80 protein-coding genes, 1 tRNA gene and 3 pseudogenes are annotated in these 82,992 nt (G+C 41.1%); 43 read left to right on the top strand and 41 right to left on the bottom strand.

Annotated features, from left to right (window positions below; translation table 11 throughout):
• Positions 1–261 (top strand): transposase (locus B091_RS0104155; protein WP_018108751.1); only part of this gene is annotated, 261 nt, incomplete at its 5' end.
• A gap of 33 nt (positions 262–294) precedes the next feature.
• Here B091_RS0104155 and mobC read toward each other — a convergent pair.
• The 3 genes and pseudogenes from mobC to B091_RS0104140 form a co-directional block, all read right to left on the bottom strand.
• A pseudogene (gene mobC / locus B091_RS11745) lies at positions 295–2,130 on the bottom strand (conjugal transfer protein MobC); the annotation flags it as partial.
• Positions 2,131–2,196: 66 nt separating this feature from the next.
• Entirely contained in the window at positions 2,197–3,477 is a 1,281-nt protein-coding gene (gene mobB, locus B091_RS0104145) for a conjugal transfer protein MobB (RefSeq protein ID WP_018108749.1), read from the bottom strand.
• Complete coding sequence (locus B091_RS0104140) at positions 3,474–3,887, bottom strand: plasmid mobilization protein (protein WP_018108748.1); 414 nt, start codon at positions 3,885–3,887, stop codon at positions 3,474–3,476. Before B091_RS0104140 ends, mobB begins: the two co-directional genes overlap by 4 nt.
• Positions 3,888–4,456: 569 nt before the next feature.
• Here B091_RS0104140 and B091_RS0104135 point away from each other — a divergent pair.
• The 18 genes from B091_RS0104135 to B091_RS0104055 all read left to right on the top strand — a co-directional run bounded on the left by B091_RS0104135 (position 4,457) and on the right by B091_RS0104055 (position 18,524).
• Positions 4,457–5,242, top strand: a complete 786-nt coding sequence (locus B091_RS0104135) for a ParA family protein (protein WP_018108747.1) — start codon at positions 4,457–4,459, stop codon at positions 5,240–5,242.
• 3 nt (positions 5,243–5,245) lie between these two features.
• Positions 5,246–5,773: a DUF3408 domain-containing protein gene (locus B091_RS0104130; RefSeq protein WP_018108746.1), complete on the top strand. Its 528-nt coding sequence runs from the start codon at positions 5,246–5,248 to the stop codon at positions 5,771–5,773.
• Positions 5,770–6,216: a DUF3408 domain-containing protein gene (locus tag B091_RS0104125; protein WP_018108745.1), complete on the top strand. Its 447-nt coding sequence runs from the start codon at positions 5,770–5,772 to the stop codon at positions 6,214–6,216. The genes B091_RS0104130 and B091_RS0104125 overlap by 4 nt, the downstream gene beginning before the upstream one ends.
• Positions 6,217–6,219: 3 nt before the next feature.
• Entirely contained in the window at positions 6,220–6,984 is a 765-nt protein-coding gene (locus tag B091_RS0104120) for a hypothetical protein (protein ID WP_018108744.1), read from the top strand.
• A 152-nt stretch (positions 6,985–7,136) separates the two neighbouring features.
• Positions 7,137–7,439: a DUF4134 domain-containing protein gene (locus B091_RS11740; RefSeq protein WP_025069449.1), complete on the top strand. Its 303-nt coding sequence runs from the start codon at positions 7,137–7,139 to the stop codon at positions 7,437–7,439.
• 2 nt (positions 7,440–7,441) lie between these two features.
• Positions 7,442–7,777: a DUF4133 domain-containing protein gene (locus B091_RS11735; protein ID WP_025069448.1), complete on the top strand. Its 336-nt coding sequence runs from the start codon at positions 7,442–7,444 to the stop codon at positions 7,775–7,777.
• Positions 7,774–10,287, top strand: a complete 2,514-nt coding sequence (locus B091_RS0104110; RefSeq protein ID WP_026166309.1) for a TraG family conjugative transposon ATPase — start codon at positions 7,774–7,776, stop codon at positions 10,285–10,287. The genes B091_RS11735 and B091_RS0104110 overlap by 4 nt, the downstream gene beginning before the upstream one ends.
• 27 nt (positions 10,288–10,314) lie before the next feature.
• Entirely contained in the window at positions 10,315–10,944 is a 630-nt protein-coding gene (locus B091_RS0104105; protein ID WP_025069445.1) for a DUF4141 domain-containing protein, read from the top strand.
• Positions 10,945–10,991: 47 nt separating this feature from the next.
• Entirely contained in the window at positions 10,992–12,029 is a 1,038-nt protein-coding gene (traJ, locus tag B091_RS0104100; RefSeq protein ID WP_025069444.1) for a conjugative transposon protein TraJ, read from the top strand.
• Positions 12,030–12,062: 33 nt separating this feature from the next.
• Positions 12,063–12,686: a conjugative transposon protein TraK gene (gene traK / locus B091_RS12455; protein ID WP_081605806.1), complete on the top strand. Its 624-nt coding sequence runs from the start codon at positions 12,063–12,065 to the stop codon at positions 12,684–12,686.
• Positions 12,687–12,690: 4 nt separating this feature from the next.
• Positions 12,691–12,981 carry a hypothetical protein gene (locus tag B091_RS12820; protein WP_025069443.1) on the top strand — a complete coding sequence of 97 codons (291 nt, stop codon included), beginning with the start codon at positions 12,691–12,693 and terminating at the stop codon, positions 12,979–12,981.
• Positions 12,974–14,242: a conjugative transposon protein TraM gene (gene traM / locus B091_RS0104085; RefSeq protein ID WP_025069442.1), complete on the top strand. Its 1,269-nt coding sequence runs from the start codon at positions 12,974–12,976 to the stop codon at positions 14,240–14,242. The genes B091_RS12820 and traM overlap by 8 nt, the downstream gene beginning before the upstream one ends.
• 48 nt (positions 14,243–14,290) lie before the next feature.
• Complete coding sequence (traN, locus tag B091_RS0104080) at positions 14,291–15,247, top strand: conjugative transposon protein TraN (protein ID WP_025069441.1); 957 nt, start codon at positions 14,291–14,293, stop codon at positions 15,245–15,247.
• On the top strand, positions 15,241–15,834 hold the full coding sequence (locus tag B091_RS0104075) for a conjugal transfer protein TraO (protein ID WP_018108733.1): 594 nt from the start codon (positions 15,241–15,243) through the stop codon (positions 15,832–15,834). Before traN ends, B091_RS0104075 begins: the two co-directional genes overlap by 7 nt.
• A gap of 12 nt (positions 15,835–15,846) precedes the next feature.
• Positions 15,847–16,332, top strand: a complete 486-nt coding sequence (locus B091_RS0104070) for a DUF3872 domain-containing protein (protein ID WP_018108732.1) — start codon at positions 15,847–15,849, stop codon at positions 16,330–16,332.
• Positions 16,319–16,825, top strand: a complete 507-nt coding sequence (locus B091_RS12450) for a glycoside hydrolase family protein (RefSeq protein WP_018108731.1) — start codon at positions 16,319–16,321, stop codon at positions 16,823–16,825. The genes B091_RS0104070 and B091_RS12450 overlap by 14 nt, the downstream gene beginning before the upstream one ends.
• A 77-nt stretch (positions 16,826–16,902) precedes the next feature.
• Complete coding sequence (locus B091_RS0104060; RefSeq protein ID WP_018108730.1) at positions 16,903–17,226, top strand: hypothetical protein; 324 nt, start codon at positions 16,903–16,905, stop codon at positions 17,224–17,226.
• 92 nt (positions 17,227–17,318) lie between these two features.
• Positions 17,319–18,524, top strand: a complete 1,206-nt coding sequence (locus B091_RS0104055) for an IS256 family transposase (protein ID WP_025069439.1) — start codon at positions 17,319–17,321, stop codon at positions 18,522–18,524.
• A gap of 239 nt (positions 18,525–18,763) precedes the next feature.
• On the opposite strand, the gene B091_RS0104045 is transcribed toward B091_RS0104055, so the two are convergent.
• The 12 genes and pseudogenes from B091_RS0104045 to B091_RS0103980 all read right to left on the bottom strand — a co-directional run bounded on the left by B091_RS0104045 (position 18,764) and on the right by B091_RS0103980 (position 25,732).
• Complete coding sequence (locus B091_RS0104045) at positions 18,764–18,994, bottom strand: hypothetical protein (protein ID WP_018108727.1); 231 nt, start codon at positions 18,992–18,994, stop codon at positions 18,764–18,766.
• Between the two features lie 10 nt (positions 18,995–19,004).
• Positions 19,005–19,259 carry a hypothetical protein gene (locus tag B091_RS0104040; RefSeq protein WP_018108726.1) on the bottom strand — a complete coding sequence of 85 codons (255 nt, stop codon included), beginning with the start codon at positions 19,257–19,259 and terminating at the stop codon, positions 19,005–19,007.
• 25 nt (positions 19,260–19,284) lie between these two features.
• The gene (locus B091_RS0104035) at positions 19,285–20,559 is read right to left on the bottom strand and encodes a PcfJ domain-containing protein (RefSeq protein ID WP_025069438.1); all 1,275 of its coding nucleotides are present in this window, start codon (positions 20,557–20,559) and stop codon (positions 19,285–19,287) included.
• Positions 20,560–20,577: 18 nt separating this feature from the next.
• Positions 20,578–21,108 (bottom strand): antirestriction protein ArdA, encoded by a 531-nt coding sequence (locus B091_RS0104030; protein ID WP_018108724.1) that lies wholly within the window; start codon positions 21,106–21,108, stop codon positions 20,578–20,580.
• Between the two features lie 19 nt (positions 21,109–21,127).
• Entirely contained in the window at positions 21,128–21,547 is a 420-nt protein-coding gene (locus B091_RS0104025; RefSeq protein WP_018108723.1) for a PcfK-like family protein, read from the bottom strand.
• A 251-nt stretch (positions 21,548–21,798) separates the two neighbouring features.
• Positions 21,799–22,056 carry a hypothetical protein gene (locus tag B091_RS0104020; protein WP_155888253.1) on the bottom strand — a complete coding sequence of 86 codons (258 nt, stop codon included), beginning with the start codon at positions 22,054–22,056 and terminating at the stop codon, positions 21,799–21,801.
• Entirely contained in the window at positions 22,040–22,333 is a 294-nt protein-coding gene (locus B091_RS0104015; RefSeq protein ID WP_018108721.1) for a hypothetical protein, read from the bottom strand. The genes B091_RS0104020 and B091_RS0104015 overlap by 17 nt, the downstream gene beginning before the upstream one ends.
• Positions 22,334–22,338: 5 nt before the next feature.
• Positions 22,339–22,993, bottom strand: a pseudogene (locus B091_RS0104010) (hypothetical protein).
• Positions 22,994–23,121: 128 nt separating this feature from the next.
• The gene (locus tag B091_RS0103995; RefSeq protein ID WP_025069436.1) at positions 23,122–23,469 is read right to left on the bottom strand and encodes a hypothetical protein; all 348 of its coding nucleotides are present in this window, start codon (positions 23,467–23,469) and stop codon (positions 23,122–23,124) included.
• A gap of 139 nt (positions 23,470–23,608) precedes the next feature.
• Positions 23,609–24,076: a DUF1896 domain-containing protein gene (locus B091_RS0103990; RefSeq protein ID WP_018108717.1), complete on the bottom strand. Its 468-nt coding sequence runs from the start codon at positions 24,074–24,076 to the stop codon at positions 23,609–23,611.
• Positions 24,077–24,108: 32 nt separating this feature from the next.
• On the bottom strand, positions 24,109–25,335 hold the full coding sequence (locus tag B091_RS0103985) for a site-specific integrase (RefSeq protein WP_018108716.1): 1,227 nt from the start codon (positions 25,333–25,335) through the stop codon (positions 24,109–24,111).
• 312 nt (positions 25,336–25,647) lie between these two features.
• Positions 25,648–25,732, bottom strand: a tRNA-Ser gene (locus B091_RS0103980).
• A 255-nt stretch (positions 25,733–25,987) separates the two neighbouring features.
• Here B091_RS0103980 and B091_RS0103975 point away from each other — a divergent pair.
• Positions 25,988–27,688: a phosphoethanolamine transferase family protein gene (locus B091_RS0103975; protein ID WP_018108715.1), complete on the top strand. Its 1,701-nt coding sequence runs from the start codon at positions 25,988–25,990 to the stop codon at positions 27,686–27,688.
• Between the two features lie 82 nt (positions 27,689–27,770).
• On the opposite strand, the gene B091_RS11715 is transcribed toward B091_RS0103975, so the two are convergent.
• Positions 27,771–29,186: a metallophosphoesterase family protein gene (locus tag B091_RS11715; protein ID WP_018108714.1), complete on the bottom strand. Its 1,416-nt coding sequence runs from the start codon at positions 29,184–29,186 to the stop codon at positions 27,771–27,773.
• Between the two features lie 497 nt (positions 29,187–29,683).
• On the opposite strand from B091_RS11715, the gene proB reads away from it, so the two are divergent.
• The 7 genes from proB (at position 29,684) to B091_RS0103935 (ending at position 39,983) form a co-directional block, all read left to right on the top strand.
• Positions 29,684–30,775, top strand: coding sequence for a glutamate 5-kinase (gene proB / locus B091_RS0103965; protein ID WP_018108713.1), 1,092 nt, complete (start codon positions 29,684–29,686; stop codon positions 30,773–30,775).
• A 2-nt stretch (positions 30,776–30,777) separates the two neighbouring features.
• On the top strand, positions 30,778–32,025 hold the full coding sequence (locus B091_RS0103960) for a glutamate-5-semialdehyde dehydrogenase (protein ID WP_018108712.1): 1,248 nt from the start codon (positions 30,778–30,780) through the stop codon (positions 32,023–32,025).
• 404 nt (positions 32,026–32,429) lie between these two features.
• Entirely contained in the window at positions 32,430–33,725 is a 1,296-nt protein-coding gene (locus tag B091_RS0103955; protein WP_018108711.1) for a TolC family protein, read from the top strand.
• On the top strand, positions 33,722–34,807 hold the full coding sequence (locus B091_RS0103950) for an efflux RND transporter periplasmic adaptor subunit (protein ID WP_018108710.1): 1,086 nt from the start codon (positions 33,722–33,724) through the stop codon (positions 34,805–34,807). Before B091_RS0103955 ends, B091_RS0103950 begins: the two co-directional genes overlap by 4 nt.
• Before the next feature lie 4 nt (positions 34,808–34,811).
• Complete coding sequence (locus B091_RS0103945; protein ID WP_018108709.1) at positions 34,812–37,910, top strand: efflux RND transporter permease subunit; 3,099 nt, start codon at positions 34,812–34,814, stop codon at positions 37,908–37,910.
• 35 nt (positions 37,911–37,945) lie between these two features.
• Positions 37,946–38,632, top strand: a complete 687-nt coding sequence (locus B091_RS0103940; protein ID WP_018108708.1) for a response regulator transcription factor — start codon at positions 37,946–37,948, stop codon at positions 38,630–38,632.
• A gap of 7 nt (positions 38,633–38,639) precedes the next feature.
• On the top strand, positions 38,640–39,983 hold the full coding sequence (locus tag B091_RS0103935; protein WP_018108707.1) for a sensor histidine kinase: 1,344 nt from the start codon (positions 38,640–38,642) through the stop codon (positions 39,981–39,983).
• A gap of 21 nt (positions 39,984–40,004) precedes the next feature.
• On the opposite strand, the gene B091_RS11710 is transcribed toward B091_RS0103935, so the two are convergent.
• Both B091_RS11710 and B091_RS0103925 read right to left on the bottom strand, forming a co-directional pair.
• Positions 40,005–40,847 carry a DUF4738 domain-containing protein gene (locus B091_RS11710; protein ID WP_018108706.1) on the bottom strand — a complete coding sequence of 281 codons (843 nt, stop codon included), beginning with the start codon at positions 40,845–40,847 and terminating at the stop codon, positions 40,005–40,007.
• Between the two features lie 101 nt (positions 40,848–40,948).
• Complete coding sequence (locus tag B091_RS0103925) at positions 40,949–42,268, bottom strand: UDP-glucose dehydrogenase family protein (protein ID WP_025069433.1); 1,320 nt, start codon at positions 42,266–42,268, stop codon at positions 40,949–40,951.
• Between the two features lie 368 nt (positions 42,269–42,636).
• On the opposite strand from B091_RS0103925, the gene B091_RS0103920 reads away from it, so the two are divergent.
• The 5 genes from B091_RS0103920 (at position 42,637) to B091_RS0103900 (ending at position 46,639) form a co-directional block, all read left to right on the top strand.
• Positions 42,637–43,749, top strand: coding sequence for an HU domain-containing protein (locus B091_RS0103920; protein ID WP_018108704.1), 1,113 nt, complete (start codon positions 42,637–42,639; stop codon positions 43,747–43,749).
• 9 nt (positions 43,750–43,758) lie between these two features.
• Complete coding sequence (locus B091_RS0103915) at positions 43,759–44,277, top strand: FHA domain-containing protein (protein ID WP_018108703.1); 519 nt, start codon at positions 43,759–43,761, stop codon at positions 44,275–44,277.
• 151 nt (positions 44,278–44,428) lie between these two features.
• Positions 44,429–44,893: a DUF4494 domain-containing protein gene (locus B091_RS0103910; protein ID WP_025069432.1), complete on the top strand. Its 465-nt coding sequence runs from the start codon at positions 44,429–44,431 to the stop codon at positions 44,891–44,893.
• 31 nt (positions 44,894–44,924) lie between these two features.
• Positions 44,925–45,596 carry a YggS family pyridoxal phosphate-dependent enzyme gene (locus B091_RS0103905; protein ID WP_018108701.1) on the top strand — a complete coding sequence of 224 codons (672 nt, stop codon included), beginning with the start codon at positions 44,925–44,927 and terminating at the stop codon, positions 45,594–45,596.
• Between the two features lie 59 nt (positions 45,597–45,655).
• Positions 45,656–46,639: a dihydroorotate dehydrogenase-like protein gene (locus tag B091_RS0103900; protein WP_018108700.1), complete on the top strand. Its 984-nt coding sequence runs from the start codon at positions 45,656–45,658 to the stop codon at positions 46,637–46,639.
• A gap of 95 nt (positions 46,640–46,734) precedes the next feature.
• Here B091_RS0103900 and B091_RS0103895 read toward each other — a convergent pair whose 3' ends face one another.
• The 8 genes and pseudogenes from B091_RS0103895 to B091_RS0103860 form a co-directional block, all read right to left on the bottom strand.
• Positions 46,735–47,844, bottom strand: a complete 1,110-nt coding sequence (locus B091_RS0103895; RefSeq protein WP_018108699.1) for an ABC transporter permease — start codon at positions 47,842–47,844, stop codon at positions 46,735–46,737.
• 18 nt (positions 47,845–47,862) lie between these two features.
• Positions 47,863–48,972 carry an ABC transporter permease gene (locus B091_RS0103890; protein ID WP_018108698.1) on the bottom strand — a complete coding sequence of 370 codons (1,110 nt, stop codon included), beginning with the start codon at positions 48,970–48,972 and terminating at the stop codon, positions 47,863–47,865.
• Positions 48,973–48,975: 3 nt separating this feature from the next.
• Positions 48,976–49,716: pseudogene (locus B091_RS0103885) on the bottom strand (ABC transporter ATP-binding protein); the annotation flags it as partial.
• Complete coding sequence (locus B091_RS0103880; RefSeq protein WP_018108696.1) at positions 49,712–50,626, bottom strand: ABC transporter ATP-binding protein; 915 nt, start codon at positions 50,624–50,626, stop codon at positions 49,712–49,714. The pseudogene B091_RS0103885 and the gene B091_RS0103880, both read right to left, overlap by 5 nt.
• 21 nt (positions 50,627–50,647) lie before the next feature.
• Positions 50,648–51,544: an HlyD family secretion protein gene (locus tag B091_RS0103875; protein ID WP_018108695.1), complete on the bottom strand. Its 897-nt coding sequence runs from the start codon at positions 51,542–51,544 to the stop codon at positions 50,648–50,650.
• A 7-nt stretch (positions 51,545–51,551) separates the two neighbouring features.
• Positions 51,552–52,805 (bottom strand): TolC family protein, encoded by a 1,254-nt coding sequence (locus B091_RS0103870; RefSeq protein WP_018108694.1) that lies wholly within the window; start codon positions 52,803–52,805, stop codon positions 51,552–51,554.
• 11 nt (positions 52,806–52,816) lie between these two features.
• Positions 52,817–53,434 (bottom strand): TetR/AcrR family transcriptional regulator, encoded by a 618-nt coding sequence (locus tag B091_RS0103865; protein ID WP_018108693.1) that lies wholly within the window; start codon positions 53,432–53,434, stop codon positions 52,817–52,819.
• A gap of 243 nt (positions 53,435–53,677) precedes the next feature.
• The gene (locus tag B091_RS0103860; protein ID WP_018108692.1) at positions 53,678–54,715 is read right to left on the bottom strand and encodes a sugar kinase; all 1,038 of its coding nucleotides are present in this window, start codon (positions 54,713–54,715) and stop codon (positions 53,678–53,680) included.
• Positions 54,716–55,040: 325 nt separating this feature from the next.
• On the opposite strand from B091_RS0103860, the gene B091_RS0103855 reads away from it, so the two are divergent.
• The gene (locus B091_RS0103855) at positions 55,041–56,528 is read left to right on the top strand and encodes a PepSY-associated TM helix domain-containing protein (protein ID WP_025069431.1); all 1,488 of its coding nucleotides are present in this window, start codon (positions 55,041–55,043) and stop codon (positions 56,526–56,528) included.
• 2 nt (positions 56,529–56,530) lie between these two features.
• On the opposite strand, the gene B091_RS0103850 is transcribed toward B091_RS0103855, so the two are convergent.
• The 5 genes from B091_RS0103850 to B091_RS11705 all read right to left on the bottom strand — a co-directional run bounded on the left by B091_RS0103850 (position 56,531) and on the right by B091_RS11705 (position 60,913).
• On the bottom strand, positions 56,531–56,872 hold the full coding sequence (locus B091_RS0103850) for a carboxypeptidase-like regulatory domain-containing protein (RefSeq protein ID WP_018108690.1): 342 nt from the start codon (positions 56,870–56,872) through the stop codon (positions 56,531–56,533).
• Positions 56,873–56,946: 74 nt separating this feature from the next.
• Positions 56,947–57,873 carry a TIGR01777 family oxidoreductase gene (locus B091_RS0103845; RefSeq protein ID WP_018108689.1) on the bottom strand — a complete coding sequence of 309 codons (927 nt, stop codon included), beginning with the start codon at positions 57,871–57,873 and terminating at the stop codon, positions 56,947–56,949.
• Between the two features lie 10 nt (positions 57,874–57,883).
• Complete coding sequence (locus tag B091_RS0103840; RefSeq protein ID WP_018108688.1) at positions 57,884–58,825, bottom strand: PGN_0703 family putative restriction endonuclease; 942 nt, start codon at positions 58,823–58,825, stop codon at positions 57,884–57,886.
• A gap of 218 nt (positions 58,826–59,043) precedes the next feature.
• Entirely contained in the window at positions 59,044–59,970 is a 927-nt protein-coding gene (locus tag B091_RS0103835) for an EamA family transporter (RefSeq protein ID WP_018108687.1), read from the bottom strand.
• Between the two features lie 124 nt (positions 59,971–60,094).
• Positions 60,095–60,913: a DsbA family protein gene (locus tag B091_RS11705; RefSeq protein ID WP_018108686.1), complete on the bottom strand. Its 819-nt coding sequence runs from the start codon at positions 60,911–60,913 to the stop codon at positions 60,095–60,097.
• Positions 60,914–61,040: 127 nt separating this feature from the next.
• Between B091_RS11705 and B091_RS0103825 the strand changes: the two genes are divergently transcribed.
• Both B091_RS0103825 and B091_RS0103820 read left to right on the top strand, forming a co-directional pair.
• Positions 61,041–61,919 (top strand): carbohydrate kinase family protein, encoded by an 879-nt coding sequence (locus B091_RS0103825; RefSeq protein ID WP_018108685.1) that lies wholly within the window; start codon positions 61,041–61,043, stop codon positions 61,917–61,919.
• 182 nt (positions 61,920–62,101) lie between these two features.
• Positions 62,102–63,478: a DUF4026 domain-containing protein gene (locus tag B091_RS0103820; protein ID WP_018108684.1), complete on the top strand. Its 1,377-nt coding sequence runs from the start codon at positions 62,102–62,104 to the stop codon at positions 63,476–63,478.
• Positions 63,479–63,527: 49 nt separating this feature from the next.
• Here B091_RS0103820 and B091_RS0103815 read toward each other — a convergent pair whose 3' ends face one another.
• Positions 63,528–65,120 (bottom strand): ABC-F family ATP-binding cassette domain-containing protein, encoded by a 1,593-nt coding sequence (locus tag B091_RS0103815; RefSeq protein WP_018108683.1) that lies wholly within the window; start codon positions 65,118–65,120, stop codon positions 63,528–63,530.
• Between the two features lie 403 nt (positions 65,121–65,523).
• Here B091_RS0103815 and B091_RS0103810 point away from each other — a divergent pair, with 403 nt between their 5' ends.
• Positions 65,524–66,006 (top strand): GNAT family N-acetyltransferase, encoded by a 483-nt coding sequence (locus B091_RS0103810; RefSeq protein WP_018108682.1) that lies wholly within the window; start codon positions 65,524–65,526, stop codon positions 66,004–66,006.
• 84 nt (positions 66,007–66,090) lie between these two features.
• Here B091_RS0103810 and B091_RS0103805 read toward each other — a convergent pair whose 3' ends face one another.
• The 7 genes from B091_RS0103805 to B091_RS0103775 all read right to left on the bottom strand — a co-directional run bounded on the left by B091_RS0103805 (position 66,091) and on the right by B091_RS0103775 (position 74,337).
• Positions 66,091–67,836, bottom strand: a complete 1,746-nt coding sequence (locus tag B091_RS0103805; RefSeq protein WP_018108681.1) for a phospho-sugar mutase — start codon at positions 67,834–67,836, stop codon at positions 66,091–66,093.
• Positions 67,837–67,966: 130 nt separating this feature from the next.
• Positions 67,967–69,601, bottom strand: a complete 1,635-nt coding sequence (locus tag B091_RS0103800; RefSeq protein WP_018108680.1) for a C69 family dipeptidase — start codon at positions 69,599–69,601, stop codon at positions 67,967–67,969.
• Between the two features lie 23 nt (positions 69,602–69,624).
• Positions 69,625–71,289, bottom strand: a complete 1,665-nt coding sequence (locus tag B091_RS0103795) for a M23 family metallopeptidase (protein WP_018108679.1) — start codon at positions 71,287–71,289, stop codon at positions 69,625–69,627.
• Between the two features lie 104 nt (positions 71,290–71,393).
• Positions 71,394–72,332: an NAD(P)H-dependent flavin oxidoreductase gene (locus tag B091_RS0103790; RefSeq protein WP_018108678.1), complete on the bottom strand. Its 939-nt coding sequence runs from the start codon at positions 72,330–72,332 to the stop codon at positions 71,394–71,396.
• A 69-nt stretch (positions 72,333–72,401) separates the two neighbouring features.
• Positions 72,402–72,929, bottom strand: a complete 528-nt coding sequence (locus B091_RS0103785; RefSeq protein ID WP_018108677.1) for a DUF4943 family protein — start codon at positions 72,927–72,929, stop codon at positions 72,402–72,404.
• Positions 72,930–73,097: 168 nt separating this feature from the next.
• Positions 73,098–73,955, bottom strand: coding sequence for a carboxylating nicotinate-nucleotide diphosphorylase (nadC, locus tag B091_RS0103780; RefSeq protein ID WP_018108676.1), 858 nt, complete (start codon positions 73,953–73,955; stop codon positions 73,098–73,100).
• Positions 73,948–74,337, bottom strand: coding sequence for a DUF4783 domain-containing protein (locus B091_RS0103775; protein WP_018108675.1), 390 nt, complete (start codon positions 74,335–74,337; stop codon positions 73,948–73,950). The genes nadC and B091_RS0103775 overlap by 8 nt, the downstream gene beginning before the upstream one ends.
• 105 nt (positions 74,338–74,442) lie before the next feature.
• Between B091_RS0103775 and rlmH the strand changes: the two genes are divergently transcribed.
• Complete coding sequence (gene rlmH / locus B091_RS0103770; RefSeq protein ID WP_018108674.1) at positions 74,443–74,916, top strand: 23S rRNA (pseudouridine(1915)-N(3))-methyltransferase RlmH; 474 nt, start codon at positions 74,443–74,445, stop codon at positions 74,914–74,916.
• Positions 74,917–75,018: 102 nt separating this feature from the next.
• On the opposite strand, the gene B091_RS0103765 is transcribed toward rlmH, so the two are convergent.
• Both B091_RS0103765 and B091_RS0103760 read right to left on the bottom strand, forming a co-directional pair.
• Positions 75,019–75,699 carry a queuosine precursor transporter gene (locus B091_RS0103765; RefSeq protein ID WP_025069428.1) on the bottom strand — a complete coding sequence of 227 codons (681 nt, stop codon included), beginning with the start codon at positions 75,697–75,699 and terminating at the stop codon, positions 75,019–75,021.
• Between the two features lie 197 nt (positions 75,700–75,896).
• A complete protein-coding gene (locus tag B091_RS0103760) occupies positions 75,897–77,339 on the bottom strand; it encodes an OmpP1/FadL family transporter (protein WP_018108672.1) in 1,443 nt (480 codons plus the stop codon).
• Positions 77,340–77,564: 225 nt separating this feature from the next.
• Between B091_RS0103760 and B091_RS0103755 the strand changes: the two genes are divergently transcribed.
• The 6 genes from B091_RS0103755 (at position 77,565) to B091_RS0103730 (ending at position 82,842) form a co-directional block, all read left to right on the top strand.
• A complete protein-coding gene (locus B091_RS0103755; RefSeq protein WP_018108671.1) occupies positions 77,565–78,566 on the top strand; it encodes a 2-hydroxyacid dehydrogenase in 1,002 nt (333 codons plus the stop codon).
• Between the two features lie 78 nt (positions 78,567–78,644).
• Positions 78,645–79,289, top strand: a complete 645-nt coding sequence (pdxH, locus tag B091_RS0103750; RefSeq protein WP_018108670.1) for a pyridoxamine 5'-phosphate oxidase — start codon at positions 78,645–78,647, stop codon at positions 79,287–79,289.
• A 58-nt stretch (positions 79,290–79,347) separates the two neighbouring features.
• On the top strand, positions 79,348–80,073 hold the full coding sequence (locus tag B091_RS0103745) for an MBL fold metallo-hydrolase (protein ID WP_025069427.1): 726 nt from the start codon (positions 79,348–79,350) through the stop codon (positions 80,071–80,073).
• Between the two features lie 12 nt (positions 80,074–80,085).
• On the top strand, positions 80,086–81,168 hold the full coding sequence (locus B091_RS0103740; protein ID WP_018108668.1) for a DUF4468 domain-containing protein: 1,083 nt from the start codon (positions 80,086–80,088) through the stop codon (positions 81,166–81,168).
• Positions 81,169–81,183: 15 nt separating this feature from the next.
• Entirely contained in the window at positions 81,184–81,561 is a 378-nt protein-coding gene (locus tag B091_RS0103735; protein WP_018108667.1) for a VOC family protein, read from the top strand.
• A 150-nt stretch (positions 81,562–81,711) separates the two neighbouring features.
• Complete coding sequence (locus tag B091_RS0103730) at positions 81,712–82,842, top strand: glycosyltransferase family 4 protein (RefSeq protein WP_018108666.1); 1,131 nt, start codon at positions 81,712–81,714, stop codon at positions 82,840–82,842.
• Positions 82,843–82,992 lie beyond the last annotated feature (150 nt).

The following is an 82,992-nucleotide window of genomic DNA, read 5'->3' as shown; positions in this document are numbered from 1 at the left end:
ACATCATATCACAAGGATGTAGCTAGAGTAAAGTTAGCGTTGTGGTTCAATAAGGTTGAGCATAAAGAGTCTCCACACTTTAAAACTGTAATCAACACCTTTAAGAATCACTACGAAAGAATACTAAACTTCTTTGAGTCTCGATTCACTAATGCATCTGCCGAGTCTTTCAACGCAAAGCTTAAACAGCTAAGAGCTACTTTCAGAGGAATTACAGACACTAAGTTCTTCCTCTTTAGAGCAACAGAGCTATTTGCTTAATATGTTAAATCCCCAAGAATATGATGTGAGCCGTTGGTAGGCTTTCATCTCGGCAGAGATCTTGGCACTGTCCACCACAATCTCTGCGTGGAAGATCTTCTGGTCAATACGCTCATCAAAGTTGTCGGACACTGCCCCCACGAACATACCTTGCGTGAGGTTGGAAATCTTACTTGCAGGGATAAGGCTATCCATCTGTGTGGAAATGGAGGTGGACTTGTCGTTGCGGTTGATGGTCATAGATTGGCGTTGCTGAAGCACCTTGCCGAAACGTTCGGAGAGAGTCTTGGCAGTTTCGCCCACAACCTGCCCACTGAACACGTTTCCTACTGTGTTCTGAATTACCTTACTTTCCTTATCGCCATAATCACGAGTAAGCTGCGAGAAGTCCTGAAAACCCAAACACACCGCCACCTTGTTACTTCGTGCTGTCGCTATGAGGTTATCTAACCCACGAAAATAAATAGTCGGTAACTCGTCGATAATCACCGAAGATTTGAGTTGTTTCTTCTTGTTGATAAGTTTGACAATACGAGAATTATAGAGTCCCAATGCCGCTGAATAGATGTTCTGACGGTCGGGGTTGTTCCCCACAACAAGGACTTTCGGCTCATTCGGGTTATTGATGTCGAGTGAAAAGTCATCACCCGTCATCACCCAATAAAGAGCAGGTGAAATCATACGGGATAGCGGTATCTTGGCACTGGCTATCTGTCCCTGCAACTGGTCTTGCGCTCCGCCTTGCCACGCATCCATAAAGGGCGAAAGGTAGTTGGCAAGTTCATCGTAGGAAGTGAGTATCGGAAATATCTGTGCGTAAGGACGATTAAGGAACTCAATGGCGTGAGGGAAAGTACAATACTTTCCGTTCTCATAGATTTTCAGAAACCATATAATGGCAGCCAGCAAGATGATGGGCGATTCCACGAAGAAGTCCCCTTGCTTCTGTATCCATGAGCGGTTGAGATTAAGCATAATGGTATAGGCACTCTCGTACGCGTCCGATATATCCGTCATAAAGGCTGGGTTAATGGGATTACATCGATGTGACTTCCTCGGATCATCGAAGTTGATCACATAGAACTGTGGCTTTACTTTGTAAGCGTCCAAATGATGGAGCAGGTGATTGTAGGCAATCTCTGAAAGGTCGGGGAACTTGTAATCATAGATATACATGGCAAAGCCTTTTTCTATCTGCTGCTTGATATAGTTGTTTACGATAGCGTACGACTTACCCGAACCCGGTGTTCCGAGCACCATCGAGGCACGGAATGGATTGACCACGTTAATCCAGCCCTTGTTCCATTTCTTCTTATAGTAGAAGCGCGTAGGGAGATTGACGGAGTATTCATTTTCCATCAATCTTGTTTCCTGCATGAAACTCTCATTCTCCGTATTGAAAACATCGTCCATCAAATTATTTTTGAGCAGTCGGCTCATCCATACGCCACCCATCAGCAGACAGATATAACCAACGGATAGCGTGAAGATATAGAGCGTAGCTGCCCCGACCTTACCGATGGGCAATGCCAATAGCCACCAGTTGAGAAAGAAAAAGACGAAGCCGGAGAAAAGTACCGTCCAAATCTTTGGCCATGTGATTTTCTCCTCTTTTACGCCCTTTGTCCCAAGGCAGGACAAAGCAAGGAACACCACACAAAATAGTTTCGTCCATAAGATAGACGAAAACAAGTTCGTTGTACGCTGGAAATTCATCAGTATCTTGTTGATGATACCGAGCGTAAAGTGCCACTCGTTAAACGCCTCATAACAGAACCAATAACAGTTAATTAAGAGAAATATCACTGATATTCCCCGCATAAAGTCCATGACTTTACCCAATGCCCTTAAATCATCTTCCTGTGCCATAATGCTATGTTTTTGTAGCCTCCTCCAACCCCTCCGAAGGGAGGGGAGTTGGAAATGCTCGTTGATTTAATGTTTTCTTCGTCTAATATTTACTTTGCTTTGCTTGCGGAGCTTACGCTGCCATGCCGCTTCCTTCCAATCATCGTTGCCCATAGTTCCGAATGACTCGTCCACCATATCCTCTATAAGTTCATCAACAATGTTATCGCCTTCTTCTGTATTCTGTTGCAAGGATTGAATGGTCGGCGATTGTTCCAAACGAACAAACGGATTGCCATACAGCGTTTCATCCAAGAACGGATTGTGATAAGGATTTAAGAAATAGGCATTGAACACATTGGCGGCATATCCTTTGCCTAATCTGGAGCCATTGAGCGCAATGCCCTCTTTATCGTCAATAAAGGTAATGCCATAGATACGACCGCTTTCGTTCTTTCGGACTACCATACGCAAGCCCTGCTCCTCCAGTCTTTGTCGCAGTTCTTCCTCCGTCCGAGGAGAGGTATGCATTGTTTGTAACACCTTGCCTCTTATAGTCGGTACCAACGGCTTGACAGCTTGTCTTGATTTCTGCATCCTGTTCTGTATGGCAGTATAGCCCACACCACGACCGATGTCCGAGGCATGGATGGGTGTGCCTGCCTTGTTGCCCTTGTTATCTGTGGGCACATAGACCAATCCGTCATATCGCCGTCCCCGAAACTCCGTTTTTACTTCTTCTACGGCAAGGTTATATTTGCTCAGAATGGCATTGAGTTCGCCCAATGAACAGAAGCGATAATGCTTCAGCACCATGCGGAGGATACTTGCCACCTGCTCCTTGATGTTTCCTTTACCAATATCCACCTTGGGCATTGCTGTTTCAGCCTTCTCGCTGACCTTTGAACTTGGGATAAGACCGTATTTCCTTTCCAAGGCATCGGTAATCTGCTTGCTTCTTCGCTTCTCAAATCTGTCGTTGATTTTCTTTCCCTCTCCGTCCACCCGAAGCGACACGATGTGTATATGCTCACGGGCAATGTCACAATGCTTGAACACGATGTAAGGTTGCTTGCCGTAGCCGAGTGCCTCCATATACTCCTTGGCAATCTGCGTGAGTGCTTCATCGCATAGTTTCTCGTCCGGATGCGGATTGAGGGAGCAATGGAATACCGTTTTCTTCGTTCTGCATTTCTTGGGTATCAATGCCTCCATGTCGGCAAGCACTTCCTCCATCGTATAACGTCCCTCCCTGTCCTGATACAACTCAGCGGCAAGAAGAATGCTCGCTTCCCCTTTCTCCACCTTTTTGAAATTGTAGCCGAGTGCCCCTCCAAGGTTCTCCGTACTTGAAATCTTCGCTATCATTTCTTGCGGTAGTCTATGGTCAGACGGATAGCCTGTTCCTGCAAGGCAACGATTTGAGCCGAGAGTTTCTCCAATTTTTCAAGCAGGATTTGTGCGGTCTTCACGCTGTGGTAGCTGTTGATGGCACGCACGGTCTGGTTATAGAGTACGCCAATTTTATGGATTTGTGCTGTCAGTTCGGAGAGTTTTCGATAGTATTCCACGGCAGATTTATCCACCGTAATCACCTTGAAACACTCGCCAAGAATACGTCCACGCACGAAATCCGACTTGGTTTCTGCACCCGAACGCAGAAACAAGTCAATTGCCCTCTGCTGGTCTTTCGGGTTGGGAAGGCGTACATGCCAGTTGTCCCAACGAGGCTTTTCTGACGTTTTCCGTTCTGAACGATGTTCCTCTTTCTTATCCATATCCGTTCTGTTTTCTTAATTACGACTTTGGAGGAATTCATCTCCCCCTCGGGGCAAGGGTCTTTGTGGTACAAACTGCGGTTTGTGTTACAAAGACACACCTTGCCAATATCAAGAGTTGATACGATTGAAGTATCCACCCTTTTGGGGTGTCTGCTTCGGGATGTTACCTCCATGTTTTATTCTCGTCTGCAAAGTTACGGCGGATTTTCAAATATCTCATTATCAACGATATTCACTCTTTTTCCTTTCATTTTCCTCAATTTCCCTAAGGGTTGGAAATGACTGATTTACTGACTTACTTTGCAACTGATTTAGGTCGCGACTCACTCATTGACCAACTCTGTTACCAACTAACTGAGCTCAGTCGATAAGTTCATTGGTCAAGGACTCGGTCAGTCGTCAAGTCAGTAGATGAGTCGGTCAGTAAGTCGGTTCAGGAGTCAGCCCGTCCATCAGTAAATAAGTCAAGACGGACTCCTTTACTGACTGACTGATTAACTTACTCACTCATCAACTGAGCCAAGAGTAAACCACAAAGCAGATAAAACAAAAAAAAAACAGAAACAATGAAACAACAATCCACAAGACAGCCTGTATTTTTAGGCTTTGCATCTCAAAAAGGCGGTGTGGGCAAAAGCACCCTTGCCGAAGTCCTCGCCTCCATCCTTTATTACGAAAAGGGAGCCTCTCTCTTGGTCGTGGACTGTGACGGGACACAAGAGTCCTTTTTCAAGCTGCGGCAAAGAGAACGCCGTATGATTGAAAATGACGAGGAACTATCCCGGCAGATGACGCAATTCTTTACCAAATTCGGAAAACAGGCTTATCCGATCATCCGCTCAACACCGAAAGATGCCATAAAGGATGTCAAGGAATACGTCAGTTCACATGACACCGAGATAGGTCTTGCCATCTTCGACTTTCCCGGTCATGCCGGAACCGAAGACCTGCTTCAACTTTCCATAGACATGGATTATATCATCACTCCCATCGAAGCCGATCCCCAATCCCTGGTCTCCAGTTTTGCATACGCCAAGGCCGTCAGGGACTTGGGAATAGGTCTGAGCGATGCGCACATTAAGGACCTGCTCTTACTTTGGAATAAGATTAACCGCAGCGCCAGCACCATTGTCATGGACTATTACACGCAGTATGCAAAGGAACAGGAAATCAATCTCTTTGATGCCCATGTGTATCATTCTGTAAGATTTTCAAGAGAGTTGGGGCAAGGTGGCGTTAAGGGGGTGTTCCGAAGTACTTATCTTCCCCCCTCGCTATCCTTGCGGCTTCCAACGGGGATAGACTTGTGGGTGGAGGAAGTGATGGAGAAATGTCATATTATACCTCAATAGCCTATGAATTCCATCAACGAAGAACGGAAGAAAATCCTGCAACAAAAGCTCAAGGAGATGGGTAATTTTGGGGTGCAGGTACGCAGTCCGGAAGATTCCCCCTTCTATGACCAGCCCACGGACTATGAACGCGAGTTAGAGCGCTTGAAGCCTGATAAGGAGCAAGTGGAGGCAGAACCGTCCGGGAGTTCTGCGCCCGTGTGTGCAGAAGCGGCAGGCACTGCCGGGCTTGCATCGGAAAGGAAGCCTAAAGTCAAGGAATGCAAGGAGGAAAGTATAAGAGCCAAATTGTCTTTTGAGGAATATCGCGAACGCTACCTTAATTGTTCGCAACGCGGCAGCGGAAAATCCGGATTCACCATCAACAGTGATATTCTGCAACTGCTCAGGGATGTTCTCCGTGATGTCCGTTCCAAAACCACCTTGACCTCTTACATAGAAAATATTCTACTTGAGCATTTAAGAGAAAACCAAGCCATGCTCAACAAGGCAGCGGCACAGTATAAACGTAACCAAACACTCAATTTATGACCGATACATTATTATTCGATGCCTTCCTTCTTTTAGGATTGGCATGGATGCTTATCAGCATTGTCTATTTCTGCGTGCGAATGGACAGGTGTTTATCTCCTGTTGGAAAGCATGCTGTCAATGACCAAGCAGAGGAACCGGAGGCTGCATACCTCCAATTCCTCAAAGAAGATACCCAAAACAGTTCAAGGCTTGCGGACTGTCCGGATATAGAGAGTTACCGTAACCGCTTTCTCCAGACCTCCCGCTTTACTCAAAGAACGGCTTTTACCATGAACGTGGAAACCTTGCAGTTGCTTCGCAATGTTCTCCATGATTTGAATGAGCGTGTGCCAATGGCTTCCTATATAGAGAATATCTTACGGGAGCATTTACGGGCACATCAGAACCTGCTCAATGATGCCGCCGACAAACAGAGAAGACTGAACACGTTAAAATTGTAAACGATGGAAACGATTCTTATCAACATAATCCTTCTATTGGGCGTGGTGTGGCTGATACTCGGCATTGCATACCTCTGGAAAGTGTTTCAAGACTCTGCAACCCAATCGGGGAAGATTACCCTGGACCGGAAAGAAAACAGGCAAGGCGAGAGCCCCAAGCCTGCCGTTTCCCAAGAGCAGACAGACAATGCCCGCCATATTTTGGTGGGCAGGAGCAAGCCTTTCGTTTCCCCGTCTGTCCCCGAAGTTCCCGCTGTTTCCCCAACTGAAAATCCAGCCGAAAAACCCGGTACTTTTGCAGGGGAAAATCCTCCGATACCCGAAGAAACAGAAGATGCGGAAGGTACAGCCGAAGAGAACGAGATGCAGATTGACTACACGATGGACGAACCAGACGAGGACAGCATCGTCCGTGAGGAACTGCAAATTGCGGATGCTGCGATGCCGGAGGTCTCACCGTCCGCCATTCTCGCACGGGACTTAGTTCGTGTCAATGGTTGGCACAAGAATGATGATGCGCTTGACGGGGTAAACGAAGCAGAGGTGCGGGACACGCTGCAAAGCATTCGGGATACACAGCTCATGGACTATATCAAAGAGACAACGCTCAAGCAGGAGAAAGACCATCAGAAACTCCTTGCCGCCATCCGCAAGGCGGAGGAAGCGGAAATGATGAGCGAAGAAACAACCTATCCTGATAATGATACAACACAAGATGGCGATGATGTGTCGGAAGAAGCCGACCGTCCGCTGTCCTATTATCTGTAAAAATGATTTCTTGATTTTCATATTTCGGAGGAATGCAGGGGGTGGCTCAAAAGTAAAACAATCAGCCAATATCTGTCATACGATAAAACCGAGCCACCCCTGACACCTCCACAAAAAGACAATTCGTTTAACAACTTAAAATAAACAGCAAAATGAACAACAAAAAAATCACAATGATGCTGCTCCTGCTGATGGCTACCGCCGTGGGAGCATACGCACAAGGCAACGGCATGGCGGGTATCAACGAAGCCACGAAGATGGTAACCTCGTACTTCGATCCGGGCACGAAACTCATCTATGCCATCGGAGCCGTAGTGGGCTTGATTGGCGGAATCAAGGTCTATAACAAGTTCAGTTCGGGAGACCCCGATACGAGCAAGACCGCCGCCTCTTGGTTCGGTGCGTGTATCTTCCTCATCGTGGCAGCAACCATCCTGCGCTCCTTCTTCCTGTAACAATGGCTGAGTGGGAAATCAACAAGGGTATAGGTCGGACGGTGGAGTTCAAGGGCTTGAAGGCGCAGTACCTCTTCCTCTTTGCGGGAGGCTTGCTTGCCGTCTTCATTCTCGTGGTCGTACTCTACCTCTGCGGAGTCAGTCAGATTGCCTGTCTCATCATAGGCGTAGTGGGTGCCACCCTCGTGGTGTGGCAAACGTTCTCCAAGAACCGAAAGTACGGGCAGTACGGGCTGATGAAGCAGGGGGCGGTGCGTATGCACCCACGCTACCTTGTGAACCGCCGGACCGTCTTTCATCTTATCCGTAACCTTCAACCCAAAAGAAAGAAGAAATGAGAAATGTAAGCAAGATAACGACCTTGGAATCGAAATTCCCGCTGCTCTCCGTCGAGCAGGGGTGCATGGTGAGCAAGGATGCGGACATCACGGTGGCTTTCCGCGTGGAACTGCCCGAACTCTTTACCGTCACCTCCGCCGAGTACGAGGCGATACACTCGGCTTGGCACAAGGCAATCAAAGTGCTGCCTAATTACAGCATCGTCCACAAGCAGGACTGGTTCATCAAGGAGGATTATCGGGGCAGGCTCTCCGACGGTGGGTTGAGTTTCCTTGCCCGTGCATCCGAACGGCACTTCAACGAGCGTCCGTACCTGCATCACAGCGTTTACCTGTTCCTTACCAAGACCAACAGGCAGCGCATGGCGCAGCAGAGCAATTTTTCCTCGCTCTGCCGTGGACATCTCATTCCCAAGGAAATCACTGGCAGGGACGAGGTGATGAAGTTCATGGAAGCCGTCGATCAGTTCGAGCGTATCATCAATGACACCGAACAGATAAGGATTACCCGCATGACGGAAGAGGAACTGATCGGAACAAGAGAGAAAGGTGGCTTGCTGGACAGGTATTTCTCCCTCTCGGAAGAAGGACACGCCTCACTGGAGGACATCCGCCTGGGTGCCGACCTTGTGCGTGTAGGTGACAATAGGCTTTGTCTGCATACGCTCTCCGACACGGACGACCTGCCAACTACGGTAAGTACCGACAGCCGATATGAACGGCTCTCCACCGACCGGAGCAACTGCCGACTGTCCTTTGCCGCTCCCGTGGGCCTGATGCTGCCCTGCAACCATATCTATAACCAGTATATCTTCATCGAGGACAGCGACGCCAATCTTGAACGCTTCGAGAAGCAGGCAAGGAACATGCACTCGCTGGCACGGTACAGCCGTAGCAATCAAATCAACGAGGAGTGGATACAGGAGTATCTCAACATCGCCCATTCGCAGGGCTTGACTTCCATCCGTGCCCATTTCAATGTGCTGGCATGGAGCAGCGACAAGGAGGAACTGCGCACTGTCAAAAATGACGTGGGCAGTGCCCTTGCCCTGATGGAGTGCCGACCACGCCACAACACCATTGATGCGGCAACGCTCTATTGGGCGGGTATTCCCGGCAATGCCGCCGACTTCCCTGTGGAAGAGTCGTTCTATACCTTCATTGAGCCTGCTCTCTGCTTCTTCACGGCAGAGACCAACTACAAGGACTCGCTCTCTCCCTTCGGCATCAAGATGGCAGACCGTCTTTCGGGAAAGCCCATCCACTTGGACATCTCAGACCTGCCGATGAAAAAGGGCGTGATTACCAACCGCAACAAGTTCATTCTCGGTCCTTCGGGCAGCGGCAAGAGTTTCTTCACCAACCACATGGTACGCCAGTATTACGAGCAGGGGGCGCACGTCCTCTTGGTCGATACGGGTAACTCATATCAGGGCTTGTGCGAACTCATTCACCGCAAGACCAAGGGCGAGGACGGGGTATATTTCACCTATACGGATGAACATCCCATTTCATTCAATCCTTTTTATACCGATGATTACGTCTTTGACGTGGAGAAAAGGGAGAGTATCTGTACCTTATTGCTCACGCTCTGGAAGAGTGCCGATGAGCATATCACCAAGACAGAAGCAGGCGAACTTGGTTCTGCCGTCAATACTTATATAGAACTTATCCGGACGGATCATACCATCGTTCCCTGCTTCAACACCTTCTATGAGTATCTGCGGGACGTCTATCGGGAGGATATGCAAAAGCGGGACATCGAGGTAACGCTCTCGGACTTCAACATCAACAACCTCCTGACGACACTGAAGCAATACTACCATGGCGGTCGCTACGACTTCCTGCTGAACTCGGACAAGAACATTGACCTGCTCTCCAAACGCTTTATCGTTTTCGAGATAGACCAAGTGAAGGACAACAAAGACCTCTTTCCCGTGGTGACCATCATCATCATGGAAGCCTTCATCAACAAGATGCGCCGATTGAAAGGTATCAGGAAAATGATACTCATAGAGGAAGCGTGGAAGGCGATTGCCTCGGCAAACATGGCGGACTATATAAAATATTTGTATAAGACCGTCAGAAAGTATTTCGGTGAAGCCATTGTCGTGACGCAGGAGGTGGACGACATCATCCAGTCGCCCATCGTCAAGGAGAGCATCATCAACAACAGCGACTGCAAGATACTGCTCGACCAGCGCAAGTACATGACCAAGTTCGACGGCATACAGGCGATGCTCGGTCTTTCGGAAAAGGAGAAGAGCCAAATCCTCTCCATCAACCAGAACAACGACCCGAACAGGCTTTACAAAGAGGTGTGGATAGGCTTGGGCGGTATGCAGAGTGCCGTCTATGCCACGGAGGTGAGCATGGAGGAATACCTTACCTACACCACGGAGGAAATAGAAAAGGTAGAGGTCATGCAGTGTGCGGAACAGCTCGGCGGCGACATCGAGACCGCTATCCGCCAGCTTGCCAATGAAAAAAGAAACAATAAGAATAAATAAGTACGAACAATCAAAATAGCAGTAACAATGAAAAAGTTTTTATTCATGGCTCTCTTAGGATTGAGCCTATCGGTTTCCAAAGCCCACGCACAGTGGACGGTCTATGATCCGGGCAACTTCGCGGGCAACATCGCCAACTCCGTCAAGGAGATTGCCACGGCTGGCAAGACGGTGAAGAATACCTTGGACGGATTCAAGGAGGTGGAGAAGCTCTACAACGACACCAAGAAGTATTACGATGCGCTGAAGAAGGTGAACAATCTCATCGGCGATGCCTACAAGGTCAAGGAGTGCATCCTCATGGTGGGCGACATCTCGGAGATTTATGTAACCTCCTACAAGCGTATGCTCTCGGACAAGAATTTCCGTCCCTCCGAACTGGCTGCGATGGCTTCGGGCTATGCCAAGCTGCTGGAGCAGAGCGGTGAGAGTCTGAAGGAATTAAAGTCCGTTGCCAAATCGGGTGTTCTCTCCATGAATGACCACGAGCGGATGCAGACGATTGACCGTATCTACACCACACTGCGCGAATACCGCTCGCTCGTGTCATACTACACACGAAAGAACATCTCCGTGAGCTACGTCCGTGCCCGTGAGAGGAACGACCTCGCCTCCGTCAAGGCACTCTACGGCAATACGGCAAGCAGGTACTGGTAATCCCACAGGCAGGACAACAATAAAACATTTATCAAACAAACTCGCTTATGGATTTTGCCAGTTTACACGAGCTTTTACGCTCCACCTATGACGAGATGATGCCCCTCTGCGCCCAGATGACGGGTATCGCCAAGGGGATAGCGGGCTTGGGCGCACTCTTCTATATCGCCCTTCGGGTGTGGGCTTCCATCGCCCGTGCCGAGACAATCGACGTGTTTCCGCTGCTCCGCCCCTTTGTCTTGGGCTTCTGCATCATGTTCTTCCCGACCATCGTGCTGGGAACGATGAACGCCGTGCTCTCGCCTGTGGTGCAGGGGACGGAGATGATGGTGCACCGGCAGGAGGGCAACCTTGCGGAGCTTACCGCCAAGAGGGACAAATTGCAGGAGGAAGCCTATCTCAGAAATCCCGAAACGGCTTACCTTGTATCGAACGAGAAATTTGACCAGAAGATAGAGGAAATGGGCATCATCGGTCCGGAGGATGCCGTGACGATTGCGGGGATGTACGCCGAGCGTGCCGCCTACCAGACCAAGCAATGGGTGATGAAACTTGTTCACGACCTGATGGAACTGCTGTTCCATGCCTCGGGACTTATCATCGACACGCTCCGTACCTTTATGCTTATCGTCCTTTCGATACTCGGTCCGATTGTATTCGGCATTGCCGTGTGGGACGGTCTGTCGGGTTCGCTCACGGCTTGGTTCTCACGCTATATATCGGTCTATCTGTGGCTGCCCGTCAGCAGCATCCTCACGGCACTGCTCACCAAGATACAGGTGCTGATGATGCAGAAGGACATCGAGGCGCTCAGCGACCCGAACTACCTGCCCGATTCGGGGACGTGGTATTACATCGTCTTCTTCCTCATCGGCATCGTGGGCTACTTCTGCGTGCCTACCGTGGCAGGCTGGATTATCGAGGCGGGCGGCGGTATCGGCTCCTACGGTCGCAATGTCAATCAGACGGCACAGCGTGGCGCACAGGGTGCATACACGGGCGGCAAGTATGTGGCAGGTGGCGCAGGTGCAGCCATCGGCAACGTGGGAGGTCGTATCAAGGGCAGGCTGTTCAAGGGGAAATAGGAATCAGAAAACAAATAAAATGAAAATTGAACTATGGAATTCAAATCACTCACCAATATCGAGACTTCTTTCAGACAGATACGGCTCTACGCCTTTGTCTTCGCCATCGTATGCGTGGCGGTAAGCGGTTATGCCGTCTATGCCTCGTATGCCTTCGCCAAGGAGCAGCGGGAGAAAATCTATGTGCTTGACCAAGGAAAGTCGCTCATGCTCGCCCTCAGCCAGGACGCAAGCCGTAACCGTCCCGTGGAGGCAAGGGAGCACGTCCGCCGCTTCCACGAACTGTTCTTCACCATCGCGCCCGACAAGGACGCCATAGAGGGAAATATGCAGCGTGCCTTCCTCCTTTGCGACAAGTCGGCTTTTAACTATTACAAGGACTTGGCGGAGAAAGGCTATTACAACCGTGCCATATCGGGCAATGTAAACCAGCGCATAGAGGTGGACTCCATACGCTGCAACTTTAACGCTTACCCTTACGAGGTAACGACCTACGCACGACAGTTCATCGTCAGACAGAGCAACGTCACGGAGCGAAGTCTTGTCACGACCTGCACGCTGCAGAACTCCGTGCGCTCGGACAACAATCCGCAGGGCTTCCTGATGGAACATTTTCTTGTGCGTGAGAACAGGGATGTTCAAACCTATAAACGATAAGGCTATGGCAAGGAAAGGAAACCATCTGCTCGCCCGCCATTATCTGAGGCTTCATCTGTGGCTCCGCCATCGGTGCGAGAAGCTCACGATAAGACAGCGCAAGGAAATCGTCTATGGGCTGAGCATTGTCTATCTTATCTGTTCCCTTTGGATGATAGCACAGTTCTTCCTGCCTCCAAAGGAGGAGAAACTGCCTATCCCCAAGGGAACGATAATAGACAGCAACATCTATACAGATAGTGTGTTTATACAACTTTATCAACGATATTCAACTAACAGCAATGAAAATGGATAATAAACAGAAAGAACAACTGAAGAAAGGCTTGGTCTTCGGAGGGCTGGGACTGCTCTTTGCCCTCTCGATGTGGTTCATCTTCGCCCCGTCGGGCAAGGACAAGACCGCTGCCGGACAGGGATTGAACGACAGCATACCGCAGGCGACCACTGAGCAACTGACGGGCAACAAGCTAAAAGCCTACGAGCTGGGCGACAAGGCGCACGAGCAGCAGCAGGCACGTGAGGAGATGGGACGACTGTCCGACTACTTCGCTGAGAATACGGCTCCAACGGAAACGGAACGTGCCGAAGCAGCTGCTTCCACGGCAAAGATTGAAAGCTCGATGCGCCGTTATGAGGAAAACAACCGCCTGCTCAACTCTTTTTACGCCCCCGATCCGCATGAGGAGGAGCGTGAGGCGATGAAACAGGAGATAGACAACCTCAAAAAGGAATTATCCTCCAAAAGTGAAAGAGAGGACGATGAAGAGAAACGACAGCTCGCCTTGATGGAAAAGAGCTATCAGATGGCAGCGAAGTATCTGCCCAAGACATCTGCCATACCTCCGTCCTTGGGCAATGCCTTCTCGGACGGCAAGGAAAGCACCGCCACAATCACCGATATGGAAACTGCAAAGGGGCAGGTTACGCAAGCCAACACTCCCACAATGGAAGTATTGGCAGAGCGCAGGCAGGTGGTGTCCTCGCTTAATCAGCCGATGAGCGATGCGGATTTCATTGCGGAATACGGCATGAAAGCACGCAATTTAGGTTTCCATTCGCTCACAGGCACGGCTGCTCCCTCGATGCGAAATACGCTCAAAGTGGTCGTGGACAGGACAACCACACTCAAGGAGGGCGACAACGTGGTGCTCCGTCTGTTGGAGACTGCCAAGGTGCAGGGACTGCGTATTCCACGGCAGAGCCGGTTGATAGCCGCTGCCAAGATTGAGGGCAACCGTATGCACCTGCTCATTAAGAGCATTGAGGTGGGCGGCCATATCATAGCCGTCAAACTCTCGGCATACGACACGGACGGACAGGAGGGCGTGTATATCCCCGGCTCGGAGGACATCAACGCTCTCAAAGAAGTCGGGGCGAACATCGGCGGCTCGATGGGGACATCTTTCACCTTTGCTTCCTCCGCCAAGGACCAGATTATCTCCGAGGCGGCTCGTGGCGTGATGCAGGGCGCAAGCCAGCTTCTCCAAAAGAAACTGCGCACCGTCAAGGTAACGCTCAAAGGAGGCTATCGCCTGTTTTTGGTTCAGACCAAATAAAATAATGGAAAATGGAAAGTAAACAATAACATCAAATCAATAACAGCAATGAAGAAACTTATTTTATCAGTGATGCTACTTGCATCAGCAATGGGGACAGCCTTTGCTCAAGAGACAGACAGCAATGTAGTGCTCAATCCCAATCGTCCGCTCTCTTCGGGCGAACTCTTTCAAGGTATGAGCCGTGCCATTCCTGGCGCTCGTGTCGTCCTGCCATACGGCTTGGACGTCACCTTTGACAAGACCGTGCATCTCATCTTTCCCTCTGCCGTGCGCTATGTGGACTTGGGTTCACAGAACATCATCGCCGGGAAAGCGGAGGATGCGGAGAACGTGTTGCGCGTGAAGGCTACCGTCAAGGACTTTGAAACGGAAACCAACATGAGTGTTATCTGCGAGGACGGCTCTTTTTATGCCTTCAACGTAAAATATGCCGATGAGCCGGAGATGCTCAGTGTGGAGATGAAGGACTTCCTTTCTACAACGGAGGGAAGACTACCAAGCAACCGTGCCGACATCTACTTCAGGGAACTCGGCAACGAGTCGCCCGTATTGGTCAAGCTGATGATGCAGACCATCTATCAGAACGACAGGCGCACCATCAAGCACATCAGTACGCAGCAGTTCGGCATGAAGTTCCTGCTTCGTGGATTGTATGCCCATAACGGCTTGCTGTATTTCCACACCCGTATGGAAAACGGCACGAACATGCCGTATTCGGTGGACTTCATTACGTTCAAGGTGGTGGATAAGAAAGTAGCAAAGCGCACCGCCATACAGGAACAGGAGCTTCAGCCCTTGCGTGCCTGGCATCAGGTGATGCAGGTAAAGGGTAAGGATAGTGAGCATTCAGTGTTCGTGCTGGAACAGTTTGCGCTTTCGGAGGACAAACATCTCGAAGTAACGCTCTACGAGCGAAACGGTGGGCGCACGCTGACCTTTTATGTCGGGCAGGAAGACCTGCTGCTCGCCAAGAAGATTGACAACCTCAAACTCAAATGGTAGGCTTTATGAAGAACAAACTCATTTTATCGGCTTGCGTGGCGGTGGCCATGACTTTCTGTCTGCCGTCGCACGCACAGCGACTGATACCGGGGCAGAGGGGAATAGAAGTCGTGGGCAGCATTCCCCTTATCAAGGGAGAAAAACTCTTTGCTAAGGATAACTTCGGCATTGGCGTATCGCTTACCCGTTACTTGAAGCGTGAGAACTATACCTTTGTCTTGGCAGAGTATGAACAGCAGAATATGCCGTATAGAGAGTATGAGGTGAAACTCAAAGATGCACTTTTGCAGGTAGGTTATATGCACCCGATACTCTCCGACAATGGCAAGAACGTGTTTCTCTATGCTGGCGTGTCCGCCTTGGGTGGCTACGAGGAACTGAACGGGGACAAAGAATTGCTGCCCGATGGGGCAACATTGCTTGACCGCTCACGCTTCGTCTATGGCGGTGCCGTGCATGGCTCGGTGGAAGTGTTCCTCACGGACAGGCTTCTGTTTCTTGTCAAGGCACAGGGGCGTTTCCTCTTTGGAACGGACATACATCATTTCCGTCCTGCACTCTCGGCAGGGCTTAGGTTTTATTTTTAAGCAAGAAGAAAAATGAAAAAGAAGATTTTAAGTTCTATGTGGGTAATGGGCGTGCTTGCCTTTGCCGTGTTTTGCCTATCTGCTTGTGATAGGGAGTTGGATGTTCAGCAGTCTTATCCGTTCACTCTCGAGACGATGCCCGTTCAGAAGGACATCAGCAAGGGACAGACGGCAGAGATACGCTGCACCCTCAGACGAGGGGGCGAATTTGCCGATACACGCTACACCATCCGATATTTCCAGCCCGACGGCAAGGGAACACTGAAAATGGACGACGGGACGGTGTTCAAGCCCAACGACCGCTATCCGATCACGAAAGATGTGTTCCGCCTGTATTATACCTCGCTCTCCACCGACCGCCAGACGATTGACGTGTACGTGGAGGACAGTTTCGGTAAGATGCAACAACTGACTTTCAGTTTCAATAATGAAAAGGCGGAGGACAAAGGAAAGTCCGCCGCAGTAGCAACCAAAGTTTTGAACGATGCGAACGGCTAAACGCTTTGCCTTATTCTGTATGGTGTGCCTGTTCTGCCAACCGATCCTTGCCCAGCGCAGGGTACGGTTGGCGGACTTGCCGCCTTTTGAGCGTGCCGTGGCCGTCGTGAAATACTTTGAGGGACTGCACGGCTGGAAACATTATCCATACGTCGGGTATGGTCATCAGTTGCAGCCGGGTGAGCATTTCACGGCAAACATGACGGAACGGCAGGCGGACTCGCTGCTCCGTGCCGACCTTTGGAAATGCTTTGAACACTTCAATGGATATGGCAAGGACGCCCTGCTGCTGACCTTGCTTGCCTACAATGTGGGCGTGGGGCGACTGCTCGGCTATGGCAAGCATCCCAAGAGCCGACTGCTGCGAAAAATAGAGGCGGGAAACAGGAATTTCTATAACGAGTATGTGTCTTTTTGCCGATATAACGGGAAAGTTCTGCAAGGGTTAGTAAAACGCAGGCAAATAGAGTATATTTTATTTCATTTGCCATAAAATGGGCAAAATGTCATAAGGTTTGGTTTGGCATAGAATATGCTATAATAGGATATTAGATTTTAATTATTTACGAAATGGATGTTACCAAAGATTTTCAAACATTCGTGGATTCTATTTGGGATATGAATTACCACGAAATTTATGAGTTGTACCAAGCAGCAATTGGGAACGAAGAGAGTGTTACCCTGTATAGAGTAGAACCTGCTAATGGCAGTGATGACACTCTAATTATCCATGAGGCAAGCAACAATGCATTAAGACTCACTCCTAAGGCTAAAGAATTTTTCCCAAAATGGATTGAGGCAAACCTTATGGAAGGATTTGATGCAGAATCTTTCTATGGAATGAAATATTCCATGGAGAGAGATGCAGAGCAGGAAGCAAGAGGAAGAAAATAGAAGAGGCAGCAAGGCGTTATTTATTTTTCTGAGAATGTAAAGTAAACTGTGTCAGTCTACAACAAAAAGTAGTTTAACACGTTTATTTTATGATGGCAAACGAAGAAATTGATTACAAGTTGGCAGCCGAGCAGTTGCGTACAGGCAAGCCTTTGTTTGGAAAAGACGGTGCATTGGCACCTATGTTGGAGCGTATCTTGAATGCCGCTCTTGAAGGTGAGATGGATGCTCACCTGAGTGAAGGATCCCGTGATTCAGGCAATCGTCGTAACGGAAAGATGTCTAAGAGGGTTCAGACACAGTATGGTGAAGTGACTGTTGACACTCCCCGTGACCGTGATGGCAGTTTTGATCCTCAGACCGTCCGCAAACGCGAGACGATTCTTGCAGAGGGTATGGCCGACCAGATTATAGGCATGTATGCCTTTGGCACCAGTACCCGTGAGATTAGTCGTTACTTTGAGCGTGAGTTTAATACCAGGCTTTCTGCTGAGACCATCAGTGCGATAACCGACCGTGTGCTGCCAGAGATTAAGGAATGGAAGTCCCGTTCATTGGATGCCGTCTATGCCATCTGCTGGCTTGATGCCATCCATTACAAGGTCAAGGATGACAGTGGCCGTGCGGTCACTCGTGCCATCTACAATGTTCTGGGCATAAACAAGGAGGGTCACAAAGAGTTACTTGGCATGTACATTGCAAAGAGTGAGGGAGCCAACTTCTGGCTGGAAGTGCTTACGGACTTGCAGAACCGTGGCGTGGAGGATATCATGATATGCTGTGTTGACGGGCTGAAGGGCTTCCCTGATGCCATCCAGAGCGTATTCCCCAAGACGGCTGTGCAGCTATGCATTGTGCATCAGATACGCAACTCCATCAAGTACGTTGGCAGCAAGCATCAAAAGGAATTCTTGAAGGATCTGAAGCTTGTCTATGGTGCTGTCAGCAAAGATGCTGCCGAGGCAGAACTTGACAATCTTGAACTCAAATGGGGCGATCGGTACCCCATCGTCATCAAATCATGGCGAGACAACTGGGAGCGCCTGACAGAGTTCTTCCAATACACGAAAGAGATACGCCGCCTCATCTACACAACGAATACTGTCGAGGGCTACCATCGTCAGATACGCAAGGTGACGAAGAACAAAGGCGTGTTCCCATCTGATACGGCCCTGGAGAAACTGGTCTATCTGGCCTACCGTAACATCAGTGGTAAATGGACTATGCCCCTGTCAAACTGGGCACTCATCTCACAACAATTGGCCATAAAATTTGGCGATAGGTATGAAATTATGTAACTTTGCGCCTAAGAAGGCTCCTCATCTGGAAAACGCAATTAAAAATTGCGTCTCCCAGATGAGGTAAAAATACAAGGAATAGAGCCTTGACACAGTTCAATTTACACTCCCATTTTTCTCGATTATTAAGAGAAGAAATTTCTTTGCGACTTTCTTTTGCTTCTTTACTTTGGTCGCCTGCTCGTTCAAAGACAAAGAAAAGAAGCCACGCAAATTTTCGGTTTGCGTGGCTCGTGGTCTTATTCAAGGTGCTGTTCCTGCACTTTCGTTATTCTGTCTATCCTTTTATTGGGATGTCTGTCAAATGCCCAATTTATCTCATCATCGGGCAGGGTGCTGTGAATGCTTCCACCCATGACCAACCCACAATCTTGCAGGACTTTCTGCCGTGCTTCCTCCTTGCTCTCAGCGACCACATCGAATACACCATCGAAAACATATTGCGTATATACCAAAATTCTCTGTTTCATCTTCGTAATCTTAAAATTCAACAATTAACAATCTATATTCCATTGGCTTTCCACTTGACAATCTGCGGTGCGTGAGCCAAAAGTGATGTGCGCCATATCCATAGACAAAATATTTGTCCAGCGCAGTTTCTTGGGCAATTAGGAGGAGTGCTGTCTGCAATTCCTCCTTGTTCTCGGCTATGGTTATTGCATTGATAACCCTTACAATGATATTGGGTATCTCATCTGCCCAATTTCTGATGATGCCTTCTACTTGTACTTTCATATCTCTGATTATTTAATGGTTCATGTTATGCCGTCGCTTTCATTCGTTGGCTGATTAGCCTTCGGTTGGCATTGACAAGATTCACTATCTGCTCGTGGTATTCCGTGTTCTTGTTGCACACTCCACGACTTTGCACCACTTCCAAAGTCTTTAATGACACCTCTACTGTCTCAATCCGTTCGCCCTCAATGGTAGCCGATAGGATTAGTGAGTCCTCTTTGAGATAATACTCATTGGAGAATACGCAATGGTGCATGGTCGCTCCCTCCTCCAAATGCTCCCGCACGCTCTCCAATACGTGGACTTGGATTTTTCCGTCCGTGAATGATATACCGAAGAACTTGGATTTGAGTTCTTGGAAACGCTTTTCATCTTCCATCGCCTTTTGCCGTTTTTGGGCTATCTCCTCCCTTTCCCTTTGTCTGTTGAGTTCCGTATGTCTGCGGTCGTGCTCGGCTTTAAGGTCGGCAGGACAAAGGTACTTCGGGCTGTGTGTGTCCCTGCCCAATCTGCGGAGCATGTCCACATAGTCGCACCAAAGGGAAATGTCGGTTATCTCGTAGCCGTTGCGGACTGCAATCTTATAGGACTGCCAATACTCGTCAAACGCTTTTCTTTTGCCAAGAAAATAGCGCAGGTGGTCCGTACGTCCCGACTTCATCAATGTTTCGGCTCGGCTGTCGGAAAGCAACGCAGGTATCAGCGTTGTTGGCTCCATGCCATAGAAATTGTCCTCAAAGCCATTCCTGCGCAGGGTGTCCGACACCTTGAACTTCGGATACATCGGGGAATAGGCGGCATATCGGTAGGCTTCATTGTCGTTGCGGATTGCCATAGGGGTGTAGAACGAAAAGGTATCGACGTACCAACCCATCGTGCGTGGAATGGCGACTATGGCTTTCCTTCCCTCAGCGTTCCACCAATACTGCCCGATTTCAAGCGCATGATATTCAGCCTTGCAGCCTTTCTCCATTCCTGCCACGAGGAGGAACATTCGCAACACTTGATATTCTCCATGAGCGGTAAGTGTCGTGAAGTAGTGCTTCTGCTGCAATTTGCGCTCAAAGGTTTCCTTGACCTTCAACTTTGCCCTGCAATGAGGGCAGATGCAGGTTTCTTTCGGTTTGTCCATCACCCAACTATGTCCGCAGTCCATACAAGTGGTGCGACCTTTGGGCAGTCGGTAGGCGAAGTGGTCTATACACTCACGGAATGCCCACCTGCTCTGTGTCTTGGTTATCGGGCGAAGGTGCTTGCTCTCGGCAAGGACTGCCTTCTCAAACTTATTTCTCGGCTTCATTTTTATGTCCTCCTTGTTTTATTCGTCACGGAATACATATCCGCTCTCAAACCAATACCCCTCGTCAAAGAGTTCGTCTGCATACTTGTCATAATCGAAGTATCGTTCTGCAAACTCGGATAGTTCGTGTTCCATTCCTACCATTTCCCTTGCAAAATCTTCTTTGCTCACATATCTGCCTACGAAAGCGGAATGAAATTGCTTCATTAGGAAATAAACGGAAGTGGTCAAGTCCTTGCCGGTATTCTCCAACCATATCCAAAAGGCACTCACGTTCATACCGTCCAATTTCTCCAACTCGTCCCGAAGTTCAAAGAAGTTGCTGTCCAAATGCCCCTCGTCAATGAGTTCTTCGGGAATGTTCTCCCAATCTTGGAACATCAATTCGGGTTCTTCCTCGTCTTGGTGGAGTTCGTGGCACACTTCCATAAACTCGTCATGGTCGTAACAACTCGAAAGGTCTATCCACTTACCTTTTAGTGAGCCTTCGTTGTACTTCCCATAAGTACTTACATAGATGCGTGCTTCGCTTAAATCCTTTGTTTCCATTTCTTTGCTGTCTAAGGGGTTAAAAATCAAATAATGATGGTTGTACTTGTGTTGCTGCGCTCTCGGTCTTCTTCCCTCGTGCGTTACGGCTCTGTATCTTGGCAAGTTCCTCACGCTGATATTGCTCAATGGCTTGCTTGCGTGCTTCGGCTTTCTCCTCCTCCGTGAGTTCCACAACGTGGTTTACCATTACTTGGCAGTCGGTCGCCTTTCCCACCTCTATCTCGTCCTCGTCATAGTAGTGGACTGCCATAGAGTAGATTTCATCGTCGTCAAATCCGTTGCAGCCACTTTTCTGCACTTGGTTAAGTATGTAGGTTACACACTCCTCGATGCTCTTGTTAGGCTTCATCAAATTGGGGGCAAACAAAGGGTCTGTCGCTGCACGCTGATTGAGATACTCGGCTATCGTCCGTGTGAAATGTTCTGTTCCTTTCATTGTATGTTGTCTTAATCGTTTATGTTTCTTTTTTTCTTATCTGCCGGCAATGTCTGCAAGGGTCAGTTCCTCCGTCCAAAATTCCTCGCCCGTGTGCTTGCCGAAAGCGGAGTACATAAATCCTCCTTTCGGGAAAATGGAAAGGCGGTAGGTGTCAAGCCTGTTTTCGGGACTTGCAAGTGTCCTCGTCCTCGTCCTCGTCCATCTCAATGAATGTCCAATCCTCCTGCTCCAAGAGTTTCAATATGTCCTCATCGTCCGTTTGGAAAAAATCCACCGATGCGCCATGGTATCGGACCGAGCATAGTTCGCTGTCCTCCGAAATGGTCTGTATCGCTTCCATTCTTTTCCGTATGATGTTCCTCCACACTTCTCCACAATGGACAATGGCAAAGTCGCATCTGTCCCATTCGCTGTTCGTGTATGCCCTGACCAAAATAGTATCGGTCGCTTTTTCTGCTCTTTTCATATCTTTGCTTATTGTTTTGTTTCTTATCTGACTGACACATCGGGCTTGTTGTCGATGATGTCTTCCCCATACTCTCCGAACACCTCTATTGTGGGCTGTCCTTGATTGTCCTCTATGGAAAGGCTTTCGGCTGTTTCATACAAGGTTTCTCCGTCTGTGATGAAAACCACCTTGTCATCTTCAAGGCAAAGCACGTCCTCTCCCTGCCACGACTTGACAATGGCGACGGCTTCCTCGTAGTTCTCCGCTTTCACTTCAAATCGGGTGCGCTCCCAACAAGTAACCTTTCTGTCTTGGTAAAAACTGAATTTCTGCATAGCGTTTATTGTTTTGGAATTTCCACTATCTGATTGACACGTCCATATAAGTAGGCTCTTAGGCTCGTTCTGTCGGGTGCGTAATACTCTGCCCATTGTCCGTATTGAGCCACAAGGTATTTCTTCAGCACATCAAGAAAGTCAAATCGGTAGCCCATTAGAGGTACGGCTGTACGGAAGTAGGTGTTTGAGTTCACGGCTTCGCATAGCCAGTCCTTTTCCTCACGGCTCATCACTTCGCCACGATTGAGTTTCGCACGCAGGAGATACACTTTGCTGCTTGAAAGGCTCTCCAATGGTTCAACGTCCCACTGCACGAATTTCGTAGCCAACACTTGCTCACTTTGTCCAACCACAGATTTAATGCGGTAATGAGAGGAGGAGCTATATCCTTTTTTCTTCATCGAAGATGTTATGTTTACTTTCTGCTTATCCATAGCGACATTTTTTTTATGCGTCCAAAGATCGGAGTATGCTGATTCCTTTTTGTAGCAATACACGAGGTAGCGGGGCGGGGCTTGCACAAGGTTTTGGCGAAAAATACTACCCGCAGGGATGGAGATTTTTCAGACAAACCGAAGGCACCGACCTTGGGAAAGCCGCAAGCCCCGTACTACCTTTGCGGATAAAAAGGGAACAGCCCGTCTTGCGACATCGCATATTGTGGAGCCGTGGAAGAGAAGCGAAAGTGCAACGCTTGAAATGGAAAACAAAAAAGGTGGCTATCCGCAAAATGCGAGATAACCACCTTATGAAATATAAATGAAAGGTTTACAAAACCGTGCTTCTCAAAGCACGCAAAGCAGGCTGGCGCAGAGTATCGCCAGCCAGAACAGAAAGCTCAGAAGCGTAAATGTCACTTTCAGGATTACACGGACTATAAAGCGTAGTATCAGAAAACCTGCAATGACTGACACGGCAGTTACGACTTGCGGGGTTACCATCTTTGAGATAAGGTAAACTGCACCGATGACAAGGGAAAGCAGAAGGACGGGTTCGATGAAGCGTGTCCAACCGAAGCGGCGGACTTGCTTGGGAGAAGTAGGCTGCTGCCTGTTCCTGTCGGTCTTGTTCGATGCGTCTGCCTTGATGAAGGCAGGTGTGTGAACGTCTTGATTCATGATGATTGTATTCATAATCGGGGCTTTTAATAGTTCAAGAGCAATAACAAGATACTCTGCCATACAAAGCCAAGTGTTTGCCCAAACTCTTGGTGTGTGGGGGAGAGTGGTTATCTTGGCTCTTGACACTACAAAAGCTCCCGATGGTGTTACATCAAGTTATGCTCTCACTGCCTATCGTTGGCAGACCATTGACCTCGATGAGCAGAACGATTGTCCCGGTCAGCTCGGTGTATAGTTTCTCATACTCCGGACTTGCGCCGAAGTCGTCCGTAAGATCATATTTTCCGAAAACGCTTTGTACAGCCTTGTTTTTCAGAAGTATCGGGGAAAGCCTTTCGGGGAGTGGGGAGGGAAGTTCCTTCTCAAACTCATTCTCCAGCACGGAAACAAGCGTATCGTACTTGGAGAAATGCAGTCCTCGATGCAGCACCTCGCTTGCCATTGTCTCTGCTTCGGGATGTGAGAAGCCTTGCGCCACTGCATCGCAGTAAGTGGTAAGGGCTTCATCCGCTCTTGCCGTTATGAATGGTTTGTCACTCAGCATTTCAGGGAAATGCTCACTGAGGTAGTTCTCTAACTTCAGACAGAAGAAGGAAAGTTCTTTCTTTGTCGTTTCCATAAATCTTTTATTTTAGGGTTATACTTTATTTGTTATCGGATTCCCATCGCCTTGTTGAACTTGTCGAGCTTGCCAGAAAGTTGCTCCATATCATGCTCTATCTTCTTGTTGGTGATGCGGGCGTAGATTTGTGTGGTCTTGATGTTGGTATGTCCCAGCATCTTCGACACGCTTTCCATCGGAACGCCCTTGCTCAGTGACATTGTGGCGAATGTATGGCGGGCAAGATGGAAGGTCAGATTCTTCTTGATGCCACAAATATCGGCAATTTCCTTCAAATATGCGTTGGTTTTCTGATTCGTTAATATGGGAAACAGTTTGCCGTCTCGATAGGTCTTGTGGCTGTACTTGGCGATGATACTCTTGGGTATATCCAGCAAGAGTACATTTGTTTCAACATTCGTCTTTTGCCGCTTGGTCATAATCCACTGCTTGTCATCGAGCGTAACGATGTTGTCTGGTGTGAGATTGGACACGTCAATATATGCCAGTCCCGTGAAGCAGGAGAATATGAAAACGTCCCTTACCAGTTCTAAGCGGTGGATATCCAGTTCTTTGTTAGCAATCTTCATGATTTCCTCGTCCGTGAGAAAGCCGCGATTGACAGGCTCCAAGTGAAAACGGTGGTTGAGGAAGGGGTCGTGAAGAAGATAGCCACGTTTTTGCGCATAGATGGTTACGGTCTTGAGTGCCTTCATTTTCTTGACAGACGTGTTGTATGCGCAGCCCGCCACCGTGCTCAGATACAACTCAAAATCCTGTACTACGGATGGTGTGAACTCTGTGAGCCCTATATCCTTCCTTCCATGCTTATAGACAAGGAACTCTGCGAAATGTCTTCTCAAAACGCTGTATTTCTGAAGGCTGTCCTTGCTGATGGTATGTCCTACACGCTGTCTGACATCTTCGTTGAACCTGTCGAATACAGGGAGAAAAGTTGTGTACTCCCTGTCTTTCCCCACAAAAAACGAGCGGATTTTCTCCAATGACAGGGAGGGGTCGTCCTCAAATTTGTGATAGATGTTATTCAGTGCAGCAGAAATAGAGTCCAATGCGGCATTGGCGGATAAGGCTTCAGCCGTCCGGCCTTTGAGCCGACTTGTGGCATTGTTCCATACTGTCTTGTCCACGAAGATTTTCGTAGATCCCAAATTAGCCATCTCTCCGTTAAGGAATACCCGGAGCATTACAGGCGACTTTCCTTCTTTGTTCTCATAGTTTGAGCGTAGGTAGAAGGACACCTTGAAATTTGTTCTCATAATGCATCTTTCTTTTGTGTAGCACTCGGCTGCAAAGTTAATATTTAATACGTTGAAAAAGAAAGAGTTGATGCCGTCAATATGGTATTCAGAATACCGTCACTGCTACATTTTTTGCTGCTGCATTTTTTGTGTAGCAGTATGTGTAGCAGAAATTGACCGAAAAATGACCATCAAAACATAGGATTATGCCGTCAGGCAATGGAGGTATATACAAAGAAAAATCGTTGTAAAACCTTGATTTTACAACGATTAGCTAATTTTTGAAGGCTAAAATGACAACCTTTGTGAAGTCCTTTTGAAGCCTATTTGCGGAGAGAGAGGGATTCGAACCCCCGGAGCCTCACAGCTCAACGGTTTTCAAGACCGCCGCAATCGACCACTCTGCCATCTCTCCTAATGCACCACTCTTAGTGCGGAACTTCCTTTCGAAAGCGATGCAAAGATATAAATAATATTTACAATATCCATAATTTACAAGCTGGTTTTTTTGAAATAATTATCAGTTTACAACTAACGTATAGAGTATCAGAACCTTTACAAAATAGATTATTATAGTTAAATAGCTGTCAGAAAGCAATTATTTGACAAAACCGAAAACAAGAAGGCTAATATTTATGTTTCTAGATATCAAATCAGAAATAAGAAATCAATGCTCAAACCATTAAATAGAATTGTACAAAAGCTAGGGGTTAAGACCTTATATTATTTATTTATAGCAGTCAATCTGATTCCTAGTCTTTTTTTGGTCTTTACTGAACCCTACAACATGCCTGGAAAAGTCGCACTACTGCTTTTTCCTATCGGTGTATTACTTATTCTGCTATCACTTTTGAAAAGAGCTGGGTTAGTCAAACTATTCTTACTCCCATTATTCTTTTTCCATGCCTTTCAACTTGTAGTTTTTAGCCTATTCAAAGAAGACGTTGTGGCAGTCGATATGTTCTTGAACCTAACCACAACCAATGCTTCAGAAGCCAATGAACTATTGAGTAGTATACTTGCACCTACTATACTCGCATGCCTAATTTATATCGTTACAATTATTTTAGTCATAGCTGAGTTCAGAGCAAGAAAATATTATACGAAGAGCTTTCTGAAGACAAATTTAATTGTTGGCTTTATTCTAACAGTAGTCTCATTCACACTCTTCCCCGTATCTAAAGACTATAACACAGAAGAGTTTGATCTGCATACAAATATATACCCCATTAATGTACTCTATAATATGGGTTTCGCAATTAATAAAATGGGGAAGATTATTGATTACTCTAAGACTTCGGGAAACTTCAGTTTTCAGGCTAGCCGAGATGCCAGTAAATCCGAAAACGATATATACATACTTGTTGTAGGAGAGACTTCTCGGGCAGACAACTGGGGAATATACGGCTATGAAAGACAAACCACCCCAAATCTATCCAACGATTCGAATTTAATCGTCTTTAGGGATGCCCTGACTCAATCGAATACAACACATAAGAGTGTATCAATAATATTATCGCCTGCATCTGCTCAAAATTACGACCAAATATATAGCCAGAAAGGAATACTTGCAGCTTTTGATGAAGCGGGGTTTGAAACAATCTTTCTCTCCAACCAAGCCAGGAACAGTTCATTCATAGAGTACTTTGGTGATCAAGCTCACCATACAGAATACTATAGAGATAATGAATCAACTAAAAACCATTATGATGAGGTATTGCTTGAACGCATTAAATACTATGTAGATGCAGCAAACAAGCCCACTTTTATTGTAGTGCACACCTACGGCTCTCACTTCAACTATGGGGAGCGATATCCATCAGAGTTTGCAAAGTTTCAGCCCGACCACTTCTCTGCTATTGAGGTAGCCAACCGGGATAGAATGGTCAATGCATACGATAATAGTATCTTATATACAGACCATATCCTTCACGAAATTACAACTATTTTAAATCAGAGTAATAAAAGCTCTGCTATGCTCTATTTATCCGATCACGGCGAAGACATAATGGATGATAGAAGAAATCGTTTTTTGCATGCTTCACCTAACCCAACTTACTATCAACTAAGGATTCCCTTTATCGTTTGGTTTTCTCCTAAATACCAAAACACGCATACACAAAAAGTGGAATTAGTAAAGGCTAATAAAAATAAACCTGTATCCAGCAATATGGTGTTCCCTACCCTACTTGACATTGCCAATATTGAAACTCCATTTCTAGAGAAAGATTTATCGTTAGCAAATTCAGCCTTCACCCTCCAAGAGCGAATGTACTTGGATGATCATGATGACCCAATCCACTACACCAAAACCAATTTAAAAGAAGAGGATAAAGCCATGCTATTAAAGCGAAGAATAAGCAAGTATTGAATAGTATAGCTAGGAACAAAACGAATAAGCCCCTACTCATATTTGGTTATGAGTAGGGGCTTAAAACATATTCATGGAGAAACTACTTCTTTAATAAAACTTTAAAATCGTTATCACTTGGACCTGAATCCTTAGTAATAAGATCCGTAAGAGGGAATATCTGTTTAAAACTTTCACTAGTGTGCTCAAGCATTGCTTTAGCGTAGTCGTATGTTAAAACCTTTTCATTCGTATCTGGATCAATAAAGCTACTCAACACACCTTTCTCATCACCACCACACATGTTTGTGTAAATCTCGGTAGCAAATGGTTGCAGAATTGATGGGTCCATGGTCATTAACACTTCAGCAGCTGGCCCAATCATTTGATTAATAGGACTAGAACTATCACCACCAGAGTTCAAAGCAACATTAATAATTCCAAATATACTTTCGTTAATGTCGTCGAAAGCAAACTCGCGAAGCTCTTTATTATTTGTGATTTCACTGTTCAACAAAATGTCGTGACTTTTGATACAGAAGAGATCCTCAGTAATGTTTACCATTCTAAAAGGACAAGGATAGGTAATCGATGATCCGGTTTGAATATCGTATATATCTTTATCGCCAACGGTCAAAGAAGAAATATCTTGTGCATGCGAATGCCCAGTAAAAATAAACTGTAAGCCTGCTTCAGCAAATCTCGGAGCAATAGTATTGTAATTAGGGATTATATAGTCACTAGCTATTTCTCCTTGTTTTGGGAAATGCTCAACCAATCCGTGATGCATCATAGCAATCACCTCTTTACCTTGAGCACGACCTTCAGTAATTTTCTCGACTATCCAAGCTACATGCTCTTCATCAAGTTTTCCACCCGTACGAGGATAGTTTTCTTCAATATTGTTTTCGTAGATACATGCATCAATACCAATTACCCATAGTCCTTCTAGTGGCTCAAATAAGTAACTAAGCTTCGGACCTTTTTCAATTTGAGCTTCAGCATCATAACCAAACTCTTTGTAAATTTCCATAAATTCTCTTGGGGAAATATGATCTACAGCAGAAGAGTTATCACCATCAAATTCATGCGCATTAGGATTGTTGATATCATGGTTACCAGGTATCACCAAAACCTTAATTCCTGCTTCTTTTACTCTGTCTAGTTTCTGAGCAAAATTAAGGTGACTAACTTTCTCACCATCTTTTGTTAAGTCTCCAGGAATGATCAATAGTTCAGGTTTCTTCTCTATGATTTGATCAAACATGTTATCCAAAATTGCATTACTCTCAGCAAGTAGTTTTCTGTCAGTATTCAAAAAGTCTTGAAATGCTTTACCATCATTTACGATTAAAGATGGATCAAAAAAATGGGTATCTGATGCTACAGCTATTTTAAAACTGAGCGGCTTTTTAACTGGTTCTTTTGTGTCAACCTTATTGTCGTCATCTGAACAAGCACTAAATAAAAACACACTTGCAAATACAAGCATAAATAGTTTAAAAATGTTTTTTTTCATTTTGTGAATGGTTTAAGTAATTAGTCGTTTAATTTATATGTACTCCATGTGAACCTCCCTATTCTAAAGGGATATAGCTAACAGGTAGTTAAAATAAATTCAATTTATAAACAAAAATTAACTATCAAATGTGTAATTATTATTCTGAGAACACACCACCCACAAGCCCCGAAAAGCTAATATCTAAGTATTACTAGTGAATTTATTGCATAATATTACAAACCATACACACTCGTTAATGTTAAATATAATAAACATTAGCTTATTAATTAAAAGCTAGAAGAAATGCCTACCTGAAAAATAATCAACCTCATAACTGGGTATTATTATGACAAAATAGAAGATATTAAAAGCTATATATTCAGTGATAGATGAGGTTCTAAGAAGAGTAGCATACCAAATAGATTTTACTATTATACAACATCTCAGAGGTTACTGTTTAGATTCGTCTATATTTTATTATTTTTGTAGATATAGGTATTTATATTTTCAGATATATGAAAGCAAAAAACAAAGACCAAGGTCGAATTATCATAAAAGTTGGTAGTAATGTACTTAGCCGCAAAGACGGTTCACTAGACATTACTCGAATATCCGCACTCGTTGATCAAATCAGCGAGTTGCGCAAACAAGGTTATGAGATTATTTTAGTCTCTTCGGGAGCTGTCGCAGCAGGAAAGTCAATGATAAAACCCAAAGGTAAACTTGACTTAGTATCGGCTCGTCAACTTTATTCAGCTGTGGGCCAGGTACGTCTAATTAATCAATATTATACATTGTTCGACAACCACGATTTAACTTGTGGACAAGTTTTAGCGACCAAAGAAAACTTTGCCACACGCAGGCACTACCTAAATCAACGCAACTGCATGACCGTGATGCTTGAGAATGGAATTATACCCATTGTCAACGAAAACGACACCATTTCTGTTAATGAACTGATGTTCACCGATAACGATGAGTTGTCAGGTTTGGTTGCCACAATGATGAATTGCAAAAGCTTGATTATCTTGAGTAATATCGACGGAATATACAACGGAAACCCAAACGATAAAAAATCACAAGTAATTAAAGAGATTGATACAACTAAAGACAATATAGAGGAGTACATCCAAACTACCAAGTCAAGCGCTGGTCGTGGCGGGATGCAAACCAAATACAATATTGCCCGAAAGATTGCTGAAGAGGGTGTTGAAGTAGTGATTGCTAATGGAAAGAAAGAAAACATATTACTTGATTTGGTCAATAACCCCGATACTATCTGTACTCGCTTTACTGCTTCAACAAAAAGTGTTTCAAACGTTAAGAAATGGATTGCACACTCCGAAAGCTTCGCTAAAGGTGAGGTCCACATCAACCAAGGTGCACGTGAAGCCCTAACAGGCAAAGGTGCAGTTAGTTTGCTACCCGTTGGGATTACCCATATCGAAGGTGCATTCGAAGCTGATGATATTGTAAAACTCATCGACAATAATGGCCAGCAAATAGGTGTCGGCTGTACTGCGTTCTCAAGCGAAGAGGTTGAAAAGCTTATAGGCCAAAGCAACGTTAAGCCAGTGATTCATTACGACTACTTATTCATAGACTAATTATGGAAACTACAATATTCAAAAAAACTCAAAAAGCTTCACAAGAGTTAATACTACTCAACTCAACTCAGATTAATGAAGTTTTACTTGCACTAGCCCAAGAAACAGAAAAGAGATTTGATGAAATTATCTCTGCTAATGAGAAAGATTTAGCACTAATGGACATCAGTAATCCAAAGTACGATCGCCTAAAGCTAACAAAAGAGCGATTAGAGGGTATCGTGGATGATATTCGTCATGTAGCAACCCTCCCCAATCCACTCGGCAACGTGTTAGACGACCGCACTCTTGACAACGGCTTACGTTTAATTAAAAAATCTGTTCCCTTTGGCGTGATTGGAGTCATTTTTGAAGCACGCCCCAATGTTTGTTTCGATGTATTCTCACTCTGCTTTAAATCAGGGAATGCTTGCATTCTCAAAGGCGGATCAGATGCTGCTCATTCAAATCAGGCAATCGTAGAGATCATACGTGAAGTTTTAGTCAGTAAAAACATTAATCCCGATGTCTGCACACTATTGCCAAACGATAGAGAATATACGCATCAGCTACTAAACGCTCAAGGATATGTCGATTTGATTATTCCTCGAGGTGGAACTAACCTTATTCAATATGTTAGAGAGAATAGCCGCATACCTGTGATAGAAACAGGAGCAGGAGTATGCCATACCTACCTTCATACAACTGGCGATAAACTAATGGCAAAAAATATCATCACAAATGCTAAAACACGAAGAGTTAGCGTCTGCAATGCTTTAGACTGCCTAATTATAGATAGTTCGAGACTTGAAGATCTCTCTTATCTTTGCGAAGATTTGGCAACTAAACAAGTAGAGATATGGGCTGACCCCAATGCTTATAAGGCTTTAGAAAACCACTATCCCACTACTTTGCTACATCATGCTAATCACGAGAGTTTTGGAACTGAGTTTCTTGATTACAAAATGTCTATCAAAACCGTAACTTCAGTGAACCAAGCCATTGAGCATATCTCAGCTAACGGCTCTAAGCATAGTGAAGCGGTTATAACAACTGACACAAAAGTAGCAGACTTATTTGAGACCGTAGTTGATGCTGCTTGCGTTTATGTAAATGCTTCGACAGCCTTTACAGATGGTGCACAATTCGGACTAGGTGCTGAGATTGGTATTAGCACTCAAAAAATGCATGCTAGAGGTCCTATGGCTCTGGCTGAAATATGCAGTTACAAATGGATCATTCAAGGTAACGGACAAGTCCGCAACTCTTAACTAAGACTAACATATCTCGATCTTTTTTGATCAGACTAATAAATAAAACAGTAAAGGCTTGAGCTTTTTTTAATTGCTCAAGCCTTTACTATTTTACAACCACTTACTCGCAACAACCTATGGGGTAACTCGTAGATACTAAACCACCCCTTGGTTTTAAATTCTAACCCAAGCAACTCTAATCAGAAGGCTTAATAAAAACTTTAGAACTTAGAAATATTAACTATAGAGAAATCACCTCATATATGATATTTTATTAAATTACAACCCTTCGTATTTCAATTCAGAGACACACTTCCCCCTAAGTGTTAAAGGTTTAGATTCTAATCTACTTTTAATGTTGTTCCAAAATAGATCTAATCTTAGGACTTTATATTTGTCAGAAGAAACCTAATGATGCAAATATGAAGAAACCTATCTTCTTTCTAATCAGCATATTCATGTGCTTTGGTGCATTCGCCCAAGACGAAAACACCTACAGATTTACTTCGGCAGAAATCGAAGCCATTTTCTTACAACAAAATCTTCAGCTTATTGCTGAGAGAATGAATATCAGCCTTGCGGATGCTGAAATCGTACAAGCCAAACTTTGGAAAAATCCTACTTTGGAGATTTCTGATGTAAACCTTTGGAGTACAAAGAGTCAACGCGATGGCGAATCGTTCCCCCCACTCTTTGGGTCGTTTGGCCGAAACACACAGTTTTCGGTTGAGCTAAGCCAGCTTATCCAAACAGCCAATAAGAGAGGTAAACTTGTTGCCAGAGAAAGAGTATCAAAAGAAATTGCCATCCAGGAGTTCGAAGTAGTACTTCAAGGTCTGAAACTAGAGCTACGCAAATCAATTAGTGAAATCAGCTATCTTCAAAACTATTTGGTAGTACTTGACAAGCAAGAAGAGGCCATTAATAAATTGGTTGAGTCGTACAAGAGACAAGTACAAAAAGGCAATATTGCAAAAGCTGAACTTTTCAGGCTACAATCTTCTTTACTAGAAGTTGAAAATGAAAGTAACGAAACAAAAGTCGATCTTAACGAGCAGATTAAAACACTGAAAGCCTTACTATCGATCGACCCACTTGTAAATATTAAAATAGTTGGGAAGCAAAGTAGGCTCGTAGAACCCGATGCGTTGTCGCTACCTGTTTTACTACTACAAACCATCGACCACAAAGCGGATGTAAAGCTTAGTAGGCTTCAAACTAAACTTGCCGACAAATCGTTAGCCTACGAGAAGTCTCAACGTGCTCCAGATGTAACCGTCAGCGCCAATTATGACCGATTCGGTGGGATTTGGAAAGATTTTATCGGATTCGGGGTAAGTATCGACTTGCCAGTATTTAATAGAAATCAAGGAGGGATTAAAGCTGCTCGAATCACTCAAACCCAGAGTCAGTATTTGGAACGTCAACAAATCAATGAGGCACAACACGAAGTGGTAGAGGCCTATAATAACTACCTACAAGCCTATAACTTTCATGACAAGGTGTGTGCAAACGATTTTATAACAGAGCTTGACGATATGCTCGAAGCCTACTCAAAAAACTTGCTTAACCGAAACATTAGCATGCTCGAGTATATAGATTTCGTTGAGTCATATCAAAGCACAAAGCAGACTGTGCTCGAAGCTCAAAAAAACATGCAAATTCAGTTCGAGGAACTACAATATAGAATTGGTAAAGATTTAAACTTAGCATTATGAAGAATAAGAATATAATTACACTCGTACTCATGCCTTTTTTATTATTGGCCTGTTCAAGCAATAAGGATAACAAAGCGCAATCCACGCAAAAAGGTCAAACTGCATTTTTAGAGCGTGTGCAAACCGTACGTGCCGAACTTAGTAATCAGGATCAGGAACTAATTTTAGCAGGGAAAGTTAGTTCAGATCCCGAAAAGACAGTAAGCTATACACCAATAATAAATGGAGTCATCGACCGCACTTATTTCTCTTTAGGCGATAAGGTAGTTAAGGGTCAAGATATGCTTAAGATTCGTAGTACGGAGTTAAGTTCTTTATTGTCGGAAAAGTTATCACAAGAGACTGAGGTGCGTATTGCTCAACGTGAATTAAAAACAGCGCAAAGCATGTACGAAGATGGCATGTTCTCGGAGAGTGAATTATTTGAAGCTGAAGGAAAGTTGCAACAAGCACAAGCAGAACTCCATAAAACAAAAACTGATATTGCAGTATATGGTGTGCAAAATGCAGATGGAACCTTCTCTGTAAAATCTCCACTAACGGGCTATGTAATAGAAAAAAATGCCTCATCAGGAAATACATTATCTGAAGGAAGCGATCCTCTCTTTACCATTGCCGATCTAAGTAGCGTTTGGGTGATTGCCAATGTCTATGCAAGCAACCTAAAGTTTGTACGCGAAGGCATGGAGGTTGAAATCACTTCACTGTCCTACCCTGGTGAAGTATTCTATGGTAAGATTAGCTCTATTCCACAGGTCTTTGATGCTGAAGAAAAGGTATTAAAAGCTCGTATTGTGATGAAGAATCCGGACCTGAAATTCAAACCAGAAATGGCTGTGGTAGTTAAGGTAAAAGAGCTTAATGCAGCAAAATGTGTTGCAATTCCCTCCGAAGCACTAATCTTTGATCATAATCAATACTTTGTAGTTATCGAAAAATCGGAAGGACAGTTTGAATACCAACCAGTAACCTTGCAAGGTCATCACGATAAAATATCTTATATAGCCTCTGGTCTAAAAGAGGGAGATTTGGTTGTTACCAATAACCAATTATTAATTTATTCAAGTCTTAAAGGAATCTAGCCTTATGCATAAATTCGTACAAAATATCATTGCATTTGCCCTACGCAATCATATTCTAATTTTATTCTTAACGGCAATACTTTTTGTTGCAGGGATAGCTTCCTACATCAACACACCCATTGAAGCTTATCCCGATGTTACGAATACACGGGCTCGAATCATCACACAGTGGCCAGGCCGTAGTGCGGAAGAGGTGGAGAAATTCATCACCCTGCCTATCATGCGAGAGATGAATACAATACCTCGTAAAACAGACGTGCGTTCTACTTCACTCTTTGGACTATCGGTAGTTACGGTTCTCTTCGAAGACGATGTTGATGATTTCTATGCACAACAATACGCCTCTAACAGAATGCAAGGCCTCGACCTTCCCGAAGGTGCTGACCCTTCGATAGAGCCACCATCGGGTGCAACTGGTGAAATCTTTAGATATGTAATCAATAGTGATTTGCCTATCCGAGAGGTAACAGCTATAAACGAATGGGTAATCGAGCGTGAGCTCTTATCTGTTCCTGGTGTAGCCGATGTGAACAGTTTTGGTGGAGAAGAAAAAATATATGAAATCAAAGTAAACCCTGTTGAATTGGCTAATTACGGTCTATCACCACTAGATGTTTACGAAGCCGTAGAAAACAGTAATATCAACGTGGGCGGAGATATTATCCAAAAAGGGAATCAAGCCTTTGTGGTTCGTGGTATCGGTCTGCTTGAAAGTATCGACGATATCGAAAATATTTTGATTGAAACTCGTGGAGGCACGCCCATCCGCATTAAACAAGTAGCTACAGTCGGTATCGGAGCAAAGCCTCGTTTGGGTCAGGTTGGTCTAGACGATAAGGACGATGTTGTACAAGGTATTGTAGTGATGCTTCGTGGTCAAGACCCTGGAGCTGTTATCAAGCTTGTTAAAGAGAAAATCACTGAACTTAACGAGAGAATACTTCCTGAAGGTGTAGAGGTTATTCCTTTCCTCGATCGCACCACGTTGGTTCAAACTACAGTTAACACTGTGGTTAAAAACCTCGCAGAGGGTATTCTCCTCGTTTCGTTGGTAGTCTTTATCTTCCTTTTCAATTGGCGTACAACCCTTATTGTGGCAACAGTAATCCCACTCTCTTTCTTGTTTGCTATCATAATGCTACGTATTCAAGGTCTGCCAGCCAATTTAATCTCCATGGGAGCACTCGACTTTGGACTCCTACTTGAGGGGACTCTAGTCATTGTAGAGATTATCTTTGTAGCTATGGAAAAACGAACCCACGAATTGGGGGATCGCTTTACAAAAACCTCCAAAGACGGGCTTATTAAAAAGAGTGCTGGCCGTGTAGCAGGCAGTATCTTCTTTGCTCAGCTTATTTTGGTGGTGGCACTATTCCCGATCTTCTCTTTTCAGAAAGTTGAGGGTAAAATGTTCTCACCACTCGCCTTTACCTTGGGTTATGCCCTACTAGGTTCGCTAATCTTGGCCTTAACTTATGTACCGGTGATGTGTAAACTACTAATGAAGAAACCAGTAAAAGATAAGACCAATTTTATCAGCCGTTTCTTTATTGATAATCTATACAGAGTTTCAGTATTTAGCTCTAAACACCGTAAAGGAACTATCGTAACTTTCTGCGTGGTCTTAGCTATATGTATTGCTCGCTTTATGTTTTGGGGTACCGAGTTTATACCCAATATGAACGAAGGAGCTATCTATATTCGTGCAACTCTGCCCAATAGTATTAATTTGGACGAGTCCGTAAGAATAACCAAAGAGATGAAACAGAAACTTCGTGATTTTGAGGAAGTCGATTTTGTATTAACACAGACAGGTCGTCCCAATGACGGTACCGACCCAACAGGATTCTTCAACATTGAGTTTCATGCAGAGTTAAAGCCCGAAAAAGAGTGGAATCGCAAAATCAAGAAAGATGATTTAATCGAAGAGATGCAAGAGACACTAGACATTTATCCAGGTATAATATTTGGGTTCAGTCAACCCATCCAAGATAATGTTGAGGAGTATGTTGCTGGAGTAAAAAGTTCGCTTGTTATTAAGATTTATGGCAACGACCTCTACCAACTCGAAGCCTTGGCCGACTCTACCGCATCTGCTATTCAGGGTATCCGTGGTGTAAAAGATGTCAACGTATTCAGAAGCATCGGACTGCCCGAACTTCAAATAAAACTTCAAGAGTCACGTATGGCTACTTATGGGGTATCAATGGCCGATGCACAAGCAGTTATCGAGATGGCAATTGGGGGAAAAGCTGCTACACAGTTTTATGAAGGCGAACGTATATTCGATGTGCAGTTACGTTTCCAAAAAGAGTATCGTACAGACGAGGAGCAAATTGGCAATATACTTATACCTACTATGGAGGGGCAATATGTTCCGTTAAAAGAGATTGCTGACATCTCATTTATCACTGGCCCAACCTTTATCTACCGCGACGGTAGTAGCAGATACATCGGTGTAGGATTCAGCATCCGTGACCGAGATTTGGGCTCAACCATCAGTGAGGCACAAGCTGCCGTTGAGGAAAAAGTAAACTTAAACCCCGAAAACAAGATGGTATGGGCTGGTGAGTTTGAGTCGCAACAACGAGCAACCGACCAGTTGATGATTATTGTTCCTGCGGTAATTCTTTTAATATTGTTCCTACTTTACATGAACTTCGGAACAGTTAAAGATACCCTAATCGCTGCAAGCACTATACCTTATGCCATAATTGGAGGATTCTTATCGCTCTGGGTTACAGGTACTGTGTTTGGAATCTCTGCAGGAATAGGATTTATTATCTTATTCGGAGTTACCTCGATTGATAGTATTCTTCTCATTACGTTAATGAAGTCGAAAATGCAACGCTCGCATAACCTGCGCGAAGCAATTGATGAGGCAGTTCGCGAACGTCTTCGCCCTGTACTGATGATTGCTCTTATGGGGTCAATGGGGCTCTTACCTGCTGCACTCTCCAACAGTATGGGATCTGAGGTACAGAAACCTTTAGCTATTATGATTGTTGGTGGTATAGTGATCAGTATGGTTCTATCTTTCACTGTATTACCACAGGTATTTTATTATGCTTACCGAGGTGATAAGCGATTGAAAGAGAAATAAAATCCTTACTTTTAGAAATATAATAATGAAAGTTTATGGAGTTATTACTTGTAGAAGATAATCCACGTATCAGCGAATTCATGGTCAAAGGCCTTGAAGAGAGTGGATTCTCTGTAATATTAGCAGAAAACGGCAATAAGGCACGAAGCCTTATTGCCCAACGCGAGTGGGATTTAGTTTTACTCGATATTATGCTACCCGACATTGATGGTATTGAGTTGCTCCAATACATGAGGTACAAAAAGATAAACACACCTATCCTAGTGGTGAGCGCTTTGGGTGAACCCGATGATAAAGTCAAAGCACTCGATTATGGAGCAGATGACTATCTGGCTAAGCCCTTTCATTTTAAAGAGTTAATTGCCAGAATCAATGCACTCACCCGCCGATTTAAGTCAAATAACCAGGTTCAAGAGAATGTCTTAACCTGCGATAATCTCAAGCTTTATCTCGACAGACATATTGTTGAGCGCGATAGCAAGGAAATCAAACTTACACTACAAGAGTTTAAGCTACTCCAACTCTTGATGGAAAATAAGAACAAGGTGCTTTCACGAGTTCAAATTTTAGATGCTGTTTGGGGTATAGACTACGACTCCAACACCAATGTGGTCGATGTTTATATCTCTTATCTGCGTAATAAGGTAGATACAGAGAGCGAGAACAAGCTTATTCAGACGGTTAAGGGAAGAGGTTATCTCATACGTACACAAGAAAATTAGTCGTTATATGAAAATTCAAGTGCGCCAAAGCCTGTACAGCTCCATAGCTTTTGGAGTAATATTTATCATAATCTCTTTTCTGATCTATATTCTCTATGCCCAAAGTGCACAAAAATCCATCTACAACAACTTAGAGAAAACAGCATCCATAGTAGCCTTATTTCATCTTGAGGAGGATGAGATGAATGCCAAAGACTTCGAAAGAGTGCGCAAACAGTTCGATGAAATTGTTGTGGGTACAGAGTATCAAGTTTACAACGACCAGAATAAAATTGTATGGGGAGAGAATACCGAAGAGGTTAGCCCCTCTAACCTACAAAAGATATTTGAAAGAGGTAAGCTGAGCTTCACAAGCCTCTCCGCCTATTGTTATGGAATATTCTATGAAGACAATCAGGGTGATTTTATCATCATTACTAAAGAATCAAAACAAGCCTTAAGTGATCAACTCATTTCGTTACTCTGGATATTACTCACAGCACTCATGACAGGTTTATTAGCAGTAGTGTTGCTTAGCAGATGGCTAGCTCACATTGCATACAAGCCATTCAACCAAGTTATAGAGCAGGTCAAGGTGATTGTACCCAATCACCCCATTGTTCAGATTGAATCACCTAATACCCACGATGAGCTGCAAGAACTCACCGATACCTTCAACCAACTTTTGAAGCAGATCTCAGACACTTTTATAATTCAAAAGAATTTTGTGAACTATGTATCGCATGAGTTTAAGACTCCCCTAGCGGCAATACTAGGCAATTTAGAGGTCTTTTCACTCAAAGATCGGTCACCTTCGGAATATGAAGAGCTATCGCAAAAGTTAATTACCCAAATTCAGCAACTCGAAGGTATTTTAAGCACTCTACTAGTTATTTCTGATCTTAGAGAAGTTTCGGTACTTAGCCATCACTTTAGGGTTGATGAGTTAATTTGGGAAATTATAGATAAGTTATCTCTCAACTATGCCAACTCCAAGGTTCATGTAGAACTAGAAGTTGAGCCAAGTGACGAAGCGCTACTAACCGTCAACAAGGATCGGACACAACTGTTTATGGCCTTATTCAACATCATCGAGAATGCTGTAAAATACTCTAATGGTCAAGTAGTAGCGGTCAAGCTATACAAAGAGTTTGACAAGCTTTGCATATCCATTGAAGACAAAGGTATAGGTATTCCACCCCAAGAATTAGCCAACATCAGCACACCGTTCTACAGAGGAAATAACACAAATAAGATACAAGGAAGTGGCATAGGGCTTTCTATCGCCCTACGAATCTTAGAAAAGAATAATATTATCTACAATATTCAATCGCAGGTTGGGATTGGAACAGTAGTTACAGTGACTATATAGGAAGTAAAGAGAAAATCAATATCAGAGTCCTATATTCTCTTGTGAAGTTATAGTACCCTCTTTTAGCTCCATTTGCATATCGCCATTAAAGCTTATGGTCACACCAATAAGATTATGGATAAAACTCTCAGGCACACCCACACGAGCTGTAAAGTGAAAACCTGCTGCATCTACTCCTGTAAAACTCATATCAACCAAAACAGACTGCTCATAAAAAGAGTCCGTTAAGAATGACTTGAAATCCGTTTTATACATATCTCGAGCAAAAAGGCTTTTAGAACCTTCGTAAACACAAATGTGTATTACATTATCATAAAACACTTCATCGAGCCTAATTCCCTCATCAGAGTAAGTAGGTTTATTGATTTTATAAGAAGAGGGATTGATATATACATAGCCTCTAAATCTTCTATTATCAAAAAAAACAACAGAATCCTTTTGTACTACTTCAGTATAGATAGGCATAGGCTCACGTTGACTATCCTCTTTAAAATATAGAGAGTCTTCTAAGTTTTCGGAGCGATAAAGTTTTACAATTCGATCGGAAAGCGAGTGAAACCAAAAATCATATTCAGACTGTCGGTCTATCTTATAAGTCATGACATCATAACCATAAGTATACAGGCTGTCTTTATAAATTTTGAACTCTATTGGATCGTCAGATTGACCTATAAACCTCAGGCTATCACCTTTAACAAATAGCAAAGGTACGTTTGAGTCGTCATTGATCCAGACTCCTTGTAATAATCGCTTAGCCTCAACATTTTCAAGCTGAAGTTCGGCCGATTTTTGTACACCATCTTTGCCCGAAGATGAACAAGAACACCAAGAGGTTATTAATAATATAAGAAATAAGAGTTTCATTAAGTCGAGTTTTGTTCTAAAGATTATTGACTATCACCTAGTCGTAAATCATCATCTAAATAGTAGAACGAACCCTGTCCTAAAAGGTTTCTAATATTTAGTTAATGTCTTATACCTATGCAAAAGTAAGTAAAACCATTTTCGATTAGCTCTTCTTTGTCATAAATATTACGTCCATCTAACAAAACTGGCTCTTTCATTGCTTTTTTAACAACTCCCCAAGAAGGAAGTCTAAACTCTTTCCACTCAGTAAGGAGCATAAGCGCATCTGCATTTAACAAGGCATCGTAATGATCGTTTGCATAATAAACATCATTGCCCATAATTCTACGACATTCATCCATTGCTGCAGGGTCATAAACTCTGATATGACAACCCGCTTGTAATAACAAATTCATTAAGATTAAAGAAGGAGCCTCACGCATATCATCAGTTTCGGGTTTAAATGAAAGTCCCCAAAGTGCAACCGTTTTACCTCGAAGGTCACCACCATAATGCTTATTCAACTTATCGAATAAAATGCTCTTTTGCGATTCATTGACAGCATCAACAGCCTCAAGCACACGGAGTTTATAGTTATTTTCTTGCCCTGTACGAATAAGAGCCTTGATGTCTTTAGGAAAGCAAGAACCACCATAACCAATCCCAGGATATAAAAACTTCCGCCCTATTCGAGTGTCAGATCCAATGCCTAGACGAACAAGATTAACGTCGGCACCTACTAACTCACATAAATTAGCAATATCATTCATAAAGCTAATGCGAGTAGCAAGCATTGAATTAGCAGCATATTTGGTCATCTCGGCAGAAGAAATATCCATAAATAGCACTCGGAAATTATTTAGCAAGAATGGTTTGTAAAGACGTGTCATAATCTTTTCGGCTTTCTCAGACTCTACACCTACAACAACACGATCAGGACTCATAAAGTCGGCTACAGCGTTTCCTTCTTTTAAGAATTCAGGGTTAGAGGCTACATCGAAATCAAGATTAACACCTCTTATATCTAGCTGAGCTTGGATTGCCTCTTTAACACGGTGAGATGTTCCAACAGGAACGGTACTTTTAGTAACAACAAGCAAGTAGTTATTCATGTTTTGACCAATAGTACGAGCTACTTCAAGCACAAATTTGAGATCAGCACTTCCATCTTCATCAGGTGGAGTACCTACAGCAATGAATACAACCTCAGCATCGTCAAGGCTATCAAGAATAGAGCTTGTAAAATGCAATCGTCCAGCAGCTACATTTTTAGCCACTAACTCTTCGAGCCCGTTCTCATAAATAGGAATTTTCCCAGCTTTAATCTTATCTATCTTATTTTGATCTGTATCAACACAGGTAACATCTACACCAATTTCGGCAAAACAAGTACCTGTTACTAATCCGACATAACCGGTTCCTACAATTACAATTTTCATATCAATAAGTAAAGAATTAAATATTGGGAATATTTTGTTGAAAAATAACCGCATTTAGCTGCAAAGTATCAACTAAAGGCATAAATAGCTAACACAAAAATAGAAAATATAATTGACTATCTCTTTTTAATTTTGTAATTTCACTAGCGAACAATTTAAACGAGCTATAAGGCTCTTTTGATACACCTTATATATCTAGTCTAAGCTAAACCACGAAACACTTTACCTTAAATTACCATTTGGGATATTAAGGAAAAATCAGTACAGTCTACAACCTGATATATTCTTAAAAAAAGAGTAGATAACTAAGGAATAACTTATTTGTAAAATTCATCGTTTTATAGAATAAAAAATATTAGTTTTGTACCATGAATGAATTGGCTCGACACATACATAAACTTCTTTTAGAAAGTGACTTTGCGGTTATACCGGGGTTTGGAGGCTTTATAGCCCACTATACTCCTGCAATTCGAGATGCAAAAAAAGATCTATTTGTACCTCCAGTCCGTAATATCGGCTTTAACGATAGATTGACTTTAAACGATGGTTTATTGCTTCAGTCATATATGAATATTAGCAATTGTAGTATTCAAGAAGCTCAACAAAATATTGCAGAAGCTGTCGACAAATTGCGTACTAACCTGGAAGTCAATGGTTATGTAGAGCTTAAGAATTTAGGAACACTTCGTTGTGATGCCAATAATAATTATTCATTCAAAGCTAATCCTGAAGCATTAACTTGCCCTCAGTTTTATGGTTTCAAACCTTTTGAAATCCTAGAGATTAATCAGATTATTGACAGCAAAATAGGGCAAGAAACTTCCATTCACAAAACTGCTCCTGTATTCTTTAAACCAGAAACACATAAAAGAGTTTTGAATATGGCAGGCTCAGTAGTTCTTGTTGCTGTAGCTTTTATTTCTGTACTATTTTTCTCTACTCCGATAGAAAACACAGAGATACAAACTACTAGCTATGCTAAATTCTTATCAACTGATATCTTTACACCTTCAAATAAAGCTCAACAAACAACAGCGATCAATTCGACGTTAGAGTTAGCAGAAGCACCTTCTATTACTGAAGAGTTAAAAGTAGAAGATGAAGCGAGTGAAAATTCTGAAGGATTCGTGTTTTCACATGTAACTGCTCACGATAAGAAAGTTCTAGCTAAGCAAGAGATAGAAACACCAGCTTCTGATGTATCTTTACCAACTAAGCAAGTAACCCAAGAGATTAAAGTTTCAAACGACATTAATCCTTTTCATATTATTGTAGCAAGCTCTATTCGAAAAGACCTTGCTAAAGATATGGTTACTCAGCTCAAAAATAATGGTTATGATAATGCACAAGTCCTAACCAATCAAAACAGAGTTCGAGTAAGTATTGCCTCATTTGAATCAAAAGATGCTGCATACAAGGCACTGAACCAACTAACAAAAAATGCTGATTATGCCAATGCATGGGTGTACAAAGCAAACTAATAAGATTTTATGAAACGAGTACGCTGCCCTAAGTGCGATAATTATGTTTACTTCAATGACCAAAACTACGAAGCAGGCCAGTCCCTAGTCTTTATTTGTGAGGAGTGTGACAAACAATTTCGCATACGTTTGGGTAAAACGCCTCTCAAGGCTACTCGCAAAGACGAAGACTTATCGCCCGAAAACCTGGAAGCTCCTTTTGGCTATCTTTCGGTAATTGAAAATCTTTTCTCATTCAAACAACTTATCCCATTAAGTGAGGGTGATAATCTCATTGGTAGACGTTCACCAGGCTCTAAAGTTACCATTCCTATTGAGACGGGTGATATGAGTATGGACAGAAGACACACAATCATCAACATCCAGCGCAAAGGAGGTGAGATTATCTGCACTATTCAAGACAACGATAGCATGACAGGTACTTTCCTTGGAGCTGAAGAAATTCTACCAGGTGATATTCGCCGAATCGAGTCGGGACAAGTCATCACTACTGGAGCAACCACATTTATTTACTATACAAAAGAGTAGAACTTTTCTATTTTTTTGATTATCTTCTCTATTCAGAGTGCACTCACTTTTGTATAGAGAGGATTCTTATTTTTATACCACAACATCCAAGATTTATTTAAATATCTTGTACCTTTGTCTGTATATATAAATCAAAACTGAATACAATTAAATTATGATGCACAATTGGTTTGAATGTAAAGTTCGCTATGAGAAAATGGCGGAGAATGGCATTGCTAAGAAAGTAACAGAGCCTTATCTTTTTGATGCCCTAAGCTTTACTGAAGCAGAAGCTAGAATCATTGAAGAAATATCCCCTTACATTACAGGTGAGTTCACTGTTTCTGACATTAAGCGCGCAAAATATAGTGAGATATTTTTTGCTGAAGAAGAATCAGCAGACAGATGGTTCAAATGTAAAGTGACTTTCATCACACTAGATGAGAAGAGTGGAGCAGAGAAAAAATCATCAACTAATATGCTAGTACAAGCATCAGATTTAAGAGATGCTGTAAAGAAATTAGATAAAGGTATGGAAGGCGGAATGGCTGACTACCAAATTAGTTCGGTAGCAGAGACTCCACTTATGGACGTATATCCATATGGCAGTGAAGCTAATGACAAACCCGAAGTTTAAATAACCACAAAGATCAAAAACAGTTATAGAAATGAGTATTACCAATAATCTACAACAGATACTTAAAGATGTTCCACCACACGTTAGCCTAGTTGCAGTTTCAAAGTACCACGAGGTGCCTGAGCTCAAAGAAGCCTACGATGCAGGACAACGTATCTTTGGTGAGAGTAAGGCACAAGAACTCATTCAGAAGCACGAAGAACTCCCTCTAAGAGGCATCCAATGGCACTTTATAGGCCACTTGCAGAGCAATAAGATCAAATTTATAGCACCATTTGTGTCGCTAATACATAGCATTGATTCGCTAAGACTTCTTAAGAATGTCAATAAAGAAGCCCTAAAGGTTGATCGAGTAATACCCTGCCTCATCCAACTTCATATTGCAGAAGAAGACTCTAAATATGGTTTTACACTTGAAGAGTGCAAAGAATTATTCAAGAGTAATTTGCTCGATGAACTCAAGAATGTCAAAATTGTTGGACTAATGGGAATGGCTACCAACACGGACGACATGCAACAAGTTTCAAACGAGTTCCAAGAACTGAAAGATTTCTTTGACTACTGTAAAGAAGAATATTTTAGTGATGAAGCAAGCTTCAAGGAGTTATCTATGGGAATGTCACACGATTATCAATTAGCAATTGCAAAAGGGAGTACGCTAATTCGTGTAGGAAGTAAAATATTTGGAGAAAGGATTTATTAATTCACACAAATAAGTTACTTTAGTTAATAATTGAATATACCGAAAAAACTATAGTAATAATGACCGACTTTAAAACAAACTTTGCTGGGCTCACACTTAGGAATCCTATTATCGTGAGCAGCTCGGGACTTACCAACAGCGCTGATAAAAACAAAAAATTAGCCGAAGCTGGTGCTGGAGCAATTGTATTGAAATCTCTTTTTGAGGAGCAAATCCTTATAGAAACAGACCAAATGCTTACTGACGCAGCATCCTATATGGAAGGTACTGACTATCTACAAGAATATGTTAGACACCATAAACTCAACGAGTATCTGGAGCTAATTAAGTCTAGCAAAGCCGTATGTCAAGACGTGCCTATTATTGCTAGTATCAATTGCTACAGTGACTCTGAATGGATCGATTTTGCTAAACAAATAGAAGAAGCTGGTGCTGATGCAATTGAGGTTAATATCTTAGCACTCCAAACAGATATCAACTATGTATATGGTTCATTCGAACAAAGACATGTTGATATTTTAAAACATATCAAGAAGACAGTTAAGCTTCCTGTGATCATGAAGCTTGGTAATAGTTTCACAAATCCTGTAGCCTTAATCAACCAATTGTATGCTAACGGTGCTGATGCAGTAGTTTTATTCAACAGATTCTACCAACCTGATATCGACATCATCAAAATGAAACATGCTGCAGGTCCTATTCTTAGCAGCTCAAACGAATTACCTAACTCCTTACGCTGGATTGGTATAGCATCAGCTGTCGTTGATAAAATTGACTATGCTGCATCTGGTGGAGTACAAAGCCCACAAGACGTTGTTAAAACACTGCTTGCAGGTGCATCAGCAGTACAGGTTTGTAGTATTATCTACAAGAAGTCAGATACTGAAATCAGAAAGATGCTTACTTTCCTTGGTACTTGGATGCAAGACAACGGCTTTGAGAGAATTAACCAATTCAAAGGTAGGCTCAATCACAAGAACGTTAAGAACGCTAACTACTTCGAAAGAACACAGTTCTTAAAATACTTCAGTGCAAACAAATAACTGTAATTATTGAGGCTAAAACTTCAAATACCTATAAACAAGTATCCCCTAAAGCTAGGCTTTAGGGGATACTTGTTTATAATAGAACTAAGAAATCACTGACTCTTCTTATAACTAAGAATCGCCCAACTGTTGAAGAATAGTGCAAAGCCTATCAACTTTAAGAGTTGTGGAATTAAATTGATGACCCCACTACCTTTTAGATAAACCGAACGCATCACCTGTATGAAATAAGTCAGTGGATTGAGCTGTGCTATAAACTGAGCCCAATCGGGCATGCTGCTAATGGGGGTAAATAAACCACTTAGCAATACCAAGATTAGCATAAAGAAGAACATCACAAACATTGCCTGCTGCATAGTAGCAGAATAGTTCGATATTACTAGCCCCAAGCCCGAAACTACCAACACATAAATTGCGGCATAAAAATAGATTGTAAGTAAGCTACCTACAGGAGTTAAGTTATATACTACTGCCGCCAATACAAAGCAAATCGTGAGCACGATAAAACCAATCACCCAATAAGGGATAAGTTTACCCAAAATGAAGAGAATGCGCTTAACGGGGGTAACATTAATCTGCTCAATCGTACCAATCTCCTTTTCTTGTACAATATTTAGTGCGGGTAGAAAGCCTGTCAAGAGTGTTAATAGCATCACAATAAGTGCAGGCACCATAAAGACTTTGTAGTCTAAATAGGTATTAAACTTATTATAAGGCATCACCTGTATTAGTGTAGTTGACATTTTTGAAATCAAACCAATATTTATATTAATATCTTGGGCATAATCAGCAAGAATAGAACTCAAATAGCTGCCCGCTAACCCTCCTTTCGTACCGTTGACCGCATTAGATGAAATCATGACCTCGCTCTTCTTATCTCGAACCAAATCACGCTCGAAGTCGGGGCGAATTTCTAGAATTACATCCGTCTTACCCGACTCAATGCTCCGAAGGGCTTGCGCGTTAGAGCTAGATATATCCTCCAGAATAAAATATCCCGAAGCAGTTACCTTCTGAATCAGATGCTGGGAATAAGTGCTATGATCGTTGTCAACCACAGATAGTTTTATATTTTTAATCTCTTGATCCGCAGCCCAAGGCATGATAAGAAGCATCATTACGGGCATCATCAAAATCACTTTTGGCATAAACTGATCTCTAATGATCTGCTTAAACTCTTTCTCTAATAAGAATCTCAACATATTTATCTATTTATTAGGCTATAAGCGTTTTTTAAATGTCTTCAGACTTACCGCAAGCAAAACCAAAAGCATGAGAATCAAGACCCCCAACTCGGTCACAATATAAACTGAATCTACACCCTGAATCATTAACTTCTTAATAATAGTTATGTACCAACGCGCAGGTATAATCGATGAAATGCCCTGCAAAATCACAGGCATACTCTCGGTAGGGAACATCATTCCCGAGAGAATCATTGTGGGCGTCATTAGTCCCATTCCCGAAATCAACATTGCTGCCACCTGTGACTTAACCAAATTGGAGATTAATAACCCCAAGAGCAGTGCTACCAAAATAAACAAAAGCGAAACAGCCACTATCATGGTTAAGCTACCAGCTATGGGTACATTTAAGACAAACACAGAGAGCGTTAATATCGTTGCTAAATTGCCAATAGAGATTACGAAATAAGGTACAGCTTTGGCAATGATAATAAAGATTGGACGAATCGGGGAAGCCAATAAAACCTCCATACTACCCTTCTCTTTTTCTCGAACAATAGAGATCGAAGTCATCATGGCACAAATCAACATCAAAATTAATCCCATCACTCCAGGCACAAAATTATACGCACCAACCATTTGAGGATTATAAAGCATTCTTACTTGTGGTACGATTTGCATCGGAGCCACTTCAGACTTCAAGGGTATAAACTCTTGCTGATATTGCATTATAATACTTGTCACATAGTTGGTCATGGTTTTTGCTTGATTGGGATCAGTAGCATCGACAACAACTTGCAGGTCGGCCTTGCCTAAGTGTTCAATATTCTCTTGAAAATTAGGTTCAAACACTAAAACCATGCTTACCCTACCATTTTTCATTAGCTTCTCTATCTGAGAAGGCTCAGAAATATTTTCGACAAGCGTGAAATATTCATTGGCCTGAAGACGCTGGATAATTTGCTGAGTCACGACATCTTTGGATTGGTCATAAATAGCAATCTGAGCATTTTTGACCTCAGTGGTTATGGCAAAACCAAAAAGAATAATCTGAACTACGGGCATAGCCAATAAAATCAGAACTGTCCGCTTATCTCTGAAGATATGGAAGAACTCCTTCTTTACAAATGCTAGAAATTGCTTCATAGTTTAATCTTGATTACGAGTTGCTTTACGTGCAAATTTCTGAAATACCTCATCCATTGAGGTAGAAGTTGTTTCTTGCTTGAGTTGTGCTGGAGTATTAAGCCCTTCGATCCGCCCATCAACCATAATAGACACCCTATCACAATATTCAGCTTCATCCATATAGTGAGTGGTGACAAACACAGTGATTCCTTGATCGACAGCCTCGTATATCATTTCCCAAAACTGACGACGAGCGGCAGGGTCTACTCCACCCGTAGGCTCATCAAGGAAGACAATTTGGGGCGAATGAAATATAGAGACTGAAAAAGCTAATTTTTGCTTCCAGCCAAGTGGTAAATCACGGACTAATGTATTTTTTTCACTCATTAACCCCAGATGATTTAAAATCACATCAGTTTTAGAGGCAATTGCTTTGGTCTTCATCCCGTAGATCCCTCCAAAAAGACGGATATTCTCCCACACCTTCAGATCACCATAGAGAGAAAACTTTTGGCTCATATAACCTATACTGGCTTTAACCTTTTCGGGGTCCTTAGCAATATCAAAACCAGCTACACTTCCTGATCCTGAGGTTGGATGGCTCAGCCCACAAAGCATACGCATGGCAGTAGTCTTCCCGGCACCATTAGCACCAAGAAACCCAAAGATTTCGGCTTTATGAACCTCAAAACTTATATGATCAACAGCCGTAAAATCGCCAAATTTTTTGGTCAATTCGTGAGCCTGAATTACGATGTCATTCATCAGCAGTAGTTGTTATTTGCATAAAACAATCTTCAATAGTAGGTTCAATTGGTTGAATCAAAACATCCTCATGGTTTTTTAGCCTAAGGTAAGCAGCTAGCTCTTCAACCGAATAAGTGGCCGCCAAAGTTACATGGTGATTATCACCAAATGTAAAGCTACTCAATACCTGAGGATTCGCTCTGAGGTCGAGCAGTAACGGATACATACGACTTGCAGATACAGCCAATAGCTTCGAGGGGTACTTAGCAATCATATTTCGTGGTGTATCTACATCGAGGAACTTACCTTGGTGTATAAAAGTAATTCTATCACATAGTGAAGCCTCATCCATATAGGGTGTGGAAACCAAAATCGTAATCCCCTGAGTTTTTAGGTTGGAGAGCATCTCCCAAAACTCCTTTCTTGACACAGGGTCAACACCTGTAGTGGGTTCATCCAAGAACAAAACTGAGGGTTTATGAATCAAAGCACAGCTCAAAGCAAGTTTCTGCTTCATACCTCCCGACAGTTTTCCCGCTCTTCGTTTCTTGAAGGGCTCTATTTGTTTATATATCTCCTCAATTAGGTGATAGTTCTCTTGGACAGTGGTGTGGAAAAGTGTGGCAAAAAACTCTAGGTTTTCCTCAACACTCAGGTCTTCGTAAAGCGAGAACTTACCGGGCATGTAGCCAATACGCTGACGAATCGCCTTATAGTCATTCACTACATTAAAACCATCAACAGTTGCCTCACCACTATCGGCTAAGAGTAATGTGGTAAGAATCCGAAATAACGTGGTCTTCCCCGCACCATCTGGGCCAATAATCCCGAATATCTCTCCTTTACTAGCTTCAAAACTTATAGACTTCAATGCAGAGACTTTGTCATAGGTTTTGCTGATATTTTTCACTGCTACTGCAATCATATCTTGTAGTTGTTTTATGAATTAAAACTTGACCTCACCGTACATACCTTTTTTGATAAAGCCATCGTTCTGCACTTCGATTTTAACAGCATAAACTAGATTGGCTCTTTCATCTCGGGTTTGAATTGTTTTAGGTGTAAACTCTGCCTTATCGGCTATCCAGGTAACCTTACCTTGGTGCTCTTTTCTACCCTCTGCTCCTAAATCGGAATAGACCTTTACCGTTTGACCTAACTTTACTGTAGTGAGTTGGTCGGCAGTAACATAGGCTCGAAGATAAACGATCTGCAAGTCGGCCATTTTAAATAGAGCTTTACCAGGCATAGCAAATTCTCCTTGTTCTGCATATTTTGCAAGAACTGTACCCTGAATTGGGCTGATGATGCGAGCTTTATTTATTTGATCTTGGATCTGATCCATCTGTGCCAAAACAGCACGCTGCTCATTTGACAAACTTGCATTCGAGTTGTGTATGTTTTCGTGCAATGCCTTAAGTTGCTTTTGAAGTACCAAGATTTGAGACTCAATATCGTCAACCTGCTTCTGATTGGCAGCATCACTGGCTACCAAATTGGAAAATCGTTTGTGCTCACGCTCTTGGTTTGCAATCTGAGCTTTGAGGGCAGCAACTTGAGTGGGTAAATCAGACTTACGACTTTTAACCCCCGAAAGACTAGCCTCCAATTGCAAGTACTTCAAGCTAAGCTGCATAGTATCGATATAACCGACTTGTTGATTAATAGCCAAAACCTCACCTTCACCAAGTGTAAGTTTCTTAATTTCTCCACTACTTTGCGCTGACACGATCACTTCGGTAGCCTCAAAAACACCTGAGGCATCGTATTCTACATCTTTGCTTTTACAGCTAGCCAGAGCAAGAAGCAGAGTCGCTATAAATAAATATCTAACAGATTTCATATTCCACTTAGTTATTAGTTAAGAATTTCAAGTTGTGAATGGCTTGCAAAAGCTCAATCTCATGAATAATTTTATTTAGTTTAGCCTCTTGCTCAGCATTAATTTCGTGCATATAGTCGAGCACCGAAAGTGTACCACTGGCAAGTTTAAGTTGAGCAGCTTGTTTTATTGAACCTCGAAGTGCTATAATTTCGTCATCCGACTTTAATACCTCTCGCATCTTATCAATCTCGTTACTGCTCTGAGTTACTTGAAGCCTATTATTGTATAAAAAAGTCTCTCTACTGGTTTCAATCAGTTCTGAACTCGTTTGAATATTCTTAAGCTTGTTCTTTCGAGTATATAGACTGCTAAAATTCCATTTCAACGAAATTCCCCCCATATAATAAAATGAGAAATCAGGCTCAAGCATGTTTAGTCCAGGACGACCATAACCACCTGTAGCAAAAAGATTGAGCTTAGGCATCAAGCTAGCCTTTACCTCCATGCGTTGAATACCTAAGCTCTTAATCTGAGCTTCATAAAAAGCCAGTTCAGGTCGTTGAATCAACAGAATTCCTAACTCTAGAGAATCTTCGGGTTTGTCTAATTCGGTTGATAAATCAAGAGGCTGATTAATCATTCGTGATAGCATTTCTAAGTAAGACTTCTTGCTGTGCAAAAGCGAAGTATAGTTTTGCTGAGCTTTAACCTGCTCTACTTTAATCTGATTTAAATCGGATTTATTAGCTAGTCCATTATCTTGGTAGGTAGCTACCTGCTGATAATTCCGAGACAAATCATTCTGAAAAACCTGGTTAAGTCGCAACATCTCATCATGCAATAAAATCGCAAAATAAAGTTCATTGACACGCTGACGAATAGCATAGACTGTAACATCTGTCCGCTTTCTCTCAACCTCACTTTGGCTACGAATTCCTGCCTTGGCTGCGTGGATAGACCCACCATCCCAAATGCTTTGATTCATCTCTAAGGTCGCACCATACTGATCTTTATGCAAGGCTTTAATGCCATCCATAGCAATAGGGACTTTGGTAACCTCCGATTGGTAGGTAGCCTTTAGACCGAGTTGAATCTGTGGCAAGTAGCCTTTTCCAATATTAGCCAAGTTATAGTTCTTGGACTGCTCTATTAAATCGTATTGCCTAATCTGAGGGTAATTGGCAGCAGCTTTCTCATAACACGAACTCAAAGAGAGCTGTGCATAAAGAGCTGATAAAGGCAAAACAGAAGAAATAAGCACGAATAAAAGTCGTTTCATAGGCCTAAAAATTAAAGACGAAACAAGTTCAAGACTGTCTCAACATTTTGCTGTTTACGATGTGTCAGAAATTGAGCTTTACTTTGGGGAGTAATCTCGAAGACACTATTAATAAGTGGTGAGCTAATAAAGACAAAGGCATTAAGCGACACCATAGTGAGCAGAAAATCATTAGCCTCAACTGGTTTTATAGCACCCCGAGCAACCTCTTTATCAATTTCTTCTTGAAGATTCTTAATCAACAGAAGCATCTTGCTTTTAACAATTTGCATCAGAAGATCCTTGAGAGGTTGCTCGTTACGGATCTCACTAAACAAAAATATTGGTAATCGCTCATTAGCAGCTACAAAATCAAAATGCGACTCAACCCACATCTTGATTTTTTCGAGAAAAGGGAGATCTTGCGTAATAGTAAAAAGCATACCATCACACATTTGTTCTGCTTTTCGACGAAATACAACCTCAAAAAGATTCATCTTAGTGCGGTAGTAATAATGAAGCATGGCATGATTCAGCCCTGCACGCTTAGCAATCTCGGTAGTACGCGATTTACCATAGCCCTTATCTAAAAACTCTGCTTCGGCAGCCTCCAAAATCAATTTCTCTGTATCGGTCTCTTTTACTGACATAATTCTATTTAAAGTATATATTTTAGCACTAACTCAATCATCTAACAATACTGTTAAACATCACAATGATAAATATATTTTAATTATAAAAGAAGTAACAGCTATTAATTAACCATACTTAACCATAAATGAAATCGCCCCCTTAGACAAAGTTCTATTGTCTAAGGGGGCGATTATACTCCTACTTACTCGCTTAAGGCTTAGGAGTAAGTCCAAACAAGTAAACGACTAAATCGTTTTATATTATCGAGACACACGTCCTGAACCATCTCCACCCATCAAGTTTTCAACCTCTTGAACGGTAACCATATTATAATCTCCATAAACTGTATGCTTTAAGCAAGAAGCCGCAGCAGCAAATTCAAGAGCCTTCTGATCATCATCCTTATAGGTAAGCAGACCATAGATCAAGCCACCCATAAATGAATCACCTCCACCTACACGATCAACAATATGTGTAATATCATAACGCTGTGACATGTAAAGTTTATCCGAATATAAGCATCCTCCCCAAGTGTTGTGGTTAGCATTAATTGAACCTCGCAGAGTAATAACAACTTTCTTAGCTCTAGGGAAACGTTTGATGAGTTGTTTACATACCGATTCAAACTCCTTAGGATTGACCTCACCAGCTGTAGCAGTTACATCAAAACCCTCGGGTTTGATACCAAAAACCTTCTCTGCATCTTCCTCATTACCCAAGATAACATCACAACCTTCAACGAGTGCGGGCATTACCTCTTGCGCAGATTTGCCATATTTCCAAAGATTTTTTCGATAGTTTAAGTCAGTAGAGACAGTCACACCCATACGGTTGGCCACCTTAATAGCTTCTAAGCAAACATCAGCAGCACCTTGAGAAATTGCTGGAGTGATTCCTGTCCAATGAAACCACTCGGCATCTTTAAATATAGCTTCCCAATCAATCATTCCCGGCTTAATATCGGCTACTGAAGAGTGAGCTCTATCATAAACTACTTTAGAAGCGCGCGCCACAGCACCAGTTTCTAAAAAATAGATACCTACACGCTCACCTCCACGAAGGATATGACTCGTACCGACATTGTATTTACGCAAATCAGAAATACACCAATCAGCTATGTCATTTTGTGGCAGACGAGTTACAAACTCTGTAGGAATACCATAATTAGCTAGTGAAACGGCGATATTGGCTTCGCCTCCACCAAAAGTGGCATTTAGAGCATTCGACTGAATAAAACGACTATAACCAGGAGTTGCTAAACGTAGCATGATTTCTCCAAAACTTACTACTTTTTTCATAGAATTAAATTGTTTGTTTACTCAAGTACCTCTTAATAGTACTTAGTTCGATTGAATAGTAAGCAAACTAATAATAATAAAACATTATTACAACTAAAGCCTATTGTATTTTATTTAATACACTGATACAAAGCTACAAAAGCAAAACTAATCATTATTATAGCACGTAAATTTGCAACACACTTTATCCAGTAAATTCAAAGTCCAAGCAGCGGCTAAAGTATGAGTAGGGTAATCTTGCTATTGTTTACAATTATGAGTTGGAGTTGCTAGATAAATTTAAAGTATTCATATCTTTCGGAATAACTTAAAAGCAGCTTACCAAATGAAACGATTGACCTGGAAGAAACATCACAAATGGATTGGGCTATTGTTCTGCCCTTTTATTATTTTGTTTTGCATATCAGGGATCTTATTAAACCACCGCACTGCTATTTCGTCATTGGAAATAAATCGCAAATATCTCCCCTCTTCCTTCAGGTATGAGGGTTGGAATAATAGTCTAGTAAAAGGTACACTATCCTATAAGAACGGTAAAGACTCAGCTGTCTTACTCTATGGCAATGCAGGCGTATGGGAAGCAAACAGTTCAGCTACTGAGTTCAAGTCATTCAATACGGGATTTCCTAAAGGCGTTGATAACCGCAATATACAAGCGGTAAAACAAACACTTAGTGGAAGACTCTTCGCTGCATCACAATTTGGACTTTATCATAAAGGCTTAACAGAAGATTGGCAGATCCTGAATTACGGTTCAACAGAGAGGTTGACCGACTTAATAATAAAGGGAGATAGTCTTATTGCAGTAGGTCGTTCTAAATTATATATTTCAACCCCACCATACACCAATTTTAAACCCATGGAACTCAAAGCACCCAATGACTATAAAGGAGAAGTTACCATGTTCCGAACCGTTTGGCTCATTCACAGTGGACAACTATTTGGAGTTGCTGGCAAAATTATTGTTGACTTATTGGGAGTAATACTGATTATAATAAGTGTTACTGGAGTATTATTTTGGCTACTACCCAAACAGATTAAACGCCAAAATAGAAAAGCAATTTCGACCGCTAAAACCAAAAGATGGTTTAGACTCTCACTCAACTGGCACGACAAGCTTGGTAGGTATACATTCGGAGCTATGTTATTTTTGGCCATTACAGGTTGGGCTTTGCGACCACCACTTTTAATTGCTCTAGCTCAAACAAAAATTCCAGCAATACCCACGACAATGCTTGACAGCTCGAACCCTTGGAATGATCGTATTCGTGCTCTAAGATATGACTCAGCTAATAAAGATTGGCTACTCTCAAGTTCTGAAGGATTGTATCAACTCGACTCACTCACAGCTACACCTATAAAAATAGAACATGCACCTCCAATTAGCGTTATGGGAATAAATGTGTTTGAGCAGAAAAACAGAGATCATTGGCTTATAGGTTCTTTTAGTGGGCTATATGTTTGGGATAGGAATAATAGAATAACAACCGACTATTTCACAAAAGAAATAACAGAAGAAGTTAGTGGCCCACCATTCGGTAAGCGAGCCATAACGGGATACAGCTCAGATTTTAAGAATGAAGATGTAATTTTTGAATACGAGAAACCGGCTAATTTTGTCAGCATGCCCCAATTCTTAAGGACACAGCCTATTTCTCTTTGGAATATTGCCCTTGAAGTACATACAGGTCGTATATACACATTCCTAGGAGCTGGCACACTGATCTACATATTCTTTGCGGGTATACTCGTTATCTGGGCACTTATTTCAGGGTATAAGATTCGAAGACCAAAAAGAAAGAATAGAAGATAAAGTTATTTGCGTTCCTTCTCTTTCTCTTCTTGCTTTGGAGTCAGAAATAGTGGATCAAAATCGAAATGGTTATCATCCATCTCAATAGGCATAGATATAGATTCATAACCTACGGCAGAAACTGACATAACATAGCTTCCCTCAAGCAACTCATCGATCATAAAGTAGCCTAAAGTATCCGTCAGCTCCCCTGCAATAATCAAAGAATCTGCATCAATCACAGAAATAATAGCATAACGTATGGGAAGGTCTGTATCTTTACCCTTAACCAGGCCTTCAATTTTTTGCGCCTGCTCCAGAAATGGAGTAGCGATTAATACTAAAGCAAATAGAAATCTAAACATGGGGTTAAAATCAAATATTAATAATCATTCTTTACACAAAGGTAGTATAAAGTGATCGAGCAAGCGGCATTATACTACCTTTCATCCTTAAGATAGTGCTTAATTAGCTTTGAGGACTCTTCAAATTTAAATAAGAATCCACTATCAAGCAAGGCTTTAGGAGAAATCAACTGGTTAGTTAATATTAATTCATGCACCATTTCTTTACCAAAAACAATATTCAATAGAACTCTAGGAATATGAACCGTTATGAATGTCTGTCGCTGCTTTTTAAAAAGCGCTATAAGTTCGCGCATCTGGAGGCTTTGGGGAGCCACCAAATTGAATATACCCTTTAGACTCTCAGATTCTAACAAATATTGAATCGCACGGATCTCATCATCAAGAGCTATCCAAGGTAGGTAATTCTTTCCTGAGCCTGGAATAACAGCTATACGAGCCTTGAAAGGCATAAAACTCTGCTTCCAAACCAAGCTTTCTGGAGAAAGAACAACTCCCGAACGAATAATAATCTTACGTATCGAAGAAGAACAATCCTGAATTGGTTGTTCCCAAGCTTGGCATACGTCAGATAAAAAATCAGAACTCGTTGATTTAGGACTCTCTTCGGTAGCATAATGTCCCGAGCGTCCTTGTTGGCCATAATAACCCACAGCAGAAGCCTGAATCCATACAGAAGGAGCTTTTTGACAATGCTCCACACCATATTTGATTGCTTCAGCCACGGAGGTACGACTCTTCTTTATTATGTCCCTCTGAGAATGACTCCACCGTTTATTTCCTATATTTTCTCCTGCTAAATTGATCACAGCCAAAGAATCTTCGAGTTGTGCAGAAAGGCTCTCCCTACCATCCCACTCCCAATAAGAAACATGATCAGATGGACGATGCCTAGATGCATCGCGGGTAATAATCAGTACACTGTAGCGCTGCTTTAAAGCTTCGACTAAAGGTCTTCCTATATAACCAGTACCCCCAAATATTACAATTCTCTTTATCATATCGTGTTTTTTATTCCTCCTCTACGAGATAGCGTTCAACAAGCTCTTTGCTCCATTTAGACTGAGCTATTTGGTCTATGGTTCTCATGAAATAGTTTAGGTCATAAGCATGAAACTTAGATTGCTTATCTGAGTCCACTAAAAAACGATCCTTATATTCACGAACCACAACATCACACGGATCATTATTAAAAGGGTACAACACTAAGAGCTCTCCTCTACGATTAAGCTTAGTATCGGTCGACATATTATAACAAAGCAAATGCTTTCTCCATATTTCACCATAAGGAGGAATAGCCATATCTTGGTAGTTAGTCGAACTAAAATAGCCTGATGCGCCAGCTAGGGCACTATATTGATCTTTATATTTATAGAAAAGACGTAGAGATTTTCCCTCCTCCTCGTCCCTCATGTTTTCACAATAGCGAACTATAATTCCTAAGAACTTTTCTTCGCCTGCTATAGATAAATACTCCACATAAACATCAAAGGTCGTCCAATCGGGCTTACCCTTACGAGTCGAATAATCATATACCACAGAGGTCACTTCAGCAACCTCATCGGGCAAGACTCGTTTAAAAAACTCAGTAGCCAGACTCAAATTGAAACTCATCTCTCCAAAGAGATTAAAGCACAAGTGTTGAGATGACATCAGGTTGTTCTTAAACCTGTCCCATACATTGGCTGCATGCTCACGACTCGCCATAAGCATAGTCTTATCTACTAGCTTGTAGATATTACTAGTCAGAAACAAAAAGCTTTTCTCAAGAAGATTAGCATTCTCGTTATCTTGAGCCTCTCCTTTTAGTTTATCTTTAGCAGATTCCTTAAAGAGCAACCACTTATTTTGAAGCAAGCGAGCATGTGACTGAAAAGGCGTATCACTCTCCACGTAAGCATTATACTTCTTGAGCTCTTCGATAGGAGGTCGTTTTAATATCTTTTTATTCATAAGATTTGTCTCTAGTTACTTAATCTACAAGATAAATACTTAGTTAAGGAATAACGAAATTTAAGACTTAATTATTTCATATATCTTATAAAACGAGATATTATTAAAATAGTTTTACAACACTTATACTGAACTACCTAGTATTGCCGTGATATAACAAAAAAGTGTAGCCGAATAATTCTTTCTGCTACACTTTGAATGTTTATATTCTAAACTACTTAGTTATGATTAATAGGTACTTTTTGAGTCGTCAATTTCTTCTTTTTTTGCTGATCGCTAAGGATAACTAGTAAGACTGATATCAAAATCAGAACTAAACCGATTAAAGATTGAAATGTAAAGTGCTCTGAAAACACCAATACGCCAATACTTACGGCAACTAATGGTTCCATAGAACCCAAAATAGCCGTTACGGTTGAGCCTGCATATTTTACAGCTAGTATTAGAGCAAAGTCCGAAACAACAGTAGCTAAAAACGCCAATGCTAATAAATGTAACCCTGCATCAACACTTGGTATAGCCTGAATACCTCCTCCATCAAATTGAGCATACAAGAAAAAGATTACTGCTCCAGCGAGTATAACATAGAAGGTTAATACATCAGCAGGTAGCTGGCCCACCTTGAGCTGATTTAATCCTACAATATAAACCCCATAAGTAATAATAGTCAGTGCAGCAAGAAAAACACCCATCATGCTCATGCTACCAGAGCCCGTCCAACACATCAGAGCTACCCCAATTAACGATATGAAAGCAGCAAAGAATAAGGATTTAGACTTTTCTTCTTTAAAGAAGGCAACCATCAAAAAACTCACGCAAATGGGGTACAGAAAATGAATCGTAGTAGCTACCCCACTTGAAATGTAGTTGTAAGAATAAACCAAAAACAGAGCTGTCAAGGCGTATAAAGCACCAAGTGCGAAAATTGGAATCAAGTCTTTTAACTTTATCTTAAGATTACTTCGTCTGGCCAAACAAATGACAGCCATCATTATAGTAGATAAAAAGAAGCGATAAAAAAGAATATTGGCTTCACTCATTCCTAACTCCTTAACCAAAGGAATCGTAAATAAGGGAATCAGACCAAAGGTTCCCGATGAAATAATGGCAAACATAATGCCCTTTAAACCTGCTAAACTCTTCATTTTTTGATAATATCTTTACAATAGAACTACTTATTTCTAAATCGAATGCAAAGATACCTAACATAAATGGTTCTAGAGCTAGACTAACTAGGCTGGAAATGCTAAAAGGACTTAAAATAACGGCTTATCTCACTATCTCCCATAAGCTACCATTTGCAGAACGTATTACAGTAGCCAGATTATTATCAACTAAATCATCAAGTTGCTTTGTTGCATTTTCCATAGTACAGTCGCCAAGAATAGAGAGCTCTTTGCTGGTAAGAGAACCAAATCTCTTTAACATACTAAGGGCAGATTTATCATATTTGGTCTTTGCGATATTGGGCACTAATTTGAGCAGTTCATATTCATACTCCTTATAGTGCTGCACATTGACGAGCTCAGACTTGAGAACACCATAAGGATAAAGATATAAAGTAGGAAATAGTTCCACACCTAACTCGACTCCCTGAGCAATATCTCTATCAAAAGCCACCTTACCGTCGGCTATAAAATCTTTCCTAAAAATAGACATATCAAGCCCTACTTCCTTAGCGCACTCAAAGACAAACGACTCGCTTGAGATATCACACGATTCAACAAAAAGTTTTTCACGTAACTTCCGAAGCAAGGCATCAGCTAAACTCGGGCTTTGGCAGAAGGCAGCTCGATAAGCAATCGATGCAGGATAGGAAGAAGACAAGGGAGACTTCAACCAAACATCACCATTGATGGGCATATTATAGTCTATACTCGACTTATCCCAAAGCTCAGCCAATTCAGCTGGTGCTAAGTAATCTTCTGAATCAATATCCCAGCCTTCAGGAGGCAATAGCCCACCCATGCAAGTTTCAATTGATATGTCGTTGCCATACTCCAGTTTCAACCTGCGGATAATACCCTCAATCGACCAACAAGCCGAGCAAATGGGATCCATGTAGTATTTTATTTGAATTGTTTTCATATTTAAGTATTTAAATCTAGCCATACAACAAGCAAATAAGGAGTTTGGTTGTAAGATTTCAGTTGATTAGTTGGGGAACATTAAAGAATATAATAACTTGAGGCTGAACTCAATCGGAAGTCAACGTATGAAAAGATTTATTATAGGGTTAGGAGAAGTTTTATGGGATATTCTTCCACAAGGAAAACAGTTAGGAGGAGCTCCAACTAATTTTGCCTATCATGTTGGTCAGTTTGGATTCAATAGCAAAGTAGTAAGTGCTATTGGTAACGACCTATTAGGAGCTGAAGTTAAAGACTTTATGTCGCTTAGGGATATTGACAACTACTTAGCAATCTCAAACTATCCTACTGGAACAGTCGAAGTTGAACTCGATAGTTTAGGCATACCTAGCTATCAAATTAAAGAAGAAGTTGCCTGGGACTACATCCCCTTTGATGCCCAAATTAAAGCGATTGCTCAAAACACACAAGCTGTATGTTTTGGTACATTAGCCCAACGTGCCAGTACTAGCCATAAAACTATACATGAGTTTTTAAAAGCAATGCCTAAGGATCAGAATACGTTAAAAATATTTGATATTAATCTCAGGCAGTCATTCTATACAAAAGAAGTAATTGAAGCTTCTCTAAAAGTGTGTAATACCCTAAAGATTAATGATGAAGAATTAATCGTAGTAGATAGGTTGTTTGAATTAAAAGGCAAGAATGCTGAGCACATCTGCAGATCATTAATGGACAAATTCGAAATAAGCACCCTTATACTGACTTGTGGAGCACACGGCAGCCACGTCTTTATTGAGCAAAAACATTCTTTTAAAGAGACTCCAAAGGTCAATGTTATTGATACAGTAGGAGCTGGAGATTCATTCACTGCTAGTTTTTGTGCCTCAATACTTAGAGGTATGTCTATGCGTGAAGCTCATCAAAGAGCAGTAGATGTTTCTGCATTCGTATGTTCTAATGCGGGTGCCATGCCAAAACTACTTCCAGAACATTTAATTTAGCATAACAACATCAAATCATTAGCTCCTTCTTAAAGAGCCTAGATTAGTTTATTTTCTCTGAGCAACAATAAGATAAAATTACTAAAAACTTAAAACTTTATACAAGATAAATTCGTTATTTCTCCTTATATAGAACACAAACAACTAAAAAAGTAAAACAACATAACTTGCAATAAATCCGCATGACAAACAATGAAATTTACGAAGGTTTTATTCAGAAGAGTGGTATAAAAGCACACTCCTTCATGGGTGTAATTTTAAAGAGTACAGAAATAGAATTTATTCAAAAAGACTTACTGGACTCCCTTCAGAATCATTCTGAAATAAAACTCCATAATATTCAGCTTAAAAACTCCAACTTTACGGATGAAGTACTCCCGATTCTTAACTTAGAATGGAAAGTAGACATCGAATACGAGGGTATATTATTTACTGTTTATATATCAATTGGCAAAACACGAAACATTCAAGTATCGCAAATGGTGCTTGATCGGGGAGTAAGTCAAATGACGATAGAAGAGGCTTTAGATCGCCCCTATTTTTTATTCACAAAGCAAGTATATAGTGCTAAGCCCCTAAACTCATTCTTGCTACAAGTTAAAGTAATGCAGGCCATTGCTAAAGATGTCTTGCTAGTTCTTGACTTCTCTTCAAACCGAGTTTTCTCATCGGAATGGCTACAGACTACCTGCCAAACAAAAATTCCACCTTCACCTCGTAGTTTGTACTTGGTAAATATTATTTCGGATATCGCTAGTGATGGTAAGAAAAAGTATTGGTTGAGAACGGTAGGACTCTATAGATGTGGAGCTCCCGAGCTTGAAATCATTAGTGTGGATAATAACGTAGAGCAGATGAGCCAGCTCTTACATGCCACAGCCAATAGATTTATTCAAGAGAGCTTTGAAGAGGAATGCCCTATACAGATTGGTTACGATGGACTAGATATGGTTCTATGTTGGCAACGCTGGGAAGAAGCACTAAAGCAATACCCTAATGAAGCCCTGGGTGGGTTCAAGTACCGAGAAAAACCCGACAGCGGTTACAATAAGTTTAGAGATCCTTCGGGCATTCTCTTTGCTATTGAAGAAGATTTATTGATCTCACCACAAATCTATAGCAAAGCTCTAGATAACGACCCCCTACTCTATATTGACCCAGAGGAAAAAAAACGCCAATGTCTTATGGCTAGAGAGCGATACGCCTCCTTTTTTAATGCCTATGAAGAGTATGGTACTAAAACTTTTGAAGACTTCCCAGACATAGCCTACTTAAGCCCTACACGAGCAAGCTACAAGTGGAAGTTTATAGTTCGATTAGATTTAGAACAACACGATAATTTCAAAAAGCAAGATGAGATGTGGTTTGAGGTAATGCATATTCATCACGATGAGATTCGGGCAAAACTTATTACTAAAACCTATTGGAGCAAACAATATAAAAAAGGAGATATCGTCACGGCATCAATTATCGAAACCTTGAGTTATTGGATTATCATTACACCAGACAATACTAAATACACTCCCGAAAGTACTTACCTGTTGGAGGCTGATTTATAAAATCAAAGAAGGAGAGCTTAACACTCTCCTTCTCTTTTTTAATTAAAGACTAATCCAGATTAATCTCGCGATCAATTCCGAGCTCCTCAACAAAGTATCGATCGTGAGAAACCAATAAAAGCGTTCCCTTATAATGACTCAATGTTTGGGTTAAAATAGCAATACTATGCATATCGATATTATTTGTTGGCTCGTCGAGTATCATTAAATCGGGTGCAACAGACGAAATTAATAAACTACACAAGCTCAATTTCATCTTTCCGCCACCGCTTAGTGAGCTACAAGGCTGATCCCAGAATTCTAAAGAAAGTTGTGAGCGATGCAACATACACTTGACCTCATGCTCAGGTAATTTGGAGTTGAAAGCTTGTGCCTGCTCGTATACTGTTTTAGAACCGTCTAAGAAGCTGTATTCTTGATCTAGATATAGCCAATTATTGGGTGTAATTTTAAGCGTTCCTTGTGTAGGAAGTACCATCTCGGTAATTAACCGAATCAGGGTTGTTTTGCCAGAACCATTACATCCTTTCAATAAAACACGTTCACCACTCCAAAGCTTAAAACTTAATGCTTCCTTCCAAACCAACTTATCGCCATTATAGGAGTAATTAACATCAGTAGCCTCAACAAGTAATTTATTCTCAGGTAAACTGGAAGACTCCAAATGAAGCTTTAATACCGATTGTTCAGCTATTTTATTCTTAATCTCCCTAATATCTGAACTAATACCTTCAACCTTGCCTTGATGATCAGCTTGAAATCTGGCTGAGGTTTTTTCTGCTCTATCCTGACGCGTATCCATCGCCATCTTTCCAATACCCTTACGAGCACTTAATTTCTGACCACGGCTATCAGCCTTTTGTTTACGCTCAGCAACTTTTTGCTGCTTAAGTTGAGCTTGCTTACGCTCAGTCTCCTTATTTTTTAGTGAAGCATGAATAGCACCAAGTTCAATATCTTTCTGCTCCTTATAAGCTTCATAATTGCCCGAATAATACTTAAGTCCTAGACTCGACAATTCTAAAATACCAGAGAGTAAATTGAGTAACTCTCTATCATGACTAACCACTAGTACAGAAGCAGTAGTCTGTTTTAACCAAGTATAAAGTAATATTCTGGATGTATAGTCTAAATGATTGGTTGGCTCATCCATCAATACAATGCCTGGATTATTCAAGGTTAGTCCAGCCAAAAACACTTTAGTCTTTTCACCACCACTCAACTCGTTCAAAGGAGTGTCAAGTGAAATATCTTGAAGTCCCCACTTTTCCATTTCGCTTTTAACTCGTTCTTCAAACTCCCAGTCGTCTCCTAAGGTTTCAAAGTTAATAATATCAACATTACCATTCAGAATCTCTTGAAGAGCATGAAGCTTGTCTGATATTTTTAGAACATCTACCACAGAGTTATTCAAGTAGGGAGTGAAATCTTGTGGAACTAAATAGATCGGCTCTTGAGAAATAATAGAACCTTGGAGCAAAGGAATATCTTCTGCTATCAATCGTAGCAGAGTCGATTTACCCGAACCATTATCTCCAACTAAAGCGAGTTGTTGCTGAAACTCTAACGAAAAAGAGAGATCAGAAAATAGCACGTCACCGTCAGGGTGCTGAAAACTTATATTTTGAATTATAATACTCATATAATATTTTGCCTTTAAAATTAGACTTAGAATAAAGTTAAAGGGCTAGAGGGTTAAATCCAAAGCATGACTTAGCCAAATTAACTTTGACTAATGTTATATATCAATACGTTAAGTAGAATTGGGAGTATGCTATATACCCAAGAATAGCTCCCTGTGATAAATATAACAGATATGAGTATGAGGGTGGATTTAAATAAAGCCCTTTGAAGAAATTAGGGGGTATTTATTAATCACATTATAGCGTAAATTGGTTAGTAATGAACTCAAAGGTAATATTTAAAACGGAAATATAGATTATAAAAACCTGACAATTATTCTTTTTGCCCTAGATTAGGACCATGAATGCTTGGTTGATAGCTAGTAATAGGTTATATTAGAAGTTTTTTCAAAATACAAAGCAATGAGCTACCAAATTGAAATTCAGACAAAAGTAGGCGAAGCTATTCCCTACGATTTATTGCTATTGGCCGATGAAGACCAAGAAGCTATTAACAAGTATATTCACGAAAGTGTCTTAATAGAAGCTAGAACAGAAAATGAACATCAACTTGTTGGTGTACTAGCTCTTAACCGAATTAATGAGAACGTTTTAGAAATTAAGAATATAGCAGTAGCCCCTGCACATCGCAAACAAGGAATTGGAAGACAGCTTGTCGAAGCTGCGATTGCTTATGCCAAGCAACACAACTTTATCGACCTAATAGTTGGTACAGGAGATCAGAGTTTTGATGCATTCTCTTTCTATCGAAAGATGCAATTTGAGCCCTACGGTGTACGTCCCAACTTCTTTGTTGAAAACTACAAGCAACCCATCATTGAAAATGGGCATCCCCTAAAAGACATGGTAATGTTTAAGCTCATCATTGAGCCAACTTTAGATTAGATCACAACTTATAACCTCGTATAAATAATAACGGGCGTCGGTTAATTACCAATGCCCGTTATTTATTTTTTGTAGATAAAAGCACTAAATACCCAAGTCTTTGCAGATTTGGTCAACCTTAGCATCAGCCAGTTGATTTGCTTTATCATAATCTTTACGATCTTTCATCTGCCCATTAACTTCCATGTAGAACTTAATTTTTGGTTCAGTACCTGAAGGACGAACAGAAACTTTAGAACCATCTTCTGTGTAGAATTGTAGTACGTTAGAAGTATCAGGCATTTCTAATTTAGAAACCTTACCCGATACTGTGTCAGTCAACTCAAGGGTTTGGAAATCCTTAATTCGAACAACAGGTGAACCAGCTAACGACTTAGGAGGATTAGCTCTAAAATCAGTCATCATGGCTTTGATTTGATCAGCACCACTCTTACCCTCTTTTACCACACTAATCACTCGTTCTTTAGAGAATCCAAACTCAAGATAGATATCTTGAAGCATCTCATAAAGAGACTTACCGTTATCCTTTGCCCAAGCAGCAATTTCTGCCATCAAGCAACAAGCTGAAACAGAATCTTTATCACGTACAAAGTCAGAAGCCAAGAAGCCAAAGCTCTCTTCACCACCACCAATGTACTTTTTCTTACCTTCAAGCTCACGAATCTCTCTAGCTACCCATTTAAAACCAGTATAACAATCAATTAGCTCAACATTAGCTGAAGCCGCAATCTTATTAACAAGTTCTGTGGTTACAATAGTTTTAACAACAAACTCATTGCCTTTAAGCTTACCTAAAGCTTTGTATTGTGTAATGATGTAGTAGAGGAAAATCATACAGATTTGGTTTCCATTAACCAAAATCCACTCACCTTTATCATCGGTAATAGCCACGCCAATACGATCAGCATCAGGATCACTAGCCATAACCAAATCGGCATCGGTCTCTTTAGCCTTAGCCACTGCCATAGCAAGAGCAGCAGGCTCTTCAGGGTTAGGTGATTTTACGGTAGGGAAATCTCCACTAATAATATTTTGCTCTGGAACATCAATAATATTTTCGAAACCCCACATTTTTAATGCACGAGGAATTAGTGTCACTCCAGTTCCGTGGATTGGAGTATAAACAATCTTAAGATCTTTATTTCTCTTAATAGCATCAGGATTAAGCGATACAGCTTGAACATGTTCTAAGAAAATCTTATCAATCTCTTCGCCTAAGAACTCAATAAGTGCAGGATTGCCTTTAAACTTAATATCAGCAGCTTTAACCTTGCTTACTTCATCAATGATACCTTGGTCATGTGGAGCCAAAACTTGTGCACCATCATCCCAATAAGCCTTATATCCGTTATACTCTTTGGGGTTATGCGAAGCAGTAATCATAATACCACTCTGACAACCTAAATAGCGAATAGCAAAAGAAGTTTCAGGTGTAGGACGCAATTCCTCAAACAAGTAAACCTTAATTCCATTTGCAGAGAAGATATCAGCAGAAATCTCAGCAAATTTTCGGCTATTATTACGACAATCGTGACAAACAGCTACCGAGATTTGATCCAAATCTTCGAACTGCTTATTGAGGTAGTTAGAAAGACCTTGGGTAGCAGCACCCACAGTATAAATATTCATTCGGTTACTACCCGACCCCATAATTCCACGAAGTCCACCAGTACCAAATTCCAAGTCTTTATAGAAAGACTCAATTAGGTTTGTATTATCCTTGTTGTCTAACATCCCCTTAACTTCAGCTTGAGTCTCCTTATCGTAGGCAGGAGTTAACCATTGCTCAGCTTTAGCTATAACACTTTTTAAAAGCTCATCGTTTTTCATACGGCTATAGTATTTAAAATTTATCTATTTTATACGTGATAAAAGGTGAATTTTATCCTCTCTAAATATAATCATTATTTTGATTTACTCTCCTTAGTACCTAATTGGTAATTAAGGAGAGTAAATTATTTTATTTCACTTTATAGCGATCTCCTGTTTGCTTGACATATTCTTTTAGAAATTCTTCAGTATAACCAGGGCGAATTACGCCTGTAGGCTGACCAATATTGTTACGCTCAAAAGAACCGTCTTTATTGGTACGTGTTATTACACCATCGTTATACTTTACGATAAGGTATTCACCTAGTTTCTTCCAAGCTTCAAAAGCTTGTTGTGCCGAGACACCAGTGTAGGTGGTTAGAAACTTTACAGCTTCTGCTGGATTTTTAGCATAAAGATCAGAAGCGACCTTCTCAACAGCTGGTTGATTGAGCGTATAGTAATCTTCCAATTCATTTTGAACCTTGCGAAGATCACCTATCATCATAGCGTAGCGAGGATAAACCATATTTGAGACCCACTGATAAATCCAGAATGCACTATCCCAAGAGAATGTTACATAATCAGCACCATTTGCAGCATAGCTATAAGGTACCTCAGTAGTTCCACAATAAACGGGTGTAAACACGGTCATATTAGCATCGTCAAGACCAAACCAGAAAACACCACCAATAGCATCAGGAAGGAAAGAACGCATTTGAGAAACAAATACCCAAGCACTTTGTTGAGTCGAAATTGGACGTTCGTTGAAATATTCTTGATCACCAACCTTAAATGTTAGTGGAGATAATCTATAAGGAGTGTGGTATGCACCTGCTCCAAAATCCTTACTAATATCTAGAGGAGTACCTTCGTAGTGATCTCTCATAGCATCACGCACATCTTGAACAGAAAGCTTTCGGTTGGGCTTCATGAATAGTGGCATTGGCGTTTCATCTTCACCTTCAACATACGAAAGGAATTCCTCTCCTTGGTCAGTAAACATATTGAAGAAACTCCAAACTCGAGCTTCACAAAAACGAAGACCACCAAAATCTAGTGGATTATAAGCTTTAGAGAAGCTGAAATCTTTATTTACCCCTTCGAAATAACCTTTTTCACGAGCAAAAGAGACAACATCAGGAGAATAGATACAGTTATTTTTATCATTCATATCAAACTGATGGATACGAGACTGATTTGCATGCGCTGAGATACAATCATCAGGCACTCGAACAGCTACCCAAACAGCACCTTTTATGCCTGGGCCTTTTCCACTCATCTCAAGAATCCAAATTTCGTTAGGGTCAGCAATAGTGAATGACTCACCACCACTAGCATAACCATATTCTTGAACTAAACTAGTCATCACTTTGATGGCTTCTTTAGCTGTTTTAGAACGTTGCAATCCTAAACGAATTAGACTACCATAATCAATGATTCCTGTAGTATCTTCGAGCTCAGGACGACCACCAAATGTGGTTTCGGCAATAGTTACCTGATATTCATTGATATTACCAATGACATTATAGGTTTGTTTTGCTTGTGCAATAGTGCCCATAAAGCGATTGTCTTCCCAATTATAAATGTCCAATTTAGCTCCCTTAGGATAAACTGCTGCTGGAGAATGATAAAGATCTCCAAACATTCCATACGAATCTGCCGAATAAGACACTATTGTAGAGCCATCAGCAGAGGCTTTTTTACCCACTATTAAGTTGGTACAAGCCCATGAACTAGCAATAACAGCAAATAATAAGGCTGTGGTTAAATAAAGTTTTTTCATATTTTTGTGATTCTTCTAATAAATTACCAATAAAACTCTTCTTCAATAAATGTACGATTTTTAGCGTTATCTACCACTTCTAATTGTACTTTATGTTGCTTTCCTCTTACCAATCTAGATTTATCAAGCTTATACTTAATTCTTTTGGGCATTATATCGAGATAGAACAAGGCATATTCCCCGTCAATTGTACCCCTATAGCTTTGTATACCTGTCTGCTTATCCTCAGATGAGAAAGAGATTTCTCCAGACTTTATCCAGTTGTTTTTATTGACCGCTTTCAATTTTGGAGGTAAGAAGTCTGTCAATACAGCAAATGTTCCCAACTCTCTAATTTTAGTATGGACAAAGCCTGCATTATATTTTCCACCTACACTATTCCACTCTCCTTTACCATTGAGCATAGCAATATATAACTTAGTCGTATCAGCCACCAAAGAGGGGTTTACACGTATTCGGAGTTCTGAAGGCTTATGCAAAGGTATATAGCGTTCGGCCTTAGCCAGTTGATATACAAAAGAGTTACAAGTAGAATCAGCACTTAAAACTTCAAAATCTAAGTAATTGTCTTCGTAAAGAGCCTTTGAGGGTATGATAAGATCTAGCCCTAATTTAGAGAAATAATTTGTTTTATCCCATGAGAGCTGATAAGCCTCATCGATGGGAGTTAAAGGAATTTCTTGTTTTATACCACGAATACTTAATCGGTAAGTTGAGCTGTTGCCGTGGAAATCAGTCAGTACAAATCGAAGGTTGTAAAGTCGTTCTTCATCAATTCTAAGCCACCCCCTATCTTGATTGAAAGCTTTAATCATCTTTAGCGGATTAGCTGGTGCTATATACGTCTTCATATGATTTTTATAAGTCCACGAGTTTATATAGCGACTCTCTGAAGGATGATAACGTGCAATATCACTTTCGAAGCTAAGCTGATCGTCAACATAGAACTCCATTTTACGCACACCATACCGATTATTAACCTCATCCATAAAGTCAAATGCCTTAATACCAATGCCTACAACTCCCCAAGCAGATACTGTATTTGCTGCTAGCACAGGTTCAATAGTCAGCTCAGTAGAGCCATTAATAATCCCTTTATTGAAATAGGGTTCAAAAAGATAGGATTCGGCTCTAGGTGCTCGTGTATCTTTTAATCGGTGCTGATAATAGGGCATGGCATCGAGTAAGTCGCCAGTAGCCGTATCTATAAGTTCGAAGTGCAAGTGTGGACCAAATGAATATCCCATATTTCCACTCCAAGCAATATGCTCTCCCTTACGGATTCTATATTTATTGGGTTCTAATGTCAAATCCATCTGCCATGATTCGTTGGCATACTGAATCGAATCGACCAGAGCTGCTAGTGGAGCCACAAGACCCATTAGGTGTAAATTAGTGGTAGATAAACCGTTGTCGTAGACTGTATGCAACACATAGCCTGAGCCGTGAGTTACTTGCACTCTTGAAATGTAACCATCGGCGATGGCTAACATTCTTTTACCCGATTGGTGTTGGGTCTTGAAGTCAAGACCAGCATGAAAGTGATTGCTACGGAGCTCACCAAAATTACCACTCAGATATAATGGAAAATCGAAAGGAACACCTAGTTCCTCTCGATTTATACTTTGAGCCACAACTCCTCCAACAGTTATATATAGGAATAAAAAAAGGGTACTTATTTTTAACATGTTGCAATAATAAAATCTTTCTACAAAAATAGAGGATTAGTTTGTGAAACTGAAATTGCAGAGCACCCTTATCTTATGTTGTTGGGCTTTTAAATGTTTTCAGATTACCAAGAATAATCTTTTTGGCAAGCAAGCTTATAAGATTTAACAAGCTCGTCCATAACTTCGGCTACGGTTTTAAGCTCACCACACAAAGCTGCAATTTGACCAATTTCAATTTCTCCTTCAGCTAAGTCGCCTTCAAAGATACCTTTCTTTGCTCTACCTCTGCCCAATAATTCACGTAACTCATCGGGAGTTGCACCTTTTAGTTCGAGTGCTTCAACCTCGTCACGGAATTTATTTTTAGCAAGGCGTGTAGGGGCTAGTTGCTTAAGATGTAATTTAGTATCACCCTCTTTTAGATTGATACACATATTTTTAAAATCTTCGTGAGCAGAGCTCTCCTTAGTAAGTGCAAAACGTGTACCCATTTGTACTCCATCGGCACCCAAGGCAGCTACAGCCAAAATAGCCTCACCCGTAGCAATACCACCTGCAGCAATCAAAGGTAAATCTGTTACAGCACTAACTTGAGGGATAAGACAAAGTGTTGTAGTTTCTTCACGACCGTTGTGGCCACCAGCTTCAAAGCCTTCGGCAACAATAGCATCTACACCAGCATCTTGCGATTTGAGTGCAAATTTAGACGAAGACACAACATGCACTACCTTGATACCTTTTTCTTGCAACCAAGCTGTCCATGTTTTAGGATTCCCTGCCGAAGTAAAGACAACAGGTACTTTTTCTTCAGCTATAATATTCATTATTTCCTCTACTTGAGGGTACATTAGCGGTACATTAACACCAAAGGGTTTAGAAGTAGCTTCTTTGCACTTACGAATGTGATCACGAAGTACATCGGGATACATTGAGCCTGCACCAATAAGACCAAGACCTCCTGCATTACTTACAGCAGAAGCCAAACGCCAACCACTACACCAAACCATCCCCCCTTGTATTATAGGGTATTGAATTCCAAATAAAGATGTTATTTTATTCATTTACACAGAAAATTAAGTTCATAAAATGAACACCGAAGATAGGAATTTAGTTTGAATAATCTGGAAAAATCACCACCATTGATAACCTGTACCACAAAGTGGGTTGTCAAAGCAAGGGTCAACAGACCAACGTGTTTTAGGATAGAGACGATTCTCCCACCAGCGTTTGTAGTGAACGGCTGCATCTAAGATCTCCTCATCAGAAAGGAAATAGCGGGGTTCATAATTGTCGGCATTTACACGCACCATATGACAGCCAAGTGAAGCATAGTCGCCCATTCGGATAGTTTCAACAATCCAAAGCATACATTCGCCTAGCTTAATTTCACCTGCTATTGATGAAGCTATAGGAGGCAACGGAAAGGTTGGTATGATTGTTAAGTCAGTTGAGTATGAGAGTAGTTTGGGAACATCTTTGTAAATAAAATTGGGAACTTCAATAAACCCCTCAGGACTCTTGGTTTCATATGTTCCTGCTTTAAGTTGTCGCACAAAAATATCCACATCGGGATGATCGTAATCTAAAGTTGATGTTCCACAACTCCCCAAAGTAAATAATAGTACAAACAAAGAAAATATATATGCTAACCTTTTCATTCTTTTACCTTATCAAAACATGGAGATTAAACTTGAGCTTAACGTCTTAACTGTAAGCAAAATTAATTCCTGTTGACAACAGAGAACAAATATAAGTTAAAAAAAACTCTTCTTTGCTATTTTGATTAAAAAATAAATAAGAAGAGTTCTAAATTAAGTGTTGAATAATTAGCAGGCTTTAAAACTCATATCGAGCCCTTTTACCGAGTGTGTTAACGCTCCAACTGAAATAAAATCGACACCACAATTAGCATAGTCTAAGAGGGTTTCAAATGTAATACCTCCCGACGACTCTGTTTCGTAAACACCGTTAATTAGTTCAACAGCCTGACGCGTCAAAGCAGGGCTAAAGTTGTCTAGCATAATTCGGTTTACTCCACCATGTGCTAAAACTTGTTTAACCTCATCTAAATTGCGGACCTCTATTTCAATTTTAAGATCTTTACCCTTTGCTTTGCAATAGGCTTGAGCTCCAGATATAGCTTGCGGAATTCCTCCAGCAAAATCAACATGGTTATCTTTCAACATTATCATGTCGTAAAGCCCCATTCTATGGTTTACTCCTCCTCCAATCTTAACTGCTTCTTTTTCAAGAATACGCATACCTGGTGTAGTTTTTCGCGTATCGAGTACTTTTGTTGATGTACCCTTTAAGGCTTCAGCATATTTATGAGTCAGTGTAGCTATACCACTCATACGTTGCATTACATTGAGCATTAATCGCTCAGTTTGCAATAAAGAATGTACTTTACCCTCCACAATCATAGCAATATCGCCAGGTTTAACGGCAGCACCATCAGGGATCAAAACCTCAACCTTCATGGAAGGATCAAAACGGTTAAATATAGATTTAGCAACCTCAACACCAGCCAAGATACCTTCTTCTTTTATTAAGAGTTTGGATTTGCCTTGAGCTGTTTCGGGGATTGCCGATAGAGTAGAATGGTCGCCATCGCCAATATCTTCGGCAAAAGCCAAATCAATTAAACGATCAATTAGTTCTTGCTTCTCAATAATTTTATTCATTTGCTTTATCAATTCTAATTTGGTGGATAAAAAACTTTTCTGCTCCTTTTTTGAAGAAACAATTTACACGATAACGCCCACTGCTGGTCTGAAGCGAACCTATTATATAGCCTGACTCCTCCTTAAAGCTTGTGTGCCTTATGGTGAAAGATTCTATGACTAAACTAGTAAGGAACCGATTGACTTCAGTAATTGCTTTTTCTGTGGGAACATCAGATTTTTGATTTACTACCGACAAAGATATTTTTTCACCTAAACAAGATTGCATTAAACGCATATCCCCTTTAGCAAAAGCCAAATTCAAGTCTTTTAAAGGCTCATTGGCTAGTGTTGTTAATGAAAAGACACCCATTAGGAGTAAAAATAAAACTTTAGTTTTCATAGGTGGTATAGGTCTTAGTAAAGCAAAGTTAATGAAAACTACATACAAACAAGATTTTTGTTCTATTTTTGGGGCCTGAAATAAAAAACATCTAGCAGATTAAGCATGAAAATTACATTACTAGTAGTCGGACGTACAGTTGAGTCACATTTTGTAAAAGCCATTCAAGACTATACACAACGTACCCAACGCTACATATCCTTCGAAATGCAGGTTATACCTGAACTCAAAAACACGAAGAATCTGACGCCCGAACAGCAGAAAGAGAAAGAAGCTGAGCTGATACTGAAGTCATTAGCACCAAGCGATTATATCGTTTTGCTAGATGAGAAAGGTAAGGAGTATCGATCGGTTGATTTTGCAGTTTGGATCGAAAAGAAGATGATTACAGTCACTAAGAGGTTAGTATTTATTATAGGTGGCCCCTACGGATTCTCCGATTTGATTTATTCACAAGCCAGCGAAATGCTTTCACTCTCAAAAATGACTTTTTCGCACCAAATGATTAGGCTGTTTTTCATAGAACAACTTTACCGCTCTATGACCATACTCAATAATGGCCCTTATCATCACGAATAATACCGCAATGGATATCAAAGGGTCAAAATAAATAATGAGTAAGTGGTTTGATTTAAACCACCTACTCATTATACTCTTACCACTAACCAAGAATTAGCAGCTCTAAATATCTTTAATATTAAAAACATTAAAAGAGGTATCAGTATCAAAAGTATCCACTTTTTCGACTCGCTTGATATACTTTACTACACGGATTGTAAGGGGCAGAGCAAGCACCTCGTAGAACGACTTTAAGAAGATTTGAATACACATGAGTTTAAATATTAAGCTCCAAGGCATCTCACCTCCAAATGCAATAGGAAAGAATAAAAGAGAGTCGGCAGTTTCACCTACTACAGTAGATACAATAGCACGCAAGGAGAAATTCTTACCCTTCGATGCGATTTTCATCTTGCTCATCACATAAGCATTCAAGAAAGAGCCCACCAAAAAGGCAATGAAACTAGCTAAGGCGATTCGAGGTGCCAGACCAAAAATAAAATTGAAGTGTTCTCCTCCATCCCACTCGGCAGAAGCTGGTAGCAACGTGGTCAAGAAACCAATACCAACAACACAGAAGTTGAGCATAAAAGCTGACCAAATAATAAGTCGAGCTTTTTTAAACCCCCAAACCTCAGCAATACAGTCGTTAATAATATAAGAGATGGGAAATAGAAGAAGACCTCCTGTAATTTCCAACCCCCAAAGATCAATTACCTTGGTTTCGAAAAGATTGGAAGCAATTAGGCTCACAACAAAAATCATGCTAAGCAGCATGAACAACACGGATACGTTTTTATTCATTAAATCTTGTTTTTTACGTGGTTTACCAAGCACACGGTAGTTTTGAGTTAATTTAAATGTATCACAAAAGTAGTCATAAAAAATCAATGTCTCAACCCTAAAAAATAATTTGGCCTAGCTGTATTTTCACATACAACTAAGCCAAAGGAATTTATAAGTCAAAACACTATTTAAAACACTGTTTTTAAATACTTAGTTTAGAAAGAAAAGTCAAGACCAACACCAAATACTTTATTGGTACGGTTAAATTCATATGAAATTGGAACTTTCTCTGCAACCATTGCATCTTTATTGCCTTTCTCATAATTCGTCCAGAAATAAGCCACGTTAAACTTTACATTATCTGCTAACATAAATCCTGCACCAAAGCCATAAGACATTGAGCTTAGAGAGAAGCTCATATCAGACTGAAAATTCTGAGTTACTCCATATTTAGTACGTTGCAAACCAGCACTGATTTGTGCCCAATCGCAAATATCCCACTCAAGACCACCAAGATATTCATTCGTTCCTTGTTTAATATCCTTTTGTTTACCACCAGCCATCTTAGCTCCTTTATCGAAGTAGTGATTATATCCCACCGAACCTCTTAAAGTTGGAAGGAACTGATAGGTAGCACCAAAAGTTAAGATACTAGGTAAGTCGTGAGGCGTATTCACACCATTTTTAAACATTTCCGATCCAGTTGTATCATATTTAGTTTTATTTTCAACATTGAGCTTAGTTCTCATCTCGTATTTAACAGCCACATCCCATTTAGCATTGTGAAAGTGGGCACCAATAATAGGAGTCACACCCCAACCCGATTGTTTACTATCTAGGCCAATATCTCCAGTCTTATCAGCAACCTTTTTAAGTTCTGTCGACTGAGCACGAAGCTTTTCAGCCTCGGCCATATTACCTATACCCTCAAAATAGTCAGCAGCTGTGCTAGCAGCCACAGATTTTTCGGTCATATACTTACTTACATTAACAAGATCAGTACCACCACCAATGTTTGATGAAATATTACGCACATAACCATAATATGAGTTATTTACATAGTTCATACGGATACCTCCAAATACAGACCAATTATCATTAATTTGATAAGCAGCACCCATCTGAAGACCATAAATAATCTGTTTACCATGCATATAAGAGTCTGCATCATAAACTGTAGTACCAAACTTAGCGTTTAGACTAGTAGGTAGTAACGATACAGGAGCTTCAAAAGAAGGAAGACCAGCATCAAAGGTAGCTTTACCGCCACCACCAATAATTGCAAAACTACCAGAGAATGTCCAATGACCTTGTTTATATGCAGCATAGAGGCTCGGTATAATGGGAGCAGCAGCATCGCCTTTAAATTTCTTAGTAGATTCCCCAAGGTTTTGAATATTTCCTGCAAAAGGAGCAAATGTAGAAGTAATTGTACGTGTTTGGAACGCACTTTGTCCGTTAAGAGAAAAACTCCAACCCTCTTTAAAGAATGCTGTACCAGCAGGGTTATAATAAATCGCATCAATTTCGGTCGAAGATTGACGAGCTAAATACCTCAAATAAGCAATATGCTGATTTGTGTTTGTTAAAAGTCCACCTGCGAACGTTGTAAATGAAACAACAATCAGCGCACTAAACAGAAGTAATTTCTTTGCCATAAAATTATTAATTGATTAACAGTCGGCAAAGGTAGCACAAATCTGCACACTACAAACTATTCTGTGCAATAAATGAGATTAGAACACCAAACCAATTACAAATGCAACTATTATCCATTGAGTCTTAAGAGATAAAATCGGGGTGATGTATAATGATATAGGTTAAACATTATTACCTTTGTAGAGTTATATGTTTTTAAAGGTAAAATTATATTTAGATTGTAAATGGGTATTAAAATTGCATTTTTTGGCTCACAGCCATACGACGAAAGTTCTTTTAAGGAGACGAATCAAGCCTTCGGTTTTGACCTGCGTTTTTATCGAGGAAACTTAAGCATTAATAATATCTTACTTACTCAAGGATGCGACGCTGTATGTATTTTTGTAAATGACATTGCAAATGCTGAAATCATCGAGAAGCTTGCAGAGAATGGAGTTAAAGTTTTAGCTCTTCGCTGCGCAGGATTCAATAATGTGGATCTAGAGGCTGCCGAGAAATTTGGCATTAAAGTAGTCCGTGTGCCTGCATACTCACCCTATGCTGTGGCAGAACATACAGTAGCACTTATGTTGGCACTAAACCGCCGTATTCCAAGAGCAACGTGGAGAACAAGAGACGGGAACTTCTCTTTAAATGGTTTATTAGGCTTTGACATGCACGGTAAGACAGCTGGTATCATTGGAACAGGTAAAATAGCGAAGATTCTAATCCAAATTCTAAAAGGTTTTGGAATGAACATTCTTGCCTACGACTTGTTTCCAGATAAGGAGTTTGCAGAAAGTCAGAACATCAAGTATGTTACTCTCGACGAATTGTACAGTGGCGCTGATATCATATCATTACATTGTCCACTCACCGACGACACCAAATACATCATCAACGACTATTCAATCAGTAAAATGAAAGATGGTGTTATGATTATCAATACGGGTCGTGGTCAGCTAATCAATACACACGCACTTATTGCAGGACTAAAAAGCAACAAAGTGGGATGGGCAGGATTGGATGTTTATGAAGAAGAAGGAAACTATTTCTATCAAGACAAATCAGACAAAGTAATTGATGATGATGTGTTGGCACGTCTTCTTTCATTCAATAATGTTATTGTAACTTCACACCAAGCTTTTTTCACCAAAGAAGCACTTGGCAATATTGCACATACTACGTTGCAAAATGTCAAATCCTTTTTTGTTGACAATGAGCTAACAAATGAAGTTTCTGCTTGAGAGTAAATGCACTCTAAAGCACAAAAAAGCAGATAGCATCAAAATGATGCGAATGCATTAAACTATACATAGAAGATTATGGATTTAAATTTAAGATCTGTAAGACAAGAGTATACTAAGAGAGGGTTATCGAGGAATCAAATTCCTGATAATCCTTTTTTGCTTTTTGAGCAATGGCTAGGTCAAGCAATTAGTCAGGAGGTCAACGAACCAACAGCCATGCTTGTTGGAACAGTTTCTCCAGAAGGTCACCCTTCTACTCGGACAGTCTTACTTAAAGAAGTGGTTGACCAAAAGTTTGTATTTTACACTAATTATTTAAGCCGTAAGGGTAAACATATAGCCGAAAACCCAGCAATATCACTCAGCTTTGTTTGGCATGAACTAGAGCGACAAGTACATATTGAAGGTTTTGCCAAGCCTCTTTCACCCACTATATCGGATGAATATTATCACTCGCGTCCCTACAAAAGCCAAATTGGTGCACGAATATCACCTCAAAGTCAACCCATACCCAGTCGATTCAAATTGATGCGTGAATTTGTTAAAGAATCAGCAAAATGGATGGGCAGGGAGATTGAACGTCCTAATAATTGGGGAGGTTACGAAGTAGAACCGATACGCATTGAGTTTTGGCAAGGAAGACCTAGCCGACTTCACGACAGATTTTTATATGAGAAAGAGGCTAATAATTCATGGAAAATTAATAGATTAGCTCCGTGAGCAAACTTATAGATTCGTGATTTTGTTCTATTTCAAAGATTAATTCAGAAATATGGAGATTAAACTATATTATATATTCCACAGTTGCTTTGCAATCGAAACTAGTGATTTGGTAATCATAGTTGATTATTACAAAGATTCTGAACAGGACGACAAAGGTTTAGTACATGATCAACTCTTAAAGACACAGAAAAAACTATATGTATTATCAACTCATGCTCACCACGACCATTTCAATCCTGAAATATTAAGTTGGGTAACTAAGAGAAACGATATTCAGTATATTTTATCCAAAGATATACTAGACGCTCGACTAAGTAAGAAAGAAGATGCTTACTACATAGATAAAGGTGAGAGTTACGAAGATGAACACCTAAGTGTTGAAGCATTTGGTTCGACGGATCAAGGCAGTTCATTTCTTATCCACTTGGGAAACAAGTTGATTTTTCATGCTGGTGACCTAAATAATTGGCACTGGAAAGCTGAATCATCTCCTCAAGAGAGTCAACTAGCAGAAGAGTGGTACCTCAGAGAGCTTACAGATATCTATCGAAAATACAAAGCTATTGATTTGGTGATGTTCCCCATCGATAAACGCCTGCAAACCGACTACTACCTAGGAGCTAAACAGTTTATAGAGAAAATTGAAACAAGTTATATTGCTCCAATGCATTTTCATGAAGATTATATTGCGGTTAATGCTTTCGAAGCAGTAGCTAAAGAGTACGACACCCAATTTTTAAAGCTAACACACCGAGGTCAAGAGTTTGATCTCAAATTATAAATATAAACCAAAATGAAACTAATCAAGTATTTATTCGCTTTTGTAATGTGCCTTACTATTGCCTCCCCCCTATACGCACAAACAGACAGCGACAAGTATCTAGCAGGGGCTGTACCCGAAATTGACAATAAAGTAGTATTCGCTAAGACAGTACATATACCCAAAGCTACAAAGAAAGATATTTTCGATAAAATAGAGAGTTGGATGGAAACCCAGTTCAACTCTAAGATGAGTCGTGTTGTATACAAAGATTTCGATTCAGGTAGGCTAGTTGCTTTAGGCAACGATACCATTGTTTTTAAAGAAACATTCCTTTCGCTAGACCAAACTATCATGACTTACCAATTTATGGTTGAGGTCAAAGCTGGAGAATGCAGCATGCAGATAGAAAAAATAAATTACAGCTACGGTGAAAACGAAAAATTTACTGCCGAAGAGATGATTTCGGATAAAGAGGCACTTAATAAAGCGCAAACCAAAATGGTTCGCGGTTTGGCTAAGTGGAGAACTAAAACTATCGACCACGTTGATGCAATATTTAACTCGGCAACTGAAAGTCTTGCTACGCTTGCTCCAAGACAAGTACAATTTCAGACTAATCAAGTGACTACATCAGAGCCAACTCCAACTCAAACTGTTAATGCAGCAAGCAAAGAGGTAATACCAGCTACTGCTTTGACACCATCTATAAGTGCAGCTGATCAAACCAATACCCTACCCCAAGAAACTTATGGCTTAATTGACAGCGGCATTATTGCGCTAAATGTTATGCAAGACAATAAGCAAGTGAACATTCTTGTTCCTTCAATCAACGTAGGAACACTCTTTGGCAAAACAACATTAACTATATTTGTCCCTTTTGGTAGCGAGGTTTACGATATTCTAGAAAACTCCGATACATTCACAATAAGCATTTATAAAAAAGGAAACGGTGAGTTTCTTAACAGTGCTGAATTAAGCATTACTTGCGAAAAGATTTTATCGCAATCTATAACTCCCGAATCAATCACCAATAGCTCTTTAAGAAGAGAACTCGGTTCGGATGCATTACAAAAGATGTATATTGGTGAAGTTAAAAGTAGTTGGAGTAAATAATTAATAAAAAAGATTATGAAAATACAAGCTAAATTTGATCACTTTAATATCAATGTAACTGATTTAGACCGAAGCATAGCGTTTTACAATAAAGCCTTAGGCTTAACAGAGCTAAGACGCAAAGAAGCAAGTGATGGTTCTTTTGTTTTGGTTTACTTAACAGATAATACTTCTGGGTTTGCTCTCGAACTTACTTGGCTTAGAGATCACCCTAAAGCTTACGAGCTAGGTGAAAACGAAAGCCATCTATGTTTCCGTGTTGCTGGTGATTATGATGAAGTACGCAAGTTCCACAAAGAGATGGATTGTGTATGCTACGAAAATCATAGCATGGGATTATATTTCATTATAGATCCCGATGGCTATTGGATTGAAGTGCTTCCGATGAAATAGAACATCAAGTAAAAGTCTAAAAAAGAATCCCCCTTCATTATCAGCTGATAATGAAGGGGGATTCTTTTAATATTGTATTATGAGGCTACTTCTTACAAGTTAAACAACTTAAAATATATCTTTGTATTAAATATATGCAATCAATAAGATATGAAAATAGTTTATTTAAACGCTAATTATACAAGATCAGGTGGGACTGAAAAAATTCTATGTCAGAAAGCCAACTACTTAATAGAAAAAGGGTATGATGTTTCTATAATAACTCTGCTCAAAGCAACTAATCAACCCTTCTTCTCGTATGATAAACGAATCCATATTTATGAATTGAATATGGATAGTGAAAACACGAATAAACAAAACATCGCTTTATTTATTAATAAACTAGATGAAGCATTATTAGAAATTAAACCCGACATCTCCATAGCTACAGATATGAGACTAGGAAAATACCTATATAGAGCCTCAGATTCAAGCAAGAAGATATTAGAATCTCATTTTTCAAAGTTTAAACGAAAAAACAAATTAAGCTGGCTAAATTCTTTTAGCATCGGACATTTGATAGTAAACTTATTTGTCTATAAACAAACTCAAATTATTAAAAAGTTCGATCAATATGTAGTATTAACATATGAAGATCGAGAACAATGGAGAAATTTGAAACAAGCCGTAACTGTAATTCCCAATGTTGTAGAATATCAAGAACCTATAAATATTGATTATTCTTCTAAACAAATTATTGGAGTAGGACGACTTTCTGGACAAAAAGCATGGGACCATTTAATTGATATCTGGTCTAAGTTAGCTAAAAAATATCCTGAATGGCAAGTCAAAGTCTATGGTGACGGAGAAAAGAAGAATGAACTAAACAAGCTTATTAAAGCTCATAAAATTGAAGACTCCTTCACAATTAACCCTGCAACACCTGATATAATTCAAAAATATAAGGAGAGTTCAATATTTGTAATGACTTCACGTTATGAAGGTCTACCCATGGTGCTTATTGAAGCTATGAGCCTAGGTCTCCCTACAGTAACTTACAAGTATAAATGCGGTCCTAAAGATTATATTACAGACCAGCAAACTGGTTATCTTATTGATCTATTCAATAAAAATATGTTTGCCGAAGTATTGGCCAAACTTATGGACAATGAAGAGATTAGATGTAAAGTTGGCAAGGCTGCGCAAAGAGATATTACTCCAAAACTCAATAAAGATAGAATTATGAATGAGTGGATATCTTTATTCGAGACACCCTCTCATAAAGTGTGTAAGTTAAAATGATGGGCTTGGGTAACAACTTTACCTGAGCCGTTGTTTTATAATAAAAAACTTAGACATGTATGAAAACAGAAGATTTAATCCCCGATGAGTTCTTTAAACAGTTCAAAACAGGTGAAGAACTAAACAACTTCCTTAAGTCCATTCAAAAGC

The sequence above is a fragment of the Bacteroides propionicifaciens DSM 19291 = JCM 14649 genome (assembly GCF_000375405.1).
GTDB lineage: Bacteria > Bacteroidota > Bacteroidia > Bacteroidales > Bacteroidaceae > Bacteroides_E > Bacteroides_E propionicifaciens.
The sequence above is the reverse complement of the archived record's forward strand: the minus strand, read 5'-3'. Positions and strand labels throughout refer to the sequence as shown.

Excerpts from the sequence above, each read along its gene's own strand:
- mobB (WP_018108749.1), bottom strand. The coding sequence starts at position 3,477 with ATGATAGCGAAGATTTCAAGTACGGAGAACCTTGGAGGGGCACTCGGC.
- B091_RS0104140 (WP_018108748.1), bottom strand. The coding sequence starts at position 3,887 with ATGGATAAGAAAGAGGAACATCGTTCAGAACGGAAAACGTCAGAAAAG.
- B091_RS0104135 (WP_018108747.1), top strand. The coding sequence starts at position 4,457 with ATGAAACAACAATCCACAAGACAGCCTGTATTTTTAGGCTTTGCATCT.
- B091_RS0104130 (WP_018108746.1), top strand. The coding sequence starts at position 5,246 with ATGAATTCCATCAACGAAGAACGGAAGAAAATCCTGCAACAAAAGCTC.
- B091_RS0104125 (WP_018108745.1), top strand. The coding sequence starts at position 5,770 with ATGACCGATACATTATTATTCGATGCCTTCCTTCTTTTAGGATTGGCA.
- B091_RS0104120 (WP_018108744.1), top strand. The coding sequence starts at position 6,220 with ATGGAAACGATTCTTATCAACATAATCCTTCTATTGGGCGTGGTGTGG.
- B091_RS11740 (WP_025069449.1), top strand. The coding sequence starts at position 7,137 with ATGAACAACAAAAAAATCACAATGATGCTGCTCCTGCTGATGGCTACC.
- B091_RS11735 (WP_025069448.1), top strand. The coding sequence starts at position 7,442 with ATGGCTGAGTGGGAAATCAACAAGGGTATAGGTCGGACGGTGGAGTTC.
- B091_RS0104110 (WP_026166309.1), top strand. The coding sequence starts at position 7,774 with ATGAGAAATGTAAGCAAGATAACGACCTTGGAATCGAAATTCCCGCTG.
- B091_RS0104105 (WP_025069445.1), top strand. The coding sequence starts at position 10,315 with ATGAAAAAGTTTTTATTCATGGCTCTCTTAGGATTGAGCCTATCGGTT.
- traJ (WP_025069444.1), top strand. The coding sequence starts at position 10,992 with ATGGATTTTGCCAGTTTACACGAGCTTTTACGCTCCACCTATGACGAG.
- traK (WP_081605806.1), top strand. The coding sequence starts at position 12,063 with ATGGAATTCAAATCACTCACCAATATCGAGACTTCTTTCAGACAGATA.
- B091_RS12820 (WP_025069443.1), top strand. The coding sequence starts at position 12,691 with ATGGCAAGGAAAGGAAACCATCTGCTCGCCCGCCATTATCTGAGGCTT.
- traM (WP_025069442.1), top strand. The coding sequence starts at position 12,974 with ATGGATAATAAACAGAAAGAACAACTGAAGAAAGGCTTGGTCTTCGGA.
- traN (WP_025069441.1), top strand. The coding sequence starts at position 14,291 with ATGAAGAAACTTATTTTATCAGTGATGCTACTTGCATCAGCAATGGGG.
- B091_RS0104075 (WP_018108733.1), top strand. The coding sequence starts at position 15,241 with ATGGTAGGCTTTATGAAGAACAAACTCATTTTATCGGCTTGCGTGGCG.
- B091_RS0104070 (WP_018108732.1), top strand. The coding sequence starts at position 15,847 with ATGAAAAAGAAGATTTTAAGTTCTATGTGGGTAATGGGCGTGCTTGCC.
- B091_RS12450 (WP_018108731.1), top strand. The coding sequence starts at position 16,319 with ATGCGAACGGCTAAACGCTTTGCCTTATTCTGTATGGTGTGCCTGTTC.
- B091_RS0104060 (WP_018108730.1), top strand. The coding sequence starts at position 16,903 with ATGGATGTTACCAAAGATTTTCAAACATTCGTGGATTCTATTTGGGAT.
- B091_RS0104055 (WP_025069439.1), top strand. The coding sequence starts at position 17,319 with ATGGCAAACGAAGAAATTGATTACAAGTTGGCAGCCGAGCAGTTGCGT.
- B091_RS0104045 (WP_018108727.1), bottom strand. The coding sequence starts at position 18,994 with ATGAAACAGAGAATTTTGGTATATACGCAATATGTTTTCGATGGTGTA.
- B091_RS0104040 (WP_018108726.1), bottom strand. The coding sequence starts at position 19,259 with ATGAAAGTACAAGTAGAAGGCATCATCAGAAATTGGGCAGATGAGATA.
- B091_RS0104035 (WP_025069438.1), bottom strand. The coding sequence starts at position 20,559 with ATGAAGCCGAGAAATAAGTTTGAGAAGGCAGTCCTTGCCGAGAGCAAG.
- B091_RS0104030 (WP_018108724.1), bottom strand. The coding sequence starts at position 21,108 with ATGGAAACAAAGGATTTAAGCGAAGCACGCATCTATGTAAGTACTTAT.
- B091_RS0104025 (WP_018108723.1), bottom strand. The coding sequence starts at position 21,547 with ATGAAAGGAACAGAACATTTCACACGGACGATAGCCGAGTATCTCAAT.
- B091_RS0104020 (WP_155888253.1), bottom strand. The coding sequence starts at position 22,056 with ATGTGTCAGTCAGATAAGAAACAAAACAATAAGCAAAGATATGAAAAG.
- B091_RS0104015 (WP_018108721.1), bottom strand. The coding sequence starts at position 22,333 with ATGCAGAAATTCAGTTTTTACCAAGACAGAAAGGTTACTTGTTGGGAG.
- B091_RS0103995 (WP_025069436.1), bottom strand. The coding sequence starts at position 23,469 with ATGAATACAATCATCATGAATCAAGACGTTCACACACCTGCCTTCATC.
- B091_RS0103990 (WP_018108717.1), bottom strand. The coding sequence starts at position 24,076 with ATGGAAACGACAAAGAAAGAACTTTCCTTCTTCTGTCTGAAGTTAGAG.
- B091_RS0103985 (WP_018108716.1), bottom strand. The coding sequence starts at position 25,335 with ATGAGAACAAATTTCAAGGTGTCCTTCTACCTACGCTCAAACTATGAG.
- B091_RS0103975 (WP_018108715.1), top strand. The coding sequence starts at position 25,988 with ATGCTCAAACCATTAAATAGAATTGTACAAAAGCTAGGGGTTAAGACC.
- B091_RS11715 (WP_018108714.1), bottom strand. The coding sequence starts at position 29,186 with ATGAAAAAAAACATTTTTAAACTATTTATGCTTGTATTTGCAAGTGTG.
- proB (WP_018108713.1), top strand. The coding sequence starts at position 29,684 with ATGAAAGCAAAAAACAAAGACCAAGGTCGAATTATCATAAAAGTTGGT.
- B091_RS0103960 (WP_018108712.1), top strand. The coding sequence starts at position 30,778 with ATGGAAACTACAATATTCAAAAAAACTCAAAAAGCTTCACAAGAGTTA.
- B091_RS0103955 (WP_018108711.1), top strand. The coding sequence starts at position 32,430 with ATGAAGAAACCTATCTTCTTTCTAATCAGCATATTCATGTGCTTTGGT.
- B091_RS0103950 (WP_018108710.1), top strand. The coding sequence starts at position 33,722 with ATGAAGAATAAGAATATAATTACACTCGTACTCATGCCTTTTTTATTA.
- B091_RS0103945 (WP_018108709.1), top strand. The coding sequence starts at position 34,812 with ATGCATAAATTCGTACAAAATATCATTGCATTTGCCCTACGCAATCAT.
- B091_RS0103940 (WP_018108708.1), top strand. The coding sequence starts at position 37,946 with ATGGAGTTATTACTTGTAGAAGATAATCCACGTATCAGCGAATTCATG.
- B091_RS0103935 (WP_018108707.1), top strand. The coding sequence starts at position 38,640 with ATGAAAATTCAAGTGCGCCAAAGCCTGTACAGCTCCATAGCTTTTGGA.
- B091_RS11710 (WP_018108706.1), bottom strand. The coding sequence starts at position 40,847 with ATGAAACTCTTATTTCTTATATTATTAATAACCTCTTGGTGTTCTTGT.
- B091_RS0103925 (WP_025069433.1), bottom strand. The coding sequence starts at position 42,268 with ATGAAAATTGTAATTGTAGGAACCGGTTATGTCGGATTAGTAACAGGT.
- B091_RS0103920 (WP_018108704.1), top strand. The coding sequence starts at position 42,637 with ATGAATGAATTGGCTCGACACATACATAAACTTCTTTTAGAAAGTGAC.
- B091_RS0103915 (WP_018108703.1), top strand. The coding sequence starts at position 43,759 with ATGAAACGAGTACGCTGCCCTAAGTGCGATAATTATGTTTACTTCAAT.
- B091_RS0103905 (WP_018108701.1), top strand. The coding sequence starts at position 44,925 with ATGAGTATTACCAATAATCTACAACAGATACTTAAAGATGTTCCACCA.
- B091_RS0103900 (WP_018108700.1), top strand. The coding sequence starts at position 45,656 with ATGACCGACTTTAAAACAAACTTTGCTGGGCTCACACTTAGGAATCCT.
- B091_RS0103895 (WP_018108699.1), bottom strand. The coding sequence starts at position 47,844 with ATGTTGAGATTCTTATTAGAGAAAGAGTTTAAGCAGATCATTAGAGAT.
- B091_RS0103890 (WP_018108698.1), bottom strand. The coding sequence starts at position 48,972 with ATGAAGCAATTTCTAGCATTTGTAAAGAAGGAGTTCTTCCATATCTTC.
- B091_RS0103880 (WP_018108696.1), bottom strand. The coding sequence starts at position 50,626 with ATGATTGCAGTAGCAGTGAAAAATATCAGCAAAACCTATGACAAAGTC.
- B091_RS0103875 (WP_018108695.1), bottom strand. The coding sequence starts at position 51,544 with ATGAAATCTGTTAGATATTTATTTATAGCGACTCTGCTTCTTGCTCTG.
- B091_RS0103870 (WP_018108694.1), bottom strand. The coding sequence starts at position 52,805 with ATGAAACGACTTTTATTCGTGCTTATTTCTTCTGTTTTGCCTTTATCA.
- B091_RS0103865 (WP_018108693.1), bottom strand. The coding sequence starts at position 53,434 with ATGTCAGTAAAAGAGACCGATACAGAGAAATTGATTTTGGAGGCTGCC.
- B091_RS0103860 (WP_018108692.1), bottom strand. The coding sequence starts at position 54,715 with ATGAAAAAAGTAGTAAGTTTTGGAGAAATCATGCTACGTTTAGCAACT.
- B091_RS0103855 (WP_025069431.1), top strand. The coding sequence starts at position 55,041 with ATGAAACGATTGACCTGGAAGAAACATCACAAATGGATTGGGCTATTG.
- B091_RS0103850 (WP_018108690.1), bottom strand. The coding sequence starts at position 56,872 with ATGTTTAGATTTCTATTTGCTTTAGTATTAATCGCTACTCCATTTCTG.
- B091_RS0103845 (WP_018108689.1), bottom strand. The coding sequence starts at position 57,873 with ATGATAAAGAGAATTGTAATATTTGGGGGTACTGGTTATATAGGAAGA.
- B091_RS0103840 (WP_018108688.1), bottom strand. The coding sequence starts at position 58,825 with ATGAATAAAAAGATATTAAAACGACCTCCTATCGAAGAGCTCAAGAAG.
- B091_RS0103835 (WP_018108687.1), bottom strand. The coding sequence starts at position 59,970 with ATGAAGAGTTTAGCAGGTTTAAAGGGCATTATGTTTGCCATTATTTCA.
- B091_RS11705 (WP_018108686.1), bottom strand. The coding sequence starts at position 60,913 with ATGAAAACAATTCAAATAAAATACTACATGGATCCCATTTGCTCGGCT.
- B091_RS0103825 (WP_018108685.1), top strand. The coding sequence starts at position 61,041 with ATGAAAAGATTTATTATAGGGTTAGGAGAAGTTTTATGGGATATTCTT.
- B091_RS0103820 (WP_018108684.1), top strand. The coding sequence starts at position 62,102 with ATGACAAACAATGAAATTTACGAAGGTTTTATTCAGAAGAGTGGTATA.
- B091_RS0103815 (WP_018108683.1), bottom strand. The coding sequence starts at position 65,120 with ATGAGTATTATAATTCAAAATATAAGTTTTCAGCACCCTGACGGTGAC.
- B091_RS0103810 (WP_018108682.1), top strand. The coding sequence starts at position 65,524 with ATGAGCTACCAAATTGAAATTCAGACAAAAGTAGGCGAAGCTATTCCC.
- B091_RS0103805 (WP_018108681.1), bottom strand. The coding sequence starts at position 67,836 with ATGAAAAACGATGAGCTTTTAAAAAGTGTTATAGCTAAAGCTGAGCAA.
- B091_RS0103800 (WP_018108680.1), bottom strand. The coding sequence starts at position 69,601 with ATGAAAAAACTTTATTTAACCACAGCCTTATTATTTGCTGTTATTGCT.
- B091_RS0103795 (WP_018108679.1), bottom strand. The coding sequence starts at position 71,289 with ATGTTAAAAATAAGTACCCTTTTTTTATTCCTATATATAACTGTTGGA.
- B091_RS0103790 (WP_018108678.1), bottom strand. The coding sequence starts at position 72,332 with ATGAATAAAATAACATCTTTATTTGGAATTCAATACCCTATAATACAA.
- B091_RS0103785 (WP_018108677.1), bottom strand. The coding sequence starts at position 72,929 with ATGAAAAGGTTAGCATATATATTTTCTTTGTTTGTACTATTATTTACT.
- nadC (WP_018108676.1), bottom strand. The coding sequence starts at position 73,955 with ATGAATAAAATTATTGAGAAGCAAGAACTAATTGATCGTTTAATTGAT.
- B091_RS0103775 (WP_018108675.1), bottom strand. The coding sequence starts at position 74,337 with ATGAAAACTAAAGTTTTATTTTTACTCCTAATGGGTGTCTTTTCATTA.
- rlmH (WP_018108674.1), top strand. The coding sequence starts at position 74,443 with ATGAAAATTACATTACTAGTAGTCGGACGTACAGTTGAGTCACATTTT.
- B091_RS0103765 (WP_025069428.1), bottom strand. The coding sequence starts at position 75,699 with ATGAATAAAAACGTATCCGTGTTGTTCATGCTGCTTAGCATGATTTTT.
- B091_RS0103760 (WP_018108672.1), bottom strand. The coding sequence starts at position 77,339 with ATGGCAAAGAAATTACTTCTGTTTAGTGCGCTGATTGTTGTTTCATTT.
- B091_RS0103755 (WP_018108671.1), top strand. The coding sequence starts at position 77,565 with ATGGGTATTAAAATTGCATTTTTTGGCTCACAGCCATACGACGAAAGT.
- pdxH (WP_018108670.1), top strand. The coding sequence starts at position 78,645 with ATGGATTTAAATTTAAGATCTGTAAGACAAGAGTATACTAAGAGAGGG.
- B091_RS0103740 (WP_018108668.1), top strand. The coding sequence starts at position 80,086 with ATGAAACTAATCAAGTATTTATTCGCTTTTGTAATGTGCCTTACTATT.
- B091_RS0103735 (WP_018108667.1), top strand. The coding sequence starts at position 81,184 with ATGAAAATACAAGCTAAATTTGATCACTTTAATATCAATGTAACTGAT.
- B091_RS0103730 (WP_018108666.1), top strand. The coding sequence starts at position 81,712 with ATGAAAATAGTTTATTTAAACGCTAATTATACAAGATCAGGTGGGACT.